Source organism: Lacinutrix sp. 5H-3-7-4 (assembly GCF_000211855.2).
In the GTDB taxonomy this organism is placed as follows: Bacteria; Bacteroidota; Bacteroidia; order Flavobacteriales; family Flavobacteriaceae; genus Lacinutrix.
Window position 1 is genome coordinate 1 of record NC_015638.1, and the last position, 115,343, is coordinate 115,343.

Below are 115,343 nucleotides of genomic sequence, written 5' to 3' on the forward strand. Positions count from 1 at the left end.
TAAAATTTAACAATGAGTATAACTGCGCAATCGGTATGGAATAACTGTCTTAATTTTATAAAGGACAATATCCAACCTCAAGCATATAAAACATGGTTTGAACCAATTATAGCAGTCAAACTCACAGATAATGCTTTAAGTGTACAAGTGCCTAGTAAATTTTTTTACGAGTGGCTTGAAGAGCATTACGTTAAAATTCTAAAAGTAGCACTTACCAAAGAATTAGGTGAAACCGCAAAGTTGGTTTACATTATTAAAATGGAAAACACCTATGGTAACAAACAACCATTTACAGAAAAAATTCCAAGTTCAAATCGCTCTGCTGTAAAAGCTCAAGATGTCGATGTCCCTTTAAAAAATAAAGATAGAGAATTACGTAACCCTTTTGTTATACCTGGAATTCGAAATGTAAAAATAGAATCACAATTAAACCCTAGTTATAATTTTGATAACTTTTTAGAAGGTGATTCTAACCGTTTAGCACGTAGTGCAGGTTTAGCTGTTTCTGCAAAACCAGGAGGTACTTCTTTTAACCCTTTATTAATTTTTGGAGGTGTTGGTTTAGGAAAAACCCACTTAGCACATGCTATTGGTGTAGATATTAAAGATAAATACCCAGAAAAAACGGTATTATATATCTCTGCCGAAAAATTTACACAACAATATATAGACTCTGTTAAGAAAAATAACAGAAACGATTTTATACATTTCTACCAATTAATTGATGTTCTAGTAATAGATGATGTTCAGTTTTTATCTGGTAAATCTGGTACTCAAGATGTCTTTTTTCACATTTTCAACCACTTACACCAAAACGGTAAACAAGTGATTTTAACAAGTGACAAAGCGCCTGTAGATATGCAAGATATTGAGCAACGTTTATTATCACGTTTTAAATGGGGATTAAGTGCAGAGTTACAAACTCCCGATTTTGAAACTCGTGTTTCTATACTAAAAAACAAATTATATCGTGATGGCGTTGAAATGCCAGAAGATATTATAGAATACGTCGCTAAAAATATAAAATCTAATATTAGAGAATTAGAAGGTGCTATAATATCATTAATTGCACAGTCATCTTTTAATAAAAAAGAAATAAACATAGAACTTGCTAAACAAGTTGTAGAGAAGTTTGTAAAAAATACTAAACGTGAGGTTTCTATAGATTATATTCAAAAAGTAGTATCAGATTATTTCCAAATGGATGTAGATACTTTACAATCTAAAACAAGAAAGCGTCACATTGTACAAGCTAGACAGTTAGCCATGTTTTTTGCTAAAAAGTTTACAAAAGCTTCATTAGCTAGCATTGGCTCTCAAATAGGAAAACGAGATCATGCCACTGTATTGCATGCTTGTAAAACTGTTGACAACTTATCATCTACAGATAAGCAGTTTAGAAAATATGTTGAAGATTTAACTAAAAAACTTTCAGTTTAATTACCCAATATTATGGTTAGAATTTTAATGGTTTGCCTCGGAAACATCTGTCGCTCTCCTCTAGCTCATGGTATTTTAGAATCAAAATTAAATTCTAAATCATTTCAAGTAGACTCTGCAGGCACTAGTAATTATCACATTAATAGTTTGCCAGATAGTCGCTCTATTGCTGTTGCTAAAAAGAATGGTTTAGATATTACAAACCAACGCGGTAGGCAATTTGTAACAGAAGATTTTGAAAAGTTTGATTATATCTATGTTATGGATCAATCCAACTTTAAAAATGTTATAAAAATGGCACGCAATTCTCAAGATATTTCTAAAGTAAAATTAATATTAAACGAAAGCCATCCTAATAAAAATTTAGAAGTTCCAGATCCCTACTATGGTGGTGCATCTGGTTTTGATGATGTTTACAATATGCTTGATGAAGCTTGCAATGCTATAGCTAAACAACTAAACGCTATTTAAATTCCGTATATTAGAGTACAAACATTTTCATTAACTATTAAAAAAAGTTGCCATGAAAAACTTCTACTCTATTCTTTTTTGTTTTTTTCTATCCTTTTTCTCTAACGCTCAATCTACAAGTGTTCAACTTACAACATTTAGCTCCGGCTTTACTAGTCCTGTTGAAATTGTAAATTCAGGAGTAGCAAATGATTCCAGATTATTTGTAGTTGAACAGGCAGGCATTATTAAAATTTTAAATAGTGATGGCTCTATAAATTCTACACCTTTTTTAGATATCAATACCATTGTAACTTCTGGTGGTGAGCGTGGTTTATTAGGCTTAGCATTCGCTCCAGACTATAATACATCTGGTAATTTTTACTTAAACTATATTAATAATAATGGTGATACTGTTATTGCAAATTACACCGTAAGTGCTAATCCTAATATTGCAAACACCAATGAAAATATATTATTAACCATCTCACAACCATTTTCTAATCATAATGGTGGCAAAATAGCTTTTGGTCAAGATGGTTTTTTATACATTTCTACAGGTGATGGCGGTTCTGGAGGTGATCCTGGAAATAGAGCACAAGACACTAACAACTTGTTAGGTAAACTTTTAAGAATTAATGTTATTGGTAGCACATACACAATACCTCCAACTAATCCTTACGCTTCATCGGGCGGAGCACCAGAAGTTTATGCAATTGGGTTAAGAAATACATGGAAGTTTTCTTTTGATAAAACAAATGGAGACCTATGGACTGCTGATGTTGGACAAAACTTATACGAAGAAATAAACCAAGTAATTGGACCTGGCAATCCTGGCGATAATTATGGTTGGAGATGTTATGAAGCCACACACAATTTTAATGTAGAAAGCTCTTGTCCTACAATAACAAACACTATACAACCTATTGCAGAATATTTACACGAAAATGCAGGAAATGGTAATAGATGTTCTATAACTGGTGGTTATGTATATAGAGGCAGTACGTTTACTAATTTTATAGGAAAATACTTTTTTGCAGATTTATGTTCTTCAGAGATAGGAATACTAAGTAGTACAGATGGAGTAAATTGGGATATCAATTTTCAACTTCCTAACATCACTCAAGCCTGGACTACTTTTGGAGAAGATATAAGTGGAGAGCTTTATATTGCAGGAGGAAATACAATATATAAAATTGAAGATCCAAATTTAGGCATTACTGAAAATATAAAAAATAACATTATTATTTATCCTAATCCTTCAAATGGAAAAATAACAATAGATTTTGGTATGGACTTTTCTAAAATTGAATCTGTAAATATAACCAATATTCAAGGTCAAGAAATAATACATTTTAATACTTTTAAAAGCAAACAAATTAATATTTTAACTGAAACTTATGCAAGTGGTATTTATTTCATAGAAATTAATACCTTTAACCAAAGAAAACTGGTTAAAAAATTAGTAATAAATTAAATGAACGCATCTTACGGCAAGCTTTATCTCATTCCTACAACATTAGGAGACACAGAACCTTTAAACGTTTTACCTTTAACAGTAAAAAAAATAATAGAACATGTAGATTTTTATGTTGTTGAAAATGAAAAAACAGCTAGAAGAGATATAAAAAAAATATCGCCAAGCAAAAAACAAGCAAACCTTACGCTTTTTCCTTTAAACAAATTTACTAATGCTAGCGAACTACCAAGTTATTTAGAACCTTGTAAAAAGGGTATCGATGTTGGTTTACTGTCTGAAGCCGGATGTCCTGGAGTTGCAGATCCTGGAGCAGAAATTGTAAAACTTGCACACCAAAATAATATTAAAGTAGTTCCATTAGTTGGACCATCGTCAATATTAATGGCAATGATGAGTAGCGGTATGAATGGGCAAAGTTTTGCTTTTAATGGCTACTTACCAATAGATAAACAAGACCGTAAAAAAGAAATTAAAAGACTTGAACGCTTATCGTTCGAGCATAATCAATCGCAGTTGTTTATTGAAACACCTTATAGAAACAATAAGTTTCTGGAAGATTTATGTAATACTGTAAATGGTAATACAAGCATTTGTGTTGCTTGCGACATTACTTTACCTACAGAATATATAAAAACAATGACCGCTAATGAATGGAAAAAAAATAACGTTGACCTACATAAAAGACCAACGTTATTTATAATTCATAAAAGTTAAAAAACTAAGCTTTTAAAGAAACTCTAGCTTTTTTATTAGGTTTAATTTCTGAAGTATCAAAACCAGAAAAACGTTTTAAGTACGATTTAATAGTTGTACCATATGCATCTTCAAAACAATCTGCACCTTGACTTCTTAAGTATTTTTTCACACTTCCTGGTCCTGCTAAATGTGCTGCTGCTAAAATACCAGATTCTGTAATTTTAACGCCGCCAACATAACGTCCAGAATAGCGTTTAATATCTCTTCTTAATACCCATTTATTACGTTCTGTATTTGCTATAAAAGCTTTTTCTTGTAATTCGGGATTGCTTAAAAAATGTTTAGTATCATTAATCCCAATCATTTGCAAAGTACTTCTACCAAATTGGTATTTTCCTAAATACCCTAAAGTATTTACTCTAAAATAATTATTTTGAGATTCTTTAAAACCTAACTGCTCTTTAAAACCTGTAAATGTTTTTCCTAATCTAGGATTGTAATTTAAAAATCTTTTGTCTAATTTTAAATTATAATCCTGACCTAAAGGAATATCTAATTCAGGTTCAACAACTGCAACAGCAGCTGTTTCTTTTAAAGATGCTAAATCTTTTTTAGATTTAACAGCTTTATTAGTGTAAAGCGATACTACTATTAAAATACATATTGTAAGTACTAAGGGAACTAACTTTGCAATATTTTTTTTATTCATAACCTTTGATTTTTTTTAAGTTCACTCTTATTCAAAAAGCGTGCCTAAAATTTCGCCGTGCAAATATACAACATTTTTTTAGAACCTGAAAACCAATAGATTAAACGCTATTAAAAGTAGATAGCGTGTAGCTTTATGCCATTTTCTCCGTTAATCTCCAAGGTTGGAAACGGTACTTTTATAGTATTGAAAACGCTAAAAACCGTTTTTAGTAAAGCTGAGTTAGTTTTTATTTTTGTTAAATCGACATCTAAACTTAAGTAAAATTGACGCTGTCTGTCTTGCTGAATAAATACATTATCAACAAACAGATTATCGTTTCCAGATAATAAACCGTCAACACCGTAACCAAAAGCAACATTTAACCATTTTGGTATTTTACTACTTTTAAAGAAGGAATGTACGTTAGCAGACAACCAATAAGTTTGACCATTATAATCTTTTAAAAACTCTTCGGTTAAGCCATTACCAAGTTTATCTGGGCGTTGCGCAGCAAATTGTGTTCTATGAAATGAGTATTTCATTACTATACGTTGCTCATCCCAAAGTAACTCTTGACCAATAAAAAGTCCTGTTCCTGCTGCATTTGCAGTAAAATCTCCCCAACTAAATCCCCATTCTTGGGAAAAACCATCCATTACCTCAACTGCAGTTAAAAAAGTAAAGCCTAACGTACCACCATATAGTAATTGATTTTTTTTACTTACACCACTCCATTTTAAGGTTTGCGCTCCCAAGCGTCCCAAATGATAAGCAGAAAATGTATGGCCAAACTTATCCATTTGTAACCATTCACTATTATCATTTATAGTATGAAAATTAGACCGTTCATAATCTGCATACCACAATTGGTTCAAAGCTAATAATGTAACACCACCAATTGCTGCTTCAGAAATTACAACAGTGTTTCTTCTTTTTATATTTAACGTATCGCTAGGCTTAAAAAAACTAGATTCTTGTGCAAAGGCACAGACAGAAAATAAAAATACTAAAACGTAAGTTGTAAGTTTTATAAACATTATCTATTAACGCCTTGCTTATTTATCCAACGTACATATTCTTGTTTATTCTGGTTATGCTGCGATAAAGTTTTAGCAAATTTGTGGTAACCAAAGTTTTTTACATTGGCAACAAAATAAATATAATCATGCTTTTCTGGGTTTAAAACAGCATCTATTGCAGAAACATCTGGCATAAAAATTGGTCCTGGTGGAACACCTGCATTTTTATAAGTATTGTAAGGTGAGTTTGTTTCTAAGTCTTTATATAATACACGTTTTATTACACGATTAAAATTTCCATCTTGTTTTTTTACTGCATAAATTACCGTTGGATCTGCTTGTAAAGGAATGCCTTTTCTTAATCTATTTAAGTACACACCTGCAACACGAGGTCTCTCGTCTACTTTTGCTGTTTCTTTATGAACTATTGCTGCTAATGCTATAACTTCATTTTTAGATAAGTTAAGTTTTTTTGCTTTTGCCTCTCTTTCTGCAGTCCAAAAACGATTATATTCTTTAAGCATTTTATCTCTAAAGCCTTCTGCAGATGTATTCCAGAAAAACTCATAACTATTAGGAATATACATTGCTAATGCTGTATCTTCATTAAAGTTATTTTTACTTAAAAACTCAGGATCTGTCATTGCCATTAGTAGTGTAAGGCTATCTGGTTCTATTTGAAATGCAATTCTGCCTGCCAAATCTTCTAATCGTTCTTGATTGTTAAAAGCAACTCTTAATGGTATATTTTTACTTCTAATAGAATTAATAATATCATTATTACTCATTCCTTTTTTTATAACAAAGCGTCCAGCTTTAATATTGGTTGTGTATTTTTTTTGTTCTGCTAATGCATCAAAACCATCAATATCTATTAACAAAGGTTCTAATTGTTCTCGCACTTCCTGATACTTTGCATGTGTAGGAATAAAAATATAAGCTTCTTCATTATTAAAAGCTGTATTAGGTTTTAGCATTGCTCCATAAATAAAATAAGCAAAATAAGCTGCGATAGCTAAACCAATAATAGCAATGGCTACAAGTATTTTTTTTATGTACATTATTTAATTAGTTGATATAAATATTCGTTTTTATAATTTCCGTTTATAAGATTCCAATCTTTTTTTAATCCTATTTGTTTGAATCCTTGGTTTTCAAATAAATTAATACTTGCAGTGTTTTCTTGAGAAACATTACAATATAACTGATGTAAATTTAAATGTTTAAAACAATAGTTTACTAAAAGTTTTAATGCTTCACTACCATAACCTTTATTTCGGTTTTTAGTTTCTTTTACTAATATACCAATACCTGCGCGTTTATTTTTTACATCAAAATCAAAAACATCAATCATGCCTAAAGTTTCATTTTCATAGTTTGAGATAACTAATCGTAATTGTTTTACTTCGTATATATCTGCATGTGCATGTTCTAAATATTGTTTTATTAAATATCTTGAATATGGTGTTATAGTATTACTTAACTCCCAAATAGATTCGTCGTTTTCTATTGTATAAATAAACTCTAAATCTTCTGGTTCCAGAGCACGTAAATAAATATGTTCTCCTTTTAGTGTTACCATTCTATTTCACCTTTAAAAACTAAAGTTGCAGGACCTTGAAGCCAAATATTTTTATATCCGTTAGTTGTTTTTTCGAAAGAGACTTTTAGTGTTCCGCCTTCAACATTCAAGCTAACTTCTTGAGTGTTTGCTTTTTTTAATGTATGCATTGCTAACGCTACTGCTGTTACTCCTGTACCGCAAGATAATGTTTCGTCTTCTACTCCTCGCTCATATGTTCTTACCGAGAAAGTGCTGTTATCTAATGGCTCAACAAAATTTACATTTGTTCCTGCTGCATCATATAAATCACCATATCGAATTGCTGCGCCTTCAGTTTTAACATCAAATTGTTTAATATTATTTACTAATGCTACATGGTGTGGAGAACCTGTATTTAAAAAAGTATGATCTTTGTTTACCTTAATTGTATCTACATCTTGCATTTTTAGTTTTACAAAACCATCGTTTATTGTTGCTTCGTGTATACCATCAATTGCATTAAAAGTGGTTTTACCGTTTATAATGTTTAGCTTTTCCGCGAAAGCGACAATACATCTACCTCCATTTCCACACATAGTACTCTCGTTACCATCTGCATTAAAATACACCATTTTAAAATCTGCAGTTGCATCGTTCTCTAATAAAATAAGGCCATCTGCACCAATACCAAAGCGTCTGTCACACAAGTGCGCAATTAATTTGGTATTATTTTTGTTGAATTGTTCTTGTCTGTTATCAATAAAAACAAAGTCATTTCCTGTGCCTTGATATTTATAAAATGTATGAGTCATTATGTAGATATTATTGCAGCAAATATAGTGTATTGAAAATTTATTTTTGTTGTTAATGTGACGTTAAAGTTGAATTTTCAACGCAATAAAAAAATTAATTTTATAGTTATTCTTATTAATTCTAAACTAAATTATATATGAAAAAGATAGCAACATTGGTTTTAGTTTCGGTATTAGGAGGTGCAATTACCCTAGGAACATATAAAACCTTTATAGAAAAAGAAGAAACAATTGCAAAAACAGAACAATTTTCTCTACCAACATTTCAGCCGGTAAATTATACAAACACAAGTTTAGCTGCTGCAGAAGGTATAGATTTTACTAATGCTGCCGAGAAAACATTAGATGCTGTAGTACACGTTAAAAATATTACTATAAGTACTGTACAACCTACATTACAAGATTTATTTAGAGGTCGCGTACAACAACGTCCTCAACTTGGTACTGGTAGTGGTGTTATTATTTCTCCAGATGGTTACATAGTTACAAATTACCATGTTATTAAAGGATCGCAAGATTTAAGTGTGACTTTAAATGATAACAAAACGTTTAAAGCAGATATTGTTGGTGTTGATGAAAAAACCGATATCGCTTTACTAAAAATTGAAAGTGACGACCAATTACCTTATACTACATTTGGAGATAGTGATCATGCTAAAATTGGCGAATGGGTTTTAGCTGTTGGTAACCCTTTTAATTTAACCTCAACAGTTACTGCTGGAATTATTAGTGCAAAATCTAGAGACTTATCTGGACGAAGCAACCAATCGTTTATACAAACAGATGCCGCTGTAAATCCAGGGAATTCTGGTGGTGCTTTAGTAAATACTAATGGTGAACTTATTGGTATAAACACAGCTATTACCTCTCAAACTGGATCTTATATTGGTTACTCTTTTGCGGTACCAAGTAATATTGCTAGAAAGGTTATTGAAGATATAATGGAGTTTGGCAATGTACAAAACGGTATTTTAGGTGTTGTTGGTGGTTCTTTAAATAGTGCTTATGCTGAAAAACTAGGTATTGGTGAAACTGAAGGTTTTTATATAGACGAAGTTGAAGAAGATACTGGAGCAGAAATTGCTGGTTTAAAAAGTGGTGATATTATTAAGAAAATTGATGATATAGAAATTACTAAACTTTCAGATTTAAAAGGATATTTAGATACTAAAAGACCTAATGATAATATTAACGTTTATTTTTTAAGAAATGGTGTGCAAAAATTAGCAACTGTTAAACTTCTAAAAAATAACACTTATACTATTCCATCAATAGGTATTATAAAAAATGCAAAACCTAAAGATTTAAAAAAGTACGATGTTAAAAACGGTGTGAAAATAACAAGATTAAGTGGTAGGTATGCTAAATATTTTGCTCTTGAAGGTATTGAAGAAGGAAATATAATTACTGCAATTAATAATATTAAAGTAAACTCTGTTGAAGATGTACAAGAAGTAATAAAAAATAGAGACATGTATCAACCACTAAGCATACAATTAGTAGACTCAAATGGTCAAACAAAAAGATATGGGTTAGAATAATTTTATTTTTAATAATAATAAAAAGCACTTTAGAGCAATCTAAAGTGCTTTTATTTTTTAGCACAAAATGTTTTACGAAAACGTTTGAATTCTATACTTTTGCAAAAAATTTTGGTCTAGCTATTAATCTAAAATAAATAAAAGCGAAACCGAAAACAATTTAACAACACACTAAATACATAAACGAATGCCAGTTAAAGAAACCTATGAAAACGAATTAGCATTTCAAGCCGATAGACGTCGCGCTACTGTTGAATTCATTAAAATTGTTAGCGACCTATGGTACGACAAATCTATCGAGTTGGTTTTATTTAGAAACCAATTAATAGACAAAAACGTTAGCGATATTTTAAACCTACATGAATATGCAGGAGAATTTGTTCAAAAGCCAATTTCGGTTTTCGATTCTGTAGAAATTGCACAAGCAATTAAAACATTAGACATTCCGCCAGCAAAACTAGATATTGGGAAATTAACTTACGAGTATCACTTAGAAGAGCAAAAGCATAACAATGCTATGGCATTTGTAGCTAGCAAATTAAAAGAAGCTAGTGCAAGTGAAGAAATTATACCTAAAGACGTAGTACTTTATGGTTTTGGACGTATTGGTCGTTTGGTTGCTAGAGAATTAATGACTAGAACAGGAAAAGGTAGCCAACTGCGTTTACGTGCTATTGTAACACGTGGTAAAAATGATATTACTGTATTAGAAAAAAGAGCATCGCTATTGCGTAATGATTCTGTACACGGTGATTTCTCTGGAACAGTTGCTGTAGATTTAGAAAACGAAGCTTTAATTATTAATGGTACCACTGTACGTATAATTTCGGCAAACCAACCAGAAGATATAGATTATACTAAATACGGTATAAACAATGCTTTAATTATAGATAACACTGGTGCTTTTAGAGATAAAGAAGCATTAATGCGATTAAAAAATTCTCCAGGTGCAGATAAAGTTTTATTAACTGCTCCAGGTAAAGGAATACCTAATATTGTTCATGGTGTAAATCACTTAGAAAACAATCCAGATGAAATTGATATTTTCTCTGCAGCGTCTTGTACAACAAACGCTATTACTCCTGTTTTAAAAGCTGTTGAAGATACTTATGGTGTTAAAAGCGGGCATTTAGAAACTATACACGCTTATACTAACGACCAGAATTTAGTAGACAATTTCCATAAAAAATACAGACGTGGACGTGCAGCAGCATTAAATATGGTAATAACAGAAACAGGTGCTGGTGCAGCAGTTTCTAAAGCATTACCAACGTTTGAAGGTAAACTAACCTCTAATGCCATTAGAGTTCCTGTACCAAATGGATCTTTAGCTATATTAAACTTAGAGTTAGAAACAGAAGCTAGTGTAGACAGCATGAATGCTACACTTAAAAAATATGCTTTAGAAGGAGATTTAGTAGAGCAAATTAAATACGAAATGAGTGACGAATTAGTATCAAGCGATATTGTTGGTAGCTCTGCTCCTTCTATTTACGATAGTAAAGCAACCATAGTAAGAAAAGATGGAAAAAATGCAATATTATATGTTTGGTACGATAACGAATATGGCTACAGTCATCAAGTTATTCGTTTAGCTAAGCATATTGCAAAAGTAAGACGCTTTACTTATTATTAATAGATTAGGATTTTTTGTAAAAAAATATAATCCAAATACATAATACAATACGTATATATAAAAGCCTTGCACTTAGCAAGGCTTTTATTATATATATTTATTTAAACTGAACATTATTTTTTACTTTCGCAGTACAAAGAACCAATTTTATTACAATGAATTTTCATAAAGCGACATTACTTTTATTATTTACCCTTTTTACATGTTTTCTTCAAGCACAAAACAACACTGAAGATAACGGTGAAAAACTCTCTCTAGATAGTGGTACTATAGAAAGCCAATTTAATTATTTAACTAAAAAATCTAATGGTTGGACAGATGGTCGAGGACAACGTTACGAAGTAATTAGAGTACAATGGATAGAAAAATTAAAACAAAACACTTTAGATTCTTTAAAAGCGGTACATAAAACACTAAACGATACCAAAGCGGTTGTAACAAAACAAGATTCTGAAATTACAAAACTTAAATCTAGCTTAAGTGCTACACAAGGAGATTTAGAGAAAACAAATACAGAGAAAGATAGCATGTCTCTATTTGGCATTCAAATGAGTAAAACAGGTTATAATGGCTTAATGTGGTCTATTATTGGTGCATTATTAGCCTTAGCTCTATTCTTTATTTATAAATTTAAAAATAGTAACGCTGTAACTAAGCAAGCAAAAATTTCTTTAGCAGAAACAGAAGAAGAATTTGAAGAACACAGACGTATTGCTTTAGAGCGTGAACAAAAAGTACGAAGACAATTACAAGACGAAATAAATAAACATAAAAATTCTATTTAAAATTTAGAATTCTGTTTAAAATTAAAAATCTGTAACTTCGGTTACAGATTTTTTTTTGCATTAATTTTAAAGTAAAGCTATGGCAAAAACAATACAAATACATGATACCGCATTTATAACATCGGCATTTAGAGCATCAAACGAAACTTTAAGTCTAGATCCATATGCTAAACTATGGACTAACAAAGGTGCTCAAGATTGGTCTAAAAACTATTTAAATAAAGTATCAAAACATGAAGCAAATGCGCATTGCTTGAGAAACCGTTATTTTTTTGATACTATAAACACATTGCTAAAAGCAAATAAAATTAAAGTACTTATAAATTTTGGAAGTGGTTTTAGTATGTATCCATATTGTTTAGATTCATCTTTAATAAATATAGAAATAGATAAACCAGAAATAATAGAATTCAAACAAAAACAAACTAAACAATTTATAGCTTCAGGAAAATTACCAGAAAGAAATATTCAATATATAGGTGTAGATTTTAATGATGATTATCAAGAAGAGTTACAAAAAAAAATAAATGCAATTGTAAAAAATCAATCGTCTTTTATATTATTAGAAGGTGTGTTGTTTTTCTTAAAAATGAAAGAAGCCAAAACACTATTTAATTTTTTTAATAACATTCAAAAACAAGGAGATTATATAGCAAGTGCTTCATTTAGAGAAAACATTCAAGAAACGAGTGCTTTTAAAAAACTTCTACAATTTACAGCTAGCGAAACTAATATAATAGATTACTTAACAGTTAATGATGATTTTTATACAGAAATAAAAAATTATAAACTTATAGATGATCAAGATTATTTTACACTTTCTAAAAAACACTTAAACCTAACAAACATAGACAATAACAACGTTTTAAACGAAAGGTTTTATGTACTTAAAAACATAACTGATAAATAATAATATTATTAAATTTTTGTTATAAATTTTTCAGAATGCAATATTAATCGTAATATTGCAATGAACAAAAGAAAGAAATATGGGACTTGCTAAAACCGAAATGTTTACAGATCAACAAAACGAAATTGCAACGTATGCGAAAGTTTTTGGTCATCCAGCTCGTGTAGCTATATTACAACACCTTTTTAAAATAAACACATGCGTGTGTGGTGATTTAGTTAACGAAATTGGGTTAGCGCAACCAACAATTTCTCAACATTTAAAAGAGTTAAAACTTTTAGGATTAATAAAAGGAAATGTTGAAGGTACAAGCGTTTGCTACTGTATAGATACAGAAAAATGGTCGCAAATGAAAATTACTATGTTTCATTTTTTAAACCAAGACTTAAGCAAAAAAGAAGACTGTTGCTAAAAAAATTTACATTTATTAATCGTATTATTACAATAAACAAATAAAAGAAATCATGAAATTATCTCAAGTAAAATTAATTTTAGAAGAATTAGATACTATCGCATTTCAATTACCAAATGGTGAGTTAGTACCTAACCACTTTCATGTTACAGAAGTAGGAAAAATTACTAAAAACTTTATAGACTGTGGCGGTACCGTTAGAAATGAAGAAATAGCAAACTTTCAGTTATGGAATGCTAATGATTATGACCATAGGTTGCATCCAGAAAAACTATTAAGCATAATAGAACTATCTGAAAAAGTTTTGAAAATTGAAGATTTAGAAATTGAAGTAGAATATCAAGCCGATACAATTGGGAAGTTTGGTTTAGAATTTAACGGTAAAAACTTTTTACTAACAACTAAACAAACAGATTGTTTAGCAAAAGATCAATGCGGTATTCCTGCTAAAGACGAAAAACAAAAAATAGAATTATTAAATTTAGGAGACGAACCTTGTTGCTCTCCAGATGGAAACTGTTGTTAAATAATTAAAAGCTATTAAAAATGATAACTACAAAACCTACAGTGTTTCAAGAAATTGAAAATATAATAGAACAATTAAATGTCAACACTATAGCTGAAGAACGTAAAGACATTTTACAACCTTTAATAGATTTTATACAGCAAAAAGTAGAAAGCCAAGCAACTATAAGAATTAATTTTATTTGCACACATAACTCTAGAAGAAGTCATTTATCTCAAATATGGGCGCAAACAATAGCACAGTATTATAATATTAAAAATGTACACTGCTATTCTGCTGGAACAGAGGCTACTGCTCTATTTCCAATGGTTGCCAAAACGTTAGAAAATACCGGATTTAATATTACAAAATTGTCTAACGATAATAATCCTGTATACAGCATAAAGTATAGTGATAACGAGCAACCAATTATTGGATTTTCTAAAACATTAGATAACACATTTAATCCAAAATCTAATTTTGCAGCTGTAATGACTTGTTCGCAAGCAGATGGCGGCTGCCCTTTTATTGCTGGAGCAGAAAAAAGAATACCTATAACTTTTGAAGATCCAAAAGTATTTGACAATACACCACAACAAGCCGAAAAATACCAAGAAAGGAGTTTACAAATAGCAACAGAAATGCTATATGTGTTTTCTCAAATTAAAAACTAGGAAATAAACATTTATAATTTATATCTCAATAAAAAATGAAGATTCAATCTTTACTTTTTTATTGAGATTTTCTTTAAAAAAAACAGTAAACTAATTCTTATTATTAAATAGAAGCAAAACATGTAAAACCTTGGTTTAAATTATAGCAGCATTTAATTTATCTTTGCAAATTGATAAGAAGATAAAGCATAATGAGAATTGATATAATTACCGTTTTACCAGAATTACTTAAAAGTCCGTTTGAAGCTTCAATTTTAAAGCGTGCAATAGAAGCTAAATTGGTTTCGGTTCACTTTCATAATTTAAGAGATTATACTACAGACAATTATAAATCTATAGACGATACACAGTTTGGTGGCGGCGCAGGAATGGTAATGAGTTGCGAACCTATAGATAAATGCATAAGTGCTTTGAAAGCACAACGTGATTATGACGAGGTTATTTACATGACTCCAGATGGTAACACCTTAAATCAAAGTATCGCAAACACCTTATCATTAAAAGAAAATATAATAATTCTATGCGGTCACTATAAAGGTGTAGACCAACGTGTAAGAGATATGTTTGTAACTAAAGAAATTTCTATTGGCGATTATGTTTTGTCTGGTGGAGAATTAGGAGCAGCAGTATTATGCGATGCTGTAATTAGGTTAATTCCTGGTGTTTTAGGTAACGAAACATCGGCGTTAACAGATAGTTTTCAAGACAATCTATTAGCACCACCAATTTACACCAAACCAAGAGATTATAAAGGTTACAAAGTGCCTGAGGTTTTATTAAGCGGTCATGCAGCAAATATTGAAAAATGGCGTGAAGAAAAAGCTTACGAGCGTACTAAAGAACGTAGACCAGATTTGTTAGACGATTAATTACTTAACGCTTTATGCAATATACAGAACCTAAAATAGTAACAACCAAAAGCAAAATCCTTATTGGGCAATCTCTAGAAATGTCTCTAACAGATAATAAAACTGTTACGTTGTTTTCTAATTTTATGCCGAAAAAAAAATATATAGAAAATAAAGTTTCTAATGCTGTTTTTGAAGTTGTTTTATACAACGATACCTATTTTAAAAACTTTAACCCAAGTAATACTTTTACAAAATGGGCTACTGTAGAAGTTAAAGAAAAAGAAATACTTACTAACGATTTTGATTATTTAGAACTAACTGGTGGGTTATATGCCGTTTTTAACTACAAAGGTTTAGCTAAAGATTTTGGTAATTTAATGCAGTATATATTTACAGACTATTTACCAAAATCTAAATACGCTTTAGATAATAGACCGCATTATAATGTACTTGGTGAACTTACAAAAAGAAATAGTCCAGACTCTGAAGAAACAGTTTACATACCTATAATATTAAAATAGTTGAGCTAATTGAAGTATTAAAGTATAGTAATGCGTTAAGGATTGATGCGGCATCCTTTTTTATTTTTCTTAAAAAAGATATAGCGGAAAGCCTGACCAAGACATTGCCTCTTGCATGGCTTGGTAACGCCCAAAATATAAATGACTTAAAATTAATTTTAGTTGTTTGCTATTTAAGTTAATATAACTATATTTGCAGCCAATTTCGGGTTAACCTCTGGCGATATACGTGAATGTTGTTCTGAATCAATAATTTAAAAATAAATAAAGATGGAATCTTTAATTAAATTTGTACAAGACGAGTTTGTAACAACAAAAGACTTTCCAGAATTTTCTGCTGGTGATACAATTACTGTATACTACGAAATTCGTGAAGGTGAAAAAAGTAGAACACAGTTTTTTAGAGGTGTAGTTTTACAAAGAAGAGGTACTGGATCATCAGAAACCTTTACAATTAGAAAAATGTCTGGAACAATTGGTGTTGAGCGTATCTTCCCAGTTAATTTACCTGCATTACAGAAAGTTGAAGTTAACAAAAGAGGTAAAGTTCGTAGAGCTAGAATCTTTTACTTTAGAGGTCTTACAGGTAAAAAAGCAAGAATTAAAGAAGCGAGAAGAAAATAATCTCTTTCTTTTAAATAACATTAAAAAGCCTAACTTTAATAAGTTAGGCTTTTTGTTTATTAACAATTGTTAATAACCTAAGTTTATAACTGGTTGATAAATAACACTTTAATAAATTTGCTAATACTAATCTTATTTATTAAATTAGCTAAACAATTAACAACAAAACTATTGGTTTTTAAGAGTTTTCTTAAAATTTATGTTAATTTACTTAAAACTTATTATTTTTAAGTGTTACTTAAAAAATTAAGTATTTATTGTTTTTTGAGGTTTTTAAAATACTGTATGTAGATATTGTTATTTAAAACCATGATATTTTTAAAACTAGAGTATGTAACGCAGACTGTAGTTGTAAAAATTGAAAGTTTCGGAAAAAGTAGTAGAGATCGAAAGTGAATACGAAAGGATGAAACAAGACTTTAAAATAAATATTTTATGAAAATAAAATATATACGGGTTAAAGTTTAAAGAAAAACAAATTTCGGGTACAAACGGTGTAACAAGTCAATACATTTTGAAAGTTAACCAAATGTATCTTTGATTTAACAATTTTTAAATTGAAAAGATGTAAAACCTATGTTTTAGATTGATTTAGTGAAAGCTAAATAAATTAAAAATGTTATCTCAAAAAAGCCATAATATTAATAGTTAAATCTATTATGTTATGGCTTTTATTTTATAATCTCTTTCACTATAACTTATTAGAAATTCAAAAAGTGTATTTTTACCACAAATACTAATAATGAACTTACCTTTTATTACCGATAAAAATTTTAAATCTATAGATTATAAAGAACAAACATTACCTAAAGCAGAATACGATAATTGTACGTTTACAAACTGCGATTTTAGTAGCACCTATTTATCTGGCATAGCTTTTTTAGAATGCGAATTTATAAACTGTAATTTTAGCGCTGTAAAACTTGGAGAAACAGCTTTTAAAACTGTAAGCTTTGATAGTTGTAAAATGGTTGGCACGCCTTTTAATGAATGTAATACATTTTTATTACAAATGTCTTTTACTAATTGTAAGCTTAATTTAGCCTCTTTCTATAACTTAGATATTAAACAAACCGTTTTTAAAAACTGTAAATTAGAAAAAACAGATTTCACTAACTCTAATTTACAACAAGCAGTTTTTAGCAACTGTAATCTTGATCTTGCAGTATTTGAAAACACAAACCTTGAAAAAACAGATTTTACTACTGCATACAACTACTCTATTTCACCTATTAAAAATAAACTGAAAAATGCTAAATTTTCGAAAAATGAAATTTTAGGCCTTTTAAAAGACTTTAAAATTATAATTGAATAATTTTTAGCTACCAAAATTATTAATTTAATAAAAGCATAGACAGATATTTGCAATCTATTCAAATACAATTAAGTGATGTGCTTCTGGCTTTAAAAAAGCATTGAAATTTTGTATATTCGCATTCCGAAACTTTTCGGATTTTTATTATTTAAAAACTTCATATATATATGTCAACTACACCAAAAATCATTTATACAAAAACGGATGAAGCTCCAGCTTTAGCAACACGTTCTTTTTTACCAATTGTAAAAGCGTTTGTAAAATCTTCAGGAATAGATATTGAAACAAAAGATATCTCATTAGCTGCTAGAATATTAGCTACTTTTCCAGATTTTTTAAATGACGATCAAAAAGTTAATGATGATTTAGCTTATTTAGGTGAATTGGCTAAAAAACCAGAAGCTAATATTATTAAATTACCAAATATTAGTGCTTCTATTCCTCAATTAAAAGCAGCTATAGAAGAATTGCAAGAACAAGGTTTTAAGATACCTAATTATCCAGATGAGCCAGAAAATGATAGCGAAAAGGATATTAAATCTCGATACGATAAAATAAAAGGTAGTGCCGTAAATCCTGTTTTAAGAGAAGGAAACAGTGATAGACGTGCACCAAAAGCAGTAAAAAATTACGCTAAAAAGAATCCACATTCTATGGGCGCATGGTCTAAAGACTCTAAGTCTCACGTTTCTACAATGACTCAAGGCGATTTTGCTCACAACGAAAAATCGGTAACCGTTACAGATGCTACTTCTGTAAAAATACAGCATACTGCAGCTAATGGTGATATTACCATTTTAAAAGAAAGTTTCCCTTTATTACAAGGTGAAATTATCGACGCTTCTGTAATGAGTAAAAAAGCTTTAATTGAATTTTTAGATGAGCAGGTTGATGATGCTTTAGAGCAAGGTGTATTATTCTCATTACACATGAAAGCTACCATGATGAAGGTAAGTGACCCAATTATTTTTGGTCATGCCGTTCGAGTATTTTTTAAAGAATTATTTGAAAAACATGGTGAAACTTTCGAAAAAATTGGTGTAGATGTTAATAATGGTTTTGGAAACTTATTAAGTAACCTTCATGAGTTACCAGAAGATAAACACGAAGAAATTAAAGAAGATATTCGTTATGCATTAGAGCATAATGCAGATTTAGCTATGGTAAATAGCGATAAAGGTATTACAAATTTACACGTACCTAGTGATGTAATTATAGATGCTTCTATGCCTGCTATGATTCGTAACTCTGGACAAATGTGGAATGCAGAAGGAAAATCTCAAGATACAAAAGCTGTAATTCCAGATAGTAGTTATGCTGGAATTTATACTGCCACTATAAACTTTTGTAAAGAGCATGGTGCTTTCGATCCTACTACAATGGGAACTGTACCAAACGTTGGTCTTATGGCTCAAAAAGCTGAAGAATATGGTTCTCACGATAAAACTTTTGAAATCGCTACAGATGGAAAAGTACAAGTTATTGATGCTAATGGAAATGTATTAATTGAACACACTGTTGAAACTGGTGATATTTGGAGAATGTGTCAAGTAAAAGATGCACCAATTCAAGATTGGGTAAAGTTAGCTGTAACACGATCTAGAGCATCAAATACTCCTGCAGTTTTCTGGTTAGATGAAAATAGAGCTCATGATGCAGAATTAATTAAAAAAGTAAACACATACTTAAAAGACCATGATACTGAAGGTTTAGAACTTCATATCTTATCTCCAATTAAAGCTACTGAGTTTACACTAAAAAGAGTAAAAGCTGGAGAAGATACTATTTCTGTTTCTGGAAACGTTTTACGTGATTATTTAACAGATTTATTTCCTATTCTAGAATTAGGTACATCGGCAAAAATGCTTTCTATTGTTCCTTTAATGAATGGTGGTGGTTTATTTGAAACTGGTGCTGGTGGTTCTGCTCCAAAACACGTACAACAATTTACTAGCGAAAACCACTTACGTTGGGATAGTTTAGGTGAGTTTTTAGCACTTGCTGTTTCTCTTGAACATTTTAGTCAAGTAAATGATAATGCTAAAGCTAAAATTTTAGGAGATGCACTTGATAACGCTACAGAAAAATTATTAGAAAATAAAAAAGGGCCTTCTAGAAAAGCTGGAGAATTAGATAATAGAGGTTCTCACTTTTACTTAGCAATGTATTGGGCTCAAGAATTAGCAAACCAAACCGAAGACACAGAATTAGCTTCTCAATTTTCTACTTTAGCTAAACAACTAGAAGAAAATGAAACTAAAATTGTTAGCGAATTAAACGATATACAAGGTGAACCTGTTAATATTGGAGGTTACTATGAACCTAAAGAAGATTTAGTAAATAAAGCTATGCGTCCAAGTGAGACTTTAAATTCAATACTAAGTTAAGCAACCTTCTCATTAGTTTATTATAAAAAAAGCATCTTCAAATTGAAGATGCTTTTTAGTTGGGTTAATTTTAAAAAATTATTGATTAATTATATCGATTATATTATTGGTTAAATAATTAGCATTATAATAGCGATAAAAAGCCAATCTCTATAATTATAATGCAAATGTAAATTTGAAATGGACAAATACTGTCCAGTTGAATAATTGATGGTTTAAATAAAATTATAATTATCCAAATCACTTAATTTCAAACTGTATATAAATCAATTTCTTCTAAATCAAAAAAAATTAGCTCCCTAACGGAATTTTTACAAAACTTTTTTTATTAAATTTCTATAATAAAATCATCGTCATCTAAATTTTTATTTAAATCTTCTTCTAATTTTTCATCTATTTGTTTTTGTAATTTAACCATAGGGTTATGATTTGCTACATTAGTCATAGCGTTTAAACCTTCTCTAATTTTTTCTATATCATCTCCTCTTAAACCTTCATCAACTACAGTACTTGCTTTATCCATTGCTACTTTTTGTTTACCGTATTCTTCACTAATTATTCGATTATTAGTTTGATGTTCATTTTGAATTTTCTTTAACTTTATTTCTGTCTCTATTTGAAGTTTTTTAGACTCTAAAAAATTATCTTTCAATCCATTAACACTACTTACTAAGTTATTAGCACTATCAATAGTGCCTTTAAAATTTGAAGTAACTTTAGCTATAGAATCTGCTCCTTCTTTAGCTGAGTTTATGGCATTTTTACCATTATTTATAAAATTGTCTATTTTCTTTTCGGCTTGTTCAAGCTTATTAATTTCTTCTTTATTATCCATAATACTTAAGTTGTTAAATTAGTTTTTACTTGTCTTAAAACACTATTAAATTTTACGACTGTTTTATAATTATTTACATAAACTGGTGATTTTCTAATAACTCTTCTATGCTCCTTTTCAAAATTTTTAAAATCATCTAAAGCAATCTCGTCATATTCACTCTTAGCCATCAGTGATTTGTGACGTTTTTCTTTTAATAACTTATTTAAGTTATCGTATTCTTTTCTTGAATTAATTATGGACAAGCGTTTATTTAAATATTTGTTATAATTAATTTTTGATCCTTGTAGAAAACAATTCCAAAATGAAATATTAATAGGAATATTATAAGCTTGATTCTCTATTTCTGTCCTATTCTGCTTTAGTACATGAGGAATTCTTTCTTTTTCATATAAAGCAAAATCTGTATCTTTTTTTAAAGCATTTACAATTGGTTTTAAAATTTTATTATAACAGCTATCAATAATTATGAATGATTTGTCAAATAATTTTTTTTGTTTATTAATCTCTCTTTCTTCAATATGTAAAGAATTATGGACTCTACTAATATGACTAAGCTTTTCGTTTAAATTACTATCTGCTATTCTTACATTTCTAATAGCATCACTATTTTGACTAATCATATTAGTTATTCCTGAAATAATTTCAGAAGCAATTGCAGCTCCTAATTCTACTTTCACGTCATTTATATCCTGCTTAGTAATAGTATCCTTATCTGCAAAAGATAAAAAAGAGCCATTATGTAAAGTATCACTAATAGAATTAAATACATCAATTCCTATAGTTTCAAAATTTGTAGTTTGAATATCTTCCAATTCTAAGTTAAAATCATTCATTACATTAGATAACTCGTACTTACTAAAGTCTCTGAATTCTTCGAAAATCTCAACATCATTATTTTTTGTATTAAACTGTCCAAAAAAATCGGTTATTATAAAATCGGTTATACCTAAAACTCTACCATAAAGTTCTACTTTATCCTTAGCTAATTTTCTGTCTGATTCCTCGATTAACTCTTTCCATTCTGTAATTGGAGGTATTAAATGATTTTTAATAAAATTAACTTTTTTCTGATAATGCTTTTTAGCAGTACCTCCAATAAAATATTTTTTGTCTAAATTATATTCAGGCATAGCTTCTAATGAAAGAGAAACTTCATTTTCTGGACTATTTACAATCAAATTGGTTGTATTAATTTTGGATAATTTATTAGAGATTTCTGTTCTTTCTTCAATAGATATTATTGCTCCACATTTACAAGTATTTTTACTAACCTCTAGAGGAGAACCACAAGTATTACAAAATATTAAGTTTAACATATATAATTTATTTAAAGTTAGGTATAAAGCCCGTAAAATATAAGCTAATCACAAACAATGATAGTAAAATAGGTAAGAGCCAAATTAAAGGGTCTTTTTTTATTATAAAATCTCCTCCTATTTGATTAGTAGCTTTTTTAATTACAAATGGTTTAAATACAAAAAAGGACAATAAAATGTAAAACACATATATTGCAATTATAATAGTAATACATCTAAGGAGATTATCATGATCATTAAGTTCTTTTAAAAGTGATTTCTTTTTTCCTTGTATAGCAGTATTGTCTGGTGATAATTCGAGAACTTTATTATAATCTTCTAATGCTTTATCGTATTCTTTATTTAAATAAAATAAATTACTTCTTTTCATATACAACTCTATGCTATCTTTATGCTTTTCTATTTCATAATTATACTCTTCAATAGCTTTACTGAAATCTTCCCTTTCTTCAAAGTACTCACGTTTTAACACATGAGCTTCGTCATCATTTGAATAATATTTTAAATAAATATTAATATCATCTAAAAAATCATTGTCCTTCTTTTTTAAATATACTTTAGCTCTATCTTTATATGTTTTAGATTGTTCTCCTTCAATTTCAATTACTTTAGTAAAATTTTCTTCTGCAATATCTAACCAATTAAGGTTGTATGCAGCTCTACCTTTTTTATAAAAAGCAATAGGAATGGTATCTGTAATTTCTATAGCCGAATTTACATATATAAAAACATCTTCATATTTTTCATTTGCAATTAATGAATCTGTTTTCTTTATATAAAATTTATATTTTTTAATCTGCTCTTCATAAGTTTTACTAGACTCACAATTAAAACATATTAATGTAAATAGTACAGCAATCGATCTTAATAATTTCATTTACAATTATTTACTTTATAGAATATGTTAAAAAACCAACATTTAGATGACCAGTAGATTTTAAATCTAATCCATGGACGCGTTTAAATGCTTTATCAATTTTATCTACATCATTAAATGGATTTGAACTCAATGAACTTATTTGTACTGATAATCCTTTACATACATATTCTCCATTTACATTCATTGTTTGTTTTGTGGTAATTTCAAAAGTTGGCATATAATATTAGTTTTAGTTTAAACTTCAAATTAAATACGCAACAAGACAAATCCTGTCCACATAATAACTTAATGGATGTTTTTTTTAACAGGAAATAAAAAAATAATGGTTTACAACTGGATATCAGTATAATACTTATCTAAAATAAATTGGTGTTGAGATACTATTTTTTGAGCTAACCATTGAGGCTCTATAACTTTTATCCAAAGATTATATTTAAATAGCTCAATTAGAAATTCGAAATTGGGTTTTAAAAACAAAGATATTTCACCAAATATATCTGCATCTGTATAATCTAGATTTTGAGTATCTAGTTTTTTAGGGTAGCTTAAAATTTGCTGAGAATGATGTAGTTTTTTTGATTTTAAATATTTAAAATGATGATTCGCTACTTTTAAAACAATTTTCTCCACTTTAGTATCATCGTTTAAAATACCAAAAGCATTTTTAAAATAGGATGCTTCAGAAAATATGTAGGGTTCTTCTATTATTTTATTGGTTATAAATAAATTACTTACTCTAGAATCTAAACACAATACTTTTACACCTATATTTTTATTATATACTAATAAATACCAAGCTTTATTTGATTCTTTTATATGTAATGGCTGTACAGTTGCTTCTTTAATAGTTGTAAAATTATCATCGTCGTACCAACCCATGTAAGTAATAGTTATATAAATATTTTTTTCTATAGCTTTTACTAAACCCAAAATATTAATATTAGTGTTAAGTGAAGATTTCTCTGTTGTTATATATGGAGACCAATGTTGCTGTTTATGGCTTGCTAAAAAAAGTTCCATTTTATCAAAAATTGCACGATGCTCATTAAATAATACTGTATCGCTAGCCATATAATGACCTTTGTGTTTAACAAAAATAATTTCTACTCCAAAAAACAGCTCTATATCTTTTATAGCCCGAAGTACTGTTTTTTCGCTTGTAATTAATAAGCCTTGATATAACTTATCTCCTTCATGAAAGTTGTAGTAAGTGTTCTCTAATGATTGAATTATTGCTTTACGAGAAATACAATTGGTGATAGAGGTTTTTACTAAAAGTTTATAAATATGGTATTTTCTAATAAAATCTGGAGTCATTATTTAATTTTAAAAATCTAAAAATATTAAAATTTATAAGTCTTTTCTTATAATTTGATACTTTTACCAAAAAAACTTGAAGTTATTTAGTAAGAAAGATTTTACAAATACAAAATGGTACCTTTTAGAGAAATTATGCCAACTTATTATTGGTATTTATATTATACCTAAAATATTTAATAGCTTGGGTGCTTTTAATTCTGGTGCTTTAGAAATTTCAAAATCTATAGTTGGTGTTTTAAGTCCTTTGTTTTTTCTTGGCTTATCTGCTATATGTATTAGAGATTTTGTTATAAAACCAAAACTGAAGTATTTTATAATTGGAACTACTTTGTTTTTAAGGTTTTGCTGTTTTATTATACTTTTATGTTTTCTTTTTTTATATACTTATTTTACAAGCACTAATGAAATTACGTTGCTTGTATTAATAATTTCTTTTAGTTATCTATTTAAAATTAGTGACGTTATAGAGTATTATTTAATTGCTACAAAGGCTTACAAATATGTGTTTATTGTAAAAATTCTTATTTTATTAATTGCTTTTGTTTTTCAATATCTTGGTGTAGTAAAAAATTATAATGTTCTGTTTTTTGCAGGTATACTGGTTTTAGAAAGCTTAATTCAAACTATACTTTATGCTTATATATTTTTCAAATTAAAAACGGTTTCTTTTTTTAAACTAAAAATATCTTCTAAAGTTGCTAAGCAAATTATGCTTGATGCTTTACCTTTATTAATTTCTAATTTTATTATTGTTCTTTACATTGCTATAGACGATTTTTTTATTAATTATTTTCTAGGAAATAATTTTAGTGGCTCTTTTGGTGTTGTCCAATTTCTTGTAATTTTTATTACATGGAATTTTGGTGCTGCTTTTGTTTATGGTCTTTATCCTGCTTTAGCAAAAAGTTATAAATACAATAGGATTAAATATGAAAGCCAACTAAAATATATTCTTAAATTTTTGATTGTTTTTGGTGTTTTTATTGGTCTGTTTTTTCAATTTTTTGGAGATTTTATTATTAATAAATTTTACGATGTTAGTTTTGCTAATGCCAAATTACCGCTTAAAATATTTGCTTGGTGTCCTCTATTTATATTTTCGGGTATGCTTTTTGAAAAGCATCTACTTAACCAAAATAGGCTACAACGTAACATGTATAGATTTACTTTAGGTTGTGTTGTAAATGCATTACTTTGCATGTTATTAATACCTATTTATAAACTTGAAGGTGCTGCTATTGCTGTTTTAATTAGCCACTTTATTACTAATGTGGTATTTGTATTTTTTTATAAATCTTACAGAATCAAGATTTTCAAATTATATTTTTAAATAGTATTATCCAGTTTAAAATAAACTCTTTTTTAGTGTTTTACGCGTTAAGGATTGATGCGGCATCCTTTTTTTTGTTGCGTTTATGCAAAAAAAAGATATAGCGGAAAGCCTGACCATTAAGATTTTTTATCTTGATGGTAACGCCAAAATTACATGTTAAACTTTTAATACAGAGTAATGTTTTATTTATCTTTAACAGCATCAAATCATTTTTAATGAATCTATCAAAAATTGTTTTTTTACTGTTTTTTTGTTTTAATATTTCATCGCTAATAGCGCAAGAAAAATTCACTTTAAGCGGCACTGTTTTTGAAGAAAATAGTAACGAAACATTAATTGGTGTTAATATTCTTTTTCCTAATGAAAACACTGGTACTATTACTAATGAGTACGGTTTTTATTCTATTACTTTGCCTAAAGGTAATTACTCGATTGTATTAAGTTATGTTGGTTATCTAGATAAAACGGTAACGATTACACTAGATAAAAACTTAAAACAAAATTTCACTCTTACAGAATCGTCAGAAAGTTTAGACGAAGTTATTATAACAGAAAACATTGAAAAGCTAAGCATAAAAAAACCGCAAATGAGTGTTAATGCACTTACAGCATCTACTATAAAACAAATTCCTGTAGTTCTTGGTGAGGCAGATGTTTTAAAAGCTATAACACTACTTCCAGGCGTAACAAATGCCGGTGAAGGTTCTTCTGGGTTTAATGTGCGTGGTGGTGCTGCAGACCAAAACCTTATATTACTTGACGAGGCTACAGTATTTAATTCTTCACATTTATTTGGACTATTTTCTGTATTTAATCCAGATGCTATTAAAGATTTAAAATTATATAAAGGAGGCATTCCTGCACGGTATGGTGGTCGTGTAGCTTCGGTTTTAGACATTTATCAAAAAGATGGAAATAACAAAAGCTTTCATGCGAATGGTGGAATTGGAATAGTATCTAGCAGATTGCTAATCGAAGGTCCTATAAAAAAAGAAAAAGGTTCATTTTTACTTGGTGGTAGAAGCTCTTATGCCCATTTATTTTTACCACTTTTTGATATAGACAATAAGGCCTATTTTTACGATTTAAATACTAAATTAAGTTATAAACTTAACGATAATAATAGCGTTTATCTATCAGGATATTTTGGTAGAGATGTTTTTAGTCTCTCTCAAAGTTTTAGAAATTTATATGGTAATACAATTTTAAACTTTAGATGGAACCATCTGTTTTCTGATAAGTTATTTTCTAATATGTCTCTAATTTATTCAGACTATTACTATGGCTTAGATTTAGACTTTGTAGAATTTGATTTTAATTCTGGCATAAGAAATTTTAATTTTAAATACGATTTAAAACATTATATAAGTAACAAGTTTAAATTACAATACGGTTTAAACAGTATTTATTATAAATTTAACCCTGGAGAAATAGAACCTTCTACTCCAACTTCTGGAATTAATGCAGAAAAACTTATAGATAAATATGCTTTCGAAAATGCAATCTATCTTGACGCAGAACACAAAGTATCTAATAAACTTACATTATCCTATGGGTTAAGATTAAGTAGTTTTCTTCGTTTAGGACAAGACGAACTAAATATTTATGAAAACAATCAAGCAGTAGTTTTTAATAATAATTTTCAAATTTACCAAAGTGCAGATGCTATTGGTACACAATCTTCTAGACGTAGTAAAACTATAAAATCTTTTTTTAATTTAGAGCCACGCATTTCAGCAGCATATCAATTAAATAGAGTATCATCTATAAAAGCTAGTTATAATAGAATGACTCAAAATCTACATTTACTTTCTAATACAAGTTCTCCAACGCCATTAGATGTGTGGACACCAAGTGGTAAATATGTAAAACCACAAATTTTAGATCAATATGCAATTGGTTATTTTAAAAATATAAAAGATGGAGATTATTCCTTAGAAATTGAAAGTTACTATAAAGATGTAAAAAATAGAATAGACTACATAGACGGCGCAAACCTTATAGCTAACAATGCTATAGAACGAGTAATACTAAATGGAAAAGCACGAGCTTATGGCTTAGAATTATTATTTAGAAAAAATGAAGGACGATTAAAAGGCTGGATAGCATATACAATATCTAAATCTGAACAAAAAACTGAAGGACGTACTCCAAACGAAACAGGTATAAATAATGGCAACTGGTATAATACTGGTTACGATAAAACACACGACCTATCTGTAACTTCTAGTTATAACTTTAATAAAAAATGGAATTTTAATGCCAATTTTTTATATCAAACCGGACAACCAACAACATATCCCAATAGCCAATATGAATATAATGGAGTCATTATACCAAACTATAGCGCTAGAAACTCTTCACGTCTACCAAGCTATCATCGCATAGATATCTCTGCAACTTACACACCTAAACCAGAAAAAACAAAAGGTTGGCAAACCTCATGGGTGTTTGGTATATATAATTTATACAACAGAAAAAATGCAGCATCAATATCTTTTGCTCAAAACGAAGACACAGGAAATAACGAAGCAACAAGGTTATCAATTTTTGGTATAGTACCATCAGTTTCTTACAATTTTAAATTTTAGAAAAATGAAAAACATAACATTAATACTATTATCATTTTTATTTTTAACAGCCTGTGAAGATGTAATAGATGTAGACGTTCCAACCTCAGAACCAAAATTAGTTATAGACGCTTCAATAAATTGGTTCGAAAATACATCTGGCAATTATCAAACCATAAAATTAACACTTACAACTTCATTTTTCGACAATCAAATACCAGCTGCCACAGGAGCAATAGTATCAGTAATCGACCAAAATAACAATACATATAATTTTAATGATACCAACAATAACGGGATATATGAATGTTTCAATTTTAATCCACAAATAAATGAAACCTACACATTAAATATAAACTATAATAACGAAAGTTACACAGCAACAGAAACAATGACGAGTGTAACACAAATAGATTCCATACAACAAGAAAATGATGGAGGATTTACAGGAGATGAAATCGAGATAAAAGCATATTATACAGACCCAGCTAACGAAGAAAACTATTATTTTTTCGAATTTCAAGAAGAAACAGAAACAAATCCATACCTAGAAGTATATAATGACGAGTTCACAAACGGAAACCAAATATTTGCCTTTTATACAAATCCAGATACCCAACCAGGAAATCAACTATCAATAAAAAACTACGGTATATCAAAACAGTTTTACGAATATATGTTTATATTATTACAACAAACTTCCGAAGGTGGTGGCGGACCATTTGAAGTGCAACCAGCAACCGTTCGTGGAAACTGTACAAATCAAACAAACGCAAAAAACTATCCACTTGGATATTTTAGAGTTTCACAAGCAACAGAAACAACATATACAATACAATAATTAGGGCGTTACTAAAACATGCTTTAAGGCATGATTTGGTCGTGTCATCCGCTATATCTTTTTTTTGCATAAACGCAACAAAAAAAAGGATGCCGCTACTACCACTAACGCGTAGACACAATTAATATTTATAACAATTATCGTACTTTTGAAATATGACATTCGAAAAAACTACAGAAAAAGACTCAAACTATAACCATCTTGAAAAGATGGCAACCTTAGAGATTTTAAAAAATATAAATAAAGAAGATCAAAGCGTACCACTAGCAGTAGAAAAAGCTATACCACAAATTGAAAAACTTGTACAACAAGTAGTATTAAAATTAAAAAATAACGGAAGACTATTTTATATAGGAGCAGGAACAAGTGGAAGACTAGGTATCGTAGATGCTTCAGAATGCCCACCAACATTTGGTGTATCACCTAATATGGTAATTGGTCTAATAGCCGGTGGAGATAAAGCAATTAGAGACGCAGTTGAATTTGCAGAAGACTCTAAAGACCAAGGTTGGAAAGATTTACAAAAAAACAACATTACTAATAAAGATATCGTGATTGGTATAGCCGCATCAGGAACTACTCCATACGTTATTGAAGCACTAAATATTTGTAATAAAAATAATATAATTACAGGATGTATTACTTGTAATAAAAATAGCCCATTATCTAATGTTGCAAAATATCCAATTGAAGTAATAGTAGGACCAGAATTTGTAACAGGAAGCTCAAGAATGAAAGCAGGAACAGCTCAAAAATTAGTACTTAATATGCTTTCAACTACTACAATGATTAAACTCAAAAGAGTAAAAGGTAATAAAATGGTAGATATGCAATTAAGCAATAATAAACTTGTAAATCGAGGAATTACAATGGTCATGCAAGAATTAAAAATAGACAAAGAAACAGCTCAAAAATTATTAGAAAAAAATAAAAGTGTAAGAGCTTCTATAAATGATTATTTAAAATAATGGAAACAAAAAGTACAGACAAAAATATTTTGGTTAAAGGTCTAAAAAAAATGGGAATATCTATAGCCTTTATGTTTTTAGGACCTACAGTATTATATATTGCATTTAGTAATCAAGAAAAAATATTATATATACCCTTAATCGTTATAGGTGTTCTATTTTGTATATCTGCAATATATTTTGCTTTTAAAGGTCTAAATACTATTTTAGATAGTATGTTTAAAAGTAAAAAAACTAGATAAAGTTTTATTTAGTTTTTTTAGGAGTAGTTGGGTTATATCCAAAATCATCATCTAAAAACTCAATATTTAGTCTGTCCAAAATATAACCAATTATAGCATAATGGTGAATTGTGTGACTATTTGCTTGAGCCAGTAATGCAGGATAAGTATAATTTATTTCAATATTTCCATAACCAAGATCATCTATTACTTTAACTAAAGTATTAGATTCGTATTTAAGAGATTTCAATTTTAATGTAATATCATCTAAATACCCAATTGCAGAATCGCAGCATGTTTCTACAGATAAATCTCTTTTTCTAATAGTTAAGTCTATAACTCCTTCATTACAATTATTAAGCAAACAATTATAAAAATCATATACATGTCTTAAATGAGAGCCAATACTTGAATAATATGGAGATATACTAGCGTTACTTAAGCTTTCACTGTTAAGACTTAATAGTAGCTTTTTTGATTTTTGAAGAGTTCCAAGGCTACATTTTATAAAATTATCCATAAACGAATTTAACTAGAAAAAATTTAATTATACAATCTATAACGTAATTAGTCAACATTTAAATATAATCTTACAAAAAGGCAAAAAAAAATCCTCAACGAATAAACGTTGAGGATTTATAAAAAAGGCGACGACCTACTCTCCCACAAATGTAGTACCATCGGCGCTAATAGGCTTAACTTCTCTGTTCGGAATGGTAAGAGGTGAGCCCTATCGCTATAATCACCTTAAATCTTTCGGTGTATGTATAATAATTATACTTAACCGTATATAAAACATATTGAAAAAAGAACACTAAGTGTTAAAACATGATAATAATTAATAATAATATTGAACTTAATAAAAAAACAGGCGTACAATAAGCCTATGGGTTATTAGTATCACTCGGCTATGACATTACTGCCTTTACACCTATGACCTATCAACGTGGTAATCTCCCACGACCCTTTAAAGAAATCTCATCTTGTGGTGGGTTTCGCGCTTATATGCTTTCAGCGCTTATCCCTTCCCAACGTAGCTACTCTGCAATGCTCCTGGCGGAACAACAGATACACCAGAGGTTAGTCCAACTCGGTCCTCTCGTACTAGAGTCAGATCCACTCAAATTTCTAACGCCCACTGTAGATAGAGACCGAACTGTCTCACGACGTTCTGAACCCAGCTCGCGTGCCACTTTAATGGGCGAACAGCCCAACCCTTGGGACCTTCTCCAGCCCCAGGATGTGACGAGCCGACATCGAGGTGCCAAACCCCCCCGTCGATGTGAGCTCTTGGGGGAGATCAGCCTGTTATCCCCGGAGTACCTTTTATCCTTTGAGCGATGGCCCTTCCATGCGGAACCACCGGATCACTATGCTCTACTTTCGTACCTGATCGACTTGTAGGTCTCTCAGTCAAGCTCCCTTATGCCATTGCACTCTACGCACGGTTACCAAGCGTGCTGAGGGAACCTTTAGAAGCCTCCGTTACTCTTTTGGAGGCGACCACCCCAGTCAAACTACCCATCAAGCACTGTTCCCACTCTGTGGGTTAGACTCTAGATAAGCAAAGGGTGGTATTTCAACAATGACTCCACAACACCTAGCGATGCTGCTTCAAAGTCTCCCACCTATCCTACACATTACTTATCCAAAGCCAATACTAAACTATAGTAAAGGTTCACGGGGTCTTTTCGTCCCACAGCGGGTAATCGGCATCTTCACCGATACTACAATTTCACCGAGCTCATGGCTGAGACAGTGTCCAGATCGTTGCACCATTCGTGCAGGTCGGAACTTACCCGACAAGGAATTTCGCTACCTTAGGACCGTTATAGTTACGGCCGCCGTTTACTGGGGCTTCATTTGATTGCTTCGCCGAAGCTAACAACTCCACTTAACCTTCCAGCACCGGGCAGGTGTCAGGCCATATACGTCATCTTTCAATTTAGCATAGCCCTGTGTTTTTGATAAACAGTCGCCTGGACCTTTTCACTGCGGCCACCCCGAAGGGTGGCGACCTTTCTCCCGAAGTTACAGGTCTATTTTGCCTAGTTCCTTAGCCATGAATCTCTCGAGCTCCTTAGAATTCTCATCCCAACTACCTGTGTCGGTTTAGGGTACGGGCTGCTTCACTCGCTTTTCTTGGAAGTCGATTCGCTAGATTATCACCGCGACCGTAGTCTTAGTGTACTATCAAGGTGTTACCACTCTTTTCAACGCACAATTCCGTCTGTGCGCACTAACTATTCGCCTCCGTCACTTTTAGTGTGAGCAGGTACAGGAATATTAACCTGTTGTCCATCCACTACCCCTTTCGGGTTCGCGTTAGGTCCCGACTAACCCTCAGCTGATTAGCATAGCTGAGGAAACCTTAGTCTTTCGGAGTGCGGGTTTCTCGCCCGCATTATCGTTACTTATGCCTACATTTTCTTTTGTAGCTACTCCAGCATGCCTCACAGCACACCTTCAACGCCACTACAATGCTCCCCTACCACTTTTACAAGTCCATAGCTTCGGTAATATGTTTATGCCCGATTATTATCCATGCCGAACCGCTCGACTAGTGAGCTGTTACGCACTCTTTAAATGAATGGCTGCTTCCAAGCCAACATCCTAGCTGTCAAAGCAGTTCAACCTCGTTTATTCAACTTAACATATATTTGGGGACCTTAGCTGATGGTCTGGGTTCTTTCCCTCTCGGACATGGACCTTAGCACCCATGCCCTCACTGCTGATTAACATTTTATAGCATTCGGAGTTTGTCAGGAATTGGTAGGCGGTGAAGCCCCCGCATCCAATCAGTAGCTCTACCTCTATAAAACTATAAATCAACGCTGCACCTAAATGCATTTCGGGGAGTACGAGCTATTTCCGAGTTTGATTGGCCTTTCACCCCTACCCACAGGTCATCCGAAGACTTTTCAACGTCAACCGGTTCGGTCCTCCACTGTATGTTACTACAGCTTCAACCTGCCCATGGGTAGATCACACGGTTTCGCGTCTACCACTACTAACTAAAGCGCCCTATTCAGACTCGCTTTCGCTACGGATTCGTGACTTAATCACTTAACCTTGCTAGCAACGGTAACTCGTAGGCTCATTATGCAAAAGGCACGCCGTCACCCCAAAGGGCTCCGACCGCTTGTAAGCGTATGGTTTCAGGATCTATTTCACTCCCTTATTCAGGGTTCTTTTCACCTTTCCCTCACGGTACTAGTTCACTATCGGTCTCTCAGGAGTATTTAGCCTTATCGGATGGTCCCGACTGTTTCATACAGGATTACTCGTGTCCCGCACTACTCAGGATACTGCTATCTTACTGCTCTTTACTTATACGGGACTATCACCCTCTTTGGTTAGTTTTTCCAAACTATTCTAATTCATCACAGCTCAAATATTGCAGTCCTACAACCCCAGAAATGCCGTAACATTACTGGTTTGGGCTAATCCGCGTTCGCTCGCCACTACTAACGGAATCACTTTTGTTTTCTTCTCCTCCGGGTACTTAGATGTTTCAGTTCTCCGGGTTCGCCTCCTTGCGGATAACATATCTTCAATATGCTGGGTTGCCCCATTCGGATATTTACGGATCAATTTGTATGTGCCAATCCCCGTAACTTTTCGCAGCTTATCACGTCCTTCATCGCCTCTGAGAGCCTAGGCATTCCCCATACGCTCTTATTTAGCTTATTGTACTTTTTGCTTTTTTAATGAGTTACATTACTAATAGCAGCTCGTTACTAACTATTAGCATGTTATTATTAATATTAATGAGATTTAATCTCATTAATTTGTATTTCATGTATCTTTTTTCAATATGTCAATGAACTTTTCAGTATTTAAACTGAATCGTGGAGAATATCGGAGTCGAACCGATGACCTCCTGCGTGCAAGGCAGGCGCTCTAGCCAGCTGAGCTAATCCCCCATTATTAAATCCCGAATATTGCATTCAGAACTTAATTATTTAGAATTGACAACTTCTAGAATTTCCTTTTTTCCTATAGTAGTTAGTAGTCTCAGGCAGACTCGAACTGCCGACCTCTACATTATCAGTGTAGCGCTCTAACCAGCTGAGCTATGAGACTCTACTATAATAGATTTTAAATTAACAGCAGGAGAATAAACAATTTTTTCCTTGTTTTAAATTTTATCGGTCGTCTTTCTCTAGAAAGGAGGTGTTCCAGCCGCACCTTCCGGTACGGCTACCTTGTTACGACTTAGCCCTAGTTACCGATTTTACCCTAGGCCGCTCCTTACGGTGACGGACTTCAGGCACTCCCAGCTTCCATGGCTTGACGGGCGGTGTGTACAAGGCCCGGGAACGTATTCACCGCATCATGGCTGATATGCGATTACTAGCGATTCCAGCTTCACGGAGTCGAGTTGCAGACTCCGATCCGAACTGTGATAGGGTTTATAGATTCGCTCCTGGTCGCCCAGTGGCTGCTCTCTGTCCCTACCATTGTAGCACGTGTGTAGCCCAGGACGTAAGGGCCGTGATGATTTGACGTCATCCCCACCTTCCTCACAGTTTGCACTGGCAGTCTTGTTAGAGTTCCCGACTTGAATCGCTGGCAACTAACAACAGGGGTTGCGCTCGTTATAGGACTTAACCTGACACCTCACGGCACGAGCTGACGACAACCATGCAGCACCTTGTAAATTGTCCGAAGAAAAGTCTATCTCTAAACCTGTCAATTTACATTTAAGCCCTGGTAAGGTTCCTCGCGTATCATCGAATTAAACCACATGCTCCACCGCTTGTGCGGGCCCCCGTCAATTCCTTTGAGTTTCATTCTTGCGAACGTACTCCCCAGGTGGGTCACTTATCACTTTCGCTTAGCCACTCAAACCGAAGTTCGAACAGCTAGTGACCATCGTTTACGGCGTGGACTACCAGGGTATCTAATCCTGTTCGCTCCCCACGCTTTCGTCCATCAGTGTCAGTTGATTATTAGTAATCTGCCTTCGCAATTGGTATTCTATGTAATATCTATGCATTTCACCGCTACACTACATATTCTAACTACTTCATAATAACTCAAGATAACCAGTATCAAAGGCAATTCTACAGTTGAGCTGCAGGATTTCACCTCTGACTTAATTATCCACCTACGGACCCTTTAAACCCAATGATTCCGGATAACGCTTGGATCCTCCGTATTACCGCGGCTGCTGGCACGGAGTTAGCCGATCCTTATTCTTACAGTACCGTCAAGCCTCTACACGTAGAGGTGTTTCTTCCTGTATAAAAGCAGTTTACAACCCATAGGGCAGTCTTCCTGCACGCGGCATGGCTGGATCAGAGTTGCCTCCATTGTCCAATATTCCTCACTGCTGCCTCCCGTAGGAGTCTGGTCCGTGTCTCAGTACCAGTGTGGGGGATCCCCCTCTCAGGGCCCCTATCTATCGTTGCCATGGTGTGCCGTTACCACACCATCTAGCTAATAGAACGCATAGTCATCTTGTACCGTAATCTTTAATATCATCCCGATGCCGAGTCGATATACTATAAGGTATTAATCTTCGTTTCCAAAGGCTATCCCTTAGTACAAGGTAGATTCTATACGCGTTACGCACCCGTGCGCCGGTCGTCAGCAAAAGCAAGCTCCCCTGTTACCCCTCGACTTGCATGTGTTAAGCCTGCCGCTAGCGTTCATCCTGAGCCAGGATCAAACTCTTCATCGTTAAATTTTTAAGTGTTTCCACTAATATGCTTAACAACCAAAGAAATTAATTTAGTACTCGAATGGTTTATTCTCTTGTTTGTCTCTAACCGTTTCCAGTTAAAAACTTACGCTGTCAATTCAATATGTTTATGAACTTTATATTCTAATTTTTATTCGCTAATTTTGTTACCTCATTAGCGGGCTGCAAATGTAAAACCCTTTTTTGTTCTACGCAATGTTTTTTTAGTTTTTTTTGAAAATTTTTATCCCCTTTTAAATCACTAAAAAATCAAAATACTACTGAACTTTTTCGCTCTAAACTTTGGTGTTTTTTGCGGCTGCAAACATACAACCTTTATTTAATATAAAAAGCTTTTTTGAAACTTTTTTTATTTATTTTTTTTAACCTTTTTTTGAACGTCACTTTTGTGCCTTTGCCTATATAGCTTAAGCGCTAAGCGGCTGCAAATATACAACCATTTATTTCTTTAACAAGCTTTTAATTTATCTTTTTTGTGTTTTATTTTAAACACCTCGCTTAAAAGCTTCTAATCAATACTTTATAGACTTATTTTTTTTACGCTTATTTATTATCTTTGTCCTTATTATATATACCCTTAATTTTATGCTTTTACCTCTAAACTATATATTAATTAAACTACTTAAATAAATGTATGATTCTTATTTGTAATAATTATACCTTTTTTTGAAAATGTTTTTTTCCGTTAGGGATTGATACGGCATCCTTTTTTTTTATTTCTAAAAAAAAGATATAGTGGAAAGCCCGACCTTTGGGAACGCCATTAATACTAAAATAATATAATTTCACTTTTTGTATTGCTTGTCTGTTAGTAACCTATTATCTTTGTTTGTTGAATTTAATATTATATATGATACAGATTACTTTACCAGATGGGAGTGTAAAATCGTTTGAAACGAATTCTACACCTATGGATGTTGCTAAGAGCATTAGCGAAGGCTTAGCCAGAAATGTTATTTCGGCAAGTTTTAACGGTTTAACAGTTGAGACTATTACCCCTCTTACCACCGATGGATCATTAATATTATACACCTGGAACAATGATGAAGGAAAAAAAGCTTTTTGGCATTCTAGTGCTCACGTTTTAGCACAAGCTATTCAGGAATTATATCCAAACGCTAAATTAACTATCGGGCCAGCTATTGAGCGTGGTTTTTATTATGATGTAGATTTTGGTGATGATGTTTTAACTGATAAAGATTTTAAAGCTGTTGAAAATAAGATGTTAGAGATTGCTAGAGGTAAGCATGATTTTAATATGAGAAGCGCTACTAAGGCCGAGGCTTTAGAACTATATAAAAACAATCCTTTTAAGACTGAATTAATACAAAATTTAGAGGATGGTACTATTACTTTTTGTGACCATTCTACTTTTACAGATTTATGTCGTGGTGGCCATATTCCAAATACAGGAATTATTAAAGCCGTTAAAGTACTATCTGTAGCTGGTGCTTATTGGAGAGGAGACGAAACAAAACCTCAATTAACGCGTGTTTATGGTATTAGTTTTCCTAAACAAAAAGAATTAACTGAGTATTTAGCGCTTTTAGAAGAAGCTAAAAAGAGAGATCATAGAAAACTGGGAAAAGAACTTGAGTTATTTACCTTCTCTCAAAAAGTTGGAGCTGGTTTACCATTATGGCTACCTAAAGGAACTGCTTTACGAGAGCGTTTAGAAAACTTTCTAAAAGCTGCACAAAAGAAAGCTGGTTATGAAATGGTAATGAGCCCGCATATTGGACAAAAAGAATTATATGTCACTTCAGGTCACTATGCAAAATATGGAGAAGACAGTTTTCAACCAATAAAAACACCAAAGGATGATGAGGAGTTTTTATTAAAACCAATGAATTGTCCTCACCACTGTGAAATTTACAATGCTTCACAATGGTCTTATAAAGATTTACCTAAGCGTTATGCTGAATTTGGAACTGTATATAGATATGAGCAAAGTGGAGAATTACATGGTTTAACACGTGTTCGAGGTTTTACTCAAGATGACGCCCATTTATTTTGTACGCCAGACCAATTAGATGCTGAGTTTAAAAATGTAATTGACTTAGTACTATATGTTTTTGGATCGTTAGGTTTTGAGAATTTTACAGCTCAAGTTTCTTTAAGAGACCCTGAAAATCCTGAAAAGTATATAGGTAGTTTAGAAAATTGGGAGAAAGCAGAACAAGCTATTATTAGCGCTGCTAAAGATAAAGGATTGAACTATGTAATTGAGACTGGAGAAGCAGCTTTTTATGGACCTAAATTAGATTTTATGGTAAAAGACGCTTTAGGAAGACAATGGCAATTAGGTACAATACAAGTAGATTATAACTTACCAGAGCGTTTTGATTTAACTTATAAAGGAAGCGATAATGAGTTACACAGACCAGTAATGATTCACCGTGCACCATTTGGAAGTATGGAGCGATTTATTGCTATTTTATTAGAGCATACAGGCGGAAATTTCCCACTTTGGTTAATGCCAAATCAAGTTTCTATATTAACTCTTAGTGAAAAATATGAAAAATACGGCGAAAAAGTTTTAAATTTGCTAGAAAATCACGAAATTCGCGCACTTATAGATAACCGAAGCGAGACTATTGGTAAGAAAATTAGAGAGGCCGAAATGAACAAGACGCCTTATATGATTATAATAGGCGAGAATGAAGAGAAAGAAAACAAAATATCTGTAAGACAACATGGCGGAGAAGATTTAGGCACGATTAGTGTAGAAGACTTCTCTGAGATTGTTAAAACAGAAATAAATAAAACATTAAAACAATTTTAAAATAAACGTTTAACTAAAATACATAAGTCATAGCAATACGTAGAAAAAGATCGAGAGGACCTTTAAGAGTCATTAAAGAAGACCAACACAGGATTAATTCAAAAATTAGAGCAGAAAAAGTGCGTCTAGTTGGAGAAAATGTTGAAGTTGGTATTTACACATCCAAGCAAGCTTTAGCCATAGCAGAAGAACAAGAGTTAGATCTTGTTGAAATATCGCCAAAGGCAGATCCGCCTGTATGTAAAATTATGGACTATAAAAAGTTTCTTTACGAACAAAAGAAACGTGACAAGGCTTTAAAGAGTAAAGCGACTAAGGTTGTTATAAAAGAAATTCGTTTTGGCCCTCAAACAGATGACCATGATTACGAATTTAAAAAGAAACATGCAGAAAAATTCTTAAAGGAAGGTGCTAAATTAAAGGCATTTGTATTCTTTAAAGGACGATCTATTGTCTTTAAAGAACAAGGTCAAATATTATTGTTGCGTTTAGCACAAGACCTTGAAGAACTTGGTAAAGTGGAGCAAATGCCGAGATTAGAAGGTAAACGTATGACTATGTTTATCGCTCCAAAAAAATAGATAATACACCTAATAAGTATTTAGGTTTAAGATATTATAAGTGAAATCATTAAAAACAAGGAAACAAGATGCCTAAAATGAAAACAAAATCTAGTGCTAAAAAGCGTTTTAAGCTTACAGGTACTGGGAAAATTAAAAGAAAGCACGCGTTTAAAAGTCACATTTTAACAAAAAAGTCTAAAAAACGTAAGCTAGCTCTAACGCATAGTGCATTAGTACACGAAGCAGATGAGAATAACGTTAAAGTAATGTTACGTTTAAAGTAATACTTATTTTAACCGGTTACAAATTATTTATAAACCCTGGAGATAGGCAAACTAAGATTTGATTAAAAGTGTCGTTATTGACCGCCTACTACAAAACACATTTAAATTATGCCAAGATCAGTAAATTCTGTTGCCAAAAGAGCCAGAAGAAAAAAGGTGCTTAAACAAGCAAAAGGTTACTTTGGACGTCGTAAAAACGTTTGGACAGTAGCAAAAAATGCGGTTGATAAAGCGATGCAATATTCGTATAGAGACCGTAGAAATAAAAAGAGAACTTTCCGTGCATTATGGATCACGCGTATTAACGCTGGAGCCCGTTTACATGGAATGTCTTACTCACAATTTATGGGTAAATTAAAAGCTAATAATATCGAATTAAACCGTAAGGTTTTAGCAGATTTAGCAATGAATCACCCAGTAGCTTTTGAAGCTATTGTGAACAAAATTAAATAAAGGCTTTTTGCCAATTAAATAATATAATTTCACTTATAAAATTAAAGTCCGATTCGTAAGAATCGGGCTTTTTTATTTATTATATCTTAACTTAACATTAAAGTAAAATTTTAAATTATAATTTACTTTTGTAGATATACTTATTAAATGGATTTTTCGAATATAAAATTAGTAGTAACAGATATGGATGGCACCTTATTAGATTCCAACCATAAAGTAAGTGATAGTTTTTACACACTACATCAAGAACTTAAAAAAAACAATATACAGTTTGTTGCAGCAAGTGGAAGACCATTTTATAGTATTTCGAAAAAACTTAGCCTTATAAAAAATGATATTATAATAGCTGCAGAAAATGGTGCTTATGTAGTTGATGATAACGAAGTTATTTTGTCGACTCCAATACATAATGATTTTCTACCAGAATTATTTGAAGCCATAGAAGGTTTTAAAGATATACATCCTGTATTTTGTTCAAGAGATAAAGCATATATAAAAGAAAAATCTAAGAATTTATTAAATGTAATATCTCAATATTATACAGAATACGAAATTATAAAATCACCAAACGCTATTATAGAAGACATTTATAAAATAGCATTATATCATGAAACAGATTCTGAAAAATACATTTATCCACACGTACAGATTTTAGAGTCTAAATTTAAGGCAATAGTGTCTGCAAAAAACTGGGTAGATTTATCTAGAATAGATTCTAACAAAGGCGAAGCTTTAAAATTAATACAAGACAAGTATAAAATTAAACCTGAAGAAACTATGGTTTTTGGAGATTATAAAAACGATTTAGAAATGTTGGCTTTAGCAAAATATAGTTTTGCGATGCAAAATGCTCATCCAGATGTTAAAAAAGCTGCCAATTATATAACTAAAACTAACGATGAAAATGGTGTTGAATACATTTTAAAACAATTAATTGCTGCTAAAAAAAATTAATTTAATTTTATAGCAGAAATTTTTAAAGTTTCTTCCTTGCCTTTTAGCTCTAAATCTCCTATATATTTAGTTTTAAATTTATTCGTTAAATTTAAATCTTGCATTAAAGCATTTGAACAAAGTAAGGTTTCGTCGTATTTATTGCACTCTCCTTGAATTCTTGCGCAAGTATTTATTACATCTCCATGATATGCTATTTCTTTTTTAATACTCCCAACTTCGGTAACAATTAACTCTCCTCCATGAATTCCAGCTTTAAATTTAGGAACTAAACCGTATTTTTTTAAATATCGTTTTTGTTTTCTTTCTATTCTAGATTTAAAATGAAAAAATAATTCTACACAATTATTTTTTTTAATCCCTGTTTTATACTTCCAGCTTAACACAGCTTCATCTCCAACATACTGGTATATATCAGCATTATACTTTGAAACAATTCTATTTAAATCGTAAAAACAATCCTGGATTAATTCACTATAACGGTAGTGGCCTATTTGCTCGGCTATTGTTGTTGAAGCTTGTAAATCTAAAAACATAAATATGCGTTTTTCTTCTTTAGGGTTTCTATACTTACCTATTAAAAAATTAAAAAACACACCGCTTCCAAATTTTTCATTTGCTATTTTTATAAATGAAAATATTATAGAACAAACTAAAAAATACCCTACCAATAACCAGAAATGACGACTTTCTTTCCACCAGCCATCTTCATTACTTATATTTAAATTTAATGCTTCTTCAACTAATGGATATACATAATTAAGCGATAAAATAATACTTAAAAGATATATTATAAATTTCTCTGTAAGTACTAATGCTAAAGATAAGTTTTTAGATAAAAACTTATCGAAAAGAAATTCTGTTATAGTAAAAATCACACCAATTAGTGTTCCTAATACTACACCAAAATATAATATATCTGATATATGATAAGTGGTAACAATTACTCCTTCTTCTGATCCTATTGCAAAATATCTTATAAAGATGAAAATACAGAAAGCTATTATCCAGAATACTATTGTTAATAGTAATAGTCTTAAAAATTGTACTACGTAACTATTCACTTTTTATGTGTATAAAATTTCGTCTATAGCAGCTTGAAACTCTTTCCAGTTTATATAATTGTCACCATCTTTATCGTAACCTTCAATTAATTTTGAAGCTACAATACCGCGAATAAAGCCACTAATTTCTGCTTCTTTTAGCAAATCTTTTATTTCAGATTTTGAAAGTTTTTGATCTCCATTATCATCAAAAAAATTAAATGCTTCTTCTGGCGTTCTAAAATGGTTTGTTATTAGTATTTGTATTTTTTTTAAAATTTGGTCTTTTGTAGACATTGCTATTATTTTTAGGTATTAATAGTGTTTGTTTTTAGCCCTTACGATTGAAGTACTGCGTTAAGGATGGAGGCTTTGTTGGAGCTCGCCAGACTTTTTTGTCTGGAAGCGACTGCCGAGAGCCTGACCCAAACCTGTTTTTTTTACAGGTTTGGGTAACGCCCATATTTTAAGTTTTTTGTTTCTTCTTTTTTGCTGCAGGAAATAATACGTTATTTAATATTAAACGGTAACCTGGAGATGTTGGATGTAAGTCTAATTCTGTTTTTGGATCGCCTACTTTGTGTGTATAATCTTCTGGATCATGACCGCCATAAAAAGTAAAAAAACCTTTTCCTTTTATGCCGTGTATATATTTTGCTTCGCCATTAGTGTGGTTTTCTCCCATTACTAAAACATTACTTTTTATCTCGTCTCGAGTAAAAGAAGTGGTTTGTCCCATAAATCCTTTAACTAAAGCTGTATGATTTTGACATAGCATGGTTGGAATTGGATCCCATTTTGCAGAGAAATCCATGAGTGAGAAATAGTCTGTTTGTTTTGGTATTTTACGTTTTCTAGTCATGTCTATGCTAGAAAATTCGTAAACCATTGGGCTACGCTCTAACGTGTAGTCTTTAAATGCGAAAGTTTTATTATAATCTATTTTAGATTGGTAATTTGCATCACTACCATCACCATCAAACATTGGTTCGCAAATGTCTACATTTTCGGCAGATAAGGCAATATCAAAACTATCTGTAGCACTACACATGGCAAACATGAAACCTCCACCAACTACATAATCTCGAATTTTAAGCGCAACATCTCTTTTTGCTTCAGATACTTTATTATAGCCTAATTTTGTAGCTAATGCTTCTGCTTCTTTTTTTTCTTCTATATACCAGGCTGCTGCACGATACATTCTATAAAATTTTCCAAATTGTCCTGTAAAATCTTCGTGGTGTAGGTGTAACCAATCGTACAAAATAAGTTCATCGTTTAGAACTTGTTCATCGTAAACGGTTTCGTAAGGTATTTCGGCATAACTTAAAACCATTGTAACGGCATCATCCCATGGCAATTTTCCTTTTGGCGTATAAACTGCAATTTTTGGTGCTTTTTCTAATACAACAGCTTCCATATTTTGGCTTGGGCTACTAATTTCCTCAAGTATAGCTTGAGTGTTATCATCACTTATAACTTCAAAACTTACTCCTCGAACTTTACATTCGTGCCTAACCTCGTCATTATCTTGTAATAAAAATGAACCACCACGATAATTTAAAAGCCACTTTACCTTTGTGTTTTTTGCCAACACCCAATAGGTTATACCATAGGCTTTTAGGTGGTTTTTTTGAGAGTCTGCATCCATTGGTATAAGAATATACGATGCATAACTATGTGTTGTTAAAAGAAATAATAATAGAAATAGCACTTTTTTCATAATCGTTATTACAGATTTTGTTTAAACTGAAATAAATATGCAGAAAGATAATCAAAAATTATTCCTTTTCAATTTAAGAAAGGTTAATGTTAACGGAAGCTTTTAGGCAGATATGAGTTTTGCTATACCTTGTGTACTTTTAAACTGTTCCATAATAATTTTTAAAAACACAGTTATTGGAATTGCCATTATTAAACCTGGAACTCCCCAAAGATATCCCCAAAACATAAGTACTATTAAAACCGTAATTACATTTATTGAAAATGATTTTCCCATAAATATAGGTTCTAAAATACTACCATAAAGTACTTGAGTTCCTGCTATTGCAATTATAAAAAACAATAAAGATGTTGAAGGTTCTAATTCTACAAATGCAAAAATTGATAATAAAATTACAGTTATAAAAGAACCTACCATTTGTACAAAGTTTATTAAGAAAGCAAATAACCCCCAAAAAATAGGAAAACTTACATCGAAAAAATAACAAGCTAAACCTGTAAAAAGACCTGTAAGAAAACTAACTAAAAATTTAACTTTAATAAATTTGATAAGGTCGTTTTCTATTTTTATAAATGTTTTAATAGATTGATGCCTTTGTTTTAAAATTGTCTTGTTTAATAAATTTTCAATATTTATAGACTCGGCAAGCCATAGCACAACAAAAAAGAATGTCATTAACAGCGCTGTTAATGTTTTTGTTATAAAATTTAGTGTTGTACCAAAGTTATCGAATATAAATTCTTTATTTATAAATCGCGACAATTTTGAAGTTTCTGTTTTATTTGATTCTATACCAAATACAGATTCTACATCGTAAATTAAATCGTTTATTTTATTTTCAGCATTGAGTAAAAAGGCAGAATCTGTTTCCATTATCTGTTTACTTGATAATTTAACTAGCTCTATACCTAATTTTAAACCCAAAAACATAATAAGTAGTACAACCAGAATACTTAAAATTTTATGCACACCACGACGTTTTAAAAAACGTAATAATGGTAGAAATAACAATGCAATAAACATTGAGAATACTAATGGAATAAATATAAAAGACAATATTTTAAGGAGATAAAATATTATTGGTATTATTATTATTAATAGCAAATAATTGGTTGTACGGATTTTGTCCATTAGGTATTTAAATTTAAAACCAAGTCTCTGTCTAGAAACTTGGTTACAAAAATAGTTTAAAGCAAGGTTAATTTTAAATAAATTAACATGAGTTTTAATTAAAAAGGAACATCATCATCTTCTGGTGCTCCAAATGCATCATGTGGTGATGCTGTAAAGTTATCTTGTTTAAAAGTATCGTCGTTTGCTGCATTCATTTTAGAATGAAATTCGTTATTAGCAAATGGCGTATCGAAATCATCTAGGTTATCAAATTTACCAAGGTTTCCAATAAACTTTAATCGTATATTTTCTAAACCACCATTACGGTGTTTTGCAACAATAAATTCTCCTTGACCAGCGGTTGGCGATTGCTCATCGTCATCCCATTCGTCTATTTTATAATATTCTGGTCTATAAATAAACGATACAATATCGGCATCTTGCTCAATGGCTCCAGATTCACGTAAATCTGACAGTAATGGTCTTTTACTTCCACCACGTGTTTCTACCGCACGTGATAATTGTGATAGTGCTATTACTGGTACTGATAATTCTTTTGCTAAAGCTTTTAAGTTTCTCGAAATTGTAGATATTTCCTGCTCACGGTTTCCTCCATTACCTGCTGCTGTCATTAACTGTAAGTAATCAATCATGATCATTTTTATACCATGTTGAGAAGCTAAACGTCTTGCTTTTGCACGTAAATCGAAAATTGAAAGTGATGGTGTATCATCTATAAATAATGGTGCTTTTTCTAAAGCTTTAACTTTTACGTTAAGCTGTTCCCATTCGTGTTTTTCTAATTTCCCTGTTCTTAATTTCTCTGATGATAATCCCGTTTCACTAGAAATTAATCGTGTAATTAATTGTACAGAAGCCATCTCCAAAGAGAAAAATGCTACTGGAATATTTGAATTTACAGCAACGTTTCTTGCCATAGTTAAGGTAAAGGCTGTTTTACCCATACCTGGACGTGCTGCTATAATAATTAAATCACTTTCCTGCCATCCAGATGTTAATTTATCTAATTTATTAAACCCAGAAGGAATACCACTCATTCCTTCTTTTTTAGAAATTTCTTCAATTTTCTTTTTGGCCTGTATTACTAAATCTTGAGCTGTTTCACTAGATTTTTTAATATTTCCTTGGGTTACTTCATATAATTTAGATTCTGCACGATCTAATAAATCAAATACATCTTGAGTTTCGTCGTAAGAGTCTTCTATAATCTCACTAGAGATTTTTATTAAGCTTCGCTGAATGTATTTTTGTAAAATAATACGTGCATGAAACTCGATATGTGCTGAAGATGATACTTTTTGTGTTAGAGAAATAAGGTAAAAGTCTCCTCCAGCTAAATCTAACTTTGCATTAGTTTTTAATTGGGTTGAAACGGTTAATAAGTCAATTGGTTGACTTTCCTGAAACAACATAAAAATGGCTTCAAAAATATGTTGATGCGCATCTTTATAAAAAGCTTCTGCGCTTAATATATCGATTACTTCATCTACACCCTTTTTATCAATCATCATAGCACCAAGCACAACCTCTTCTAAATCAATGGCTTGAGGCGGTATTTTACCTTTCTCAAGATTGATTATTGTACTTTTATCTACTTTATATCCTTTTAATTGATTTGGTTGTTTCATAGACAACGAAAGTAAAAAAATTGTTACGTGAATGTAAATTTTGATTCTTTTCAATCTTCACACATCATTAACAATTCAACTGTTAATAACTTGATTTTATTGTTAATAAGCATAAAAAAATCTGAAAGACTAGCTTTCAGATTTTAATATCTTGAGTGTTTATTGCTGCTAGCCTTTAAATACTCCCATTTGAGAATATTTATCCATACGGTTAGAAACTAAATCTTTTGGTGATAAGTTTTTAAACTCTTCAAAAGATTTTAAAACTGCGGTTTTCACAGCTTCATATGTTTTTTCTCTATTACTATGCGCGCCTCCTAAAGGTTCTTTTATAATTTCATCTACCAACTTCATTTTTTTCATGTCTTTGGCAGTAAGTTTTAAAGCATCTGCTGCTTGTTCTTTATATTCCCAACTTCTCCATAATATAGATGAGCAAGACTCTGGAGATATTACAGAGTACCAAGTGTTTTCTAACATTAATACCTTATCTCCTACTCCTATTCCTAATGCTCCACCAGATGCACCTTCGCCAATAACAATTGTTATAATTGGTACTTTTAAACGTGTCATTTCAAGAATGTTTCTTGCAATGGCTTCACCTTGTCCTCTTTCTTCTGCTTCTAATCCAGGATATGCACCAGGAGTGTCTAATAAGGTAATTACAGGTATACCAAATTTCTCTGCAGATTTCATTAAACGTAACGCTTTACGATAACCTTCTGGATTTGCCATCCCAAAGTTTCTATACTGTCTCGTTTTTGTATTGTAACCTTTTTGTTGACCAATAATCATAAAACTTTGGTCTCCAATTTTACCAAGACCTCCAATCATAGCTTTGTCATCTTTAAAGTTACGATCACCGTGCAATTCTAAAAAAGAATCTCCACATAAGGCATTAATATAGTCTAAAGTATATGGCCTATTTGGATGACGTGACATTTGTACACGCTGCCATGGTGTAAGGTTTTTGTAAATTTCTTTTTTTGTAGCAACAAGTTTTTTTTCTATTTGCTTACAAGTTTCGGTAACATCTACATCGCTCTCTTCTCCAATAACCTGGCATTTGTCTAGTTGCTCTTCAAGTTCTTTTATTGGTAATTCAAATTCTAAATATTCCATTGAGAATTGTATTAAATAGTTTCTTATAGTTAGTGTGCAAAATTACACATTTTTTTCGTTTTGACTCTTTTTAATTGAAAAGGCTTTTTTGTTTTTTAAAATTCCGTTTAAAAGTACTGTGGTTAAAATAATTACAGCACCATAATAAAATGATGATGACATTTTTTCTGACAGCGGAAATATTAAGATGGCCAAAAACACGCCATAAATAGGTTCTAAATTATAAGTTAAAACAACAGTGTATGGACTTATTTGTTTCATAACGTAAGTTGAGGCTATAAATGCATAAGCTGTACAAATTGAAGCTAAAACTAATAAATAACCCAAATCTTTTATACTTATATTAAAATAACTTGCTGTAAAACCGTTACCAAATACGGGAATAAATATAGAGATAAATAAAACGCCAGCAATAAACTCGTAAAATGAAATTTTTGTGGCTGAGTCTTTTTCTAGAAATTTTCCGTTTAATACTGCAAATAAAGAGGAAAAAAAAGCCGAAACTATACCTAATAAAATACCATAAATATGTTTCATTTCTGTTTGAAGAATAATAAAAATGCCTAAAATTACTATTAGTCCAAAGAGAATTTCATACCAAATTATCTTTCTCTTATATATTATAGGTTCTATAAATGATGCAAAAAAGGCACCTGTAGAAAACATAGCTAGTGTAATAGATATATTAGAAACATCTATTGACGCAAAAAAAGTTATCCAATGTAATGCTATTATTACTCCTGCAATTGAAAACTTGAGTAATGTTTTTTTATCGATGGAAATATCGACTTTGGCAATTTTAATATAAATAAACATTAAAATTGATGCCATTACCATTCTATACCATACTAATGATACTGCTTCTATAGATATTAGCTTACCAAGTATTGCAGTAAAACCTGCTATAAAGACTAATATATGTAAATGTAAATAGTTTTTTAATTTATCGTTTAGCATTATATAAAAGTATAGCTGCTAAAATACCAAATATAAAGTTTGGAAACCATACGGCTATAAGTGGTGAAAAGTCAGACTGTGCTGCCATGGTGCCAAATATTTTATCAAAAAAGACAAAAACCATTGCTATACAAATACCAAAGGCTAGATTTACTCCCATTCCTCCACGTCTTTTTTTAGACGATACAGCAACTGCTATAATTGTAAGTATAAAAACAGAAACAGGCAAACTCCATTTTCTATAGAGTTCTAATTTATAACGACCAATGTTAGAGGAACCTCTTTTTTCTTCCCGTTCAATAAAACGAGTTAATTCAGAATATCTTAGTGTTTCTGCTATATATTCTTCTGGCACTAAATCTTCAAGTTCAAAAGAAAATATTGTGTCTTTTTTTCTTTCTATAGCTAATTCGTCTTCATTCTCTCCTACGTTTCTTTTTAAATAACTTCTAAGTCTATAGATAGAATCTTCTTCTATATATCTAATATTTGCTGCACTAATTTTATAGGTCATTTTATTATTTTCAAAATGCTCTAACGAAAAATTAAGTCCTGTTTTTTTAATTGGGTCAAAACTACTTACATAAATAATTTCCTTATCATTAATTTGTTTAAGAACATTACTTTGTGCTTGATTATTTTTTCTTTTTAAATATTTATATTGAAAATCGTTAAACCCTTTACTTGCAACTGGAGCTAAATAAAGCCCTAAAAGTATAGAGAACATGGCAACTATTGTAGCACCAATTAAATAAGGTCTTAAAAACCTAGTAAAAGATACACCTGAACTTAAAAAGGCTATAACTTCTGTATTATTAGCTAATTTTGAGGTAAACCAAATAACCGATAAGAACAAAAATAACGGAAATAAAAGGTGTGCGAAATAGATTGTAAAGTCAAGGAAGTATATTAACGTTTCTCCCAAAGGCGCTTCTCGATCTAATATTTTACCTATTTTCTCGGCAAGGTGTACTGTTATTCCAATTGGAATAAACAGTAAAATCATCATTACAAAAGTAAGTAGATAGCGTTTAAGTATGTACCAGTCTAGAATTTTCAATATTACAGTCTTTTGTCCATTTGTTTAACCATGGTATCTTTCCATGTTCTAAAATCTCCTGCTAATATATGTTTTCTTGCTTCACGCACCAACCACATATAAAAACCAAGATTATGTATGGTAGCTATTTGCGCTGCCAATCTTTCATTAACACTAAATAAATGACGAACATAAGCTTTAGAGTAATCTGTATCTACCCAAGTTATTGCCATTTCGTCTAATGGAGAGAAATCGTCTTTCCATTTTAAATTTTTAATATTTATAGTACCATGAGCTGTAAATAACATACCATTTCTTGCATTACGTGTTGGCATAACACAATCAAACATATCTACACCTAAAGCAATATTTTCTAAAATATTTATTGGTGTACCAACACCCATTAAATAACGTGGCTTATCTTCTGGTAATATATCTGTTACTACTTCTGTCATTGCATACATTTCTTCTGCTGGTTCTCCTACAGATAAACCTCCAATAGCATTACCTACTGCTCCTGCATTTGCAATATATTCTGCAGATTGTTTACGTAAATCTTTATATGTACTACCTTGAACTATTGGAAAAAATGCTTGAGAATAATCGTACTTAAATGGTACTTTTTCAAGATGGTTAATACAACGGTCTAACCATCTATGCGTCATATGCATTGAGCGTCGTGCGTAATTATAATCACAAGGGTATGGTGTACACTCATCAAACGCCATAATAATATCTGCTCCAATACTTCGTTGTATCTCCATTACATTTTCGGGCGTAAATGTATGGTAACTTCCATCTATGTGAGATTTAAACTTAACGCCTTCTTCTTTAATCTTTCTTCTTGATGATAAAGAATACACTTGGTAACCACCAGAATCTGTTAAGATATTGCGATCCCAGTTCATAAATTTATGTAAACCTCCAGCTTTTTCCAAAGTTTCTATTTGAGGTCTTAAATACAAATGATATGTATTTCCTAAAATAATATCTGGATTAATATCATTTTTAAGTTCTCTTTGGTGCACTCCTTTTACAGAAGCCACTGTACCAACTGGCATAAATATTGGTGTTTCTATTACACCATGATCTGTTGTTATTACTCCTGCTCTAGCTTTACTCTGCGAGTCTTTTGCTTTTAAATCGAATGTCATTTTTATAAAAATATTCAGCTGGTAAAGATAATTAACAAATTAAGAATGCTTCTTAAACATTTAATAAATTTATATGTTTTTACAAATTGTTAGCAATTCCTATTATTTCGTTAATAAATGCGTTGCAAGAGTCTTTGTAAACACTCATTAAAAAGTTATTTTTGATGCTTTATAAATCAAGCTAAAAATAATGGCAACAACACAACAATTAGAAGACATTACAACACAAGTTCGTAGAGATATTTTACGAATGGTTCACAAAGTTAACTCTGGTCATCCAGGTGGTTCTCTTGGGTGTGCAGAATTTTTTGTTACACTTTACAATGAAATCATGGATAGAAAAGATGGTTTTGACATGGATGGTATAGGAGAAGACTTATTTTTTCTATCAAACGGTCACATTTCTCCTGTATATTATAGTGTTTTAGCCAGAACTGGTTACTTTCCTGTAGATGAATTAAACACGTTTCGTTTAATAAACTCAAGATTACAAGGACACCCAACGACTCATGAAGATTTACCTGGAGTACGCATAGCTTCTGGTTCTCTTGGTCAAGGAATGAGTGTAGCTCTTGGCGCTGCTCAAGCTAAAAAGCTAAACGGTGACAATCACTTAATTTACAGTTTACATGGCGATGGAGAATTACAAGAAGGACAAAACTGGGAAGCCATTATGTATGCAGCTGGAAATAAAGTAGATAATATTATTTCTACTATAGACTTAAACGGGCAACAAATTGATGGTTCTACAGATACTGTTTTACCATTAGGAAGTTTAAAAGCTAAATTTGAAGCTTTTGGATGGACTGTTGTAGATATTGAAGAAGGAAATAATGTAGATGCTATTTTAAAAGGAATGGCTGAAGCTAAATCACTAACTGGAAAAGGAAAACCTGTTTGTGTTTTATTAAAAACAGTTATGGGTAACGGTGTAGATTTTATGATGCATACACATGCTTGGCACGGTAAAGCTCCAAATGACGAACAGTTAGCCGAAGGCTTATCGCAAAACCCAGAAACTTTAGGTGACTACTAATCCTTCAAAACAAGAGAAAAAATGAAAACTTACGAAAATCAAGGAAATAAAGATACACGCTCTGGATTTGGAGCAGGATTAACAGAATTAGGGCAAACCAATGAAAATGTTGTTGCTCTTTGTGCCGATTTAATTGGTTCACTTAAAATGGACGATTTCAAAAAAAATCATCCAGAACGTTTTTACCAAGTAGGTATTGCTGAAGCTAACATGATTGGGTTAGCTGCCGGTTTAACCATTGGAGGAAAAATTCCTTTTACAGGAACATTTGCAAACTTTTCAACTGGTCGTGTGTACGATCAAATTAGACAAAGTGTTGCATACTCAGACAAAAATGTAAAAATTTGTGCCTCTCACGCTGGTTTAACTCTTGGTGAAGATGGTGCTACACACCAAATACTAGAAGACATTGGACTCATGAAAATGCTTCCTGGTATGACTGTTATTAACCCTTGTGATTATAACCAAACAAAAGCAGCAACTATTGCTATAGCAGAACATCATGGACCAGTTTATTTACGTTTTGGAAGACCAAAAGTGGCAAACTTCACTCCTGTTGATCAAAAATTTGAAATAGGAAAAGCATTGCATTTAGTGGATGGAACAGATGTTACAATTATAGCAACAGGTCACCTTGTTTGGGAAGCACTAGAAGCTGTTAAAACTTTAAACGAAAAAGGAATCTCAGCTGAAGTCATAAACATTCACACTATTAAACCTTTAGATGCAAAAGCAATTATAGACTCTGTAAACAAAACTAAATGTATTGTTACCGCAGAAGAACATAATCACTTAGGTGGATTAGGAGAAAGTGTTGCCAGAGTATTATCACAACACAAACCAACACCTCAAGAATTTATTGCTACTAATGATACATTTGGCGAATCTGGAACACCAGCTCAACTTATGGAAAAGTATGGATTAAACGCAAATGCTATTGTTAAAGCTTGCGAAAAGGTTATTAAAAGAAAATAATATTATTTATATATATTTTAAAAGGGATGATATTTTTTCATCCCTTTTTTTTATATCTACATTTCGATGAAAGAAATATTTTATAGACGCTTTCGTTTATTATATATAAATCAATAAAACGAACACAAATGAGTTACACAAAAAAAATTATCGCAATTATCGTATTAAGCATTGTTACAATCTCTTCTATTGAAGCACAAGAAGGTAGTGGTTTTGGTTTAAGAGCTGGTATTAATTATAATACAAATGGAGATTATTTTAATTCAATCTCTATGGCAAGTGAAGATCCTACAGCAGCTGTTGGCTTTCATGCTGGACTATTTGGTAAGCTAGGAAATAAGCTCTACTTAAAACCAGAATTAGTTTATACAAAGACTAAAACCGAATATTCTTCAGGAGATTTTAATTTACAAAAACTTGATGCTCCAGTTTTAGTAGGTATAAAACTTATTGGGCCTTTAAGTATATTTGCTGGTCCTTCATTTCAATACATAATAGACACAGATTTTGAAAATGCAACAATAGAAGATATTGAAGATGATTTTTCTGTAGGCTTAAATTTTGGTGTTGCAGTAAACTTTAATAAAATAGGTATAGACCTTAGATACGAAAGAGGCTTTAGTGAGAATGAAGTTAATGTAATTACAGATAACACTTCAATAAATACAAATAGGGTTGATACTAGAGCCCAACAGCTAATTTTGAGTTTATCATTTAATCTATAAAAAAAAGCGTCCAACAAATATTTTGCTGGACGCTTTTAAGTTAAAATAATATTTTTTAAGAATCAGAATCTAAATAATTAGGAATACCATCACCATCAGTATCGTCATTAGTTAAAAGCCCATCTGCATCTGCATCTTCATTTATACTTAAAACACCATCACCATCATCATCTGCATCTAAATAATTTGGTATTCCATCACCATCTGTATCATCATTAGTTGGATTTCCATCTTCATTAAGATCTTCATCTTTTGTAGAAATACTATCATTATCATCATCAGAATCTAAATAATTTGGAATAGAATCGCCATCAGTATCGTCATCTTCACCATCACCATTCTCATTTAAATCTTCAAGTCGAGAAGATACATTATCGAGATCAAAATCTGTATCACTTCTACCTATAGTTTCAAAACTAAAAAATATTGGAGAATAAGATGGTATAGAAGTTGAAGGTGTATATCTAAAATACCCTAAGCCTGAAGGAATGAAAACTGCACCTATTCCAAAATTGTGATTTGTTATACTTCCATCGGGATCACCATTATCATTAGTGTTTTCTGTAAATCCTACTGATGTTTTAAAACTAATTAAAGCCTCTCTAAATCCTGTCACAACACCTCCAAGAGCACCAACAGCTGTTAAATTAAAAGAAATTGGATTTGTTGCACTATCAAAAGATTCTCCATCAGGTAAAAAACCGTTATACTCAACAACAGCTCTATCTAATGGGTGAATTATCTCTCCATTTGCTTCTGTATCGTCTACACTACCTCTTACTTGTAAAATGTACAAATCATAATCAACATTATCCTCTGTTATGGTTTTAACAATTAATTTTGGATATTCCGGTTCGTTTAAAAAACTTAAAATAGATCTAGGCGCTGGTAATTCATTTGGATCTATTTCACTAAAAACTAATTCAAAATCATCATTTTCTGTAATTGTTGCTGGTGTAGTAGAAAAATCACTATAAGCTGCGTTTTCAGCAAATTCATTATAATTAAATGTATGAGTTTCTAGATACTCTAAAATTTCAACTATATCTTCATCATACACCTCTTGTCTATCTCTATCTGGTGTTACTACAATATCATCATCATCTTTACAAGAAGATATTGTTATAAAAAGTAATAAAATAGGGATTAATAATTTCCTTAAGTTCATTTTTGCTTATTTTTGAGCGCAAGATAAGTTTAATAATAATCTTGCACAATATCATTAACGTACATTTTACATAAATTATATGCGTATAGATAAGTATTTATGGTGTTTAAGGTATTTCAAAACTAGAAATATTGCTAGTACAGCCTGTAAAAAAGGACATGTAAAAATTAACGGTTTAGTAGTAAAACCAAGTCGAGAAGTTTATCCTACAGATAAAGTTAGTGTTAGAAAAAACCAAGTTAACTACAGTTTTACCATATTAGACATACCAGATAATAGACTTGGAGCAAAATTAGTAGATATATACAGAGTTGACACAACTCCAAAATCTGAATTTGAAGCTCAAGAACTACTTAAATATTCTAAAGATTATTATAGAAAAAAAGGCACTGGGCGACCTACAAAAAAAGACAGAAGAGATATTGATGATATCTACAAAGAGAATGAACTTTAATTTTTTTTTACAAATATTATGCAAGAATTAACAAATAAAATTTTATCTCATGATGAGATTAAAAATAAAATAAGAAGAATCGCTTATCAAATTTTTGAAAGTAATAGTGATGAAACAGAAGTTATTCTTGCTGGAATTGATCATAATGGGTATGTTTTAGCTAAAAAACTAAAAGCTATTCTTACTAAAATATCACCTATTAAACCTACACTTTGTAAAGTAATTATAAATAAAAAATCTCCTATAAACAATATAGAGACAACCTTAACTAAAGAACAATACTCCAATAAGTCTATTGTTTTAATAGATGATGTATTAAATTCTGGAACAACTTTAATCTATGGTGTTAAACATTTCTTAGACGTACCCTTAAAGCAATTTAAAACTGCAGTATTAGTAAACAGAAATCATAAAAAATTCCCAGTTAAAGCAGATTTTAAAGGTATTTCACTATCTACTTCTTTAAATGAACATATAGAAGTTGTTTTAGAAACAGATAATTATGAAGTGTTTTTAAAATAGTTTCGCAACAATATCTTCTACAATCTCATCAACTTTTCCATTTGCATTAATTATATAGTCTGCTTTACTATAATAAGCAGAACGTTCAAAAAGATGCTTTCCAATAAACTCTGTTAATAAGTCTTCAGTTTCAATGTGAGCAATTAGAGGTCTCTTTGCCTTTTCTTCTTTTAACCGATCAACTAATACAGGTATATTAACTTTTAAATATATACTTGTTGCATTATCATGCATTAATAAATCATCCATAGTATTAAAATAACAAGGCGTTCCTCCTCCAAGTGATACTATTGTATTGTCTTGAGTGTTTAAAACTTTATTTAAATATTCTTTCTCTTTTTTTCTAAAATATAATTCTCCTTGTTTTTTAAAAATAGAATTAATATCATTTTTTTCATTTTTTTCGATTATATCATCTAAATCTAAATACTCAAAAGATAAAACTTTTGCTAATTCTACCCCTATTTTTGACTTTCCTGAAGCCATATACCCAATTAATATAAAATTCATTTAAACGCTTATTATTTGATTATTAAACATGTAGCTATTTCCTCAACAAAAAAACAAAAAATAATTTTAAAATAGGCTTGGATAATTGATAAAAGGTCTTATATTTGCACCCTCATTAAGGAAATGACCTGGTAGCTCAGTTGGTAGAGCATCTCCCTTTTAAGGAGAGGGTCCTGGGTTCGAGCCCCAGCCCGGTCACAAAAAAAAGTTAAGCTTTGCTTAACTTTTTTTTTTACTTTTTATTAAAGCGCACGTGGCGGAATTGGTAGACGCGCTAGCTTGAGGGGTTAGTAATTGCTTAAATTGTGGAAGTTCGAATCTTCTCGTGCGCACAAATCACTTTTTATTTTTCGTTAAGTTTTTCATAAATACTAATATTCTCATTTTTTTTTCTTACTTTGTTTAACAATTTAATCAAAAGAATGAACAATATCAAAACTAGCTTCAGTATCAAAGACTTAGAAAACCTTTCTGGTATTAAGGCTCACACTATAAGGATTTGGGAAAAACGTTATGAGCTTTTTGAACCTAGCAGGACTGAAACCAATATTAGATACTACTCTTTAAAAAGTCTTCAAAAGCTACTTAATGTATCTTTTTTAAATAAAAACGGCTTAAAGGTATCTAAAATCGCTAGCTTAGACGACAATGATATACCTATATTAGTTAATTCTATTGCAAAAAAAGAAAAATCAAGTGATAGCTACACTAATATAATGAAAGTAGCTATGCTTAATTTTGATCAAAAGCTATTTGATAAAGCCTTTTTAGAATTAAGTAATCAATATCGATTAGATGAAATTTTCAATACTGTATTTATACCTCTATTAGATACTATAGGCCTATTATGGCAAACAAATACTATTACACCTGCACATGAACATTTTATAGTCGAATTAATTAAACAAAAATTAATTATTGCTACAAACGAAAACGACAAGAACTCTCTACCTACAAAAACAGAAAAAGTTTATGCTCTCTTTCTTCCTGAAAATGAAATGCATGAATTAGGCTTATTATATATCAACTATATACTTTCTCTAAAAAATTATCATAAAATATACTTAGGCCAAAGTGTTCCTAGCACAAGTTTAAAACATCTTTGTGAGACTTATGAAAATATTACTTTCATATCTGTATTCACAATAAAAATAGATGAAAATATACTTAAAAAGCATATTAGTACTTTTTCAGAAGAATTATTCGATAATAATAAAAATAAGCTTCTAATTTCTTCTCGATTTTCCGATGTTATTCAAAACAATACAAACCATTCACGAATACAAATTTACAAAAACACTAAAGAGCTGGTTGAAAATAATTTTAATTTAGAAACAACATAAGTTATGAAAAATGTTGCAATTATAGGCTCCGGCTTCTCCGCTCTTGCTGCTTCTTGTTACTTAGCAAAAGCTGGTTATAACGTTAATATTTACGAAAAAAACAAAACTATAGGAGGTCGTGCTAGACAATTAAAAAAAGATGGATTTACATTTGATATTGGGCCAACATGGTATTGGATGCCAGATGTATTTGAAAGATTCTTTTCAGATTTTAAAACTTCACCTTCAGATTTCTACGAACTAGAAAAATTGAATCCTGCTTATTCTGTATATTTTGGTAAAAACGATTTTATCACTATTGAAGATACTATTGAAAAAATTTACACAGCATTTGAAAACGAAGAATCTGGCAGTTCTAAAAGTTTAAAAAAGTTTATAGACAATGCCAAAAATAATTACGATGTTGCTATTAAAGATTTAGTTTACAACCCAGGTATTTCTCCTTTAGAGTTAGTTACACCTGTTACAATAAAAAAAATAAATCAATTTTTAAGTACCATAAAAAAAGACGTAAGAAAAGAGTTTAAAAACGAAAGATTAGCACAAATACTAGAGTTTCCTGTTTTATTTTTAGGAGCTAAACCAAGCAATACTCCATCTTTTTATAGCTTTATGAATTATGCCGATTTTGGTCTTGGCACCTTCCACCCTAAGAAAGGAATGTATCAAGTTATTTTAGCAGTTGAAAAACTTGCTAAATCGCTAGGTGTAAAAATTCACACTAATGCCAATATTAAAAATATAGTTGTTGACGATTATAACAACGTTTCACATATAAATATTAATAAAAAAAATAATCCTTGTGATATTTTACTAAGCGGTGCAGATTATCATCACACAGAGACATTATTAGATAAAAGACACAGACAATACACAGAAAAATACTGGAACAACAAAGTGTTTGCACCATCATCACTACTTTTTTATGTTGCTTTTAATAAAAAATTAAAAAATGTAAATCACCACACTCTGTTTTTTGATGTTGATTTTAATGAACATGCAAAGGATATTTACGACAACCCAAAATGGCCAGAAAACCCTTTATTTTATGCTAGTTTTCCAAGTATTACAGATGAGAGTTCTGCACCAAACAACAAAGAAGCTGGTATTTTTTTAATTCCGTTAGCACCAGGTTTAGAAGATAATGCTCAATTAAGAGAAACTTATTTTAAAAAAATAATTTCAAGATTTGAAAATGTAACATCTCAAACAGTTCAAGACTCTATATTATTTAAAGAATCATTTTGTGTAAACGATTTTATTAAGGATTACAATTCTTATAAAGGCAATGCATACGGTATGGCAAACACCTTATTTCAAACTGCCTTTCTAAGGCCAAAATTAAAAAGTAAAAAAGTTAAAAACCTTTATTTTACAGGACAATTAACAGTTCCTGGTCCTGGAGTTCCACCAGCTTTAATTTCAGGAAAATTAGTTTCTCAATTAATTATTAAAAATCACAACAACAATGAAAGCGCTATTTGATTCCGTTTCTTTTAATTGCAGTAAAATTGTTACACAATCTTACAGCACCTCGTTTTCTATGGCCACAAAAATGTTAGCTAATAGTATTAGACAGGATATTTATAATATTTATGGTTTTGTAAGATTTGCTGACGAGATTGTAGACTCTTTTCACGATTACAATAAGAGCGAATTACTTGATACTTTTGAAAACGACCTAGAAAATGCCTTAATCAATAAAATAAGCTTAAACCCTATTTTAAACGCTTTTCAACATACGTATCACAAATATGGTTTAGATAAGCAAATGGTAAACGCTTTTATAAAAAGTATGCGATTAGATTTAACCAAAACTAACTATTTAACAGATATAGAATACAAAGATTACATTTACGGTTCTGCAGATGTTGTTGGCCTAATGTGCCTAAAAGTTTTTGTTAAAGGTGATAATGAAAAATATCAAGAATTAAAAGATTCTGCAATGTCGTTAGGTTCTGCATTTCAAAAAGTGAATTTTTTAAGAGATTTAAAAGCAGATTTTCACGATTTAGAACGCACTTATTTTCCAAATACAGATTTAAATAACCTAGACGAAAATGCAAAACAACTAATTATTAAAGATATTGAAAACGACTTTGCAAAAGGCTTAGTAGGCATTAAACTACTACCAATAGAAGCCAAATTTGGAGTATTTATGGCATATAGATATTACAGTCAACTTTTAAAAAAATTAAAAAAGACTCCAGCTTTAGAAATAAAAGCGGCTAGAATTAGAGTGGCGAATTATAAAAAAGTAGAGCTTTTAACAAGAAGTTATGTAAAATATCAACTAAATTTAATGTAATGAAAACACTTTATTGGATTTTAGTTTTTTTAGCAACATTCTCTATTATGGAGTTTATGGCCTGGTTTACACACAAGTATGTAATGCATGGGTTTCTTTGGTTTTTGCACAAAGACCATCATCACAAAAACCATAACAGTTGGTTTGAAAGAAATGATGCCTTTTTTATATTCTATGCAATTGTTAGCATGGTTTGTTTTTATCTATGGAATTACGAATCTATTTGGTATTGTCTTCCAATTGGATTAGGAATAATGGCTTATGGAGCAGCATATTTTATTGTGCATGATATTTTTATACATCAACGTTTTAAGTATTTTAGAAAAGCAAATAACAGGTATGCAAAAGGTGTGAGGCGCGCGCACAAAATGCACCATAAACATTTAGGCAAAGAAGATGGAGAATGCTTTGGAATGCTAATAGTACCGTTTAAATATTTTAAACGTTAATACAACATAAATGAAAATTAGCAAATCTTACAATTACATAATAATCGGTAGTGGTCTTGCAGGATCTCAACTTGCAATAGCTTTTGCAAAAAACCCTTACTTTAACAACAAAAAGATTGCTATAATTGATAAGTCTTTAAAAACCGAAAACGATAAAACATGGAGTTTTTGGGAAAAAGAAATTGGACAATGGGATAATATTATAAAAAAAAAATGGGATCAAGCTCTTATTTTTACTTCTAACAAACAACACACAATAGCCTTAAAACCGTACAAATACAAATCTATTGAATCATTAAGTTTTTACAACGAGTTTAAAAAAATCACTTCTAAAAAAACAAATATTACTTTTCTTAATGAGCAAGTTACAAGTACAATTAACAATAACACCGTATTAGTAAACACCATTAACAATTGCTATGAAGCAAACCATGTTTTTGATAGCAGAATTCCAGAACAGTTTTTTTTAAAACAGAATAAATACCCAAACATAATACAACATTTTAAAGGTTGGGTTATAGAAACTAAAACTTCAACTTTTAATCCCAATCAATTTACAATGATGGATTATAGATTAAAAGATGGAAAACAAACAGCTTTTACATACGTCCTACCTTTTACAAAAAATAAAGCATTAGTTGAATTTACTTATTTTACAGAACATATTGTAGATGAAGCGACCTATGATTATTTTATAAAAGAATATATTTTAGATATTCTTAAAATTGAAAACTACAAAATAACTGAAACAGAAAAAGGCAACATCCCAATGACAGTTTTTCCTTTTAAAGACTTTTCAACCAAAAATATTACAAAAATAGGAACTGCTGGTGGTTGGGTAAAAGGGTCTACAGGCTACTCTTTTAAACATACCGAAAAAAAAGTTGCAAAAATTATTGAAAATTTAAAAGCAAATAGAAATCCTTCGGAAAATTTATTTCAAAAAAAATATAAATTCTACGATAAAATTTTTCTTACAGTTTTAAAAGATGAAAATCATAAAGGTGAATGGGTTTTCAAACAATTCTATTCTAAAAACTCATCAGAAATTATGTTTAAATTTTTAGATGAAGAATCTAGCTTCTTTCAAGATATTAAAATAATGAAATCGCTATTCTCATTCTCTTTTATAAAAGCCTTTTTTAAAACCTTATTCGTTTAAAAGCTTATCTATTGTTTTCCTAACAGTTTCACTATTCCAATTAGCAGCACCAGATTCATCTATAACAATCTCTCCCTTTTTATTAATTAAAAACGTTCGCGGTATACTTTTAACATTAAAGGTTTCTGGTATTTGAGTTTGCGGATTATAACTATTTAAACTATAGTTCTTTTTTTTCAAAAATTTAGTTATTGTTTCAGCATTTTCATTAGAAACTAAAACAAATTCAATTTTATCATTATAATCATTATAAAGTTTTTGAATTGAAGGCATCTCTGCAATACAAGGTGGACACCATGTTGCCCAAATATTTACAAATACCACTTTATTTTTAACTTCTGATAAATTAAAATTATTTCCTTCTAAATCTCTCAATTCCCAGTTATAACTACTCACTACTTTTAAGTCTTTAGTTTTTTCTACAGCTGGACTTAATTTTGCAATTAAAGAGTGCATTGCTATTTGTATTTTTTGCCGTGTTTGAGGAATAATTAACAAGATTAATACAATTGCAAATAGAATGTTTTTTATAGGGATTTTTTTATTTTTCATATTATACTAAAACAATGAAGCGTTAATAACATAATTAACGCTTCAAATCTAACAAAAAACAAACAATACTGCATTCAAACTAAAATCTCATTTTAAAATAAATGCAGTATTGTTTATACTATTATCTCGTTACGGTTCCTGTTGGCAAAGAGCCTAAATTTAAATTAAAATCATGTGTTTCCGGTGCTATTTCTGTTCCTGCAACACCTAATAAAGGTTTTAAAGTAAACGGTGCAGGAGAGTTATCTGGTACTGGCTCTACCGAAATTACAATTGTACGGTTTCTAATATCCAAAGGAAAAGACTCTCCTACTGGCGCATTATTAAAAAAATCTTCACCTGGAATTGGCGGTCCTGCAGAAGCACCGCTAAAAGGGGCTAAATTATCTGCCGTATCAAAATCTAAAAACGTTCCTGTTGTTAGCGGACCAGAATCACCTACAACCCAACCTTCGTATATCCAACCTTCTGGTAAAACAGGTAAAGTAAAATTAGCTGTTGGTGGCATTCCTGGATTCCCAAACCAAACACCATATTGATCGTTACCATTATTAGTTCCAGTCTCATCTGTTGGTGTTCTTAAAAAGAAAGCACCCGATGCTACACTAAAATCGCCAACTAAATTTGTATTTAAAGTAGCAGAAGCATCTACAAAGTCTCCAGCTAAAATTTTAGTTTCTGCAGGTAATGGGTCTAGATCTATTGCTGGCTCTATTGATAACACAAACTGTGTTGCTAAATTTAATTGCTCTGTATTAACCGTAAAACTTTGAGGAAAATCAATAGAACTAAACGTGCCTGTTGAAACAGGATTACCGTTTACTATAATCCAGCCTTCGTATACAAAATCGTCACCTAAAGCCTCTAGACCATTTAAATTTAATACTAAATCTGAAGTACTTTGAGGCGTTGTTGCTCCATCATCATCACTACTACAAGAAGTGGCTAATAAACCTATTGCCAACATTCCAAAAATCATTTTTTTAATCATTGCTTTGTTTTTTAATTATAATAATTTGTTTCTTCAAAATTATAACTACAAATCATAAAAAAATGTTAGCTACCTAACACTATGCTATTTTTTTAAACATTCTTATTTTTTTTCTGTTAAAATCTAAAACATTACTTTCTTTCAATTCATTTAAAAGGATATTTAATGTTGGTCTAGATGTACCAATTAAAGATGCTATATCTTTTTGTGTATAAGGATGGTTTATTATATAATCTCCTGTATTTGGGCAATCGTAACCATAATCTACACATAACTCGTTTAAAAACTCCAAAAGTCTTGTTTTTGTATCTTTAAACATTAGAAGCTGCAATCTTCTTTCTAATTTTTTTAGTTTATAACCAATAAATTTATAAACCTTAAAACTAAACGTTTGGTTGTCACGCATTAAGTTATACATTGTATCTACACTAATAGGACAAATTGAAGTGGTGTTTTCTATAGATTGTGCAAACTCATCACGCTTAGATTCTCCTAAAATTGCTTTTTCTCCAAATAATTGACCTTTAGATAGAATGGCTTTAATTATCTCTTCTCCTGTTTCGCTATAGTAACCAATTTTTACTTTACCTTTTTCTATAAGATACACCTTATTTGCAGAGTCCTCTGTAAAATAAATGTAATCTCTTTTCTTATAACCATCAAAATCGTGTTTCTTTTTATAGGTTTTAAATTTATGCGGGCATAATACCTTAAAAAGGTTAGCATCTTCGAAAAACCACAATGTATCCATAATAAACAGGTGTATAAATTTTATGTCGAATTCTCATTATCCTCCTTACTTAATTTAAAGAAAATTAAAAATAAAGATGAAAAAACAATGGTTTTAAAAAAAACATATGCATTTCATCGAAAAAATAAGTATTTAAGCGTTTATATTTTTTTTATTCATATTTTTGTATTGCTGAATCTCAATAAGTTAAAGTAACCCCAAAAAAAATCTATGTTATGAATTTAAGAATTTTACTTCCGTTATTAATTAGTGTTTCTGCTTTTGCCCAAGTTGGCGTAGGCACTACATCTCCTACTGCTAGTTTAGATGTAAATGGAGATTTAAGAGTTAGAACTATCAACCATGAAACGATAGAATCTGTTATTAAAGATTCAATTTTAGTTATTTCAAATGACGGTATTGTAAAAAGAGTAGAATCACAACAAATAATTAATAGTGTTTTAAAAACTGCAGTTAAAGCAAAATTCTCTTCTGCAGCTCTAGTTAACCTTAGCTTAATTTCCAATGAAGTATTGGTTCCTTTTAATGATGAAGATTTTGATTTAAATAACGAATTTGATACTACAACTCACCAATTTACCGCAAAACAAGATGGCATATACAGTGTTTACGCGCAAATAAAAGCAGATGCAACTATTGCTGTTGCTACTAATTTTGGCATTTCTATTTATAAAAATAATGTTTTAGAATCTACAAATAGTTTTGCTAATGTTGGTGTTACAGCTATTAATGTCACTCCACCTGTTAGAGCTGTAAATACTTTATTAAACTTAAGTGCTGGCGACGTAATTACTTTTAAGATAAATAGTGATTTAATAAGCCTTAGTCTACTTGGAGACTCTGCTAATTCTTATTTCACAATACATCAAATACGATAATCATAGAAAATTAAAAAAAAAAAAAACGCTTAGAATTTAAATTCTAAGCGTTTTTCATTTTATAAAAAATTGACTATTAAGCGTTTTGCTTTTTAATTAAGTTTAGTGCAGAACCTTCATTATACCAATCGATTTGTGGTTGGTTATATGTATGATTTAACTTAATAACATCTTTACTACCATCTGCATGAACAACTTCTAATGTTAATTGTTTGTTAGGTGCAAAATCTGCTATATCAACAAAGTTAAATGTATCATCTTCTTGAATTAAGTCGTAATCATTTTCATTGTCAAATGTTAAACCTAACATTCCTTGCTTTTTCAAGTTAGTTTCATGAATACGTGCAAAAGATTTTACAATTACAGCTGCAACACCTAAATGTCTTGGCTCCATAGCTGCGTGCTCTCTTGAAGAACCTTCACCATAATTATGATCACCAACTACTACAGTTTTAATACCTGCAGCTTTATAAGCTCTCGCTGTATCTGGTACACCTGCATATTCTCCAGTTAATTGGTTTTTAACAAAGTTAGTTTTCTTTCCAAAAGCATTAACTGCACCAATTAAACAATTGTTAGAAATATTATCTAAATGTCCACGGAAACGTAACCAAGGTCCTGCCATAGAAATATGGTCTGTTGTACATTTGCCAAATGCTTTAATTAAAAGTTTAGCTCCATTTATTTCATTTCCTATTGGCTCGAAAGGTGTAAGTAATTGTAAACGTTCAGATGTTGGACTAACAACAACTTCTACTCCACTACCATCTTCAACTGGAGCTAAATAACCGTTATCTTTAACCTCAAAACCTTTTGGTGGTAACTCCCAACCTCTAGGCTCATCGAACATTACTTCTTGACCATCTTCGTTTATTAATTTATCTGTCATTGGATTAAAGTCCAAACGACCAGCAATTGCAATAGCTGCTGTTAATTCTGGAGACGCAACAAAGGCGTGTGTATTTGGGTTTCCATCTGCACGCTTAGCAAAGTTTCTGTTAAAAGAATGTACTATACTGTTTTTAGGTGCATTTTTAGGGTCACTATATCTTGCCCATTGCCCTATACAAGGTCCACAAGCATTTGTAAATATTTTTGCATCTAATTTTTCGAATATACCTAAAATACCATCACGATCTGCTGTGTATCTTACTTTCTCTGATCCAGGATTAATACCTAAATCTGCTTTCATTTTTAAACCTTTATCTATAGCTTGTTGCGCAATTGAAGAAGCACGAGATAAATCTTCGTAAGATGAATTTGTACAAGATCCTATTAATCCCCATTCAACTTGAATTGGCCAATCGTTAGCTTTAGCTTTCTCAGTCATATCACTACCTACAGATGTAGATAAATCTGGAGTAAAAGGTCCATTTAATAATGGATTTAATTCTGATAAGTTAATTTCTATAACTTGATCGAAATATTGTTCTGGGCTAGCATAAACTTCTGCATCTGCAGTTAAATACTCTTTAACTTTATTTGCAGCATCTGCAACATCTTCTCTATCTGTAGCACGTAAATAGCGCTCCATAGATTCATCGTACCCAAAAGTTGAAGTTGTTGCTCCAATTTCGGCACCCATGTTACAAATTGTTCCTTTACCTGTACAAGACATTGCTTTAGCTCCAGGCCCAAAATATTCTACAATAGCACCTGTTCCACCTTTTACAGTAAGAATTTCGGCTACTTTTAAAATAACATCTTTAGGCGCTGTCCAGCCAGAAAGTTCTCCTGTTAACTTTACACCAATTAATTTAGGAAATTTAAGCTCCCAAGCCATTCCTGCCATAACGTCTACAGCATCTGCTCCACCAACACCAATTGCTACCATTCCTAATCCACCAGCATTTACTGTGTGAGAATCTGTACCAATCATCATTCCTCCTGGAAACGCGTAATTTTCTAATACAACTTGGTGTATAATACCTGCTCCTGGTTTCCAAAAACCTATTCCATATTTATTAGAAACAGATTCTAAGAAATTAAAAACTTCACTACTTACATCGTTAGCGTGTTTTAAATCTGTTGCCGCTCCATCTTTTGCTTGGATCAAGTGATCACAGTGTACTGTTGTCGGTACTGCTACTTTATCTTTACCAGCTTGCATAAATTGCAATAATGCCATTTGTGCAGTAGCATCTTGACATGCAATACGATCTGGAGCAAAATCCACATAATCTTTACCTCTAGTAAAAGCTTTAGTTGCTTTACCATCCCAAAGGTGATTGTATAAAATTTTCTCTGAAAGTGTTAATGGTTTACCTACGACTTCACGAGCTGCGTCAACACGTTCTGCCATTTGAGCGTAAACCTTTTTAATCATATCGATATCGAATGCCATACTATTTTTTATTGTTTAAGTTTAATTGTCGTAATATACAAAATACAGATTGAGTTTAAAAGCTTGAATGATATTATAGATTGATTCTAAAATAGTTTTTCTATATATTAAATTTAAAACAAAAAAAGCCTGAATTATATAATTCAGGCTTTAATAGTATACAAAAAATATTATCCAACTAATTCTTTCGTTGAAGGTTTAAACTTTGTTAAAACAATACCATCTACAGCAGACTCATATTCTGCCATTGTTGGAGTTCTACCTAAAATTGTAGATAATACTACAACTGGTGTTGATGATAATAAAGATTCTCCTTTTTTCTCACCAGTATCTTTTACAACTCTTCCTTGGAATAAACGTGTTGATGTTGCCATAACTGTATCTCCAGGTTCTGCTTTTTCTTGGTTACCCATACAAAGGTTACAACCAGGGCGCTCTAAATACAACATGTTTTCATATTTAGTACGCGCTAATCCTTTTGGAGCGCTATCGTCGAACTCGAATCCTGAGTATTTTACTAATACATCCCAATCACCTTCTTCTTTAAGTTCGTCTACAATATTATATGTTGGAGGAGCAACAACTAAAGGTGCTTTAAACTCTACTTTACCATGTTGTGCTTCAACATTTTTTAGCATTTGAGCTAAAATTTTCATATCTCCTTTGTGAACCATACAAGATCCTACGAAACCTAAATCTACTTTTTTAGTTCCTCCGTAATATGATAATGGTCTAATATTATCATGTGTATAACGTTTTGAAACATCTTCGTTATTTACATCTGGATCTGCAATCATTGGTTCAGCAATTTCATCTAAATCAATAATAACTTCTGCATGATATTTGGCATCTGCATCTGGTCTTAATGCAGGTTTTATACCTGTTTTAAGTTCTGTAATTCTAGTTTCTGCTTTATTAACAAGCCCTTGAAGTACTTGTTTTTCATTATCCATACCTTTCTCAATCATGATTTGGATACGACCTTTTGCAATTTCTAGTGACTCGATTAAAGTATCGTCTTCTGAAATACAGATAGACGCTTTAGCTTTCATTTCGGCAGTCCAATCTGTAAATGTAAAAGCTTCATCTGCAGTTAAAGTACCAATATGGACTTCTATTACACGACCTTGGAATACGTTTTCACCTCCAAATTGCTTTAACATTTGTTGTTGTGTTGCGTGCACTACATCACGGAAATCCATATAAGATTTCATTTGCCCTTTAAAAGTTACTTTAACCGATTCTGGAATTGGCATTGACGCCTCACCTGTTGCTAATGCCAAGGCTACTGTTCCTGAATCTGCACCAAAAGCAACACCTTTAGACATACGTGTGTGAGAATCTCCACCAATAATGATGTCCCAATCACCAACAGTGATATCGTTAAGTACTTTATGAATAACATCAGTCATTGGGAAATACTTCCCTTTTGGATCACGACCAGTAATTAAACCGAAATCGTTCATGAAGCTCATTAACCTTGGTATATTAGCTTTAGATTTATCATCCCAAACTGAAGCTGTATGACAACCAGATTGGTAAGCACCATCTACGATTGGAGAGATTACTGTAGCAGCCATCATCTCTAATTCTTGAGAAGTCATTAATCCTGTAGTATCCTGAGAACCTACAATGTTTACTTCTGCACGAACATAAGATCCTGCGTGCAATGTCGCTCCTGATGTACCTACTGCATTTTTATTGAATATTTTCTCTACTGCTGTTAAACCTTGACCTTCAATTGATACTTCTTTTGAAGCAGCATATACCTGAGGTACTTCGATTCCTAATACTTTAGCAGCAAATGTTTGTAATTTTTTACCGAAAACAACTGCATAAGATCCACCTGCTTTCATAAACTCCATTTTTTGTGGAGTAAATGCTGCAGAAACATCTTTTAATTCTGTTTTCCCGTTATATAATTTTTTCTCTTTTGTATTAATTGTAAGCACTGTTCCTGTTGCAACAGAATACTCTTCTTTTAAGATTGGTTCACCATCTTCGTCTACAATTGTGTTACCATCTGCATCTTTTTGTTTTACCCAGTTTTTAAGGTCTAAACCTATACCTCCAGTTACACCAACCGTTGTTAAAAAAATTGGAGCAATACCATTAGTTCCAGCAATTACTGGAGCGATATTAATAAACGGTACATAAGGACTTGAAGAAATACCTGTCCATAATGCTACGTTGTTAACACCTGACATTCTTGAAGATCCAACTCCCATAGTTCCTTTTTCTGCAATTAGCATCACACGTTTGTCAGGATGTTGTTTCTTTAAAGCTAATAATTCGTTTTGCATGTCTTTGTTATGCTCAAACATACATTGACCATGTAATTCTCTATCTGAACGTGAGTGTGCATCACCACCTGGAGATAATAAATCTGTAGAGATATCACCAACACCTGCGATGTACGTTACTACTTCAATTTCTTCGTCTATTTCTGGAAGTTTCGTAAAAAACTCTGCTTGCGCATAACTTTCTATAATATCTTTAGCGATTGCACTTCCATTATTATATGCCTCCTCTAAACGATCTGTATCTGCTTCGTATAAAAACACTTGCGTTTTTAACACTTTTGCAGCCTGATTTGCTATTGCTTCATCAGTACCTAAAGCTAAATCTAATAATGCTTTAACAGAAGGTCCACCTTTCATGTGTGATAATTGCTCTAAAGCAAACTCTGGAGTGATTTCTTCAACAATTTCTTCTCCTAGAATAATCTCCTTTAAAAATTTTGCTTTTACTGCAGCTGCACTTGTGGTACCTGGTAAAACATTATAGATAAAAAAGTTAAGAGATTGTTCTCTATACTCGTTATTTAAATCTTTAATTTGCTCAATGATTTGGCTAAGTAATTCAGCATTATCGATTGGTTGCGGGTGAAGACCTTGCTCTTTTCGAGATTCGATTTGCTTAAGATAATCGTTATAAATATTCATATAATAGAATTAATTCTGTTTTATGCAGCTTAAAAAGCTGAGTTATTTTAGTTTGTAATCTTATAAACTTTATTTTTTTAAGGTTAAAAAAATGCTGTAAAGCTTATTAAAATTGGAGCCCAAAAATACAAAATATTGAAGAATTAAAAAATTTGTAATGAAATAGAGGAAATATTACTAAAAGCTCAATAAAAAACAAAAATTAGCAAGAGATATTACCAAAACAATAATATTGATATGCGAAAAATATCAAATTGGCAAGAATTTAAAGTTTTAATACTTATAAAATTTCTTTATTCTTTTTAAAATAAAGTTTTATTAAAATAATTATAGTAATTAATACACCTAAAGCCTGAAATAACATACCAAATATAAGTAGCTCTGCTCCATATGGCCAATGCATCATTTTAAATAATGCTGCAATAATTGTAACACCAAAGCCTATTAGGTAAACAACTAATGGTAAAATGAGTTTTTTTAATGTCATAGTATTTAAAATAAAGATTTTATTATTTGCTCTTCGGTTACACCTTCAGCTTCAGCTTTATAATTTTTAATTATTCTATGACGCAAAATACTAATAGCTACAGCTTGAACATTTTCTATATCTGGTGAAAACTTACCGTTAATTGCTGCATGTGTTTTTGCTGCTAAAATAAGGTTTTGCGATGCTCTTGGTCCTGCACCCCAATCTATATATTGCTTTACTAAATCTGCAGCTGTGTTTGTATTTGGTCTAGTTTTAGCAACCATTTTTACTGCATACTCAATAACATTATCTGCTACAGGAATTTTTCTAATTAGTTGTTGAAATTCTATTATTTCTTTTGCAGAGAATAAAGCATTTACGCTTGCTGAAACTTCTGTAGTTGTTGCTTTTACTACTTGTACTTCTTCTTCAAAAGTTGGATAGTCTAAATTTATTGCAAACATAAAACGGTCTAGCTGGGCTTCTGGTAATGGATAAGTTCCTTCTTGCTCTATAGGGTTTTGTGTCGCTAATACAAAGTATGGCAAGTCTAATTTATAGTGATGACCTGCAACTGTTACTGCACGTTCTTGCATTGCTTCTAGAAGTGCTGCTTGTGTTTTTGGTGGTGTTCGGTTTATTTCATCGGCTAAAATAATGTTTGAGAATATTGGACCTTTTATAAACTTAAAATTCCTGTTCTCATCTAATATTTCACTTCCTAAAATATCACTTGGCATTAAATCTGGTGTAAATTGTATACGCTTAAAATCTAAACCTAGTGTTTTTGCAATGGTGTTTACCATTAACGTTTTTGCTAAACCAGGCACTCCTATTAATAAGGCATGACCTCCAGAAAATATAGAAATTAATATTTGATTTACTACATCTTCCTGACCAACTATTACTTTTGCTATTTCGCTACGTAGAGCGTTATATTTTTTTACTAATTGGTTTATAGCGTTTACGTCTGACATTTAATATTTTATTTTTTTAGCCAATTATTAGTGAACTCACAGTTTTTATATTCTCCTCCTATTTTAATGTAAGTATCTTCTATTTTTTCTTTTTGCCATTTAGCAATGGCATTAAGTCTTTTTTCGTTTAAAGCTAATTCTTTTATTTTTAAAAAGTCTCTTGAAAAATCTGCTTTATGCTCGTCTATTCTATCTGATACTGTGTAAATTTTGTACTTTACATTTCCAGTTCTTGTAAAATCTGCTACTACTTTTGAAACTTCGTTAGTTTCAAGGTTTTCTATTTCTGTATAGATTTCTGTTGGCATTTTTGCTAATGGAAATGTAAAATCCTGAGTTTCTGGATTTCTTATTAATCCTCCTTCGTATTTTGTTTTAATTTCGTCACTAGCTTCTTTTGCTGCTTCAGCAAAAGTTATATCTCCATCTATTATATTTTGTCTAATACCTTCTAATTTTTCTTTTGCTTCTGCTTTAGCTTCATCTGATATTTCTGGTATTAATAATATGTGTCTTGCATCGTATTCCTGACCTCTAATTTTTTCAAGGTATACTATATGCCATCCAAATTCGGTTTTAAAAGGTTCTGATATTTCACCTTCTTGAAGTGAGAATGTTGCTTCTCTAAATTCTTTTACCATTTGTGGTTTTGCACGGTTCATGGTTGGCAATCTTCCTCCTGTTCTTTTTGAGCCTGTATCTGCCGAATTAAATAAAGCTTTTGCACTAAAGCTTGCTCCATTTTCTTCTACGTCTTTTTTAAATTCGTTTAGTCTATCTATAACTTCCTGTTCTGCTTCTGGTGTTACTTTTGGCTCTATTACTATTTGTGCTACTTTTAACTCTGTACCAAATGTTGGTTTTTCGTTATCTGGGATTTCACTAAAGTATTGGCGTACTTCTTCTGGAGTTACTTCAATTTCGTCAACTATTTTTCTTTGCATTTCTGATGCTAACTTGTTTGCTTTATTAATTTCAAACATTTCATCTGTTAATGCTTTTATGTTGTCTTTTTTATAAAACTTTAGCATTTCGTCTTCAGTTTTAAAATTAACTCTAAACCTTTCTACTTGTTGGTTTACATACGAGCGTATTTCGGCATCACTTACAACAATACTATCTTGTATGGCGTGGTGTGCATATAATTTATCTTCTAAAAGTCTACCAAATAATTCGCAATTTGTAAATTGTGAGATGTCGTTACCACTAGCTTTTAATTGTAAAATGGTTTTGTCTACATCACTGTCTAAAACAATATATTCTCCTACTACAGCTGCAACACCATCTACCTTAACTTCTTTAAATGGTTTTACACTATCTATAGTGGCTGTTTTTTCTTCTTTTTCTTCAATAATTTCTTGAGCTTGCATACTGCAGGCTGCAAAAAGTGATAAGCTTAACGCTGTAATATATTTCAAATTATTTATAAATTTCGAATTGTTTATTTTTAATTGCATCTTTTGTAATGTCTTTTTCTAGCTGTCTAATTAGCTCTAATTTACGTTGGTTTACTACAATTTGATTTATTGTTGGTGTAACGTATTCTATTGGTGCTATTGTGTTTCGAAGTTGTACTTCTTTTATTTGCATCAAATATAGCCCTAATGAATCTTTGAGTTGTATAAAATTAGATTTTTTTAACAATTCGTCTTTATTTTCTGAATTCACTACAGGTATTTTATTAACTACCTGATTTACACGTATCCAAATAGAATCGTTTAGGGTATACGATTTAAATTGTATTGCGATAGAGTCTAAATATTGTTTATCTTTTGTATTAAAACGTTTAAATTTTTCGGTTACATCGCTTAAATCTAATCTATTGGCATCTAAATTTATGTATCTAAATTTAATTAGTTCTTCGTTTAACTTAAAGGCTTCTTTATTATTTTCATAATATTTTTCTGCTTCTTCTTTTGATACTACTGTATCTAAACTTTTATAAACCAAAGCTTCTAAATAGGCTTTACTATATAAATCGCTTTTGTACTGCTGTACTAGTCTATCGAAATCTTTTTGGGTTTTTTCTTTTAAATTTAAAGTGGCTCCGTCTACCAAAAGCTGCTCTGTTGCCCAGCGATTTATATAGTTTTCAACAAAAATAATACTGTCTTGTTTTGTGTAATTTTTTGGAAGCACATCTACAATATCTTCTTTGTATAAATAGCTTTCTCCTACTCGAGCGATGGCATTTTCTGTTGTTGGTGGATTAAAATAATTGCACGACACCAGCACTATACCTAATAATATGTAAACTAACTTTTTAATATTACTTGTTATTTATTTGAGCTTTAACTTTTGCTAAAACGTCTTTATTAATTTCTACTTTATATTTGGAAGCTAATACTTTCAACCAGTTTGCTTCTTTTATTTCTTGGTAATCACTCATTACTTTTCCTTTTGCTTCTTCAAAAGTTTGTTGAGATTCTGGTAATAAATCTTTTATTAAAACGACTACGTAAGCCTGATTATGTTTATATATTTTAGAAACACCTTTTTTAAATTTTAATGCTTTTGGTAAAGCTTGGTGATTGTAATTTAATTCTCCCGAAGTAAAACTTACTTTTATCTCATTATTTGTATTTACTTCCTTTTTAATAGCTTCTATTGGTTGGTTTTGCTTTAATAGTTTTGCTACTTTTTTTATATCTTCTTTTTTTGCTGATGATGCTACAATAGCATTTATTCTTTTTTTGTAGAAATAATTTTGTTTGTGCTTACTATAAAATGTTTTTACTGCTAAGGTATCGTTTTTTGCTGCATTCCAGATTTCGGTTTCCATTAAATCGAAAAGTAGCAAACCATCTTTATACTCTTCTACAATTTGTGCATAATCTTTATTATCGTTAATTAAATTTTGCTCTTGATACTTAAACAATTCACTGTTTAAAAATGAAGTATAACTATTGTTAAGCGCGGTAGTTAGAGGTTTATTTATATTACGGCGTTGGCTTTTTAATAAATACTCTGCAAAATTACCATAAGTTAACACCTTATCTTCTATTGTGAAAATTGTTTTATCTGTTGTTAAATTTTTAGGTATTGACCAACGTCCTACTTTATATTCTTTTGTAAGTATAGATTTAAAATAATTTAAAGCGTCTGGATTTTTAGTTATTTTATATTTTTCTTTTAAAGCTTTTACTCTTGAGTCATTAATAACTTTAGATCGAGAATCGCGTCTAATTTTATTAATTAATTCTGCTTTTATTTCTTTAAAATCTGGTAATGGCTTTTTATTAATAAGCTTTACTATGTGCCAACCAAATTGTGTTTTAAATGGTTTTGAGTAATCTCCTGGGTTTTTAATTGCAAACGCCACTGCTTCGAATTCTGGAGAACTTAGTTGCCCACCGGAAAATGGCTTTAATTCTCCTCCTTTACTTGACGAACTTTTATCTTCAGAAAATTGTTTTGCTAAAGCTTGAAATTGCTCTCCTTGCTCTAAACGCTTATAAATTTCTTTAATTTTCTCCTCATCGTTCTCAATCATTATATGAGCGACAGTTATCTCTCCTTGAGATTTTCTTTTATCAAAAACTTTAACAACATGGTACCCAAATCGAGTTTTAAAAGGCATCGAAATATCATTAACCTTTGTATTATATGCTGCGTTCTCAAAAGGATAAACCATTTTAAATGCCGAAAAATAACCTAAATCTTCAGCAAAAATAGTTTTACCATTATGTACATCGCTTTGTACTTTTTTATAACCTTCTTGTACTACTCTTTCTCTAAGTTTTAAAATTTCATTATAAGCTGCTAAGGTATCTTTTGGCGAAGCATCTTGATCTATTTTTACTAAAATATGACTAGCTTTAATTTCATTAGCCAATCTAGCATAAGCTTCTTCGACCAAGGCATCTGTAACCTTAGAGTCGTTTAAATAATTTTTTGATAATTGATTTTTATAACCTTGAAACTCTCTTATATAAGAAGGCTTTTTATCTAAATTTAAGGCTTTTGCTTCCTGAAGTTTTAACTTATATTCAATAAATAGTTTTAAGTATCCATCAACATCTTTTTGAGATTCTTCCTTTACAAGGTCTAAGTTTTTATTGTAAACTCTTAAAAATTCTGAAGCTAAAACAGGTGTATCTTCAACTGTAAAAATAACTTCTTCCTGCTGTGCATTTGCAAGTAAAGTTGTTGCAAAATATAAATAAAAGCACTTAATTAGAAATTTAAAATTCATAAGAAAAACTATTTTTTTGAGTGTTGCAAAAATAACAATATTAGAGTATAAAGCAAGTACAATACCAAACGATAAGATATTTAATTTATTTGAAGTAGTAGCCATTAAATTTAGTAGTCAAAATTTAAATTCTAATCGGTTTATCGAATAAAAAAAACGTTTAGCGTTTGTTTTGTTTATATTTTTAAAACAATACTAATTTTGCCCAAATTATTAATAGCACTTATGGAATATACTTCTACAATAATTATTGAAGTACCTATTGATACCTTTATAAAAAAACTAGACAACCACGAGAACATGAAACATTGGCAACGTGGACTTGTTAGTTTTGAGCATGTTTCTGGTGATCCTGGAAAAATAGGTGCAAAAATGAAATTGAATTACAATTTTGGCAAACGAAAAATGACTCTTTTAGAAACTATTACTAAAAATAATTTGCCACATAAATTACATTTACATTACGATACAAAAGGTTTACACAACATTCAAAAAAATTATTTTGAACAAACTCCCGAAGGTTACACTAAATGGGTTTCTAAAAGTGAATTTATTGCAACAGAGTTTATGATGCGAATGATGACTGTTTTTATGCCTAACATAATAAAAAAACAAACCATGCAATATTTATTAGATTTTAAAAATTTTGCAGAAAAAGGACTAAGCGTTCAAAATGAGACAACTTAAATTAATATGGGACTTTAGAGGTCCTGATGCATTAAAAATTGCCGAACATCACGAAATACACTTGAAAGAATATATACAAGCTGAAAAATTAGCTTTAAACATCACTGGTTTTGAAGCTATTAACGATCTTTACGCTATTGCTTATTTAGTGGTTAACGAAGACCAAATGAAACCTGTACGAGATCGTTTAAAACCACATCGTGGTCAAGTTTATACCGCACAAGAAGTTTAATTTGGTTGCTTTTCGCTTAAATACTTCCAATAACGTTTAGGTACATGTTGTTGATGTAATTTTAAGTTTTTTCGTGAAGCAATATTTGTACTCTTAAAATAGTTTTTCCAAAGTTCTTGAAACTCCAATTCGGCATCACTAAAGATAGCTTTTGAATTTTGTGTTGGATTATAGTTAGCATCAAACTCTAAAGTAACAACATCTACTTTTTCAAGATTATAATATATGCCGTAATTACGTTTTAAATCGTAAATCATCCATTTTTGGTCTGCATATCTATTTTTAAAATGCTTAGATATTAACGGTAACACATTAAAATCTGGTTCAATATTAGCAAAGTAAATATTATCTTTTGTAAGCTTAAACCTTACAAAAGCTTCCATTCTATGTTTTTCTCTACTTACATTTTTAGATAGTTTTGAAATTTGTAAAATATAAGGATTAGAAAAGTTGGAAGCTACATTTCCTTTGTTTTTAAACACATACTTTATTGCCATAAACAATGTATTTTCTACTATAGAATTTTCGCTTAAAAATGCATAATACATTCTGCTTAATTCTATTGGTTTCATTTTATTTTTTAAACCTAACCAAACACGATCTGCTTTTTCTTTATCTGTAATTATGGTTTCTTTTTCTTCAAAAAAAGAATCTTGAAAAAATTGTGATTTAACAATATTTACTTTCTCTAATTTTAAATCGAAGCTTACAAAAATACTGGTTAAAAAACCATCAAAAGAGCCATCATAAACTAAGGTTGTATGCATTTTAATCAAACAAATTTAATTGGTTAGATAAGGTTTTAGTATACTTACTTTTAGAGTTTTGCTGTATTAAACCTTTTATTTTGCTGGCGGTTAAATCTCTTTTTTCATATTCGTTAGAAGCACAGATAATAAAATATTTAGCTCTATTTAAAGCGACACCAATAGCTTTTAAATGCTCCCAATTAAGTTTTCTATAACGCCTTGCATTTAAAATTTTATAAACCGATTTTATACCTAATCCTGGAATTCTAGCAAGCATTCTTTTATCTGCTTTATTAATATCTATAGGAAATTCATGAAGGTTACGCAATGCCCAACCCAGTTTTGGGTCTATATCTAAGTCTAAGCTTTTATGATTGTCGTTTAATATCTCTTCTATATTAAAACCGTAAAACCGCAATAACCAATCGGTTTGGTATAATCTATTTTCCCTAAGCATTGGAACAGGACTTCCTATTTGTGGCAAACGATTATCATAACTTATTGGTACATAACCGGAATAATATACACGCTTAAGATTAAAATTTTTATAAAAATAGTTAGAGGTGTACATAATCTCCATATCATTTTCACCACTTGCACCAACAATCATTTGGGTACTTTGTCCTGCTGGAGCATATTTAGGAGTACTTTTAATTATTTTCTTTTCGGCTTTATATTGAATTATTTCATTTTTCACTTTTTTCATTGGTTTTAAAAAATCGGCTCTATTTTTATCTGGAGCTAAAAGTTTTAAACCTTTTTCGGTAGGAATTTCGATATTTACACTAAGTCTATCTGCATACAAGCCTGCTTCTCTCATTAACTCGTCGCTTGCTCCAGGAATAGATTTTAAATGTATATATCCATTAAAGTTTTCTTCTAACCTCAACTTTTTAGCGACAGCAACTAATCGCTCCATAGTATAATCGGCATTTTTAAAAATACCTGAACTTAAAAATAGACCTTCAATATAATTTCTTCGATAAAAGTTTATAGTTAAATCTACAACTTCCTGAACCTTAAATGCTGCACGCTTAATATCGTTACTTTTTCTAGTAACGCAATATGCACAATCGAAAACACAATGGTTGGTTAACAATATTTTTAAAAGTGAAACACATCTTCCGTCTTCGGTATAAGTATGGCAAATTCCAGAGGCTGATGCATCACCTAATCCTTTGTTTTTGTTGGCTCTATTGCTTCCGCTAGAAGAACATGACACATCATATTTTGCGGCATCGGCTAGAATATTAAGTTTTTCTTTTATACGATCAAACGACATTTACTTCCTTTTTTATAACCTTTAAAGATAGCTTTTAAGTATATTTTAAATGAATACAAACAACATAATTATTAACATAATTGAATTATTATAAAACCTTTTTTATTAATTTAAATGTGTTAACATATATAATTATGTGGCTTCCAGTTTTGCTAATTATTATTTAAAATAAAGTTTCCGTTATTACTTAATTTTATAATTGTTAAAATTTATAGACTTAATAGTTAAATGATTTTAAATAATCTCTTTATATACTATATTAATAAATAGATATGAAACTATTAATAATACTTTTAATGACATCTATAACTTACGCCCAATCTACTATACCAAATTCAATAAAAGAAGAAGTTGAGATTGCACTCTCTTATTACCCAGAATTAAAAAATACAAAAATTAATTTTGAGTTTAAAAAGAATATAAAAAAGTCTACCATGCAGGCACAACCATCTTTTGGGAGTTTTTTTAAATCTAAAGGTCACCGTTCTTACAATATTTATATTAGTGAAACTGTAAAAATTTCTGGCGAAACTTATTTTACTAAAAACATGCCTAAAGATGTATTAATTGGTTGGATTGGACATGAATTGGGCCATGTAATGGATTATAGAAACCGAAGCAACTTAAATTTAGTATGGTTTGGATTAAAGTATTTATTGTCTGACAATCATATTGCTGAAGCAGAACGCTCTGCAGATACTTTTGCTATAAGATCTGGTATGGAAAAATACATTTTAAAAACAAAGGAGTTTATACTAAACCAAGCTAATATTGATGAAAAATATATTGCTAGAATTAAAAAATATTATTTGTCTCCAGAAGAGATAATGGATATAGTTAACAAAAGAGATTTAGAGCTTTCTAAGTCTTAATACTAGTTAGCGAATGTTTCCCATTCTTTAAATTTGTCTTCACCCATAACACGTTCCATTTTTACTTGCCCACCTTTTTTCTTGTTGGCACCACTCCAATCTGCAAAAACTTCTGGCTTTACAACTGTAACTTTTACACCTTCTAAAGCTTTGCCTCTTGCTACTTTATAATTTTTATTTGCGCTTTTAAGGTAACTGTCTAAAGCTTCAACTATTTTAGTATTATCTTCATTTAAGTCTTCTGAACCTAAATACCAGCTGTGATAAAAACCATCTTGAAAACGTTTTGCACAAAGTGTATACTCTGGAATTGTAGTTTTAAATTCTTCTTCAAGATATCTAATAGCATCATCCAGTTTATTTACAGATAATTGTGAACCTACTGTATTTAAAAAAAATTTTGTTCTGCCTGTTATTTTAATTTCGGCTTTTTCTACATCTGTAAATTCTATTGTATCTCCTATTAAATAGCGCCAAGCACCACTTACAGTGGTTATAATTAAAACATAATCCTGATTTAATTTTACATCTTTTAATGTTATACTAGGTGCATTATCTTTTAGAGAACCATCTTGATTTATATACTCTGGTTTAAAAGGTACGAACTCAAAATAAATACCGCCATTTGTTACCAATTGCATTGCACTAGTTTCTGGCCTGGCTTGAAATGCTAAAAAACCTTCGGAAGCCAAATAAGTATCTATAACTGTTACAGGTTTTCCTAATAAGGCATTAAAACTTTTTTTATACGGACCAAAAGCAACACCTCCAGAAGTATATACTTGCAGGTTTGGCCAAATATCATGTATGTTTTCTAAATTATGATAATCTATAACTTCTTTAAGCATAAGTTCCATCCATGATGGAATGCCACTTAAGGCACCAATATCCCAGTGTTTAGCACGTTTTGCTATTATTTTAACACGTTTGTCCCAATCGTCTATTTTAGCAATATCTTCTCCTGGTTTGTAAAAGCCTTTAAACCAAGATGGAATATTACTGGCTGTAATACCGCTAATTTCACCTTCTAAGTGATCTTCTTTTTCAATTAAATCTGTAGAGCTACCTAACATCATGGCTTCTTTTGTAAAAAACTCTGCTGGTAAATTAAAATTACTTAAAGCAGTAACTTGATCTATTCCTGCTTGCTTTATGGCACTTAACATCGCATCTGTTACTGGTATTCTTTTACTTGTTTTTCCAGTAGTACCAGAGCTTAATGCAAAATAATTTGGTGCGCCTGGCCAAGTAACATTTTCTTCTCCTTGATGTAATTTACTCCACCATTGTTTATTAATTTTATTATAATCGAAATAGGGAATGGTTTGAGAAAATGCTTCCGTTATATTTTCTGATTCTAATATATTTTTAAAATTATAGTATTTACCAAACTGAGTGTCTTTAGCTGTTTCTAGTAAATTTTTTAAAACTTTTTCTTGTGCTTCAACTGGATGTACTGAAGGTGTTAGCGCATCTTTTAAATTTATGGCTCCTTTTATTATGTTTCCTATAATTTCCATGTTCAATTAAGTTTTAACTGTAAACTATAAAAATAGAAAGTATGCTATTAATTTTAATACTAATTACATTAACATTAACAATTTAAATATTTTAAAATTTGGCATAAAAAAACACGATTAATATCGTGTTTTTTTATGCTAAAATTATAATTTTTACCTTGAATAATTAGGCGCTTCTTTTGTAATGGTTACATCGTGTGGATGACTTTCGTTAATTCCTGAAGCTGTAATTTTTACAAACCTTCCTGTTTCTTTTAAAGTTTCTACGTCTTTAGCACCACAATAACCCATTCCTGCTCTTAAACCACCTACAAACTGATGAATACTTTCAAATAATTCACCTTTATAAGGTACACGACCAACAATACCTTCTGGTACTAATTTTTTTATATCGTCTTCAACATCTTGGAAATAACGGTCTTTACTTCCTTTTTTCATAGCTTCTACAGAACCCATTCCACGGTAAGATTTAAACTTTCTTCCTTCGTAAATTATAGTTTCTCCAGGAGATTCTTTAGTTCCTGCTAATAGAGATCCTAACATTACAGTATCTGCTCCTGCTGCAATTGCTTTTGGTATATCTCCTGTATAACGTATTCCTCCATCTGCAATTACTGGTACTCCAGAACCTTTAATAGCATTTGCTACTTCTAAAACTGCTGAAAATTGTGGAAAACCAACTCCTGCAACTACACGCGTTGTACAAATAGAACCTGGACCAATACCAACTTTTACAGCATCTGCTCCTGCTTCTACTAGATATTTAGCAGCTTCTGCAGTTGCTATATTTCCTACAACAACTTCTAGTTTTGGAAATTTAGATTTCACTTCTTTTAATACAGCAACCACACCTTTTGTATGGCCATGAGCAGTATCTATAATTATAGCATCTACGCCTGCATTTACTAGAGCTTCTGCTCTTTCTACTGCATCTCCTGTTACTCCAATTGCTGCAGCAACTCTTAATCTACCGTAAGTATCTTTATTTGCAATTGGTTTTTGAGTTACTTTAGTAATATCTCTAAATGTAATTAAACCAACTAGCTTCTCTTCTTTTACAATTAGGAGCTTTTCAATTTTATTTTCTTGAAGAATTTTTTCAGCATCTTTAAGGCTTGTACCTTCTGCAGCAGTAATAAGGTTTTCACTCGTCATCACCTCTACAATTGGTCTATCGTTTTGGTGCTCAAAACGTAAGTCTCTATTGGTTACTATACCTTTTAAAAGTCCATTTTCATCTACAATAGGAATACCTCCAATACTATGTTCTCTCATAGCACTTTTTGCATCTGCAACAATAGCAGTTAGTGGCAAAGTTACAGGATCTATAATCATACCGCTTTCTGCACGTTTTACTCTACGTACTTTTTGAGCTTGTTGCTCTATAGTCATGTTTTTGTGTAAAACACCTATTCCACCTTCACGAGCCATAGCAATTGCCATTCTACTTTCTGTAACCGTATCCATGGCTGCAGAAACAATAGGAACGTTAATGGTAATGTTTCTAGTAAATTTTGTTTGAATATTGACTTCGCGTGGTAATACTTCTGAAAAAGCTGGGACGAGTAAAACATCGTCATAAGTTAAACCTTCACCAACTATTTTGTTTTCGTGTGCTGTCATTGCAATTAGAATTAATTGCATGCAAATGTACGCTATAATTTAGACTTTTAGGCTATTTACTTAAAAAAACAATATTACTATTTTAAATTATATATCTTTTTACAATATACTTTTAGTGTATTTAAAGCATAATTATAACGTGATTCTGCCTTGCTAATATCGCCTTTAAACTTTATTTCTTTTGGTACCACAAGCGCATAGAGACATTTTCTTTTTGCCATACGTTCTATTGTGTTTAGAGTACGCTCAGGCATATTTTTATAGATGTTTTCTAACCATTTATACTGTTCCATATATAAAATATGCTCATCCCAATTTTGCGTTTCAATTTTAGTTAATGGTTTATTGTTTTTAAATAATGCATAGAGATTTACAAAACAATTATTAAACACGTCTTCACTTCCGTTAATCGCATACTGTTTTATATTTTTTGAAACAAATAACGAAAACGGAAAAGTATTAGTGAGATTAAGTTTTTTGTTAATATAATATGCCATTGTTGGCCAAGTAACATAATGACCTTTCTTTGCTATTTCAGCTGAATACCATAAATAAAAATCACGCCTTTGTTTTATAGTTTCATATTCTTGCGGTAAATTATTGCTTAAATTATAAGCATTAGCTTTTTGCCAAACTATAGTATTTTTTGTTCTGTCTTTTTTTAACCAGTCTGAAGCTGAAAGTGTTTCTAATTGAGTTTCTTTTTTATAACACTTTAAAGATCTCCATTCTTTAGCTTGTATATTTCCATAACAAAAAAAAAGAAAAACAATGATATATTTTTTCATTTAAAACTGAATATTGGCTTATTTAAGCAAGTAATGTATACTATTTAATTTAAAAGAAAAAGGGTTAGCAAAAAAATGCTAACCCTTTTAATATATATGCTTATTTATTTTATGCTGTAGCGTTTTGTGGTGCCCAATGTGAGCATAACATTCCGGGAGCTGCTTTTTGTGGGTTGGCACAAGTTGGGCCTTGGTATCTTGCGCAAGTATCGCAGTTTGGATCGTTTTTTAAAGCTGCTTTCATTTCAAAACTATCACACGTGTAACTTGTACTTACTTTAACACCGTGAACTTTACAGTTTTCATTTTCTAATAAATTATCACAATTAATACAACTATTTCCTATTCTTATAGACATAACTTTTATTTTTTATAATTAATAATACTTAAAGCTATGTAATAATGTGTTTAGAACAAATTTAAATAGCTGTATTTCAACTATATGTATTTAGACTGTATTAAAATAAGGCTTAATAAAATTAAATTTTTATTTGTAATGTAGTATAAAAATTACGATTTGCCGATGGTATAATTCCTGGTCCAGGATAACCTGTTGCGCGTCTTGTAAAGTATGCTTTATCTAATACATTATTTATTCCTGCTTCTAATTTAATGCGTTTGTATTTATAAGAGACAGAAACATCTAACACACTGTAGCTTGGTATTGTACCAACAATACTATTTAGGTTATCGCCTCCAGGATCGTTACCAGCATCTGTAAATTGTGAAGACAAGTACGTATATTGAATGTTTGATAAAAAGTTACCGTAACCAAACTGTAAGCCTGTTTTTATATTTACATCTGGAATAAACTCTACTTTATTACCTACGCGTACATCACTACTTGTATTATCAAAATTTGTTGATGTATATTCTGATGTTACAAAAGAAGAATTAATAAAATAATTAGCGCTAAACTTATTATTTAAATTAAATAGTTTTTTAAGATTAAAATCTATTAAAGATTCTACTCCAAATATTCTAGCATCACCAACATTTACTCGCAATTTACCAACGTTATTTACTGGTGGAATTACAGCATCTATTAAACCAATTCTATCGTTATAAAACAATCCAAAAACGTTAGCATCATAAGATACTAATTGGTTAATATTACCTCTAACACCAAGGTCTAAAGTAAAACCAGATTCGTCATCTAAATTTGGGTCGACAGCGTTAGAAGGATTTACAATATTAATATCTCCAAAGGTTATCGAACGGTAATTTTGAGAGATGTTTCCGTAGAACTCTAAAGCTTTTGATGCCTTATAGCTTAAGCCTAAACCTAAAAGTACAAAAGAGCGTTCGTTTTCAATATCTTGATATTCTACTCCAGCGTCTATTGGATTTCCTGCGCCATCAAAATTAAATGTTTGTCTTGACCCTATACTTTCGGTTTTAATAAATTCAAATCTTGCGCCTGGTGTTACAGAGAATTTATCGCTTACATAAAAAATATTTTCACCAAAAACTGCAATATTTAAATTTGGATTATCGTATGCAGATTGTGTTGGGTAAAAAGGATAATCACCTATTGCAGAATCAAAATTAGGATCTGCTCCATCGCTTCCTGGTCCTTGAGAATAACTATTATCGGCTTTATAAAACTTACCACCAATTAAAAATGTAGCTTCCTTATTAAACACATTATACTTTGAGAGTAATCGCGTTTCAAAACCATAGTTATTAAAATCGCTACTTATTAAATCTCTTGCTCCACCAGGATCAGATAAATCTGTACGTCTGTCTCTAAAACCTAAAGCTGTTCTATTAGCATCAAGACCAAAAGCGTTAAATGTAAAGTTTGTATTATCAGAAAACTTATGAGATAATTTTAAATTATATAGTAACCAATCGACTTGAAACCAATTTCGTGCTCTGTTACTTTGGTATGGATCTTCTTCAAACTGGCTATCGTTTAAACCACCTGCTTGCTTTGCTAAATATCTTAAATAAGTTACTTCTCCTGTTAGTTTTGTACGCTCATTAAATTGATAACCAATATGTGCAAATGCGTTTTTAGATTCAAAGTTTGAGTTATCTCTAAAACCATCACCTTTTTTATAATTAAAAAACGAGTAATAGCTTAATTTATTTTTAGTACCACTTACGCTTGTAAAGTTTGTATACAAACCATTACTTCCAATGGTGTTTCTTGTAATTAGCTCAAAAGGTTTTGTTGCGTTAGGTTCTTTCATTTTAAAATTAACCAAACCACCAAATTGTGTTCCATATTGCAAAGATGCAGCACCACGAATAATTTGCACTTCTTTTAAACCTTCGGCTGCTGGTGTATAATAACTTTCTGGATAACCTAAAACATCTGCACTAATATCATAACCGTTTTGCCTGGTATTAAAACTAGCTGTACGATTAGGATCTAAACCACGACCACCAATATTAAGTTGCAATCCTGCATCGTCGTTTTGGTATATATTTAATCCAGAAACTTGACTGTATATTTGCCTTGCGTTGTTAGACGCTAAACTTGCCATAGATTGTTCTACTAAAACAACTTCTGTTTTTTTACCTGCATAAATTGCAGTTTCCTCAACATCTTTTAAGCGTTTTAAAGCAAATACTTTTGCTTTTCTAGAAGATATTTCAACCTCAGATAGTGTTTCGGCTAAAGGCAGTAAATTAATTTCTATTGTACTATTACCTGTCACTACTTGCTCTACAACTTCATAATTGTATGAAAAAAACACAATAGTAAGGTTTTGCTTTTCGGTTTCAAATTCAAAAAAACCAGAAGTATTAGTTGTAGTTAACAATCCTGCATCTTTATCGTAAACCTCTACGTTTACAATAGGTTGATTGTTAGAAGCGTCTGTAATTGTTCCAGATATTTTGTTTTGGGCAATGGCTATAGCTGCTAATAAAAAGCAAATGAAAAATAATTTATAATCCTTTAATCTCATCGTTAAATGGTAAAATCCAAAATTTGGGTTTAAATGTTTCTTTTTCGGCGTACAAATTTACGGTTTCATCTACAAACGGCGCACTTAATCTTCCGTTTAATGCAACATAACTTTTAGCATATACTTCTACATGCTCATGACCTTGCTTTTTAAAATGGTCACCAAGGTAGTGTGCATATTCTAAAATAAAATCGGGTTGAAAACTCATTTGCTTTTCTTGTAATGGCGTTAAAAAATCGTCATTCTGAACATAAAAAAACGCTTTTGTTTTTCCGTTTACAATTTTAAAGGTCGTGTTTCCCATTTTCTCCATTAACATCACGCGCCATGAAAACCTGTAACCTTCTTCGGTCCAGAATAATTCGCTTGGATATAGCAAATAGCGAAAAGGAATGAGTAATTGCAAAACGAAAAACAAAGTAACCACTGGTAGCACTAAGGTTTTTCTTTTTAATTTGAAAACAGATTTTGTTTCTATCGCTTTCGCGGAAGGAATTCGTAATCCTTTTTTAATGAAACTTACTATTTTATTATGAAAGCTTGCATCAAAGAAAATAAGCGCACTAACAATCATGACATACGGAAACATCCCAATTGGAAATAATACTCTTGTAAACACATGAAAAATCACAACCAATACAAAAGCAAAACCGCGTGTTTTTTTATAGAGTAATAAAAACGGAATACACAAATCATACAGCATACCAGACCAACTCATAGCAAAGTGAAACCAATTTTGGTGCATTAAACTTTCGCCTATAAATGGAATATCGTATTTAGATGGTAACCAAGTTTTTAACGGTTGTGCTTTTAATAACCAATCGCTATTAATTTTTGCTAATCCTGCGTAAAAATAGACAATACCTAATAGCAGTTTAATACTATCTATTGTCCATCGTGGTATGTTTTTATATTGAATTTTATTACGGTAAGCATCTAAAGAGAAGTATGCATTTGCCGGTAAAAAAATCATGAGAAAACTTAAAACACTTATAAAATAGTAATGGTTTAAATACGTGGTTTTCTCCATTAACTCTATATAAGTAAAGCTTAAAAAGAAGGCTATAATTGCTAATCTATATTTAAAACCTAGTGCCACTAAAAGCGAAGCGATGCCGCAGATAATAAATAAAATATAGGTATAATCGCCTAAAGTTTTTACCCACTCAAAACCGTAATATTTAAAATGAAATTGTGGTTGTATGTAAATGGTTTCTATCCAACCTTTTGCCCAATAACGAATAATACTATACAACATCATTAAACCAAAACCAATACGAAACACAGCTAAAGGTGCTGCATTTGTAGTTGCGTTTAAGTATGATTTAATGCTGCTATTCATAATGCAAAAAAAAGGTTGCCCGTTTAAATAGACAACCTTTTTATTTATTTTGTTTTAATGTTAATCTCCATCTGCATCAACATAAGATACACTTACGTTAAAAGCGGATAACATATCAGACTTTAAAGAAACGACTGCTAATTGTAAAGCATCGTAAGCTTCCGTCATTTTTGTATTATCTGTTTCTACCTGAGTTTTCAAATTTGTATTTAATGCTTCAATTTTTGTTCTTGCCGCATCAAAACGTTGGTTTATAACTTCAACTAAATCATTTCTATCTAAAGCTATTAAATAATTTTTATAGCTTTCTCCTTCAATATTACTGTTAATTGCTTTTCCATTAAACACATCTTGTACAGCGTTTAATGCTTCTAATAATAAAGTTCTAGAGTTATCTTCTTTATATAAAACTTCTACTTTAGAAGGTAATGGTGTACTAGAAAATACGCCTGCTGGAATACCTACTTTATCTGCTCTAAGGCGTTTTTCGTAATAAAAAACATAAGCGTTTAAAGTTTGGTTTACTGCACCAGATTCTACATTTGCAGTATTTGTAATGTAATTATCTCTGTAACCTGAAGTCCAATCTGTTAAAACAGTATTGGTTAGTGTTTGCATTCTGTCTATTAAGTCTGACAGGTAGTTACTATAATTAGTGTTAGATAAAGTAGTTAAAATAGCTGCATCGTTATCTGCAACACCATATAACATATAATCTACAGCAGGAAAACCAACTGCATCGTTATTGTTTACGCTTGATAAATCGTAATTACCATTGGCGATATTGTTTTCAATATCTGTAGTATTGGTTGGGTAGATATTCATTTGCTCTTCAAACAAAATTTCTTCTGCCTTACCTATTTGAAACATTTGTACTGCTTGAAACGATTGGTAAGCGCTAAACCAGTTGGCTCTTAACGTTTCTAAATTTGTTTGATCTACATTAGCTACAAATGCATTTTTAGCGTCTACTAAAGCACTTAACTCTGTACCTAAGTTTTGATAGCCAGGAATAATAATGTTATCTGCAATGTTTGTAAGCATTGCTGTTCTATTGTAAGTATCGTTAGTACTGCTTCCAGAATTAGAATCGTCTGAGCTTGAACATGCAAAGATTCCTGCTACTATTAGTACTACTATTAATATTCTTTTAAACATATTATTCTTTTATTTAATTTGCAAAAATAATAAATAGCAGCTTCCAAAAAAAGGAGGCCGCTATTTAAAAAACTAACCTTAAAAATTAACTTCCTGCTTGTTCAGTTGTAAAACTAAACTCTGCTGAAATTTCGTTAGATATTGTATCTAAAGTTTCTGGAGTTATATCCCAAAAACCATTTCCTTCCATTAATGAATCTGTATAAAAAAGAACTTCGTCTTTAGAAAGGTAAGGCTCATTTGTTCCTGGCTTTCTTGTAAATTGTAAGCTATAAACAAAACCATAACCTTCAGATAAACTATGGAATGCAGAAGCCCAATCTGAACCTAAATCTGCTTTTCCTTGTTGTAAATAATATACAGCTCTTACTGCAATAATTTCAGAAATTTTTTCTTTTATAATGTTTGCTTGTGCATCACGTAATGCATAATCTTTAGCTACAATTGCAGCACGACCTAATTTAAAAGCGTTGTAAATTTCCATTGCAATACCTGTAAAGTCTTCATCGTTTTCTACTCTAGAAAGGTATTTGTTTAAAAAGTTATCTGCGCCTAAAACAGGAACTGCTGGGTTTGCTTCGTTACCATATAAATAACCATAAGCTTCATCCCATTTGTGCTCCATTGTAGTATAGTTGTTATCTCCATCTAAAACATCTGCATCGTTGTTTGCCTCATTATCACCTGCATCTAAAACTGCTGGACTTAAATAGTTATTTACTATTTGGTCTACCATTAATGCACCTATTAAACCTTTGGCAAATGCTTGGTTATACTCTAAACCTTTTTCACTTACGTATCTAGTAGAACCACCACCAGCTTCTTGAATAGAACCTGCAACTCCTGCGCTTGCGTCTGTATCCCAATTAGGAAATACAGTATTTACTTGTTCTTCTATAAAAAAATCAAACGTTGCTTTAATTGTAGCAGCATCTGTTGTATTTGCAGCATAATAATCTGTAGAAGCAGCTGTTTTACTTCTTACACTTTTATTTGATGCATTTAAAGCAGCATCACTAAAATCGTTTGCGCCTTCTTGGTGAGCAAACATATTATCTAAAATAGTTTCAGTATTTGCAGTATTTGATAAGCCAGAAACAATTTCCTGAGCCATTTGTATACGTGTTGTTTGACCGCTAAAGCTTACTGTTGTGTTACCATCTCTTTCAAATACGTAAGTGTTTGGAGCTGTTACATTATTTGTTTCAATTATAACACCTGTATCATCATCACTTGAACAAGATGATAATGTTATTGTTGCTAAAGCTGCTAAACCTAATACTAGTTTATTCATTTTTGATAAAATTATTTTATTTATTATTATTTAGACTAATTACAAATAGAACTGTAATTTGATTGCAAAAATAGAACTGAAAAGTAGTTTATGCAAGTTTATTTAGATTAAATTTAAATAAAGAATAAATATTTAAAATAAAACTTTGACAATCAGTGATATACAAATTAACAACTAGTAGAAAAACAAATAACTATTATAAGAATTAATGGTATTTAGTGAAGATTTTAGTGGCTTCGTTATAACTACTTTCAAAAGACATGGCATTTAAATCGTGTGCTTTTTTAGTAGTTAGATATGATAGTACTTTTTCGGTTGGCATATTACCGGTTAAATCGTCTTTAGCCATTGGACAACCACCAAAACCTTGTATAGCACCATCAAAACGGCGGCATCCTGCTTTGTATGCAGCATCTACTTTTTCAAACCAAGTGGTTGGCGTTGTGTGTAAGTGTGCTCCAAACTCGATGTTTTTATATTGTGGTATTAAATTAGAGAATAAATAATCTATATTTTCTGGATTAGATGTACCAACAGTATCACTAAGTGAAAGTATTTTAACGCCCATTTTACTTAATCGTTCTGTCCACTCTCCTACAATTTCCACACTCCATGGATCGCCATACGGATTTCCAAAACCCATAGAAATATAAACAACAACTTCTTTATTAGCTTGGTCTGCTCTATTTAAAATCTCTTGTAGCGTAACAATAGATTGCGCGATAGTTTTATGCGTGTTACGCATTTGAAAATTCTCGGAAATTGAAAACGGATAACCTAAATAATCTATTTCTGGATGTGTACAGGCATCGTTTGCACCACGCGTATTGGCTATTATAGATAATAACTTACTTGTTGTTTTACTTAAGTCTAACTGCGCTAAAACTTCGGCAGTATCTACCATTTGCGGTATTGCTTTTGGTGATACAAAACTTCCAAAATCGATAGTATCAAAACCAACACGAAGTAAAGATTGTATGTATTGTACTTTCTTTTCGGTTGGAATAAAATCTTTAATGCCTTGCATGGCATCTCTTGGACATTCTATAACTTTTACGTGGTTTGACATGTATTAATTCAATTTCAGTATAAAAATAGGCTATTTTTTTGAGAAAAATATAAAAATCGCAATACCAACAAACACAACTATTTGTAACCACTTTAAAATCAAACCTATATTTTTATGAGATTTTAAATAGGTAGAAATTGAACCTGCTAAAATGGCGACTAAAGAAAATATAATAAATGACGTTGCCATAAACAGAAAACCCAGTATATAAAACTGTTTTACAGTACTAAGTGTTTCAGAAAACAAAAAACCAGGAAAGAAAGCTAAAAAGAAAATAGAAACCTTTGGGTTTAGCACGTTCATTATAACACCTTGTTTAAACAGTTGCCACATACTTTTTTTAGGAACTGCCGTGTCGTTTAATTCTACTTTTGCATCACTTTTGTAAACCTTAAATGCTAAGTATAAAAGATAAGCTGCACCTAAACATTTAATTATAAAAAATAATATATCGTTTTCTTTTATAATAGCCGATACTCCAAAAGCAACTAAAGTTGTATGCACTAAACATCCAGAAATTAATCCACAAACCGTTGCCAAACCATACTTTGTACCGTTAACAATACTTTGCATTAATACATATATATTGTCTGGTCCTGGAGATATGGCTAATGCCGAAGTTGCTATAACAAACGCTAAAAGTGTTTCGTAATTCAAATTTAAAATTTTGAGCTAAAAATAATATTTTATTACAGTCTGGCACTGTTTCTGTAAGTTTTATATTGAAAAAACGACTGTTATTAAAACACTTATCTTTTTTGAATATGAAAAACTTTACCTTCTTAAGTTTTATTTTATTTACACTTGTTCTTCTATTCAGCAGTAATAGTAATGCACAAAGTACCGCTATTTACGATGTGACGTTTAATAGCACATGGAACGCTACAGAGCACACATCTATTCCTGCAAACGATCACTTTTCTAATCTTGTTGGTGCAACGCATAAAAATGAAAACGAATATTTTCAATTAGGGCAAAATGCTTCAGTAGGAATAAAAGATATGGCAGAATTAGGAGACAATACTGCGTTAATGAGCGAAGTACTAAACGCTACAAATACAAAGGAATGGTTTAACACTTCATTTTCACCAAATAATGCAGAGTTTGGTTCGGCTACTATTACTAATATTGAAGTTGATGAAGAACACCATTTACTTACACTTGTGTCTATGATTGCGCCAAGTCCAGATTGGTTTATTGCTGTAAATAGTATTGATTTAAGAAACGATACCAATACCAGTTGGAAACCTACTTTTACTATAGATGTTTTTGTTTACGATGCTGGTACAGATAGTGGTAGTAATTACAATTCGGCAGATGCGCCAACAAATCCGCAAGTTGCAATTTCTATGATTAATGGTTCGCCTTTTAACGGCAATAAAGTAGGAGAATTAACAGTAACTTTTAAATCTTCAACACTTAGCACAGGTGAATTTCAACAAGAAGAAAACTTAAAGGTTTTTCCAAATCCGTCAAGCGGAATAATAAACATTTCAGCCAATAATAATTTAAGTACAATTCAAGTTTACAATATTCTTGGTAGTAAAGTTAAAGACTTAAACGTAGCGAATAGAAACAGTAATTTTCAACTTAATTTTTCAGATTTAAATAAAGGTGTGTATTTACTTAAACTTAATAGTAGTAACGGAAACTCTAAAACCCAAAAACTAATTTTACAATAACGCTTTATTTATTTGTTTTACTAGCGATGGTCCTTCGTAAATAAAGCCTGTATATATTTGAACTAAGTCTGCTCCTGCTTCAATTTTCTCTAAAGCATCTTTTGCAGAGTGTATTCCGCCAACACCAATTATAGGGAAAGCTTTATTACTTTTTTGAGATAGATATTTTATAACCTGAGTAGATTTTTCTTTAACTGGTTGCCCGCTTAAACCGCCGTTTCCTATTTCGGCTAATCTTTCATCTGTAGCTTTTAAACCTGTTCTATCTGTAGAAGTATTACTGGCAATAACACCATCTAAACTTGTTTCTTGTACTAACTCTATAATTTCATCTAACTGCCCGTTATTTAAATCTGGAGCAATTTTTAATACAATTGGTTTTTGTGTTGTAAAATTAGTATTCGCTTTTTGTACCGTTCCTATTAATTCTAACAAATAATCTTTGTCATTTAATTTTGCATGACTACCAACATTTGGGCAACTTACATTAAGCACAAAGTAATCTACATAAGGATGTAAAGCATTAAAACATTCCAGATAATCTTTAGTATAATCTTCTGGTTTTGTTTGTGTATTTTTACCAATATTACCACCAATAATAAGTTTTCCTTTATTCTTTTTTAATTGAGAAATAGCAGCATCAAGACCTTCGTTATTAAAACCCATTCTGTTTATAATACCTTTATCGTCTTTTAACCTAAACAAACGCTTTTTTGGGTTTCCTTCTTGCGCTTTTGGTGTTACTGTACCTATTTCTATAAAGCCAAAACCAAAGTTTGCAAGTTCATTATACAATACAGCATTTTTATCGAAACCTGCTGCTAAACCTACTGGATTTTTAAAGGTTAAACCAAAGAGTTTGCGTTCTAGTTTAGCATCTTCTACCACATATAAACTTCTATAAAGTGAAGCCATACCTGGTATCTTACAAGTAAATTTTATTAACGAAAATGTAAAGTGATGAATCTTTTCTGGATCGAAAAGAAAAAATAATGGGCGTAGTAGTGCTTTGTACATGTAGTAATGTTTGCACAAAAGTAATTCTTATTAAAAAAATGAGCAATGTAAAAGCTTAAAAAAACTTAATAATTGTATTTTTACATTATTAAATTATTCGTTAACCTTTAAATAGATTCCTGCCTTAGTAGGAAATTAATATGATTTCAAAACAAGATATAATAAAACGCTTTGTAGGATATGTAACTATAGACACAGAATCTGATCCAGAAAGCGACACAACGCCAAGTACAGCAAAGCAATGGGATTTAGCAAACGCTTTAGTAGAAGAGCTTAAAGCTATTGGTATGAGCGATGTTACTATAGATGAAAATGCTTACATAATGGCAACTTTACCTAGTAATGTAGAGCATGATGTACCAACTATTGGTTTTATTTCGCATTTTGATACCACTCCAGATTTTACTGGTGCAAATGTAAAACCTCAAATTATTGAGAGTTACGATGGTAAAGACATTATACTTAACGAAGCTGAAAACATTGTTTTATCTCCAGATTATTTTGAAGATTTGCTACTCTATAAAGGTCAAACTTTAATTACAACAGATGGTACAACGCTTTTAGGTGCAGATGATAAAGCGGGAATTACAGAAATTGTTTCTGCTATCGAGTACTTAATTGCTAATCCGCAAATTAAGCACGGTACTATAAAAGTTGGTTTTACACCAGACGAGGAAATTGGTCGTGGTGCACATAAATTTGATGTAGAAAAGTTTGGAGCCGATTGGGCTTACACAATGGATGGTAGCCAGATTGGTGAATTAGAATACGAGAATTTTAATGCTGCCGGAGCTAAAGTTCGTGTAAAAGGAAAAATTGTGCATCCAGGTTATGCTAAAGGTAAAATGGTAAATTCTATGTACATCGCTACAGAGTTTATAAACTCTTTACCACGTATGGAAACACCTGAACATACCGAAGGTTATGAAGGTTTTTTCCATTTATACTCTATTAATGGAGAAGTTGAAGATACCGTTATGCAATATATAATTCGTGATCACGATCGTGAGCATTTTGAAGCACGAAAAGAAGTGATGCAAAAAATTACAAACGAAATTAATACACAATACGGAAAAGAAGTAATTGAGATTGAAATAAAAGATCAATACTTTAATATGAAAGAAAAAGTAGAGCCTGTAATGCACATTGTAGATATCGCTGAAGAAGCAATGAAACAATTAAACATTAAGCCATTAATTAAAGCTATTCGTGGTGGAACCGATGGTTCTCAACTAAGTTATATGGGTTTACCTTGTCCAAATATTTTTGCTGGCGGACATAACTTTCATGGTCGTTACGAGTACGTACCAGTAGAAAGTATGATAAAGGCTACCGAGGTTATTTGTAAAATCGCAGAATTAACCGCAGAAAAAAAATAATATTACTTTAAAAACCAATTACTATAGTATTATAATGCTACAGTAATTGGTTTATTTTTTTTAAGTAATCTAATAATTACGCTTTATTATAGGCTTCTACAAAGCGCTTTGCTCTTTTATTTCCGTTATTAAATTCTAAAGATTTTTTAAAATTATTAAAAGCATTTAAACTGTCACCAATTTTTAAATAAGCATCTCCCAAACTATCATAAACATTATCGCTTTCAGGATATAAAGCAGCGTTAATTTTTAAAACTTCAATAGCATCTTTATAATTTTCATCGCGCATTAATTTATAACCATATTTATTAAAGTGATACTCGTTTATATAAACACTGGTAGAATCTTCTTTTTGTATTGCTAAGTAGCCCTTTAAAGCTTCAGTATAATTTTTATTTTTTAAATGTACACTTGGTACATTAAAATTTTCTGGCATCTTTTTGTAATCGTATGCAATTTTATTGTCGTCTTCGGTAACATCTGTTAAATACATTGTATTAGTTTCAGGATGTTTTATAAAGCGAAGTTTTTTATTCATTTCTACACTAGTAAAAGTGTTTTGATCTATTGCTATTGGTCTTACATCTACGCCACGCCATAATACAGAAATTTCGTTTTTATCGTTATATGAAACCTCAATCGTTTCGTCTAAACTATATAAATATGTGCCTTCGGTTTTTGCTTTAAATTCTGGAGTATAATTTACAGTATTTGAACAGCTAATAATTAAAAATACGAATAGTAAAAATGAATATTTCATGAGATAAAATGGTTTTTATAGCTAATATTTTAGTTGGTTTTTAATTTTAAGGCATAAAAAAAACGCCTCATTATAAATGAGACGTTTAATTTTAATATTTGTTACTTATTATTGTAAAAAAGCGTTCTGTATTATTTTACAGCCATTAATTCTACATCAAAAATTAAGTTTGCGTTTGGAGGTATTACTCCACCAGCACCTTGAGCTCCATAAGCTAAGTTACTTGGTATTACAAAACGTGCTTTATCGCCAACGTTTAATAAAGCAACACCTTCATCCCATCCTGGAATTACTTGTCCCATTCCTAAAGCAAAATCAATAGGAGCATTACGCTTATAAGAAGAATCGAAAACGGTACCATCTGTTAATGTCCCTTTATAGTGTACAGATACTGTTTTACCTTTTTCTGCTTTTGCACCATCTCCTTTTTGAACAATTTGGTAACGTAAACCACTTTCTGTTTGGTCAAAACCTGCAGAATATTTATCTAATTCTGCTGCAATTGCTGCCTTTTCTTCTGCTAACCTTTTTTCGCGAGCACCTTCAAATGTTCTAAACGCTTCAATAGCATTAAAGTTTTCTGCAGCTTCACCAACTCTAATTATTTCTAGAGTTTCAATTTCATCACCTTGAGCAATAGCATTTACAACATCTTGTCCTTCTACTACGTTTCCAAAAACGGTATGGTTACCATCTAACCAATCTGTAGCGATGTGAGTAATAAAAAATTGACTTCCGTTAGTTCCTGGTCCTGCATTTGCCATAGATAATATTCCAGGTCCAGAGTGTTTTAAATCTGGGTGAAATTCATCGTCAAACTTATAACCTGGGTTACCTGTTCCTGTTCCTTGTGGACAACCACCTTGAATCATGAAATCTTCAATAACTCTATGAAATTTTAATCCATCATAATAAGGAGTACCTTGAGGTTTTGCAGAGTTTTCCATGTTACCTTCTGCTAAAGCCACGAAGTTACCTACTGTTCCAGGTGTTTTTTCAAATTCTAAATTAACTAAAATTGTACCTTTATTGGTATTAAATTTTGCGTATAATCCGTCTTGCATTGTCTTGTTTTTTAATGAGCTGCAAAGATATGAAGAACTTAAAAGCTTTATGTAATCACTAAGGAGTTTTTTTATTCTTTTGTTTTATATTTATTAGATTTGAACCTATTTTAAAACAAACTATGGGATTTATAAATAAGCTTTTTGGTAACACGAAAACAGAAAATAATACGACTGAAGATTTAAATTATATTAATAGTATTTTAGAATTTAGTAAAGATGCGCCATTAGGTACATCTAAACAAAATCTTATTTATGTTGGGTACAGTGAATTAGGTGGTTACTATTATGTGCAAACTTATATTATAGGAAAGCTAAAAGTAAAAACTAAAACGGGTGCTACACTTAAAATTGTTGGTGATAATTATACTTTAAATTTAAAATCTGATATGGATGAGTTTGAATCGGAACCTGCCGATAGGTTTAAGGGTTACGTAACTAATGTAGATTTTGAAATAGAAAAAGACGCTGTAGAAAAAATATCTAGAAGTACTATAAAAGAATTGGTGTTTACTACAAAAAAAGAAAACATAGTATTTTCTAAGTTTGAAGCAAACACCAATAAAAGTTAATATACTTATATTTAGTTAGCGACTTCGCTAATAAACTTTATGCGGTATAGCCTAAGTTCTTCATCATCATAATCGCCATCAAACTCGTCTATTGCAACGTCTATTTTATCGGTTTCAGACTCCATAAAGTAATCGTGTAATTCTTCTTGTTGGTCTTCATCTAATAAATCATCAATCCAATAATTTATGTTTAGTTTGGTACCAGAATAAACAATGGCTTCCATTTCTTTAATAAAATCACCCATTTCCATGCCTTTGGCAGAAGAAATATCTGTTAACGGTAATTTTCTATCTACATTTTGAATAATGTATAGCTTTAAACTAGAATTAGTACCGGTAGATTTTACTATAAAATCATCTGGTCTATCAATATCATTTTCTTCAACATACTTATCTATTAAAGCAACAAAATCTTTTCCGTATTTTTTTGCTTTACCTTCTCCAACTCCATGAACATTGCTTAACTCTGCTATAGATACAGGATATTTTAAAGCCATGTCTTCTAATGATGGGTCTTGAAAAATCACAAAAGGAGGAACACCTAATTTTTTAGCATTCTTTTTTCGTAAATCTTTAAGCATTTTCATTAAAGTATCGTCTACTACTGCTCCACCACCTTTTTCTGCTGTAATAATATGATCATCATGATTTTCATCGTATGTATGATCCTCGGTCATCATAAAAGATATTGGACTTTCTAAAAAGGCTTTCCCTTTTTCTGTAATTTTTACTACACCATAAGTTTCAATATCCTTTTTTAAATACCCAGCAACTATTACTTGACGTAATAATGCCATCCAGAAAGATTTTGGATGATGTTTTCCGTTTCCAAAAAACGGTTGTGCATCTGTCTTATGTGAGGTTATCATGGCATTTGGTTTACCGGTAATAACACTTACTAAATCTTTAGACTTATATTTTTCGTTAGTTAATTTTACTGTTTCTATTACTAACTTGGCTTCATCTTTAGCTTCACTTTGTTTTTTTGGATGACGCATATTATCATCCATATCGCCACCATCGCCTGTTTCGGTATCAAATTCTTCTCCAAAATAATGAAGTATAAATTTTCTTCGCGACATAGAAGTTTCACAAAATGCTACTACTTCTTGTAATAAAGCATGACCAATTTCTTGTTCGGCTACAGGTTTACCAGACATGAATTTTTCTAATTTCTCAATATCTTTATAAGAGTAGTAAGCTAAACAATGGCCTTCGCCACCATCTCTACCTGCACGACCAGTTTCCTGGTAATAGCTTTCTATACTTTTTGGTATATCGTGATGTATTACAAACCTTACATCTGGTTTGTCTATACCCATACCAAATGCTATAGTAGCTACAACAACATCTATGTCTTCCATTAAAAACATATCTTGGTGTTTAGCTCTAGTTTTTGCATCTAATCCGGCATGATATGGTACGGCTTTTATACCGTTTACTTGTAAAACTTGTGCTAACTCTTCTACACGTTTACGGCTTAAACAGTAAACTATGCCTGTTTTACCTGAATTTTGTTTTACAAACCTTATAATATCACTATCTACCGTTTTTGTTTTTGGGCGTACTTCATAATATAAATTAGGCCTATTAAAAGAGGCTTTAAAAGTTTTAGCATCTGTCATACGAAGATTTTTAAGTATATCTTCTTGAACCTTTGGTGTTGCAGTTGCTGTTAAACCTATAATAGGTATATTATCGCCAATACGTTGTATTATGGTTCTCAGGTTACGGTATTCTGGCCTAAAGTCATGTCCCCATTCACTAATACAGTGCGCTTCGTCTACTGCCATGAATGATATTTTTACACCACGTAAAAATTCAACATTTTCTTCTTTTGTTAAGGATTCTGGTGCCACATACAACAACTTGGTAATACCATTTGTAATGTCTTCCTTTACCTGTTTAACTTCTGTTTTGTTTAAGGATGAATTAAGTACATGCGCAATACCGTGCTCGTCTGAAACGCCACGAATAGCATCAACTTGATTTTTCATTAATGCTATTAAAGGAGATACAACTATTGCTGTACCTTCTTGCATTAAGGCTGGTAATTGGTAGCATAACGATTTGCCACCACCTGTTGGCATGATAACGAAAGTATTTTTTTTATCTAAAATACTCTCAATTACTTTTTCCTGTAAACCTTTGAATTCGCTAAATCCAAAATGTTTTTTTAGCGCAGCTTGAATTTCACTCTTCACTATTAATCTAAGGGATTAGTTATTTACACATTTTCTTTTCTAAATGACTTAAAAATTTAATCAACAAATTGTAATTTCTTTTTTTAAGAACAAGTTAATCTAGCTCTTAATTTTTCGCTAAATTTGCATCAGCATTAAAATTACCTAATCAAGTCATTTGCACAATATTTAAAGATAACAAATCTTTTTAAAACGAGACTACCAAAAAAATGATAAATTTTGAATACTAAAGAATCTATTATAAAATTAGCTAAAGAAACCATCACTTTAGAAAGCGAATCTATTAACAATTTAATTAGCTTAATTGACAACGATTTCGCTGATGCTGTGGAACTTATATACAATTCTAAAGGTCGTGTAATAATTACCGGTATTGGTAAAAGTGCCATTATTGCTACAAAAATTGTTGCAACATTAAATTCTACAGGTACTCCTGCAGTTTTTATGCATGCGGCAGATGCTATTCATGGTGATTTAGGTTTAATATTGGAAGACGACGTTGTTATTTGTATTTCTAAAAGTGGAAATACACCTGAAATTAAAGTATTAGTTCCTTTAATTAAGAACGCAAAAAACAAAATGATTGCAATAACTGGTAATAAAACATCTTTTTTAGGGCAACAAGCAGATTATGTTTTAAATGCTTTTGTACAAAAAGAAGCTTGCCCAAATAATTTAGCGCCTACTACCAGCACAACAGCACAACTGGTAATTGGTGATGCTTTAGCAGTTTGTTTACTTGAACTTCGTGGATTTTCTAGTAAAGATTTTGCTAAATATCATCCTGGCGGCGCTTTAGGTAAAAAATTATATTTAAGAGTTCAAGATTTATCTTCTGTTAATAGTAAACCTCAAGTAGCTCCAGATACAAACGTAAAACAAGTTATTATTCAAATCTCTGAAAGTATGCTTGGTGTTACTGCTGTTGTAGAAAACAACAATATTGTAGGTATTATTACAGATGGTGATTTAAGACGCATGCTTACAAAAGTTGATGATTTTTCTAAGCTTACAGCAAAAGATATTATGAGTAATAACCCAAAGCGTATTGCAGAAGATGCTATGGCTGTAGATGCTATGGAAATTATGGAAAGTAATGGCATTTCTCAATTATTGGTTGAGCATGATGGTAAATATGCTGGTGTAGTACACATTCATAATTTAATTAAAGAAGGCATTTTATAATGGCAAGTAAACATGTAAACGAAATGTCTTTTCTTGATCATCTTGAGGATTTAAGATGGCATTTAATTAGAATATTTATTGCTATAGTACTTTGTGGTACTGTTGCTTTTATTTTTGGTACTTTTATTTTTGACAACATTATTATGTGGCCAAAAAAAATGTCGTTTCCTACATACCAATGGCTTTGTAATTTATCTAACTTTTTTGGCATTAACGACACTACTTTTTGTCAAGCAGAGTTTCCTTTTATTATTCAAAATAGAACTATGGCCGGACAATTTTCGGCACATATTTGGACATCGGTTTACTCTGGATTCATTCTAGCTTTCCCATATATTATCTACCAATTATGGCACTTTGTAAGTCCAGGAATGAAAGACAACGAACGCAAAAGCTCTAGAGGTTTTATAATTATATCGTCTATACTTTTCTTTATTGGTGTACTCTTTGGATATTTTATAATTATACCTTTATCTATTAACTTTTTAGCAAACTATAATGTTAGTGCCGAAATTTTAAACGAAATAGACATTAGCTCATACATTTCACTAATTAGGTCTTCGTCTTTAGCAGCTGGTTTTGTATTCGAGCTTCCTATAGTAATATTCTTCTTAACCAAAGTTGGTTTAGTAACACCAGAAATTTTAAAAAAATATAGAAAGTTTGCACTTGTTTTAGTGCTTATTCTTTCTGCTATAATAACGCCACCAGATATTGCAAGTCAAATTATTGTGGCTATACCTATACTTATCCTTTATCAAGTAAGCATTTACATTTCAAGGATAGTTGTAAATAAACAGAAAAAGAAAGAAACAAAAGATGTCAGAGTTAGTTAACGAATTCAACGATTATCGTTCTAAGATGAACGATAAAATTTTAGCAGGTAATAATAAAATTATAAAACGCATTTTTAATCTAGATACTAACGCTTTCGCAGAAGGTGCTCTAGATGTTGCAACTAAAGAATTATTAGGCTTGGTAGCCTCAATGGTTTTAAGGTGTGACGACTGTGTAAAATACCATTTAGAAGCCTGTTACAAAAACAATATTTCTAAAGAGAAAGTAGTAGAAACCCTAAGTATTGCAATGCTTATAGGTGGTACAATTGTAATACCTCATTTACGTAGAGCTTACGAATATTGGGATGCTTTAGAACAAACTAATAACTAAATACCAAAGTTAAATTTTAGCTAAACCAGATTACATTTATTTATAGTTTACTATTTTTAACACATAATACTTAATTATGAAATTAAAAGCCGAACATTTAATGAAGTCCTATGGCGGACGAAAAGTTGTAAAAGACGTTTCTCTTGAAGTTAATACTGGAGAAATTGTTGGTTTATTAGGACCAAATGGTGCCGGAAAAACCACTTCTTTTTACATGATTGTTGGTTTAATTAAACCTAACGGCGGAAGCATACATTTAGAAGGTACAAATATTACTAAATACCCAATGTATAAACGTGCACAAAGCGGCATTGGGTACTTAGCGCAAGAAGCTTCTGTTTTTAGAAAATTAAGTATAGAAGACAATATATTAAGTGTTTTACAATTAACTAAGCTAAGTAAAAAAGAGCAATTACATAAAATGGAATCGCTTATAGAAGAATTTAGTTTAGGACACATACGTAAAAGCCGTGGCGATTTATTATCTGGTGGAGAACGTAGAAGAACTGAAATTGCTCGTGCTTTAGCCACAGACCCAAATTTTATTTTATTAGATGAACCTTTTGCCGGTGTAGATCCTGTTGCGGTAGAAGACATCCAGCGTATTATTGCACGCTTGGCGAAAAAAAATATTGGTATTCTTATTACCGATCATAACGTACAAGAAACATTAGCTATTACAGATAGAACTTACTTAATGTTTGAAGGTGGTATTTTAAAAGCTGGTATTCCTGAAGATTTAGCTGCCGATGAAATGGTACGTAAAGTTTATTTAGGACAAAACTTCGAACTGCGTAAAACTAAGATTGATTTTTAGCGTTTTTAAAAGCCACTATAACACTAAAAACAACCAAACTGTGTAAAAACACATTAATACAGGTATACATTAAACTGCTAATAAAACTGTTTGCATAAAATGGTAAATCTCTACTAATAAAACTTACAGGCAAACTTATAATCGTTATTATAATCCTTGTTAAACCAGATAGCTTTATACTTCCTAACTGTATAGAATTTGCATAAAAATAAACATCTAGAAAGCCAATAGTAAGCTCTAGAACAAATAACAAAATATAAATTTTAAGAAATAGCTTACTTTTCAATATTGCCTTGCTTTGCTATACGCTCACTCTCACTAAGTAATTTCTTCTGGTAACGTCCTTGTACAATATCAATAACTACAAGTATAGCAATTACAAAATAAAATGTTGTTTTACTCATTGGTACAATTTCTTCTCCAAACAGTTTTAAATGTGCTAAATGTCCGCCTTCGGTAATAAGCATGATACCTACTATAAATAGTATAAATAATCCAAGTACTTCGTACATTCTATTTTTAGCTAAGAATACAGATATTTTATCTGCCATAAGCAGCATTAATAATCCACTAGCTACAATAGCAATGGCCATAACAATAAATGCAGTAGTTGCATTTTCTATTTCACTTGTTAAACCAATGGCTGCTAAAATAGAATCGAAAGAGAACACTAAATTCATAATTACAATGCTTGTAATTACAGCATTTGCAGATTTTGTTCTTTTAGAATCACCTTCAACATCATGACTTAAATCTTTTAAAGAAATCATGTGCCAAATTTCTTTAATAGCAGTATATATAATAAAAGCACCACCTGCTAATACAATTAAACTATGTCCATTAAACGCAAATTTTACAACATCTTCAATACCACCAGTTAACCATGAAAAAGGTTCTTGAAAAAAACCAATAATTCTTACCAAAACAAAAAGCAGTACAATTCTTAAAACAATGGCGATTAAAATCCCTTTTTTACGCACACCTTTTTGTGCATCAATAGGTGCCTTTTTAGACTCTAAAGAAATGTATAAAAGGTTATCAAATCCTAAAACAGCTTGTAAGGCTACAAGCATAATAAGTGTAAAAATAATTTCGGCCATTAGTTTTGGTTATTTTGAATTAAAGAAAGTATAATATAAAGTAATATAATTATTGGTATTGCTGCAAAGTGAAGTACTATTAATAATACTAAACTTAAAAGTATAAAAATGTAACGCATTGCGTTATTTTTAAAACTAAAGTCTTTAAATTTTAAAGCAAACAATTTAATATTAGAGTTAAGTAAATAACAACTTAAAAGTGTTAATGCTATTAAAAACCAAGCATTTAAAATTATAGCATTAATGGCGTCGTTATTTTGAAATTCTAAAATTAATGGTAAAGACATAATTAGCAAAGTATTTGCTGGTGTTGGCAAACCCTTAAAAAAAGTTTGTTGCTCTTCGTCTACATTAAATTTAGCTAACCTGTAAGCAGATGCTAATGTTACAAACAAACCTATAATTGGTATCCAAGCCATAGAAAACCCAGACCAATAAGGTGTCCATTCGCTAGACGCTGTCATTGCTGGCGCATCTACTGCTAATGCTATTAATTTATAAAGTATTATTCCTGGTACTAAACCACTAGTTACCATATCTGCCAATGAGTCTAACTGTAAACCAATGGCGCTTTGCGCATTAAGTTTTCTTGCTAACAAACCATCAAAAAAATCAAAAAAGATACCTAAAAACACAAACAATGCAGCTGTAACAAAGTGGTTATTTACAGCAAATAAAACAGCAATGCTTCCGCATAACAAGTTTAATAGTGTAACTAAATTTGGAATAAAATTTTTAATCTGCATTGGCTAGTTTTTTGTAAAAATAACAAAGTATTTCAAATTAGAAATACGATACATACAATATAGTTTTTAAATTAAAGTTTAATCTATAGCAAAACGAATAAATTCATGCTTTTATTACTTTCTTTTATTGCTTTATTAATATAAAATTATAAGCACTAAAAACCCAGAGAACTATTTGTTTTGAGTAAATAGAAAAATTATACCATCTTTGTAAAAAAATTGCAATTGAAACAACTACTTACACTTGTTTTTTCTATAGTGTCACTTTCGCTATTTAGCCAGACTAAATATTCTAACGAGTTCATGAATATTGGTGTAGACGCAGCAGCTTTAGGCATGAGTAATGCTGTTGTAGCAAATAGTAACGATGTTAATTCAGGATACTGGAATCCAGCAGGATTAGTAAATTTAGAAGATAGCCAAATTGCTTTAATGCATTCTAGTTATTTTGCAAATATCGCTAATTACGATTATATCGCTTTTGCTAAACCTATGGATGATCGAAGTGCCTTGGGAATTTCGGTTATTCGTTTTGCTGTAGATGATATTTTAGACACCACACAATTAATTGATGATGAAGGTAATGTAAATTACGACCGTATTAGCCTATTCTCTACTGCAGATTATGGTGTTACAGTTTCCTATTCTAGACGCTTACCAGTTCAAGGTTTTAGTTATGGTGTTAACGCTAAAGTTATACGCCGCATAATTGGAGATTTTGCCAATTCTTGGGGTTTTGGTTTAGATGCCGCTATACAATTTGAAACGAAAAACAATTGGAAATTTGGTATTATGGCACGAGACATAACAACAACATTTAATGCTTGGAGTTATGACGAGGAAGCCTTTGAACGTGTTAGAAACGCTGTTGAAGGTCAAAATCAAGAATTACCCGAAAGCACAGAAATTACAATACCAAAATTACAAATTGGTGTTTCTAAAAGCTATGTCTTTCATTACGACTATTCGCTCCGCGCAGAATTAGATTTAAATGTACGTTTTGAAGAAAATAACGACATTATTTCTACCAGTTTTGCAAGTATTAATCCTGCCTTTGGCTTCGAATTTGGTTATATTAACATGATTTATTTACGCGGTGGTGTTGGAAATTTTCAAAACGAATTACAAATAGATAATATTACCGAGAATTTAAGCTTTCAACCAAGTTTAGGTTTAGGGTTTAAATACAAAGGCATACAAGTAGATTATGCATTTACAGACATTGGCGACCAAAGTGTTGCCTTGTATTCTAATGTGTTTTCTGTAAAATTAGATTTCAGTATCTTTAGATAGTATTCTAAAAAATTATGAAACAACTTCTTCTAGTAACCACTTTATTTTTAAGTTTTTTTTCGTTTTCACAAACACCGGTAATTACTGAGAACACTCAAATTAGCATTATAACTATTGGCCAAGGAAACTTGTTAAACGATGCTTTTGGTCACAATGGTTTTAGAGTGAAAAATGAATATACAGATGTGATTTATGATTACGGACGTTATAATTTTAAAGACCCAAATTTTTATTTAAACTTCGCTCAAGGAAAGCTAAAATATTTAATGGGAAAAGCCCGAAGTAGTGATGTTATTGCGTTTTACGAAAGCCAAGACAGAACTATAAAAGAACAAGTATTAAATATAAATAAAGCTGAAAAACAAAAACTCTGGAGTTATTTAATAAACAATAACAAACCTGAAAATCAAGCCTATTTATACGACTTTTTTTATGATAATTGTGCTACTAAAATTCGTGATGTTTTAGAAGAAAATATAAACGGAAACATCACTTATAGTAATCCAGAAAATTATTCTCAGGAAACATTTAGAACGCTTATTCAAAATAATTTAAATAGAAACAGTTGGGGAAGCCTTGGTATCGATCTTGCCTTAGGTTCTATTATAGACCAAAAAGCAAGTCCGCGTGAGTACATGTTTTTACCAGAAAATATTTTTAACTTTTACCAATTAGCAAGTTTTAAAAAAACTAATACACCTGTTGTAAAACAATCTAAAGTACTATACCAATCTAAAAACAAAAAAGAAACAGGCTCTTTTTTATTGCGTCCGTTTTTTGTGCTAAGCCTTATTGCGCTTCTAATACTTTGGCTTACCTACAGAGATTATAAAAATGCTAAAAGAAATAAAACACTTGATGTTTCAATACATTTAATAACAGGAATTACAGGTGTTTTACTTATGCTATTGTGGTTTGCAACAAACCATACCGCTACTCAAAATAATTACAATTTACTTTGGGCATTCCCAATTGGGATTATTGCTTTTTTACAAGCACTAAAAGCAGTTCCTAAACGCTGGTATATTGGTTATTTAAAGTTATTAATTATTATGCTCTGCTTAATGTCTTTACATTGGATAATTGGTGTACAACGCTTTGCTCCTACTTTACTTCCTGTTATAATTGCGTTATTTATAAGGTATGTTTACTTAATACGCTATTATAAACAACAAGAAACATCATAAAAATCACCTTTTAACCATTCTCCAATAACATTCTCACTCCTCACTACCTCACTACCTCACTACCTCACTACCTCACTACCTCACTACCTCACTCCTCACTCCTCACTACCTCACTACCTCACTCCTCACTCCTCACTCCTCACTCCTCACTACCTCACTCCTCACTACCTCACTACCTCACTACCTCACACCTCACTACCTCACGCCTCACTACCTCACGCCTCACTACCTCACTACTCACTACCTACTGTCCTCTAAAAAATATAACAGTACTCAACGTTTTAATAATAATATTAAAATCCATTAAAAAACTACGATGTTTAATATAATACAAATCATACTGTAGTTTTTCCATACTATCATCCACGCTAGAACCATACCTTGCCTTTACTTGTGCCCATCCTGTTAAACCAGGCTTAACAATATGTCTAGTATTATAAAAAGGTATAACTTGAGACAACTCTTTAACAAAAATTGGACGTTCCGGTCTTGGACCTATAATACTCATATCTCCTTTTATAATATTTATTAACTGTGGCAACTCATCTATACGTGAAGTCCTTAAAAAACGGCCAAAAGCTGTTATTCTGTTATCGTTTTTTGATGCCCAAACAGCACCGTTGGTTTCGGCATTAACAATCATGCTTCTAAACTTATAAATTTTAAAAGCTACGCCATTTTTTCCTATACGTTCTTGATTATAAAAAAGCGGTCCTCGGTTGCCTAAAATATTACCTAACAATATAAATGGCAGTATAACTAAAGTAAAAACTAATCCTATAACAGAAAAAACAACATCAAAAATTCTTCTATAGGCGAGATAGAGCTTGTTTTTATTGTTTCTACTAAACGGAAAATATTTATAGAAGTCTTTACCTACAAATTGTACGGGTACACGGTGAGACATATCTTCATACACTTGAGTATGTTCTCTTATAGGAAAACCTCGTTCTAATAAGGAAATTAAATCTGCATAAATAGAAGGTAAAATTCTTTCAGAATCATAACTTGATATAACGATCTCAGAAATATTTTCTTTAGCGATAATATCATATATCTCGTTAGGCTTATACGCTTTAATCCCACTATACTTTATATCTTCTGGTTTTGAGTCTTCACAATTTATAAAACCTATAACCTGATAATTTTCATCGGCATTTTTAAAAGCTTCAACAAGACTTTCAATATTAGAAATTTCTCCAATAAGTAATGCGCGTTTATAAAATCTAGGAGACGCTATTAATGTAATATAAGCAAATCGCCATAGAAGAAGCGGCAGGAAAATAGCAAGAAAAAAGTAAAGGATTTGTATTCTGTTATCTGGTAGTGTTGGTGTAAAAAATGGTGTTAATAAATATACCAAAACTGTAGTAGAAGTTGTTAGAAGAATAGAACTTGTTATAGACTCTATTTTACTGGCTTTTTTTAGATCATAAAGCTCAAAAATAGTACCGAATCCTAAAATATAAACAACCAATATAATGAGCCAACGCCAGTGATACTCGTCTATTTTAAAATAATCAAAATCTGTAAAATAACTAAAAGCATACAGAGCAATACCTACTGAAATAATATCGAATATACGCAGTAGAACTTTTCGTTCAGATATTTCAAAGTGTATACTACTTTTGGTCATGAATGGGTTGTAAGGTCTGTGTAAAGATAATAAGTTTATTGTTTTTTAAACTAATGTGGCTTTCCAAAGTTTTTTAACACTTTGCCATGCGTATTGTGAAGCCGCGTGCCTAGCATTGGTAATAAGCGTTGTTTTTTTAGCCTCATCATTTAATAATGTTATAATTTGGTTTACAAATAATTTGCTTTCATTAGGTGCTACTAAAAGAGCGTTGTAATTGTGTGTTAAAAAATAGGGTAATCCGCCTACATTAGTAGAGACTATTGGCAATCCTAATGCCATAGCTTCTATTACGCTAATAGGCATATTATCAAAATTAGTAGTATTTATAAAAACATTATAATTTTTAGAGCGTGCAATCCATTCTTTTTTAGACAATTTTCCAGTAAACGTAACGTCTAATCCTAAAGAAGCTGCATAGTGTTTAGTTGCTAATAAACTTCCATCGTTATCTGGGCCAACCATACAAAGCGAGCTATCTATTTTATTGTTTTGCAATGCATGTAATATATCTACTGCCAATTTGGGATTATATAATTTTGAAAACGATCGTACCCACAACAGATTTACGCTTTCAATAGCTCTATTAATAAAAGCATAATTATTAATTTCAATACTATTAGGAATGCATTTTACATTATCAAATCCTTTAGCTTTAAATGCAACTTCGGTATAGGCAGATGGCGCAATATTTACATAGGCATGCTTAAAAATAGCACGACTTAATTTAGGATTATCCTCTAACCGCTTTGGTAAATTGCCGCCATGAAGTATTGGCAAATAGTTTAAGTTTAATAGCCTACAAAGTTGTGAGCATAAATAAGCATAACAAAAATTTTGAGTACTGTAAGTATCTATTAAAACATAATCTGCCCATCTCACTTGCAGTACTATACTACTAAGCATATCTAGTAAACGTAGCCACTTATTTTGTTTAGTAGAAACGGCCTTTACCTTAAAACCATCCTGTTTTAGCAAGTGACTTAACGTTTCTATAGTAGTTACCGTTTTACCGTTTTGCGACAATTTGTTGCCTATGTATAAAAGGTTTTTCATATCTAATAGAGAGCAAACATAAGCTATAAATAAATGCTGGTGCTGCAATTCTCATGGACGAATGATTAATTGTTAAAAACCAAAATAGGAAAAAAGAATAGAAAAAGAGGTTAGATTTGTTTCTTATTCTTTGAACCAGTGGTGTTATAAATAAAATACTAAAGGCGATCAAGCCAAATATTCCGTGTTCAGATAATATGCGACTCATTTCATTATGTGAAGCCGCTAAAACACCTGTTTTCTCTAACCGATATTCTTTAGATTTCCCTACGCCTATTCCAAAGATTGGGTTTTCTAAAAAGGCATTAAGCTCTAATGATAATAGTGCTGTTCGTCCTGTAGAAATATCCTCTTTTTCTCGGCCCAAAGCATCTTCATTATTATAACGCTTATCTATAAACCCATCGGTTTCTATAGATGAAATAGCCCATATCGATAAGCCTAGCACAACAAACAAACCTGTTAAAAAAGTAATGCGCTTTCTGTTTTTACTATTAGATTTTTTAAAATACATTAAAATAAAAAAAACAATCATTATTATAGCCACAAAAACGCCACCTCGACTAAAAGTTACAATAGCTCTAAAAGACATTAGCGCTAACAATACGATGTTTACTATTTTAAATATTTTATAAGGCGCTTTAGAGAAAAACCTTACGGTTAAAACAAACATCCCTAAGCCCAAAACTGTTGCTACTTGATTAGGACCAAAGCCTCCTGAGGTATCAAAATTAGATCCCGTACCACTTATAACAGCTCTTACACTAGGATTAAACACAAATAAATAAGTAGTTGTTGTAATTAATGGTAATGCGATATAATACAATAGCGTTTTAAAGTTGTCAAAGCTAATAGATTTCTTATAACAAAATATAGAAGCGACACCCAAACAAAAAGGGCCACTTAAATTAAAGGCAATTGCTTTTCGTATTACCGTGTCACTGCCTATATTAAAACCAGCAACAAAAATACCGGGAACTAGAAGTAATATAAATAGTACATAAACAAAACTTTTTTGAGAAATTCTTGTACTTACAATACCTACTACAGAAAAGAAAATAACCATATACTTTGAAGCTTCATATAGAATACTACCGCCAGTCATTCGTATAAAAACCTCAGCACCTATAACATAACCACAAGCCAATAATATTTGTAATGTACGCTCTTGTGTTGTAGATTTTATTATTTTAAATAAAAAATACACAAAAATACCAATAAGATATACATTAGATAAAACGGGCAAGAAATAAATAGCTAACGCTAGTATTACATGTAGAGAAATTAGTTTTATGTCTTTTAAAAAACCCACAGTTATTTTAAACTTAAATTATAAATTAGTAGTAACTCATCTACAGTATTTGTTGCTGAAAAGTTTTCTAATATATGTTTATTAAATTTAGAGGCTATACTTGTACTCATCTTAGGATTATTAATATAAAACAGTATAGCGTTAGCTAATGATTTCTTGTTTTTCGAGGGTACCAGCATACCTAATGCACCATCTAAAATAACCGATGCACAATCACCTACATCTGTTACAACTACTGGTAAACCTGCTAAACCATATTCTAAAAGCGCTACTGGTAAACCTTCAGATTTTGAAGATAATATACCAATACTACTTTGCTGTAGTACATGTAAACTGTCTGGCACACTGCCATACAAAAACACCTGCTCGCTTAAATTTAATGTTAAAATACGATCCCTTATCAATTGTGAATAATCATCATTAAAAGTTTTACCTACTAAATGCAATGTCCAATCTGGATTACTTTGTAAAACTATAGTAAAGGCATCTATAGCATTTAATATATCTTTGTCTGGTCTTAAATTAGCTAAACAAACAATACGCTTTCCATTAACTCCAAACAATTTTGTCTTATTTAATTGTTTAGCTTCTTTAACAAAATTCGGCAAATAACTCACCTGTTTACATTTAAGTTTTTTTTGAGACCAACCTACCAAATTTTTGTTTACACAAATAATATGAGAAAAATATTTTGAACAATATTTTAATACTTCAATTTTAAAATAAGCTGATGCTGCTCTATTACCATAATGATCATGCCATACAATGCGAACCTTTTTATTTAAAATTTTAATTAGTGTTGCTAAAAAATAAGAGCTTGAGTGCGCGTGAATAATAGTAATTTCTTCTGTTTTTACAAAAGTATCAAGTCGTTTTATAGCTACAATATCAAATGTCGATTGCTTTTCTAAATACAAATAAGAAACAGCATTACTTATATGGTCTTTTAATAAACCCTCTGCTCGCGTAGTACATAAATAGGACTGCGTTACAACACCTACCAAGCTGTTTGCTATAGAGATCGCCATACGTTCGGCGCCTCCTGCTTCCAAAGAATCTATTAATTGTAATACTTTCAACTATGACGATTTTAATAATTTAGAAATTTCTGTTTCAAATGCATCTAAGGTAAAAGTTTGCGACCATTTTAATGCGCTATTAGACATTTGTTTTAAATGAGATTCGTTGTTTAAAACAGTTTTTATTTCAGAAACAGCTTGATGCACATCGGGCTCAATTAAAATACCTCTGTTACCATAATCTAACATATATGGCACGCATGAGATTTTTGTTACAATAGGAATACAACCAAAAAACATAGCTTCTGCAATAGCTTTTGGCCAGCCTTCAGATTGTGATGGCAAAATTGAAAAATGCGAGCTTTTTATTGCCCTTTCTATTACTTCTTTTTTTTGATTGCCATGAAACGTTATAATATGTTCTAGATTATGTTTTGTAACATATCTTTTTAAACCTGTACTTAAAACACCATCACCATATAAATTTAAAGTTACATTATAATGTTGTTTATATAAATCTTCTAAAATCTGAATGGCTAATAATGGGCGTTTTCCTTTTACTAAACTGCCTACAAAAATAAAATGCAATGTGTTTTTATAATTTCTTTCTGGAACGTTTTCTTTTTCCGAATCTTTAAATGTTGCCGTAAAGAACGATTGTATATTTTTAGTTTGATTTTTCCATGCGCCATACACCAAAACAGTCATGTTTTTGGTCCAAAAGGTATTGGATAATATTCGCTTTTGAATGCGATAGCTTAAGGGTTGACTGGCTTTAGGATCCCAATTACCAGCATACTTGGCTGTTTTTATTTTATTTGGAAAAAAAACTTGAACCAAACAGCCTAACAATCCAATATTACCTGGACATCGTAAGTGAATATGGTCTGCTTGTAAACAAGCTTTAAAAAGAACTATTAAAATATAAGGAAGTTTAAATACAGATTTAAAACCGTGTGATACATTGGTAAAGTTTAAACGTGGTATACGCTTTAAATTTAAATTATTATGTTTATACGATAGATCTATAGCTGTTAATGCCTCTTTGGTAACTGGTGCAACCACAGTAACGGTATCTACATATTTTAACCATAAATTCATTTCACGAACATAAGGTGCATAACTATACAACTCATTTTGAGTCGTTTTGTGTAGTGCATGAGATATAATTAAAAAATGCATTAGTTGTGTTTTGGTGCATTAAAAAATAATGAAAACCAACCAGCTAGCCTTCCTAAACTTTCTGTAAATGCTTCCTTTTTATTTGGTGTACTTATTATATTCAAAAACCTTAATTTAATTAACAAAAGTGCGGTGGCGTGCCATTTTACACGTGCTTTTATTTTAGGATTCGCATATTTTACGCGCCAAACATACCAACCGTTTCTAACGACCATTTTACCATATTTAAATCTATTTGGCCGACCAGAAGCATCATGATAATGCGCTAATTTAGCATTTGTATTTATATATAGCTTACCTAATTTGGCAATACGTAAACTAAAATCTGCATCTTCATATAAACCATAACCTTGAAAATAAGTTGAAAAAGATAATGTTTTAAAAACGGCTTTTTTATAGGACGATACACCGCCCATAATTTGTTCTACTGCATATATTTTTCCTGATGGTGGCAAAAAACTTACCGAGCGTCCATGAGAAAAAGTAGGCATATAACCAGGTGCTGCATCGGGCAACAAACCTACTCGTTTTCGTATTTTAAAACGTAAAGGCTCAACACGTTGCCAACCATCGTAATAAAAATTGGAAGCTTCACCTGTTTCTGCTTCTTTTTGCCAATCAACTTCGTTAGTTATATAACCACCAACCGCCAAAGCTTCTGGTTTCATTTTATAAGTAGCTATTAGTGCTTCAAAGTAGTGGGTTTCAAGCACAATATCATCATCTAAAAAACATATAATTTCTGATGTTGATCTTACCTTATTTATTCCAAAATTACGCTGTTTGGTTAAGCCTCTTTCGGTTTCATCAACTTTATAATATTTCAAGTTTTCAAATAAATGAGTCTTCAATAACAAAGAAGTAGCATCGTCTGTAGAACCATCAACAATTATTATCTCGCTAGGATATAAAGTTTGTTGTTGTACCGACTCTAGCAATTGCAAAAGTGGTTTTGGCCGCATGTATGTACAAATTATTAAAGAAAAAAACATAATATCATTTAGTACGTTTACCTAAAGCCATTAGTTTTTTTGCATAAAAAACCGATTTTTTATACTGTTGCAAACGTTTTGGCAATTTAACTAGTTTTATTGGCCACTCCATTATTTTAGCTTTTGTAAAATAAAAAACAAAATACTTAATTTTATATTCTTTTCGTTGTCTTGCTGTAAAATGTTTATGCAATTGATACATAATAGTTGGACTAGGTTTGGGTACAATATCTTTAACTGGACTATCAAGTTCCCAAGGTTGCGGCTTTCTTTGCTTTCCTTTTACCTTGGCTTGAGATCCCCAAAAACGATAACCTCCAACCGGTGGTTTTAAATGTAAATTTGCAGCAAATGGATTGTGCAAAACAGTAACACCTAATTTGGCTATAGACATACCAAAATCGCTATCTTCTCCATAACCACCATCATAATTAATATCGTTACCTACTAATACATCAACAACACGTTTTGAAACGCAGGAGTTTGCATTACTAAATGATTGTGCTGCGCCTACTTTCCAACGTTTTTTATCAAAAGCTTTTAATTTAATA

The 115,343-nt window shown here is 31.1% G+C and carries 106 protein-coding genes, 4 tRNA genes and 3 rRNA genes (1 of these 113 running past the window's edge); 51 read left to right on the forward strand and 62 right to left on the reverse strand.

Annotated elements, in window-relative coordinates:
* Positions 1–12: 12 nt before the first annotated feature.
* Genes dnaA through LACAL_RS00025 form a run of 4 tightly spaced genes read left to right on the forward strand, consistent with a single transcriptional unit; the run spans position 13 to position 4,084 of the window.
* Complete coding sequence (gene dnaA / locus LACAL_RS00010) at positions 13–1,440, forward strand: chromosomal replication initiator protein DnaA (RefSeq protein WP_013868638.1); 1,428 nt, start codon at positions 13–15, stop codon at positions 1,438–1,440.
* A 12-nt stretch (positions 1,441–1,452) separates the two neighbouring features.
* A complete protein-coding gene (locus tag LACAL_RS00015; RefSeq protein WP_013868639.1) occupies positions 1,453–1,911 on the forward strand; it encodes a low molecular weight protein-tyrosine-phosphatase in 459 nt (152 codons plus the stop codon).
* 52 nt (positions 1,912–1,963) lie between these two features.
* The gene (locus tag LACAL_RS00020; RefSeq protein WP_013868640.1) at positions 1,964–3,367 is read left to right on the forward strand and encodes a PQQ-dependent sugar dehydrogenase; all 1,404 of its coding nucleotides are present in this window, start codon (positions 1,964–1,966) and stop codon (positions 3,365–3,367) included.
* Positions 3,368–4,084 carry an SAM-dependent methyltransferase gene (locus LACAL_RS00025; RefSeq protein ID WP_013868641.1) on the forward strand — a complete coding sequence of 239 codons (717 nt, stop codon included), beginning with the start codon at positions 3,368–3,370 and terminating at the stop codon, positions 4,082–4,084.
* A gap of 4 nt (positions 4,085–4,088) precedes the next feature.
* Here LACAL_RS00025 and LACAL_RS00030 read toward each other — a convergent pair whose 3' ends face one another.
* The 5 genes from LACAL_RS00030 to dapF form a co-directional block, all read right to left on the reverse strand.
* A complete protein-coding gene (locus LACAL_RS00030) occupies positions 4,089–4,775 on the reverse strand; it encodes a hypothetical protein (RefSeq protein ID WP_013868642.1) in 687 nt (228 codons plus the stop codon).
* A gap of 110 nt (positions 4,776–4,885) precedes the next feature.
* Positions 4,886–5,794, reverse strand: coding sequence for a DUF2279 domain-containing protein (locus tag LACAL_RS00035; RefSeq protein WP_013868643.1), 909 nt, complete (start codon positions 5,792–5,794; stop codon positions 4,886–4,888).
* Positions 5,794–6,837, reverse strand: a complete 1,044-nt coding sequence (gene mltG / locus LACAL_RS00040; protein WP_013868644.1) for an endolytic transglycosylase MltG — start codon at positions 6,835–6,837, stop codon at positions 5,794–5,796. The genes LACAL_RS00035 and mltG overlap by 1 nt, the downstream gene beginning before the upstream one ends.
* Positions 6,837–7,358, reverse strand: a complete 522-nt coding sequence (locus tag LACAL_RS00045; RefSeq protein ID WP_013868645.1) for a GNAT family N-acetyltransferase — start codon at positions 7,356–7,358, stop codon at positions 6,837–6,839. Before LACAL_RS00045 ends, mltG begins: the two co-directional genes overlap by 1 nt.
* On the reverse strand, positions 7,352–8,131 hold the full coding sequence (dapF, locus tag LACAL_RS00050; protein ID WP_013868646.1) for a diaminopimelate epimerase: 780 nt from the start codon (positions 8,129–8,131) through the stop codon (positions 7,352–7,354). The genes LACAL_RS00045 and dapF overlap by 7 nt, the downstream gene beginning before the upstream one ends.
* A gap of 137 nt (positions 8,132–8,268) precedes the next feature.
* Between dapF and LACAL_RS00055 the strand changes: the two genes are divergently transcribed.
* The 12 genes from LACAL_RS00055 (at position 8,269) to LACAL_RS00110 (ending at position 20,292) form a co-directional block, all read left to right on the forward strand.
* A complete protein-coding gene (locus LACAL_RS00055) occupies positions 8,269–9,672 on the forward strand; it encodes a trypsin-like peptidase domain-containing protein (protein ID WP_013868647.1) in 1,404 nt (467 codons plus the stop codon).
* A gap of 187 nt (positions 9,673–9,859) precedes the next feature.
* Positions 9,860–11,308 carry a glyceraldehyde-3-phosphate dehydrogenase gene (locus tag LACAL_RS00060; protein WP_013868648.1) on the forward strand — a complete coding sequence of 483 codons (1,449 nt, stop codon included), beginning with the start codon at positions 9,860–9,862 and terminating at the stop codon, positions 11,306–11,308.
* Positions 11,309–11,463: 155 nt separating this feature from the next.
* Positions 11,464–12,093, forward strand: a complete 630-nt coding sequence (locus tag LACAL_RS00065; RefSeq protein ID WP_013868649.1) for a hypothetical protein — start codon at positions 11,464–11,466, stop codon at positions 12,091–12,093.
* Between the two features lie 79 nt (positions 12,094–12,172).
* Positions 12,173–13,003 carry a class I SAM-dependent methyltransferase gene (locus LACAL_RS00070; protein WP_013868650.1) on the forward strand — a complete coding sequence of 277 codons (831 nt, stop codon included), beginning with the start codon at positions 12,173–12,175 and terminating at the stop codon, positions 13,001–13,003.
* A 79-nt stretch (positions 13,004–13,082) separates the two neighbouring features.
* On the forward strand, positions 13,083–13,415 hold the full coding sequence (locus tag LACAL_RS00075) for a helix-turn-helix transcriptional regulator (protein WP_013868651.1): 333 nt from the start codon (positions 13,083–13,085) through the stop codon (positions 13,413–13,415).
* 52 nt (positions 13,416–13,467) lie between these two features.
* Positions 13,468–13,941 carry a DUF6428 family protein gene (locus LACAL_RS00080; RefSeq protein ID WP_013868652.1) on the forward strand — a complete coding sequence of 158 codons (474 nt, stop codon included), beginning with the start codon at positions 13,468–13,470 and terminating at the stop codon, positions 13,939–13,941.
* 20 nt (positions 13,942–13,961) lie between these two features.
* On the forward strand, positions 13,962–14,594 hold the full coding sequence (locus LACAL_RS00085) for a low molecular weight phosphatase family protein (protein ID WP_013868653.1): 633 nt from the start codon (positions 13,962–13,964) through the stop codon (positions 14,592–14,594).
* 191 nt (positions 14,595–14,785) lie between these two features.
* Entirely contained in the window at positions 14,786–15,463 is a 678-nt protein-coding gene (trmD, locus tag LACAL_RS00090; protein WP_013868654.1) for a tRNA (guanosine(37)-N1)-methyltransferase TrmD, read from the forward strand.
* A 14-nt stretch (positions 15,464–15,477) separates the two neighbouring features.
* Positions 15,478–15,966 (forward strand): GyrI-like domain-containing protein, encoded by a 489-nt coding sequence (locus LACAL_RS00095; RefSeq protein ID WP_013868655.1) that lies wholly within the window; start codon positions 15,478–15,480, stop codon positions 15,964–15,966.
* Positions 15,967–16,236: 270 nt separating this feature from the next.
* Positions 16,237–16,590 (forward strand): 50S ribosomal protein L19, encoded by a 354-nt coding sequence (rplS, locus tag LACAL_RS00100; RefSeq protein ID WP_013868656.1) that lies wholly within the window; start codon positions 16,237–16,239, stop codon positions 16,588–16,590.
* 742 nt (positions 16,591–17,332) lie between these two features.
* Entirely contained in the window at positions 17,333–17,905 is a 573-nt protein-coding gene (locus LACAL_RS00105) for a pentapeptide repeat-containing protein (protein ID WP_013868657.1), read from the forward strand.
* A 167-nt stretch (positions 17,906–18,072) separates the two neighbouring features.
* Entirely contained in the window at positions 18,073–20,292 is a 2,220-nt protein-coding gene (locus LACAL_RS00110) for an NADP-dependent isocitrate dehydrogenase (RefSeq protein WP_013868658.1), read from the forward strand.
* A gap of 328 nt (positions 20,293–20,620) precedes the next feature.
* On the opposite strand, the gene LACAL_RS00115 is transcribed toward LACAL_RS00110, so the two are convergent.
* The 5 genes from LACAL_RS00115 to LACAL_RS00135 form a co-directional block, all read right to left on the reverse strand.
* Positions 20,621–21,127: a hypothetical protein gene (locus tag LACAL_RS00115; RefSeq protein WP_013868659.1), complete on the reverse strand. Its 507-nt coding sequence runs from the start codon at positions 21,125–21,127 to the stop codon at positions 20,621–20,623.
* Positions 21,128–21,132: 5 nt separating this feature from the next.
* Positions 21,133–22,446: a hypothetical protein gene (locus tag LACAL_RS00120; protein ID WP_013868660.1), complete on the reverse strand. Its 1,314-nt coding sequence runs from the start codon at positions 22,444–22,446 to the stop codon at positions 21,133–21,135.
* 7 nt (positions 22,447–22,453) lie between these two features.
* Complete coding sequence (locus LACAL_RS00125) at positions 22,454–23,323, reverse strand: tetratricopeptide repeat protein (RefSeq protein WP_013868661.1); 870 nt, start codon at positions 23,321–23,323, stop codon at positions 22,454–22,456.
* 10 nt (positions 23,324–23,333) lie between these two features.
* Complete coding sequence (locus tag LACAL_RS00130; RefSeq protein WP_013868662.1) at positions 23,334–23,543, reverse strand: DUF6140 family protein; 210 nt, start codon at positions 23,541–23,543, stop codon at positions 23,334–23,336.
* Between the two features lie 110 nt (positions 23,544–23,653).
* Positions 23,654–24,643, reverse strand: coding sequence for a YafY family protein (locus LACAL_RS00135; RefSeq protein WP_013868663.1), 990 nt, complete (start codon positions 24,641–24,643; stop codon positions 23,654–23,656).
* A 76-nt stretch (positions 24,644–24,719) separates the two neighbouring features.
* Between LACAL_RS00135 and LACAL_RS00140 the strand changes: the two genes are divergently transcribed.
* The 5 genes from LACAL_RS00140 to LACAL_RS00160 all read left to right on the forward strand — a co-directional run bounded on the left by LACAL_RS00140 (position 24,720) and on the right by LACAL_RS00160 (position 30,600).
* Complete coding sequence (locus LACAL_RS00140; RefSeq protein WP_013868664.1) at positions 24,720–25,976, forward strand: polysaccharide biosynthesis C-terminal domain-containing protein; 1,257 nt, start codon at positions 24,720–24,722, stop codon at positions 25,974–25,976.
* Between the two features lie 218 nt (positions 25,977–26,194).
* The gene (locus LACAL_RS00145) at positions 26,195–28,570 is read left to right on the forward strand and encodes a TonB-dependent receptor (RefSeq protein ID WP_013868665.1); all 2,376 of its coding nucleotides are present in this window, start codon (positions 26,195–26,197) and stop codon (positions 28,568–28,570) included.
* A gap of 4 nt (positions 28,571–28,574) precedes the next feature.
* Positions 28,575–29,390: a DUF4249 domain-containing protein gene (locus LACAL_RS00150; protein WP_013868666.1), complete on the forward strand. Its 816-nt coding sequence runs from the start codon at positions 28,575–28,577 to the stop codon at positions 29,388–29,390.
* A gap of 155 nt (positions 29,391–29,545) precedes the next feature.
* Positions 29,546–30,358: an N-acetylmuramic acid 6-phosphate etherase gene (gene murQ / locus LACAL_RS00155; protein ID WP_013868667.1), complete on the forward strand. Its 813-nt coding sequence runs from the start codon at positions 29,546–29,548 to the stop codon at positions 30,356–30,358.
* Positions 30,358–30,600 carry a DUF6095 family protein gene (locus tag LACAL_RS00160; RefSeq protein ID WP_013868668.1) on the forward strand — a complete coding sequence of 81 codons (243 nt, stop codon included), beginning with the start codon at positions 30,358–30,360 and terminating at the stop codon, positions 30,598–30,600. Before murQ ends, LACAL_RS00160 begins: the two co-directional genes overlap by 1 nt.
* Before the next feature lie 4 nt (positions 30,601–30,604).
* On the opposite strand, the gene LACAL_RS00165 is transcribed toward LACAL_RS00160, so the two are convergent.
* The 6 genes from LACAL_RS00165 to LACAL_RS00190 form a co-directional block, all read right to left on the reverse strand.
* Complete coding sequence (locus tag LACAL_RS00165) at positions 30,605–31,099, reverse strand: hypothetical protein (RefSeq protein ID WP_013868669.1); 495 nt, start codon at positions 31,097–31,099, stop codon at positions 30,605–30,607.
* A 122-nt stretch (positions 31,100–31,221) separates the two neighbouring features.
* Positions 31,222–31,329: ribosomal RNA gene (rrf, locus tag LACAL_RS00170) — 5S ribosomal RNA — on the reverse strand.
* Positions 31,330–31,453: 124 nt separating this feature from the next.
* Positions 31,454–34,272 (reverse strand): 23S ribosomal RNA (locus LACAL_RS00175).
* 159 nt (positions 34,273–34,431) lie between these two features.
* Positions 34,432–34,505, reverse strand: a tRNA-Ala gene (locus LACAL_RS00180).
* An 86-nt stretch (positions 34,506–34,591) separates the two neighbouring features.
* Positions 34,592–34,665 (reverse strand) — tRNA-Ile (locus LACAL_RS00185).
* Positions 34,666–34,748: 83 nt separating this feature from the next.
* Positions 34,749–36,268 (reverse strand): 16S ribosomal RNA (locus LACAL_RS00190).
* Together the 16S, 23S and 5S rRNA genes with 2 tRNA genes alongside form the textbook arrangement of a ribosomal RNA operon.
* Positions 36,269–37,139: 871 nt before the next feature.
* Here LACAL_RS00190 and thrS point away from each other — a divergent pair.
* The 5 genes from thrS (at position 37,140) to LACAL_RS00215 (ending at position 41,328) form a co-directional block, all read left to right on the forward strand.
* Positions 37,140–39,074, forward strand: a complete 1,935-nt coding sequence (thrS, locus tag LACAL_RS00195) for a threonine--tRNA ligase (RefSeq protein WP_013868670.1) — start codon at positions 37,140–37,142, stop codon at positions 39,072–39,074.
* 71 nt (positions 39,075–39,145) lie between these two features.
* Positions 39,146–39,655 (forward strand): translation initiation factor IF-3, encoded by a 510-nt coding sequence (gene infC / locus LACAL_RS00200; protein ID WP_256365400.1) that lies wholly within the window; start codon positions 39,146–39,148, stop codon positions 39,653–39,655.
* 68 nt (positions 39,656–39,723) lie between these two features.
* A complete protein-coding gene (gene rpmI / locus LACAL_RS00205) occupies positions 39,724–39,921 on the forward strand; it encodes a 50S ribosomal protein L35 (protein ID WP_013868672.1) in 198 nt (65 codons plus the stop codon).
* Between the two features lie 108 nt (positions 39,922–40,029).
* Entirely contained in the window at positions 40,030–40,374 is a 345-nt protein-coding gene (gene rplT / locus LACAL_RS00210; RefSeq protein WP_013868673.1) for a 50S ribosomal protein L20, read from the forward strand.
* 147 nt (positions 40,375–40,521) lie between these two features.
* A complete protein-coding gene (locus tag LACAL_RS00215) occupies positions 40,522–41,328 on the forward strand; it encodes an HAD family hydrolase (RefSeq protein WP_013868674.1) in 807 nt (268 codons plus the stop codon).
* Here the strand turns inward: LACAL_RS00215 and LACAL_RS00220 are convergent.
* The 9 genes from LACAL_RS00220 to tgt all read right to left on the reverse strand — a co-directional run bounded on the left by LACAL_RS00220 (position 41,325) and on the right by tgt (position 51,128).
* Positions 41,325–42,392 carry an adenylate/guanylate cyclase domain-containing protein gene (locus LACAL_RS00220; RefSeq protein ID WP_013868675.1) on the reverse strand — a complete coding sequence of 356 codons (1,068 nt, stop codon included), beginning with the start codon at positions 42,390–42,392 and terminating at the stop codon, positions 41,325–41,327. The two genes, LACAL_RS00215 and LACAL_RS00220, sit on opposite strands and share 4 nt — an antisense overlap.
* 3 nt (positions 42,393–42,395) lie before the next feature.
* Entirely contained in the window at positions 42,396–42,668 is a 273-nt protein-coding gene (locus LACAL_RS00225; RefSeq protein WP_013868676.1) for an EF-hand domain-containing protein, read from the reverse strand.
* A gap of 169 nt (positions 42,669–42,837) precedes the next feature.
* A complete protein-coding gene (locus LACAL_RS00230; protein ID WP_013868677.1) occupies positions 42,838–44,094 on the reverse strand; it encodes a hypothetical protein in 1,257 nt (418 codons plus the stop codon).
* A 102-nt stretch (positions 44,095–44,196) separates the two neighbouring features.
* Positions 44,197–45,225, reverse strand: a complete 1,029-nt coding sequence (locus LACAL_RS00235; RefSeq protein ID WP_013868678.1) for an AI-2E family transporter — start codon at positions 45,223–45,225, stop codon at positions 44,197–44,199.
* Positions 45,226–45,323: 98 nt separating this feature from the next.
* On the reverse strand, positions 45,324–46,856 hold the full coding sequence (dnaB, locus tag LACAL_RS00240; RefSeq protein ID WP_013868679.1) for a replicative DNA helicase: 1,533 nt from the start codon (positions 46,854–46,856) through the stop codon (positions 45,324–45,326).
* A 168-nt stretch (positions 46,857–47,024) separates the two neighbouring features.
* Positions 47,025–47,978 carry an acetyl-CoA carboxylase carboxyltransferase subunit alpha gene (locus LACAL_RS00245; protein WP_013868680.1) on the reverse strand — a complete coding sequence of 318 codons (954 nt, stop codon included), beginning with the start codon at positions 47,976–47,978 and terminating at the stop codon, positions 47,025–47,027.
* Between the two features lie 42 nt (positions 47,979–48,020).
* Complete coding sequence (locus LACAL_RS00250) at positions 48,021–48,935, reverse strand: DMT family transporter (RefSeq protein ID WP_013868681.1); 915 nt, start codon at positions 48,933–48,935, stop codon at positions 48,021–48,023.
* Positions 48,922–49,995 (reverse strand): LptF/LptG family permease, encoded by a 1,074-nt coding sequence (locus tag LACAL_RS00255; RefSeq protein ID WP_083817711.1) that lies wholly within the window; start codon positions 49,993–49,995, stop codon positions 48,922–48,924. The genes LACAL_RS00250 and LACAL_RS00255 overlap by 14 nt, the downstream gene beginning before the upstream one ends.
* A 2-nt stretch (positions 49,996–49,997) precedes the next feature.
* The gene (gene tgt, locus LACAL_RS00260) at positions 49,998–51,128 is read right to left on the reverse strand and encodes a tRNA guanosine(34) transglycosylase Tgt (RefSeq protein WP_013868683.1); all 1,131 of its coding nucleotides are present in this window, start codon (positions 51,126–51,128) and stop codon (positions 49,998–50,000) included.
* 190 nt (positions 51,129–51,318) lie between these two features.
* Between tgt and LACAL_RS00265 the strand changes: the two genes are divergently transcribed.
* The 3 genes from LACAL_RS00265 to LACAL_RS00275 all read left to right on the forward strand — a co-directional run bounded on the left by LACAL_RS00265 (position 51,319) and on the right by LACAL_RS00275 (position 53,864).
* Positions 51,319–52,164, forward strand: a complete 846-nt coding sequence (locus LACAL_RS00265; protein ID WP_013868684.1) for a transketolase — start codon at positions 51,319–51,321, stop codon at positions 52,162–52,164.
* 21 nt (positions 52,165–52,185) lie between these two features.
* Positions 52,186–53,139: a transketolase family protein gene (locus LACAL_RS00270; RefSeq protein WP_013868685.1), complete on the forward strand. Its 954-nt coding sequence runs from the start codon at positions 52,186–52,188 to the stop codon at positions 53,137–53,139.
* A gap of 128 nt (positions 53,140–53,267) precedes the next feature.
* Positions 53,268–53,864 carry an outer membrane beta-barrel protein gene (locus LACAL_RS00275; protein WP_013868686.1) on the forward strand — a complete coding sequence of 199 codons (597 nt, stop codon included), beginning with the start codon at positions 53,268–53,270 and terminating at the stop codon, positions 53,862–53,864.
* Between the two features lie 55 nt (positions 53,865–53,919).
* On the opposite strand, the gene LACAL_RS14900 is transcribed toward LACAL_RS00275, so the two are convergent.
* Positions 53,920–55,032 (reverse strand): FKBP-type peptidyl-prolyl cis-trans isomerase, encoded by a 1,113-nt coding sequence (locus tag LACAL_RS14900; RefSeq protein ID WP_013868687.1) that lies wholly within the window; start codon positions 55,030–55,032, stop codon positions 53,920–53,922.
* 79 nt (positions 55,033–55,111) lie between these two features.
* On the opposite strand from LACAL_RS14900, the gene LACAL_RS00285 reads away from it, so the two are divergent.
* Both LACAL_RS00285 and LACAL_RS00290 read left to right on the forward strand, forming a co-directional pair.
* Complete coding sequence (locus tag LACAL_RS00285; RefSeq protein WP_013868688.1) at positions 55,112–55,486, forward strand: RNA-binding S4 domain-containing protein; 375 nt, start codon at positions 55,112–55,114, stop codon at positions 55,484–55,486.
* 18 nt (positions 55,487–55,504) lie between these two features.
* Positions 55,505–56,008, forward strand: coding sequence for a phosphoribosyltransferase family protein (locus LACAL_RS00290; RefSeq protein WP_013868689.1), 504 nt, complete (start codon positions 55,505–55,507; stop codon positions 56,006–56,008).
* On the opposite strand, the gene LACAL_RS00295 is transcribed toward LACAL_RS00290, so the two are convergent.
* A complete protein-coding gene (locus LACAL_RS00295; protein ID WP_013868690.1) occupies positions 56,000–56,518 on the reverse strand; it encodes a shikimate kinase in 519 nt (172 codons plus the stop codon). The two genes, LACAL_RS00290 and LACAL_RS00295, sit on opposite strands and share 9 nt — an antisense overlap.
* Positions 56,519–56,643: 125 nt before the next feature.
* Here LACAL_RS00295 and LACAL_RS00300 point away from each other — a divergent pair.
* From LACAL_RS00300 to LACAL_RS00330, 7 genes are all read left to right on the forward strand, one after another.
* A tRNA-Lys gene (locus tag LACAL_RS00300) sits at positions 56,644–56,716 on the forward strand.
* 49 nt (positions 56,717–56,765) lie between these two features.
* A tRNA-Leu gene (locus tag LACAL_RS00305) sits at positions 56,766–56,850 on the forward strand.
* A gap of 90 nt (positions 56,851–56,940) precedes the next feature.
* Positions 56,941–57,861, forward strand: a complete 921-nt coding sequence (locus LACAL_RS00310) for a MerR family transcriptional regulator (RefSeq protein ID WP_013868691.1) — start codon at positions 56,941–56,943, stop codon at positions 57,859–57,861.
* Positions 57,862–57,864: 3 nt separating this feature from the next.
* Positions 57,865–59,346 carry an NAD(P)/FAD-dependent oxidoreductase gene (locus LACAL_RS00315; protein ID WP_013868692.1) on the forward strand — a complete coding sequence of 494 codons (1,482 nt, stop codon included), beginning with the start codon at positions 57,865–57,867 and terminating at the stop codon, positions 59,344–59,346.
* Positions 59,330–60,169, forward strand: a complete 840-nt coding sequence (locus LACAL_RS00320; protein WP_013868693.1) for a phytoene/squalene synthase family protein — start codon at positions 59,330–59,332, stop codon at positions 60,167–60,169. The genes LACAL_RS00315 and LACAL_RS00320 overlap by 17 nt, the downstream gene beginning before the upstream one ends.
* Complete coding sequence (locus tag LACAL_RS00325; protein ID WP_013868694.1) at positions 60,169–60,618, forward strand: sterol desaturase family protein; 450 nt, start codon at positions 60,169–60,171, stop codon at positions 60,616–60,618. The genes LACAL_RS00320 and LACAL_RS00325 overlap by 1 nt, the downstream gene beginning before the upstream one ends.
* A 10-nt stretch (positions 60,619–60,628) precedes the next feature.
* Complete coding sequence (locus LACAL_RS00330) at positions 60,629–61,780, forward strand: lycopene cyclase family protein (RefSeq protein ID WP_013868695.1); 1,152 nt, start codon at positions 60,629–60,631, stop codon at positions 61,778–61,780.
* Here LACAL_RS00330 and LACAL_RS00335 read toward each other — a convergent pair.
* The 3 genes from LACAL_RS00335 to LACAL_RS00345 all read right to left on the reverse strand — a co-directional run bounded on the left by LACAL_RS00335 (position 61,769) and on the right by LACAL_RS00345 (position 64,074).
* Positions 61,769–62,332 (reverse strand): TlpA disulfide reductase family protein, encoded by a 564-nt coding sequence (locus LACAL_RS00335; protein WP_013868696.1) that lies wholly within the window; start codon positions 62,330–62,332, stop codon positions 61,769–61,771. The two genes, LACAL_RS00330 and LACAL_RS00335, sit on opposite strands and share 12 nt — an antisense overlap.
* Before the next feature lie 121 nt (positions 62,333–62,453).
* Positions 62,454–63,323, reverse strand: coding sequence for an anti-sigma factor (locus tag LACAL_RS00340; protein ID WP_013868697.1), 870 nt, complete (start codon positions 63,321–63,323; stop codon positions 62,454–62,456).
* Positions 63,324–63,402: 79 nt separating this feature from the next.
* A complete protein-coding gene (locus tag LACAL_RS00345) occupies positions 63,403–64,074 on the reverse strand; it encodes a Crp/Fnr family transcriptional regulator (protein ID WP_013868698.1) in 672 nt (223 codons plus the stop codon).
* A 215-nt stretch (positions 64,075–64,289) separates the two neighbouring features.
* Here LACAL_RS00345 and LACAL_RS14905 point away from each other — a divergent pair, with 215 nt between their 5' ends.
* Positions 64,290–64,952 carry a hypothetical protein gene (locus tag LACAL_RS14905; RefSeq protein ID WP_013868699.1) on the forward strand — a complete coding sequence of 221 codons (663 nt, stop codon included), beginning with the start codon at positions 64,290–64,292 and terminating at the stop codon, positions 64,950–64,952.
* A 76-nt stretch (positions 64,953–65,028) separates the two neighbouring features.
* Here the strand turns inward: LACAL_RS14905 and LACAL_RS00355 are convergent, their stop codons facing one another.
* From LACAL_RS00355 to LACAL_RS00385, 7 genes are all read right to left on the reverse strand, one after another.
* Complete coding sequence (locus LACAL_RS00355) at positions 65,029–67,296, reverse strand: aconitate hydratase (protein WP_013868700.1); 2,268 nt, start codon at positions 67,294–67,296, stop codon at positions 65,029–65,031.
* A 170-nt stretch (positions 67,297–67,466) separates the two neighbouring features.
* Entirely contained in the window at positions 67,467–70,241 is a 2,775-nt protein-coding gene (locus LACAL_RS00360; RefSeq protein WP_013868701.1) for a bifunctional aconitate hydratase 2/2-methylisocitrate dehydratase, read from the reverse strand.
* A gap of 280 nt (positions 70,242–70,521) precedes the next feature.
* Positions 70,522–70,728, reverse strand: coding sequence for a hypothetical protein (locus LACAL_RS00365; protein WP_013868702.1), 207 nt, complete (start codon positions 70,726–70,728; stop codon positions 70,522–70,524).
* 5 nt (positions 70,729–70,733) lie between these two features.
* A complete protein-coding gene (locus LACAL_RS00370; protein ID WP_013868703.1) occupies positions 70,734–71,687 on the reverse strand; it encodes a MoxR family ATPase in 954 nt (317 codons plus the stop codon).
* 8 nt (positions 71,688–71,695) lie between these two features.
* Positions 71,696–73,105, reverse strand: coding sequence for a peptidylprolyl isomerase (locus tag LACAL_RS00375; RefSeq protein WP_237700997.1), 1,410 nt, complete (start codon positions 73,103–73,105; stop codon positions 71,696–71,698).
* A gap of 1 nt (position 73,106) precedes the next feature.
* Positions 73,107–73,922, reverse strand: a complete 816-nt coding sequence (locus tag LACAL_RS00380) for a hypothetical protein (RefSeq protein ID WP_013868705.1) — start codon at positions 73,920–73,922, stop codon at positions 73,107–73,109.
* A 34-nt stretch (positions 73,923–73,956) separates the two neighbouring features.
* Positions 73,957–75,882 (reverse strand): peptidylprolyl isomerase, encoded by a 1,926-nt coding sequence (locus tag LACAL_RS00385; protein ID WP_041301618.1) that lies wholly within the window; start codon positions 75,880–75,882, stop codon positions 73,957–73,959.
* A gap of 201 nt (positions 75,883–76,083) precedes the next feature.
* Between LACAL_RS00385 and LACAL_RS00390 the strand changes: the two genes are divergently transcribed.
* The gene (locus LACAL_RS00390; protein WP_371200054.1) at positions 76,084–76,569 is read left to right on the forward strand and encodes an SRPBCC family protein; all 486 of its coding nucleotides are present in this window, start codon (positions 76,084–76,086) and stop codon (positions 76,567–76,569) included.
* Positions 76,556–76,801 carry a hypothetical protein gene (locus tag LACAL_RS00395; protein WP_013868708.1) on the forward strand — a complete coding sequence of 82 codons (246 nt, stop codon included), beginning with the start codon at positions 76,556–76,558 and terminating at the stop codon, positions 76,799–76,801. The genes LACAL_RS00390 and LACAL_RS00395 overlap by 14 nt, the downstream gene beginning before the upstream one ends.
* Here LACAL_RS00395 and LACAL_RS00400 read toward each other — a convergent pair.
* Both LACAL_RS00400 and LACAL_RS00405 read right to left on the reverse strand, forming a co-directional pair.
* Positions 76,798–77,568 carry a TIGR03915 family putative DNA repair protein gene (locus tag LACAL_RS00400; RefSeq protein WP_013868709.1) on the reverse strand — a complete coding sequence of 257 codons (771 nt, stop codon included), beginning with the start codon at positions 77,566–77,568 and terminating at the stop codon, positions 76,798–76,800. The two genes, LACAL_RS00395 and LACAL_RS00400, sit on opposite strands and share 4 nt — an antisense overlap.
* 1 nt (position 77,569) lies before the next feature.
* A complete protein-coding gene (locus tag LACAL_RS00405) occupies positions 77,570–78,832 on the reverse strand; it encodes a putative DNA modification/repair radical SAM protein (RefSeq protein WP_013868710.1) in 1,263 nt (420 codons plus the stop codon).
* Positions 78,833–79,104: 272 nt separating this feature from the next.
* Between LACAL_RS00405 and LACAL_RS00410 the strand changes: the two genes are divergently transcribed.
* A complete protein-coding gene (locus tag LACAL_RS00410) occupies positions 79,105–79,704 on the forward strand; it encodes a hypothetical protein (protein ID WP_013868711.1) in 600 nt (199 codons plus the stop codon).
* Positions 79,705–79,706: 2 nt separating this feature from the next.
* Here the strand turns inward: LACAL_RS00410 and LACAL_RS00415 are convergent, their stop codons facing one another.
* The 10 genes from LACAL_RS00415 to LACAL_RS00460 all read right to left on the reverse strand — a co-directional run bounded on the left by LACAL_RS00415 (position 79,707) and on the right by LACAL_RS00460 (position 92,076).
* Positions 79,707–81,224 (reverse strand): GH3 auxin-responsive promoter family protein, encoded by a 1,518-nt coding sequence (locus tag LACAL_RS00415; protein WP_013868712.1) that lies wholly within the window; start codon positions 81,222–81,224, stop codon positions 79,707–79,709.
* A 153-nt stretch (positions 81,225–81,377) separates the two neighbouring features.
* Positions 81,378–82,847, reverse strand: a complete 1,470-nt coding sequence (guaB, locus tag LACAL_RS00420; protein ID WP_041301221.1) for an IMP dehydrogenase — start codon at positions 82,845–82,847, stop codon at positions 81,378–81,380.
* Between the two features lie 77 nt (positions 82,848–82,924).
* Positions 82,925–83,635 (reverse strand): hypothetical protein, encoded by a 711-nt coding sequence (locus LACAL_RS00425; RefSeq protein WP_013868714.1) that lies wholly within the window; start codon positions 83,633–83,635, stop codon positions 82,925–82,927.
* 109 nt (positions 83,636–83,744) lie between these two features.
* Positions 83,745–83,993 carry a hypothetical protein gene (locus LACAL_RS00430; protein ID WP_013868715.1) on the reverse strand — a complete coding sequence of 83 codons (249 nt, stop codon included), beginning with the start codon at positions 83,991–83,993 and terminating at the stop codon, positions 83,745–83,747.
* A 121-nt stretch (positions 83,994–84,114) separates the two neighbouring features.
* Entirely contained in the window at positions 84,115–86,556 is a 2,442-nt protein-coding gene (locus LACAL_RS00435; protein ID WP_013868716.1) for a TonB-dependent receptor domain-containing protein, read from the reverse strand.
* A complete protein-coding gene (locus tag LACAL_RS00440) occupies positions 86,537–87,898 on the reverse strand; it encodes an HTTM domain-containing protein (protein WP_013868717.1) in 1,362 nt (453 codons plus the stop codon). The genes LACAL_RS00435 and LACAL_RS00440 overlap by 20 nt, the downstream gene beginning before the upstream one ends.
* A 60-nt stretch (positions 87,899–87,958) precedes the next feature.
* Entirely contained in the window at positions 87,959–89,056 is a 1,098-nt protein-coding gene (locus LACAL_RS00445; RefSeq protein WP_013868718.1) for an imelysin family protein, read from the reverse strand.
* An 85-nt stretch (positions 89,057–89,141) separates the two neighbouring features.
* Positions 89,142–90,350, reverse strand: a complete 1,209-nt coding sequence (locus LACAL_RS00450) for a DUF4856 domain-containing protein (RefSeq protein ID WP_013868719.1) — start codon at positions 90,348–90,350, stop codon at positions 89,142–89,144.
* Positions 90,351–90,555: 205 nt separating this feature from the next.
* Entirely contained in the window at positions 90,556–91,419 is an 864-nt protein-coding gene (locus LACAL_RS00455) for a hydroxymethylglutaryl-CoA lyase (RefSeq protein WP_013868720.1), read from the reverse strand.
* Between the two features lie 30 nt (positions 91,420–91,449).
* Entirely contained in the window at positions 91,450–92,076 is a 627-nt protein-coding gene (locus LACAL_RS00460) for a LysE family translocator (protein ID WP_013868721.1), read from the reverse strand.
* A 107-nt stretch (positions 92,077–92,183) separates the two neighbouring features.
* On the opposite strand from LACAL_RS00460, the gene LACAL_RS14910 reads away from it, so the two are divergent.
* Complete coding sequence (locus LACAL_RS14910; protein ID WP_013868722.1) at positions 92,184–93,101, forward strand: spondin domain-containing protein; 918 nt, start codon at positions 92,184–92,186, stop codon at positions 93,099–93,101.
* Here LACAL_RS14910 and LACAL_RS00470 read toward each other — a convergent pair.
* Positions 93,093–94,118 (reverse strand): quinone-dependent dihydroorotate dehydrogenase, encoded by a 1,026-nt coding sequence (locus tag LACAL_RS00470; protein WP_013868723.1) that lies wholly within the window; start codon positions 94,116–94,118, stop codon positions 93,093–93,095. The genes LACAL_RS14910 and LACAL_RS00470 overlap by 9 nt on opposite strands.
* A gap of 140 nt (positions 94,119–94,258) precedes the next feature.
* Here LACAL_RS00470 and pepT point away from each other — a divergent pair, with 140 nt between their 5' ends.
* On the forward strand, positions 94,259–95,497 hold the full coding sequence (gene pepT, locus LACAL_RS00475) for a peptidase T (RefSeq protein WP_013868724.1): 1,239 nt from the start codon (positions 94,259–94,261) through the stop codon (positions 95,495–95,497).
* A 76-nt stretch (positions 95,498–95,573) separates the two neighbouring features.
* Here pepT and LACAL_RS00480 read toward each other — a convergent pair whose 3' ends face one another.
* Both LACAL_RS00480 and LACAL_RS00485 read right to left on the reverse strand, forming a co-directional pair.
* Positions 95,574–96,257, reverse strand: a complete 684-nt coding sequence (locus LACAL_RS00480) for a M48 family metallopeptidase (protein WP_013868725.1) — start codon at positions 96,255–96,257, stop codon at positions 95,574–95,576.
* Between the two features lie 131 nt (positions 96,258–96,388).
* Positions 96,389–97,321: a peptidylprolyl isomerase gene (locus tag LACAL_RS00485; protein WP_013868726.1), complete on the reverse strand. Its 933-nt coding sequence runs from the start codon at positions 97,319–97,321 to the stop codon at positions 96,389–96,391.
* A gap of 122 nt (positions 97,322–97,443) precedes the next feature.
* On the opposite strand from LACAL_RS00485, the gene LACAL_RS00490 reads away from it, so the two are divergent.
* A complete protein-coding gene (locus LACAL_RS00490) occupies positions 97,444–97,893 on the forward strand; it encodes a hypothetical protein (protein WP_013868727.1) in 450 nt (149 codons plus the stop codon).
* Between the two features lie 11 nt (positions 97,894–97,904).
* Here the strand turns inward: LACAL_RS00490 and LACAL_RS00495 are convergent, their stop codons facing one another.
* Complete coding sequence (locus LACAL_RS00495) at positions 97,905–100,097, reverse strand: ATP-dependent DNA helicase RecQ (protein WP_013868728.1); 2,193 nt, start codon at positions 100,095–100,097, stop codon at positions 97,905–97,907.
* A gap of 219 nt (positions 100,098–100,316) precedes the next feature.
* Between LACAL_RS00495 and LACAL_RS00500 the strand changes: the two genes are divergently transcribed.
* From LACAL_RS00500 to lptB, 4 genes are all read left to right on the forward strand, one after another.
* A complete protein-coding gene (locus LACAL_RS00500) occupies positions 100,317–101,282 on the forward strand; it encodes an SIS domain-containing protein (RefSeq protein ID WP_013868729.1) in 966 nt (321 codons plus the stop codon).
* Positions 101,282–102,118, forward strand: coding sequence for a twin-arginine translocase subunit TatC (gene tatC, locus LACAL_RS00505; RefSeq protein ID WP_013868730.1), 837 nt, complete (start codon positions 101,282–101,284; stop codon positions 102,116–102,118). Before LACAL_RS00500 ends, tatC begins: the two co-directional genes overlap by 1 nt.
* Positions 102,102–102,452, forward strand: coding sequence for a carboxymuconolactone decarboxylase family protein (locus tag LACAL_RS00510; protein ID WP_013868731.1), 351 nt, complete (start codon positions 102,102–102,104; stop codon positions 102,450–102,452). Before tatC ends, LACAL_RS00510 begins: the two co-directional genes overlap by 17 nt.
* 76 nt (positions 102,453–102,528) lie before the next feature.
* A complete protein-coding gene (gene lptB / locus LACAL_RS00515) occupies positions 102,529–103,269 on the forward strand; it encodes an LPS export ABC transporter ATP-binding protein (protein WP_013868732.1) in 741 nt (246 codons plus the stop codon).
* 275 nt (positions 103,270–103,544) lie between these two features.
* Here the strand turns inward: lptB and LACAL_RS00525 are convergent, their stop codons facing one another.
* Complete coding sequence (locus LACAL_RS00525) at positions 103,545–104,369, reverse strand: TerC family protein (RefSeq protein WP_013868733.1); 825 nt, start codon at positions 104,367–104,369, stop codon at positions 103,545–103,547.
* The gene (locus tag LACAL_RS00530) at positions 104,369–105,115 is read right to left on the reverse strand and encodes a phosphatidylcholine/phosphatidylserine synthase (RefSeq protein WP_013868734.1); all 747 of its coding nucleotides are present in this window, start codon (positions 105,113–105,115) and stop codon (positions 104,369–104,371) included. Before LACAL_RS00530 ends, LACAL_RS00525 begins: the two co-directional genes overlap by 1 nt.
* A gap of 225 nt (positions 105,116–105,340) precedes the next feature.
* Here LACAL_RS00530 and LACAL_RS00535 point away from each other — a divergent pair, with 225 nt between their 5' ends.
* Positions 105,341–106,408: a PorV/PorQ family protein gene (locus LACAL_RS00535; RefSeq protein WP_237700998.1), complete on the forward strand. Its 1,068-nt coding sequence runs from the start codon at positions 105,341–105,343 to the stop codon at positions 106,406–106,408.
* Between the two features lie 14 nt (positions 106,409–106,422).
* Entirely contained in the window at positions 106,423–107,595 is a 1,173-nt protein-coding gene (locus tag LACAL_RS00540; protein WP_013868736.1) for a DUF4105 domain-containing protein, read from the forward strand.
* A 244-nt stretch (positions 107,596–107,839) separates the two neighbouring features.
* Here the strand turns inward: LACAL_RS00540 and LACAL_RS00545 are convergent, their stop codons facing one another.
* The 7 genes in view from LACAL_RS00545 to LACAL_RS00575 are tightly spaced (at most 45 nt apart) and all read right to left on the reverse strand, a layout consistent with a single transcriptional unit that may run on beyond the window.
* Positions 107,840–109,231, reverse strand: coding sequence for a sugar transferase (locus tag LACAL_RS00545; RefSeq protein ID WP_013868737.1), 1,392 nt, complete (start codon positions 109,229–109,231; stop codon positions 107,840–107,842).
* A gap of 45 nt (positions 109,232–109,276) precedes the next feature.
* On the reverse strand, positions 109,277–110,287 hold the full coding sequence (locus LACAL_RS00550) for a glycosyltransferase family 4 protein (RefSeq protein ID WP_013868738.1): 1,011 nt from the start codon (positions 110,285–110,287) through the stop codon (positions 109,277–109,279).
* Positions 110,241–111,599 carry an O-antigen ligase gene (locus LACAL_RS00555; protein ID WP_013868739.1) on the reverse strand — a complete coding sequence of 453 codons (1,359 nt, stop codon included), beginning with the start codon at positions 111,597–111,599 and terminating at the stop codon, positions 110,241–110,243. Before LACAL_RS00555 ends, LACAL_RS00550 begins: the two co-directional genes overlap by 47 nt.
* 2 nt (positions 111,600–111,601) lie before the next feature.
* The gene (locus LACAL_RS00560) at positions 111,602–112,678 is read right to left on the reverse strand and encodes a glycosyltransferase (protein ID WP_013868740.1); all 1,077 of its coding nucleotides are present in this window, start codon (positions 112,676–112,678) and stop codon (positions 111,602–111,604) included.
* The gene (locus LACAL_RS00565) at positions 112,679–113,800 is read right to left on the reverse strand and encodes a glycosyltransferase (protein ID WP_013868741.1); all 1,122 of its coding nucleotides are present in this window, start codon (positions 113,798–113,800) and stop codon (positions 112,679–112,681) included.
* Entirely contained in the window at positions 113,800–114,792 is a 993-nt protein-coding gene (locus tag LACAL_RS00570; protein WP_013868742.1) for a glycosyltransferase family 2 protein, read from the reverse strand. Before LACAL_RS00570 ends, LACAL_RS00565 begins: the two co-directional genes overlap by 1 nt.
* A 4-nt stretch (positions 114,793–114,796) precedes the next feature.
* Positions 114,797–115,343 carry the end of a glycosyltransferase family 2 protein gene (locus tag LACAL_RS00575; protein WP_013868743.1) on the reverse strand. Its footprint extends 992 nt past the window's final position, so 547 of the gene's 1,539 nt are visible here — the last part of the coding sequence; its start codon lies beyond the right edge, outside the window; the stop codon is at positions 114,797–114,799.

Bases quoted from the DNA above. Each gene is read 5' to 3' on its own strand.
- dnaA (WP_013868638.1), top strand. From the start codon at position 13: ATGAGTATAACTGCGCAATCGGTATGGAATAACTGTCTTAATTTTATA.
- LACAL_RS00015 (WP_013868639.1), top strand. From the start codon at position 1,453: ATGGTTAGAATTTTAATGGTTTGCCTCGGAAACATCTGTCGCTCTCCT.
- LACAL_RS00020 (WP_013868640.1), top strand. From the start codon at position 1,964: ATGAAAAACTTCTACTCTATTCTTTTTTGTTTTTTTCTATCCTTTTTC.
- LACAL_RS00025 (WP_013868641.1), top strand. From the start codon at position 3,368: ATGAACGCATCTTACGGCAAGCTTTATCTCATTCCTACAACATTAGGA.
- LACAL_RS00030 (WP_013868642.1), bottom strand. From the start codon at position 4,775: ATGAATAAAAAAAATATTGCAAAGTTAGTTCCCTTAGTACTTACAATA.
- LACAL_RS00035 (WP_013868643.1), bottom strand. From the start codon at position 5,794: ATGTTTATAAAACTTACAACTTACGTTTTAGTATTTTTATTTTCTGTC.
- mltG (WP_013868644.1), bottom strand. From the start codon at position 6,837: ATGTACATAAAAAAAATACTTGTAGCCATTGCTATTATTGGTTTAGCT.
- LACAL_RS00045 (WP_013868645.1), bottom strand. From the start codon at position 7,358: ATGGTAACACTAAAAGGAGAACATATTTATTTACGTGCTCTGGAACCA.
- dapF (WP_013868646.1), bottom strand. From the start codon at position 8,131: ATGACTCATACATTTTATAAATATCAAGGCACAGGAAATGACTTTGTT.
- LACAL_RS00055 (WP_013868647.1), top strand. From the start codon at position 8,269: ATGAAAAAGATAGCAACATTGGTTTTAGTTTCGGTATTAGGAGGTGCA.
- LACAL_RS00060 (WP_013868648.1), top strand. From the start codon at position 9,860: ATGCCAGTTAAAGAAACCTATGAAAACGAATTAGCATTTCAAGCCGAT.
- LACAL_RS00065 (WP_013868649.1), top strand. From the start codon at position 11,464: ATGAATTTTCATAAAGCGACATTACTTTTATTATTTACCCTTTTTACA.
- LACAL_RS00070 (WP_013868650.1), top strand. From the start codon at position 12,173: ATGGCAAAAACAATACAAATACATGATACCGCATTTATAACATCGGCA.
- LACAL_RS00075 (WP_013868651.1), top strand. From the start codon at position 13,083: ATGGGACTTGCTAAAACCGAAATGTTTACAGATCAACAAAACGAAATT.
- LACAL_RS00080 (WP_013868652.1), top strand. From the start codon at position 13,468: ATGAAATTATCTCAAGTAAAATTAATTTTAGAAGAATTAGATACTATC.
- LACAL_RS00085 (WP_013868653.1), top strand. From the start codon at position 13,962: ATGATAACTACAAAACCTACAGTGTTTCAAGAAATTGAAAATATAATA.
- trmD (WP_013868654.1), top strand. From the start codon at position 14,786: ATGAGAATTGATATAATTACCGTTTTACCAGAATTACTTAAAAGTCCG.
- LACAL_RS00095 (WP_013868655.1), top strand. From the start codon at position 15,478: ATGCAATATACAGAACCTAAAATAGTAACAACCAAAAGCAAAATCCTT.
- rplS (WP_013868656.1), top strand. From the start codon at position 16,237: ATGGAATCTTTAATTAAATTTGTACAAGACGAGTTTGTAACAACAAAA.
- LACAL_RS00105 (WP_013868657.1), top strand. From the start codon at position 17,333: ATGAACTTACCTTTTATTACCGATAAAAATTTTAAATCTATAGATTAT.
- LACAL_RS00110 (WP_013868658.1), top strand. From the start codon at position 18,073: ATGTCAACTACACCAAAAATCATTTATACAAAAACGGATGAAGCTCCA.
- LACAL_RS00115 (WP_013868659.1), bottom strand. From the start codon at position 21,127: ATGGATAATAAAGAAGAAATTAATAAGCTTGAACAAGCCGAAAAGAAA.
- LACAL_RS00120 (WP_013868660.1), bottom strand. From the start codon at position 22,446: ATGTTAAACTTAATATTTTGTAATACTTGTGGTTCTCCTCTAGAGGTT.
- LACAL_RS00125 (WP_013868661.1), bottom strand. From the start codon at position 23,323: ATGAAATTATTAAGATCGATTGCTGTACTATTTACATTAATATGTTTT.
- LACAL_RS00130 (WP_013868662.1), bottom strand. From the start codon at position 23,543: ATGCCAACTTTTGAAATTACCACAAAACAAACAATGAATGTAAATGGA.
- LACAL_RS00135 (WP_013868663.1), bottom strand. From the start codon at position 24,643: ATGACTCCAGATTTTATTAGAAAATACCATATTTATAAACTTTTAGTA.
- LACAL_RS00145 (WP_013868665.1), top strand. From the start codon at position 26,195: ATGAATCTATCAAAAATTGTTTTTTTACTGTTTTTTTGTTTTAATATT.
- LACAL_RS00150 (WP_013868666.1), top strand. From the start codon at position 28,575: ATGAAAAACATAACATTAATACTATTATCATTTTTATTTTTAACAGCC.
- murQ (WP_013868667.1), top strand. From the start codon at position 29,546: ATGACATTCGAAAAAACTACAGAAAAAGACTCAAACTATAACCATCTT.
- LACAL_RS00160 (WP_013868668.1), top strand. From the start codon at position 30,358: ATGGAAACAAAAAGTACAGACAAAAATATTTTGGTTAAAGGTCTAAAA.
- LACAL_RS00165 (WP_013868669.1), bottom strand. From the start codon at position 31,099: ATGGATAATTTTATAAAATGTAGCCTTGGAACTCTTCAAAAATCAAAA.
- thrS (WP_013868670.1), top strand. From the start codon at position 37,140: ATGATACAGATTACTTTACCAGATGGGAGTGTAAAATCGTTTGAAACG.
- rpmI (WP_013868672.1), top strand. From the start codon at position 39,724: ATGCCTAAAATGAAAACAAAATCTAGTGCTAAAAAGCGTTTTAAGCTT.
- rplT (WP_013868673.1), top strand. From the start codon at position 40,030: ATGCCAAGATCAGTAAATTCTGTTGCCAAAAGAGCCAGAAGAAAAAAG.
- LACAL_RS00215 (WP_013868674.1), top strand. From the start codon at position 40,522: ATGGATTTTTCGAATATAAAATTAGTAGTAACAGATATGGATGGCACC.
- LACAL_RS00225 (WP_013868676.1), bottom strand. From the start codon at position 42,668: ATGTCTACAAAAGACCAAATTTTAAAAAAAATACAAATACTAATAACA.
- LACAL_RS00230 (WP_013868677.1), bottom strand. From the start codon at position 44,094: ATGAAAAAAGTGCTATTTCTATTATTATTTCTTTTAACAACACATAGT.
- LACAL_RS00235 (WP_013868678.1), bottom strand. From the start codon at position 45,225: ATGGACAAAATCCGTACAACCAATTATTTGCTATTAATAATAATAATA.
- dnaB (WP_013868679.1), bottom strand. From the start codon at position 46,856: ATGAAACAACCAAATCAATTAAAAGGATATAAAGTAGATAAAAGTACA.
- LACAL_RS00245 (WP_013868680.1), bottom strand. From the start codon at position 47,978: ATGGAATATTTAGAATTTGAATTACCAATAAAAGAACTTGAAGAGCAA.
- LACAL_RS00250 (WP_013868681.1), bottom strand. From the start codon at position 48,935: ATGCTAAACGATAAATTAAAAAACTATTTACATTTACATATATTAGTC.
- tgt (WP_013868683.1), bottom strand. From the start codon at position 51,128: ATGACATTCGATTTAAAAGCAAAAGACTCGCAGAGTAAAGCTAGAGCA.
- LACAL_RS00265 (WP_013868684.1), top strand. From the start codon at position 51,319: ATGGCAACAACACAACAATTAGAAGACATTACAACACAAGTTCGTAGA.
- LACAL_RS00270 (WP_013868685.1), top strand. From the start codon at position 52,186: ATGAAAACTTACGAAAATCAAGGAAATAAAGATACACGCTCTGGATTT.
- LACAL_RS00275 (WP_013868686.1), top strand. From the start codon at position 53,268: ATGAGTTACACAAAAAAAATTATCGCAATTATCGTATTAAGCATTGTT.
- LACAL_RS14900 (WP_013868687.1), bottom strand. From the start codon at position 55,032: ATGAACTTAAGGAAATTATTAATCCCTATTTTATTACTTTTTATAACA.
- LACAL_RS00285 (WP_013868688.1), top strand. From the start codon at position 55,112: ATGCGTATAGATAAGTATTTATGGTGTTTAAGGTATTTCAAAACTAGA.
- LACAL_RS00290 (WP_013868689.1), top strand. From the start codon at position 55,505: ATGCAAGAATTAACAAATAAAATTTTATCTCATGATGAGATTAAAAAT.
- LACAL_RS00295 (WP_013868690.1), bottom strand. From the start codon at position 56,518: ATGAATTTTATATTAATTGGGTATATGGCTTCAGGAAAGTCAAAAATA.
- LACAL_RS00310 (WP_013868691.1), top strand. From the start codon at position 56,941: ATGAACAATATCAAAACTAGCTTCAGTATCAAAGACTTAGAAAACCTT.
- LACAL_RS00315 (WP_013868692.1), top strand. From the start codon at position 57,865: ATGAAAAATGTTGCAATTATAGGCTCCGGCTTCTCCGCTCTTGCTGCT.
- LACAL_RS00320 (WP_013868693.1), top strand. From the start codon at position 59,330: ATGAAAGCGCTATTTGATTCCGTTTCTTTTAATTGCAGTAAAATTGTT.
- LACAL_RS00325 (WP_013868694.1), top strand. From the start codon at position 60,169: ATGAAAACACTTTATTGGATTTTAGTTTTTTTAGCAACATTCTCTATT.
- LACAL_RS00330 (WP_013868695.1), top strand. From the start codon at position 60,629: ATGAAAATTAGCAAATCTTACAATTACATAATAATCGGTAGTGGTCTT.
- LACAL_RS00335 (WP_013868696.1), bottom strand. From the start codon at position 62,332: ATGAAAAATAAAAAAATCCCTATAAAAAACATTCTATTTGCAATTGTA.
- LACAL_RS00340 (WP_013868697.1), bottom strand. From the start codon at position 63,323: ATGATTAAAAAAATGATTTTTGGAATGTTGGCAATAGGTTTATTAGCC.
- LACAL_RS00345 (WP_013868698.1), bottom strand. From the start codon at position 64,074: ATGGATACATTGTGGTTTTTCGAAGATGCTAACCTTTTTAAGGTATTA.
- LACAL_RS14905 (WP_013868699.1), top strand. From the start codon at position 64,290: ATGAATTTAAGAATTTTACTTCCGTTATTAATTAGTGTTTCTGCTTTT.
- LACAL_RS00355 (WP_013868700.1), bottom strand. From the start codon at position 67,296: ATGGCATTCGATATCGATATGATTAAAAAGGTTTACGCTCAAATGGCA.
- LACAL_RS00360 (WP_013868701.1), bottom strand. From the start codon at position 70,241: ATGAATATTTATAACGATTATCTTAAGCAAATCGAATCTCGAAAAGAG.
- LACAL_RS00365 (WP_013868702.1), bottom strand. From the start codon at position 70,728: ATGACATTAAAAAAACTCATTTTACCATTAGTTGTTTACCTAATAGGC.
- LACAL_RS00370 (WP_013868703.1), bottom strand. From the start codon at position 71,687: ATGTCAGACGTAAACGCTATAAACCAATTAGTAAAAAAATATAACGCT.
- LACAL_RS00385 (WP_041301618.1), bottom strand. From the start codon at position 75,882: ATGAATTTTAAATTTCTAATTAAGTGCTTTTATTTATATTTTGCAACA.
- LACAL_RS00395 (WP_013868708.1), top strand. From the start codon at position 76,556: ATGAGACAACTTAAATTAATATGGGACTTTAGAGGTCCTGATGCATTA.
- LACAL_RS00400 (WP_013868709.1), bottom strand. From the start codon at position 77,568: ATGCATACAACCTTAGTTTATGATGGCTCTTTTGATGGTTTTTTAACC.
- LACAL_RS00405 (WP_013868710.1), bottom strand. From the start codon at position 78,832: ATGTCGTTTGATCGTATAAAAGAAAAACTTAATATTCTAGCCGATGCC.
- LACAL_RS00410 (WP_013868711.1), top strand. From the start codon at position 79,105: ATGAAACTATTAATAATACTTTTAATGACATCTATAACTTACGCCCAA.
- LACAL_RS00415 (WP_013868712.1), bottom strand. From the start codon at position 81,224: ATGGAAATTATAGGAAACATAATAAAAGGAGCCATAAATTTAAAAGAT.
- guaB (WP_041301221.1), bottom strand. From the start codon at position 82,847: ATGACAGCACACGAAAACAAAATAGTTGGTGAAGGTTTAACTTATGAC.
- LACAL_RS00425 (WP_013868714.1), bottom strand. From the start codon at position 83,635: ATGAAAAAATATATCATTGTTTTTCTTTTTTTTTGTTATGGAAATATA.
- LACAL_RS00430 (WP_013868715.1), bottom strand. From the start codon at position 83,993: ATGTCTATAAGAATAGGAAATAGTTGTATTAATTGTGATAATTTATTA.
- LACAL_RS00435 (WP_013868716.1), bottom strand. From the start codon at position 86,556: ATGAGATTAAAGGATTATAAATTATTTTTCATTTGCTTTTTATTAGCA.
- LACAL_RS00440 (WP_013868717.1), bottom strand. From the start codon at position 87,898: ATGAATAGCAGCATTAAATCATACTTAAACGCAACTACAAATGCAGCA.
- LACAL_RS00445 (WP_013868718.1), bottom strand. From the start codon at position 89,056: ATGTTTAAAAGAATATTAATAGTAGTACTAATAGTAGCAGGAATCTTT.
- LACAL_RS00450 (WP_013868719.1), bottom strand. From the start codon at position 90,350: ATGAATAAACTAGTATTAGGTTTAGCAGCTTTAGCAACAATAACATTA.
- LACAL_RS00455 (WP_013868720.1), bottom strand. From the start codon at position 91,419: ATGTCAAACCACGTAAAAGTTATAGAATGTCCAAGAGATGCCATGCAA.
- LACAL_RS14910 (WP_013868722.1), top strand. From the start codon at position 92,184: ATGAAAAACTTTACCTTCTTAAGTTTTATTTTATTTACACTTGTTCTT.
- LACAL_RS00470 (WP_013868723.1), bottom strand. From the start codon at position 94,118: ATGTACAAAGCACTACTACGCCCATTATTTTTTCTTTTCGATCCAGAA.
- pepT (WP_013868724.1), top strand. From the start codon at position 94,259: ATGATTTCAAAACAAGATATAATAAAACGCTTTGTAGGATATGTAACT.
- LACAL_RS00480 (WP_013868725.1), bottom strand. From the start codon at position 96,257: ATGAAATATTCATTTTTACTATTCGTATTTTTAATTATTAGCTGTTCA.
- LACAL_RS00485 (WP_013868726.1), bottom strand. From the start codon at position 97,321: ATGCAAGACGGATTATACGCAAAATTTAATACCAATAAAGGTACAATT.
- LACAL_RS00490 (WP_013868727.1), top strand. From the start codon at position 97,444: ATGGGATTTATAAATAAGCTTTTTGGTAACACGAAAACAGAAAATAAT.
- tatC (WP_013868730.1), top strand. From the start codon at position 101,282: ATGGCAAGTAAACATGTAAACGAAATGTCTTTTCTTGATCATCTTGAG.
- LACAL_RS00510 (WP_013868731.1), top strand. From the start codon at position 102,102: ATGTCAGAGTTAGTTAACGAATTCAACGATTATCGTTCTAAGATGAAC.
- lptB (WP_013868732.1), top strand. From the start codon at position 102,529: ATGAAATTAAAAGCCGAACATTTAATGAAGTCCTATGGCGGACGAAAA.
- LACAL_RS00525 (WP_013868733.1), bottom strand. From the start codon at position 104,369: ATGGCCGAAATTATTTTTACACTTATTATGCTTGTAGCCTTACAAGCT.
- LACAL_RS00530 (WP_013868734.1), bottom strand. From the start codon at position 105,115: ATGCAGATTAAAAATTTTATTCCAAATTTAGTTACACTATTAAACTTG.
- LACAL_RS00540 (WP_013868736.1), top strand. From the start codon at position 106,423: ATGAAACAACTTCTTCTAGTAACCACTTTATTTTTAAGTTTTTTTTCG.
- LACAL_RS00545 (WP_013868737.1), bottom strand. From the start codon at position 109,231: ATGACCAAAAGTAGTATACACTTTGAAATATCTGAACGAAAAGTTCTA.
- LACAL_RS00550 (WP_013868738.1), bottom strand. From the start codon at position 110,287: ATGAAAAACCTTTTATACATAGGCAACAAATTGTCGCAAAACGGTAAA.
- LACAL_RS00565 (WP_013868741.1), bottom strand. From the start codon at position 113,800: ATGCATTTTTTAATTATATCTCATGCACTACACAAAACGACTCAAAAT.
- LACAL_RS00570 (WP_013868742.1), bottom strand. From the start codon at position 114,792: ATGTTTTTTTCTTTAATAATTTGTACATACATGCGGCCAAAACCACTT.